Genomic DNA, 115,343 nt, shown 5'->3' with positions numbered 1-115,343 from the left:
GCTGATGGCGACATGCGCTGGCCCTGGCGGATATTCGATTTCGCCGCCGCAGGTGATGAGCGCATCGGCAGCACTGATCTCGGCTTCGATATCGCTCAACGTTCCAACGTGTACAGCCTTTCCGGCCGTCAGGAACGCGCTGCCGAGGCGATTGTCTTCCGCGCCATCGCCGGTCACACAGACGACCTCGGCGCCGAGATCGGCGGCGATCCTCCCACAGAGCGCCACCGCCCGCCTTAAAGAAATCGCGCTATCAACACATGCAATTTCAAATACTCTCTTTCCTCTCAGCGGCTTTACTGCGGAAACATCAAGCATAATTCAGCTTTTCGCGGCTGTATCTTACCTGCCGGAAGAAGATCTTCTCCAAGTTCGTCGACATGAGTTTTCCGTAATTTCCGTTTGCGGGAAGGCACGCTTCTGTTGCTCGCGCCAATCATTTCTTCGATCACGGCGAAGTGTCAAACGACGAAAATTCAACCTGATATTGATATCTGTGCTGCCGGACCCCGCCAGCGTGAGAATGGGCATGCGGCGGCAAGATTTCGGGCCGCCCGCGTCATTTCGGACGGGCTCATTGCCTGATCAGCCGTCTGACTTCGAAATCCGCTCATAATCGGAAGTAGCTTGCTGCACGGCCACCTTGTGATCCGCAGCCTGCTTCATGATCCAGCCGTGGAGTTCTTCGACCTTCCGCGTCCGACCCTGTGGGCCCCAGATGAAATTGAAATTCTCGTTGTCGGCGACAATGATCCTGAACGGCGTGACGAGCCGCCCGGCCTTAATATCGTCGAGGACGAAAGCAACCTGTCCCATGGCGACGCCAAGACCTTCGATCGCCGCCTGGTAGGCCAGAGCCGAAGAGCCATGGAAATTGCCGGCGGACGCATCCACATCGGTGGCACCGACCGCTGCGAGCCAGTCCGGCCAGTGCGATGGACGAAGAAGGGAGTGGAGAAGAGGAAACCGCGCCAGATCGCTCGGTTGCGAAAGTGCCTCTCCTGCAGCAAGCAGCGCGGGGCTGCAGACAGGGACAAGCTCGTTGGTGATCAGATGTTCGTATTCGAGATCGGTCTGCGAACCGTCGTTCAGCTGGATGAAGGCATCGACATCGCTGCCGTCGATCAGGCGTGGCGGCGGGAGCGCAGCCGTCATCCTCATCAACCATTCAGGATGCAGCGCATGAAAATCAGGCAGGCGCGGCACCAGCCAGCGCAGGGCGAATGTCATCGAGCAGGAAAGATTGAGCTCGCGATCCCGCTCGAAATTGAGCAGCTTGCCGGTGGCGTTTTCGACCCGCTGAAACGCGTCCGAAAGAGCCCGCGTATATTCGAGGCATCGCGAGGTCGCGACCAGCGCGCCTGCCTTGCGCTCGAAAAGCGTCAGACCGAACGTCTCCTCGAGATGCTTGATCTGGCGGCTGATCGCGCCAGGCGTGACATGCAACTCTTCGGCGGCGCGGGTGAAGCTTGCGTGGCGCCCCGCAGCCTCCAGGGCGCGCAATGCATTGAGCGGCGGCAAGCGTCTCAAAGTCCAACTCCCATTCCCAGCTATGCACGATGTTCTAGATCAGAACCGGTCAAAAGAGAAACGGCTCTCCTGTGAGAAAAGCTCAACCGAAGATCGATAAAGCAGCGTTTGAACTATCGCCTCCCCGAGCCTAGTTTGCGGGCGCCCTCGCCGGTGAATCCGCATAACATTTTTCCAGGAAACCTCATGCCGCGAAAAGCCCTTGCCTATATAGCCGGTGCCTACGAGCATCCGCTGCGCAACGCACCGGACACGTCGGTCGCCCAGTTGCATGCCGAGGTCGCTGCCGGCGCGCTGGCTGATGCCGGCCTGTCCAAGGACGACGTCGACGGCTTTTTCTGCGGCCCCGACGCGCCAGGCACCGGCCCGCTCTCGCTCGCCGACTACATGAACCTCAACCTGCGCCACGTCGACACGACCAATACATCCGGCTCGTCCTACCTCATCCACGTTGCCCATGCGGCGCAGGCGATCGCTGCCGGCAAGTGCAATGTGGCGCTGATCACGCTGGCTGGCAGGCCGCGCCAGGAAGGCAAGAGCAAGGGCGCGTTGAAGCGGCAGGACAATCCCAACCAGCCCGACTTCGAATGGGAAAACCCTTTCGGCATCCAGATTCTCGGCGTCTACGGCATGGTCGCGCAAAGACACATGCACCGCTATGGAACGACGGCGCGTCAGATGGCCGAGGTGAAGGTGGCGGCCTCGCATCACGCGCAATTCAACCCACACGCACTTCTACGCGATCCCGTCGCCGTGGACGATGTCGTCAATTCGCCGCTCGTCGCCGATCCGCTTCACCGCCTCGACTGCTGCGTGGTGACCGACGGCGGCGGCGCGCTGATCGTGACGCGGCCGGAAATCGCCAAAAGTCTGAAGCGCCCGCTGGTCAAGGTTGTCGGCTGCGGCGAAGCCCCCATGGGCCAGGCCGGCGGCTATTTCGAAATCACGGACACGGCCGCACAGCGCTCCGGCGCCACAGCCTATGCACAGGCGGGTGTGACGGCAAAGGACATCAAATACGTCTCGCTCTATGACAGTTTCACCATCACCGCGATGCTGCAGATCGAGGATCTCGGCTTCTGCGAGAAGGGAACGGTCGGGCGGTTCGTCGAGGATGGGAACCTCATTTCCGGACAAGGCCGGCTGCCGTTCAACACCGATGGCGGCGGGCTCTGCAACAACCACCCGGTCAACCGGGGCGGGATGACGAAGGCGCTCGAGGCGGTGCGGCAGGTTCGCGGCGAGGCGCATCCATCCGTGCAGGTGCCGAACTGCGACCTGGCGCTCGCCAATGCGATTGGCGGCCAGCTGGGCGTCCGCCATGCAAGCTCAACGCTGATATTGGAGAGGGAATGATGGCCGACTTCATCAATCCGGAGCCGACACCCGCGCCCGACACAATGCCGTTCTGGGAGGCAGCACGGGAGGGGCGTTTCCTAATCAAGACCTGCACCAGCTGCGGACGCGCGCACTGGTATCCGCGACCGCTCTGCCCCTTCTGCTTTTCCGCCGAGACCGAGTGGGTGGAGGCATCCGGCAAGGGTGAAATCTATTCCTACAGCTATATGAGACGGGCGGCAGCACCCTACATCATCGCCTATATCACCCTTGAGGAAGGGCCGACGATGATGACCAATATCGTCGACGCGGACATCGCTGATATCCAAACCGGGCAGAAGGTCGAGGTCGTCTTTCGCAAGAGCGACGGAGACTGGCTGGTGCCGTTGTTCAGACCGGCAGCCGGCGCGATATAAGCCGACCCGTAACGCCCGGACGGTCTGAGCGGCCAGCCATGATCCTCCATGCTTGATCCCCGTTCAACGCCGCGTGGAGTTTTTCTGCGTTGACGGCACTGGCAAACAGGACGCCAATCCGAGGGGCAAGAAACGTCGATAAACTCTTCAAACAAGTCAGTTCGACCGGGCCGGCCCGATCGAAGCTGCCGTCGTTTCTCTATCATTGCCGTCGAGCCGAACCGTCCAGGGGGGATCAAAAATGAGAGACCAGAAACCGCACGGGCTAAACCGCCGCACATTCCTGTCCACCGCCGGAGCCCTTGGAGGAGGCGCTCTCGCCATGCCGATCATGGTCAGCGCGACCATTCCCGCTCAAGCGCAGGATTGCACGGCATCCGTGTCTGCCCACGCTATCCCGAAAGTTGCCATGCCAACGCCTGCCCCGGCCACCGACGCGGTGGCCAAACTGTCGGCGGTAGGGCTCTGGTACACCGATACCGGCGGCGACGGCGTACCGGTAATCTTCCTTCACCCGGCCACAGCCGCCGGAACCGTCTGGGGTTACCAACAACCTGTTTTCGCCGCAGCCGGATACCGTTTCATTGCCTATTCACGCCGCAGCTATTTCGGCTCCGAAGCGGGGCCGGCCGAGACCAAGGCCACCGACGCCGACGACCTTCTCGAACTGCTGGATTCCCTTGGCATTGAAAAATTTCATGGCGTCGGTGTCGCGGCCGGCGGCATTCGGCTCGTCGATTTCGCGCTCTCCAATCCGAAGCGGCTGGCTTCCATGGTTCTGGCCTGCACAACCGGCGGAGTGACCGATCCCGAATACGAAAAGATCAGCGAGCGCCTGCTGCCCGAAGGGTTCGCCGCCATGCCGGCAGCCTTTCGGGAGCTGTCCGCGTCCTACCGCGTCAGCAATCCGGACGGCACCAAAGCATGGGAAGCAGAGGTCGAGCGGGCCATTCCCGAAAAACGCATTCGCCTGCGCAACAAGAACAGCATCACCTGGGAAGGCATCGCCGGGCTTGCCATGCCGACACTGCTGATAACCGGAGACGCCGATCTCTACATGCCGCCAGCCGTGCTCGAACTCTTTGCCGAACACCTGCCGCACAGCGAAAAACACGTCATCGATGGCGCCGCTCACTCCGTCTATTGGGAGCAGCCCGATATCTTCAACAAGCTGGTCATCGGCTTCATCAAACGGGCTTGACCACGACGAAACCAGCATGAGTCAGATCGAAATGCGAGGCTGCTGCTGGATTAGGAAGCCGCCTCGCCTCTTGGGAGGAGATAATGATCGCCAAATTTCTCGCGGCCGCGTCTGTGGCCGCCTCGCTGGCATGCGCGCCGTTTTCAGCATTGGCCGCCGATCCCGACCTCGTGGCCAAGGCCGAAGCCGAGGGCAAGGTTCTCTGGTACAGCAGCCTTCTGGAAAAGGAGGCGGTGAAGCCGCTCGTCGATGCTTTCCACGCAGAATATCCCCGCGTGAAAGCCGAATACATCCGCTCCACCGGCGCCGAGATGGCCAAGCGCATCATTGAGGACCACAAATCGGGCAGCGCCGTGGCCGACGTTTTCGACGGTTCGACCACCGTGGCGGAAATCGAGCCTCAGGGTCTGATCGAGCCTTATCTTCCCGCCGCGGCGAGCGACATTCCTGCAGCCTACCGCGATGCAAAGAACTTATGGACCGCGCAGGTCGTCTATTTCACGACCGTCGGCTACAACACCGACCTCGTCATAGCGGACGAAGCCCCGAAGAGCTATTCCGATCTGCTCGACCCCAAATGGAAAGGCAAGATTGGCTGGGCGACCAATGGCACGGCGAGTGGCGTCGGCTTCGTCGGCAACGTGCTTGACCAGATGGGCAAGACGGAGGGAATGGCCTATCTCGAAAAACTCTCCGGCCAGGATATCCGTTTCATAAAGGGCGGCGGAAACGAAACCCTCCAGGCGGTGGCCGACGGCGAAATCCTGATCGGCCTTTCGATCTTCAACCATCATACGCTGATCCAGAAGAAGAAAGGCGGCCATGTCGCCTGGGTCAAGATGGAACCGCTGCTGAGCTTTCCCAACCCGATCGGCCTGCTGAAGGATGCGCCCCATCCCAATGCCGGAAAGCTGCTGATCGAGTTCATCCTTTCGGAAAAGGGCCAGAAGATCCTGCGCGATTCCGACCATGTCCCGTCGAGCGATCTCGTCGATGCGCCTGACCCTGAGGTCAAGCACGGTTTTGCCGCGAATTTCCTGAGCCCCGTGCGGCTGGCGCAGGAACAGGACGGCTGGAAGAAGATTGTGGATGAGCTCTTCCGTTAAGCGTGCTGGGTCGCACCACAAGCGGGCGGCTCCGCTCGCACCTCGGCGCGAACTGTCCCTAAAAACGGGAAAGTCGCTTGAGGCTAAAGCATCTTATCATTTGCCCCCTGAGATGTAGCCTCTCACAAGTTGGAGAGGATAACCCATGTGCCAGACTCGGAAGCAAGACGGAGGGAGTGCATCCCAATCGGATTCCAACTCGGAGAATCGTTGCGACGGTATATGCTCGCTTTGCCCACGGAGCGCTGACTCTCCGATGCTAACGCATGAAGGTGAAATATCATCCAATCGACGGAAAAACGGCCCCGGAAGCGCGCCTTCGGAGCCAAGCAGAGTTAGATAGGGTCGTCAAAAATTCAGCCAAGCCAGGTCTGGTCGAAATGCTGATCGTAGGCCTGGTGGATCTGGTAGCCCATCACGTTAGGCCGCATGTGAGCAAACAACTTGCGCCAGAAAGGCTGCACGATGATGCCGGACTCCTGCAGGATCTTCTGCAGGTCATGCATTAGCGCCTTGCGTTCGTCTGAGTCTGCAATCGAGTTCGCCTGCTTGACCTTGGCATCGAAATCTGGATCGGAAAACCCACTCTCGTTCCAGGCCGTTCCAGACTGGTAGGCCAGCGCCAAGGTCTGTATGCCGAGCGGACGTGCATTCCAGTTGGTCGTCGAGAAAGGATACTTGGTCCAGTCGTTCCAGAACGACGATTCCGGGATGACCGTCCGCTTCACTTTCAGTCCGGCATCGCGCATCTGCTGGGCAATCACATCGGAGCTTTCCTTACGATAGTCGGCATCGACCGAAATCAGCTCGAACTCGTGGTCAAGTTGACCGGCTTCGGCAAGTAGCGCCTTGGCCTTCTCAGGATCGCGCTTAATTGCGGGCAACTGGGCATAGTCGGGATGCATCGGCCCAACGTGATGGTTTTCGGCGACCGTGCCATAGCCGTTCGCCCCAAGCTGTAACACCACCTCGTTGTCGATCGAAAGCTGGATCGCATTGCGCACACGCTTGTCGTCATAGGGCTTGGCGTTGACATTGGTGCGCGCGACAATGGTCGTGGCGGTAACGATCTCGGATTTTTTCAAGCCGAGATCGTCCAGCATCGCGACATCGGCGGTCTGGGTCTGGCCATTCAGATCGATCTCGCCGGATTCGAAGGCCGAAATGGTCGCCGCCGAATCCGTCCCGTAGTCGATCCATTCGATGCCGTCGAGCCAGACTTCTCCACCCCACCACGACCCATCCGGGCGGCGGCGCACCGAGGCTTTTACGCCAACATCGATGCCGGTCAACTCGAACGGGCCTGTGCCGATCGGCTGGGCCGAAAGCAAGCCGCCCTTTTCCTCGAAACTGCGATGAACGATCAGTGCCGGGTAATCCGTCATCGCCGGAATGATGGTGATATCCGGACGCGATAGCTTCAGCACAACAGCGTGATCGTCCTTGATGACGATGGCGCCCTCGATGGCCTTTTTGGTTTCCGGATCGATGAGAGCCGACATGCGCCCGCCCATCGAATTGCCGGGAGCGTCCTTCTCGCACCAGCGGGTGATGTTGAAGGCCACGTCTTGAGCGGTGAAGTCGTCGCCATTCGACCATTTCACGCCTTTTCGGATGTTCAACGTATATTCGGTGGCGTTCTCATTGATGGTCCAGCTCTCAAGGAGCATCGGACGGAAAGTGAAATCGCTGTTCCAGCGCACCAGCGGCTCCAGGAACTGCATGGCGATATTGCCCATCTGCGACGTGCTGAATTTGCGCGGGTCTTCCAGCGCCATGACCTGCATTGCCACACGCAAGGTTCCGCCTTTCTTGGGGGTCGATGCCTGCGCAATGGCGGGAACCGGCAGCGCCAGTCCGGCCAGCGCGTAGGCGGCAGCCGCACTCGCTCCGAAGGCACTGGCCAGGCTGAGGAATTCGCGCCGGTCCATTGCGCCGCCTTTCAGGTCGCGCACAAATTTCCCGATTGCCGGGTGGAGGTCTTCTGATTTCATGTCATGTTCTCCCATTGTTGATTTCACGTCTGAAACTGGTCGAATCCTGTTTCACATCGCACTCCCCCACTGCTTATTGTGTGTTTTGAGAACGGTGGCCGAACGGGAAGACCCGCGGCGACCTGTCGATCTGAGGGGGCGACAATGAATCTGCTGACAGCCATGAAGGTTTTCGACCGCGTTGCGCTTCTCGGCAGCCTGACGGCGGCAGCCGAGGATATGGGCATGTCGACGACGGCGGTCAGCCGCTACATCAAGGAGCTTGAGGACGATCTTGGCGTCAGGCTGATCAACCGGACGACGCGCCGCCTGAGCCTCACCGAAGCCGGCAGGGAATACGGCACTCGCGCCCGCGTGCTGCTCGACGACCTCACCGAATTGCGCGATTCCACCCGTGGCCTGCACAGCGACACGCGCGGACTGATCCGCGTGTCGTGTTCCAACGTGCTCGGTCATACCCGCATCACCAGGCTCGTGCCCAAATTCCTGGAAGAAAACCCGCTTGCGGCAATCGAGCTCCATCTCACATCGCGTTACGTCGTCGGCATCGTCGAGGAAGGCTTCGACGTCGCCATCCGCTTCGGCGAGCAGAACGATTCCGCGCTCATTGCCAAGCGTCTCGGCGAGGTTCGCAATTATGTCTGCGCCACACCTGCCTATCTGAACGGGAGAGGACGGCCGAAGCATCCAGGCGAGCTTGCCGGTCACTCCTGCGTCCTCAGCAATTTCGCAAAACGCCTGGGCACCTGGCCGTTCCAGGGACCGGAAGGCTCGTTCAGTGCTCCCGTTCGCGGGCGTGTCTCCACCAACCACATCGAGGCCGCATACCAGATGACGCTGGCCGGCTTCGGCATTGGCAATCTGCCGAGCCTTCTCGTCGACAAGGCTATCGCGGCGGGAGAACTGGAGGTTCTCCTCGACGAGTTCCAGCCGGATTCCAGCCCGATATATGCGCTCTATCCGCACCGGACCTATGTCGCGGCCAAAGTGCGGACGTTCGTCGATTTCCTCATGCGTGAACTTTCCCCCGATCTAATCGCGTGAAAGCCGCGCCAGAAATGACGCGGCTTTCTGCCGGCTGTGTTGACGTCAGTTCCACCACTGGGTGGTGTCGTAGAAAGGCCCCGGATTCTCGAAAAGCTGGTCGTATTTGCACAGCTTCGGTTTGTCGCCGAGCGGCATCGACTGCCCGTCCTTGAAAGCCCATTCGCCACGCTGCGTCGTATCGGCCCGCACATAGCTGGACAAGGCAAAGGCACGATCGTGCTGCGACGTGTTGGGGGCCGAACCGTGAACCGTAAGCAGGCTCCACATCGCCAGATCGCCCGGTTCCAGTTCGAGCGATACGATGGAGGATGGATCAATACCAACGGCTTCCAGCTCCGACTCCGCCGTCAGCCCCTTCATCAGCTGGCCGTGGCCTTCATCCGACAGGCCGAGATAGCCGAGCTTGTGACTGCCGGGCACGACCTGCAGACAACCGTTCTCCTTCGTGGCGCGATCCACTGCCAGACCTGTCGTTACCGTCGCCTCGACGATGTTGTCGAAATCGGCCTGATTGCGGAAGCGGATGTCCTGATGAAAGCGATAGCCCGTCACATTGGCGCCCGGCGGCTTCCAGTGAAGCTGTTGCGCGATCTGCCTGATGTCGCGGCCGATCAGGCTCTCAAGCAGCTTGAGATAGTCCGGATTACGGCGAAATTCTTCGAAATAGCGGTTGACCCAGGAGAACCAGTAGGCCTGCAGCACATAGCGTTTGCCGAACTGTGCCTCGGGCAGAATCTGGAAATTGAGGTTGCCATGCCGGAAGGTGGCATGATGCTTCAGCCCCTCCTCGTAGACAGCTTGGGTTTCCTTTTGCAGCCGCTGCAACTCGTCGCCGTCGACAAAACCGCGAACGATCGCATAGCCCTCCTCGCGGTATTGTTCGGCGGCTGCCTTGGCCTCTGCTGTGGTAATCATGTCGATCCTTCTCCCGTATTCGATGGCCGGAGAATATCGACGGAGCTCGAAACGATAAGCCGCTAAAACCGCAAACTACTCTGCCGATTTTCGGGAAAATGTGTCGTTATTCACGAATGGCTCAAGCATGATAACAGCAAGGAATGCTCATCCCAACCGTGCCCCGAAGCGATGTCGTGGCAACCGGATTAGGGGCGATCAACCTCTCCACGCGAACCGACCGCGCCGCCGCCTAATCAATGCTCGGTGTGGATATCGCGCCTGCACATGCGACAGGTCATGGAAATAAAATTCCAGCCACTCTCTTCAAATCGTCAATCGCGCCGGGTGCGGCCGCCAAAACCGGTGCACCTTTGGTCAGACCGTCGCCTGCGACCGGAAAAGGCAGGAACCAACCGCCGGCTTCCTTCACCAGGCAATAACCGGCCAGGCAATCCCAAGCGTGCATATAGGGTTCGTAATATCCGACCAAACGCCCGGCCGCGACATAGGCCAGCATCAACGCGCCCGACCCATTGCGGATGAAATTGCCGCCCTCTTCGAGAAGGTTCTCGACGATCCTGGCAACCTCTGAGGGCTTGACGTGATTGTTGGCGCCGATGCCCGTGACGGCGTTGCGGATGGTGCGCGAAGCGTCGAGCGACAGGGGCTTGCCGTTCAGCCGCGCGCCGAGCCCGAGGGCTGCGGCATAAAGTTCGTCGTGGCAAGGCGCTGAAATCACGCCGATCACCGGTTCGCCTTGATGGATCAGGCCGATGGAAACGCACCAGTTCGGCATGCCGTTCACGAAAGGGCTTGTACCGTCGATGGGATCGATGGCCCAGGTAAAGCCGGAACGGCCCTTATCGAGGCCGTATTCCTCGCCCAGCACGCCGTCGTCGGGATAGGCTTCGGCGATGCGGGCGCGGATCAGGACTTCCACCTCGCGATCGGCGACCGACACCACGTCCTGCGGGTCGCGCTTGGTTTCCACCACCAGCTTTTCGCGGTTCTTGAAATAATCCAGCGCCAGGGCGCCTGCCTCCCTTGCCACTGTTTCGGCCAGTGCCAACCGGGCCTCGAGCCCGGATGTGACGTGCGATGTCATGATTTTACCCTCAATTTCATAGTTGTTCAGAACAGCTCAGGCGCTGATGATCGCGACACCGCGTTCCTTGAAGCCTATGGCAACCTTGGTTGCCGGCGACAGCGGCCGTTCCACCGCGGGATCGACCACGAAGAGCGTGCCGGCGGCTGTCTTGACCTCATATTCGACATGATCGCCAAGATAGGCGGCGTGCGTAATCTGACCGGAAAAGGCACCTTGCGCAGAAGGTTCGAGCGTGATCGCATTGGGGCGCACTGCTAGCTTTGCCGGCCCGGGCCGGGCATCGCGTCCCGGCACGCTGTGCGTCAGCGCCTCGACGCGAATTGTCGCCGCCCCGTTGCCGATATCGATGACGTCGCAGGCGACGACATTTGCCTCGCCCATGAAATCCGCGATGAAGGCGGAAGTCGGCGCCTCGTAGAGTTCGCGCGGCGCGCCTTGCTGCGCGATGACGCCGTCCTTCATCACGATGATCCGGTCCGAGACGGCCAGTGCCTCGTCCTGATCGTGGGTGACATAGACTGCAGTGAAGCCGAGACGCTGCTGCAACTCGCGGATTTCTGTGCGCACGCGCCGGCGCAGGCGCGCGTCGAGGTTGGAAAGCGGCTCGTCGAGTAGCAGAACCTGGGGTTCGAGAACCAAAGCGCGCGCCACCGCGACGCGCTGCTGCTGCCCGCCCGAAAGCTCGGCCGGCAAACGCTTGCCCATTCCACCCAGGCCGACGAGGGTGAGCCCTTCCTCGGCGCACTCCCTTGCTTCCTTGCGCTTCAGCCCCGAGGATTCGAGGCCGTAGGCGACATTGTCCAGGGCGGTCATATGCGGAAACAGCGCGTAGGACTGGAAGACCATCGAGACGTCGCGCTCATTGGCCGGCAGCATCGTCACATCCTTGCCGCCGATGAGGATTTTGCCGGCAGTCGGATGTTCAAGCCCGGCCAGCATGCGCAGCGTCGTGGTCTTGCCGCAGCCGGACGGCCCCAGCAGTGTCACCAGCGTTCCGGGTTCGATGGTCAGCGACAGGTCGTGAATGGCGGTGAAGCTGCCGAAATCCTTGCGGACGTTGCGGAAGACGACCGAACCGGGGCCCTCGATGCTCATACCGTCTTCTCCTCATGAAGGGATACCGGAAGGGCGATGCGGTTTTCACGCCGTAATCTCCGCTCGCCGACCAGAAGCTGGAAGCCGGCAATCACGACGAGCATCACCAGGATCAGCATCGACGAATAGGCGATGGCGACGCCGTATTCGCCGTTTTCGACCAGCCCGACGATGTAGGAAGTCGCCATATTGTACTCGGCGCTGACAAGGAAAATGACCGCACTGATCGAGGTGATGGCGCGCACGAAGGAATAGACCAGCGCGGCGGTGATTGCAGGACGCAGCAGCGGCAGGATCACCTTGCGAATGGTGCGAAAACTGTCGGCGCGCAAGGTCAGCGACGCCTCATCGAGGCTCTTGTCCAGCTGGCTCATCGCAGCAACGCCGCCGCGCACGCCAACCGGCATGTTGCGGAAGACGAAGCAGGCGATGAGGATCATCGCCGTCCCGGTCATCTCCAGCGGCGGCAGATTAAAGGCCATGATGTAGCTGATGCCGATAACCGTTCCGGGTATTGCGAAGCTCATCATCAGGGCGAACTCGAATACAGAGCGCCCGGCAAATTTCTGCCGCACGATCAGATAGGCGGTGAGCAGCCCGACGGCCGCCGTGAGAGGGGCCGAAATGAGCGCGATCTCCATCGTCGTCCAGAAGGAATTCCAGGCGACGCCGGTCCAGGCTATCGAGCCGTCGCGCGTGCCGATGGAGAAGGCGCGAATGTAGTGCTGAAGCGTCAGCGAATTGTCGAGCCCCCATGTCTTCACGAAGCCGCCGACGATGATCATCGCATAGACGACCACGGTGAAGATTGCCCAGGGAATGACCAGCGCATAGACGCCGATGGAAAGGGAACGCGGCAGCGCGATATGCGCGCCGGAGTCGCCCTTACCGGTGACGGTCGCGAAATTCTTGCCCGAAAGCCAGAAACGCTGCGCCAGGAAAGCCGAAAGCGTGAAGCAAAGCAGGATAATCGCAAGCACCGCGGCGCGCGACGGGTCATTCTGGGAGCCGACCACGGCGAAAAAGATTTCCGTCGACAGCACGCCGTGGCTGCCGCCAAGCACCAGCGGGTTGCCGAAATCGGCCATGCTCTCGATGAAGCCGATGAGAAAAGCATTCGCCAGACCGGGCTTCATCAGCGGCAGCGACACATGCCAGAATGTGCGCCAGCGGTCGGCGCGCAGGGTCTGCGACGCTTCCTCCATCGACGGACTGACGCCCTCGACCACGCCGATCAGCACGAGAAACGAAATGGGCGTGAAGGAAAGCACCTGGGCAATCCAGATGCCGGTGAGGCCATAAAGCCAGCGGCCAGGCTCAACCCCGAAAAGTTCCGATATCGCCTGCGTGGCGACGCCCGAGCGGCCGAACAGCAAGGTCAATGCCAGGCCGACGACAAAGGGAGGCGTGATGATCGGCAGCACGGTAAGCAGCCGCAGACCCTTCTTGTAGCGAAAGCCGGTGCGCGTCGCGACCAGCGCAAAGGCGAGGCCCAGCAAGGTCGAAGCCCCTGCGGTCATGACCGCCAGCCAGAAGGTTCTAAGCGCCACCCCGCATCTGCCGCCACCGGTGATGCAGCCGATGCTCCAGATCGAGGGATCGGAGATGTTGCGGGTGAAACCATCCGGATTGAAGGAGCCGTCGAAATCCTGGAAAGCGCCGACCAGCATGCTTCCGACCGGGTAGAAAACGAAAACGGCGACGAGGAAAATCAGCAGCGCAATCGCGCTGACTACGAACGCATCGCCCCGCATGACGCCGCGTTCCGCGAGGCCAAAAGAGAATATCAGCGCAAAGGCGAGCGCCGACAGCACCGCGCCGGCGCCCATGGAGGGCTGGCCGTCCGCCATTGCGCCGAAGATGGCCTCGCTTATTGCCCAGGTCCAACCGGAGAACCCGATGGCCAATCCCTGCACGGTCAGAAAGACGACGCCGAGGGCTCCGGTCCATGCAAGGAGGGTACCGCGTCGCATCGGGTCGGCAATGAAGCGGGCAGCGAGCGCAAGCCCCAGCAAAATGGCAACGATCCCCAGCCATGGTCGCCCGTGCATGGTCGTTTGCAGGATTGCGGGAGAGACGGCCGGGTCATCCGGAAAATTCGCCAACCAGCTGAAGCCGTAAAAGCCGCCGTCGATCCTGTACCAGGGCAAGACGAAGAATGCGACGGCTCCCAGCAGGAGCACGATATCGAGCCGGCGATTGCGATGTTCCATGGGCGAGACTCGAAGCCCCCGGCCGCCCGGAGCTTTGGGTGGAAAGGAGAGCGCGGGCCGGCTAGGCGAAAACTAAGGCCGGGCGCGCTGCAACGAGGGTCAGGTCAATTGGCGTTCGCGCCGATTTCCCGATCCCAGCGCTCAAGCAGTTCCTTGCGCTTGGCCGGATCGCCATAGGTCTTGAAGTCGTAGTCTATCAGCTTGATGTCCTCGAACTTCGGCGCTTCCTTCGGCACCTCGGCACTCTTGTTTGACGGAAGCTGGAATGACTTGGCGTCCTTCATGCGGGACTGGACTTCCGCGGTCAGCGCCCAGTCGTACCATTTCTTGGCGTTGTCGAGGTTCTTGGCGCCCTTGATGATTGACATGGAGCCAATCTCGTAGCCCGTGCCCTCGCAAGGTGCGACAGATTTTACCGGAAAACCCTCGACAGTCATCGAAACGGCGTCGTGCATGAAGACGATGCCGACCGTCGTCTCGCCGCGGGCTGCAGCTTTGACCGGCGCGGAACCCGACTTCGTATATTGCGAAATGTTGGCGTTGAGCTTCTTCAGATAGTCGTAGGCCTGTTCTTCGCCCATGATCTGAACGAGAGAAGCGAGCGCCGTATAGGCCGTTCCCGACGAATTGGGATTGGCCATCTGGATTTCGCCTTTCCACGCCGGATCGAGCAGATCTGCCCAGCACTTGGGTTCCTTGAGGTTCTTCGTCTTCAGGAGATCGCTGTTGTAACCCCAACCGAGCGCGCCGGCGTAGACGCCGACTGTGCGATATTCCGCGCTTTCGGCCTGCTTCACAGCCCAATCCTGCAACTGGTCGAGCATGGGCGATTTATATTCGAGCGTGAGGCCTTCGGACGCTGCCTGCAGATGCGGGTCACCCGTTCCCGCCCACCAGATATCGGTCTTGGGATTGCGGGCCTCTGCGCGGATTTTGGCGTAGGTTTCGCCGGACGACAGGCGAACCATGTTGACCGAAATGCCTGACTGTTTTTCGAAATCGCCCTTCATCTGTTCACAGATGACGACGTCCGCCGAGCATATGAGATTGAGGCTGCCTTCGGCCTGCGCGGAAAAAGCAAATAGAGAAGCACCCGCAGCAAAGACTGCTGCGCCCAGATTAACCGAACCCATGATTTCCTCCCGGTTGTACCGGCGCCTCCACGCCAGTCGCTCTTTGCAAGCGTGTGCAAATGCTGCATGACCGAACCTATAGTGTCAACCGATTTATGACAAAACCATGCGATGCTGGGAATGGGGTTACTTGCACGCCATTGCAAAGTGGTGCACTTCTCGGTGCAGTTTCGGAGGAATTGAGCTCATCGTGTCGCAAAAGGTTTTCGTTAGCGCTCAGGAGGTTGCGGAGCGCGCGGGCGTTTCCCGTTCAGCGGTTTCGCGCACCTTCACGAATGGTGCAAGCGTCTCGCCAGAGACCCGCCGCAAGGTGCTGGAGGCTTCAGAGGCCTTGGGCTACCACGTCAATCATCTCGCGCGTGGATTGATGCGCAACGAAAGCGGCATCGTTTGCCTCATAGTGTCGGATATGGGCACGCCTTACCGGTCAAATCTGATCCGCGCCCTGACGCAGCAATTGCAGGATGCGGGCAAGATCGCGATGCTGGTCAATACGGATCGTTCCGATGGCAGCGTCGATCTCGCGCTCCGGCAGGCGATCCGGTATCGGGCCGACGCTTCCATCATCCTGTCGGGAATGCCCGACAAGTCGATTACCCAGCTCTGCCTCAAGAATGGACAGCTGCTTGTGCTCATCAATCGTGACGACGAGCAGGAAGGGCCGCTCAGGATCAACCTCGACGATGCCGAGTCCGCCAGCCGGGTTCTGACCGCCTTCGTGCGGGCCGGCTGCCAAAGAATGGCCTTTGCCAATTCGGAAGCCGGAACGCCAAGTCTGATGGCGCGAGAGCGTGGTTTCGTCGCGGCAGCCAAGGCGCTCGGCATCGAAGTCGTCGTGGATCGTTTCGGGCCTACCGGCTATGAGAGCGGCAAGATACTGGCCCAGCGGCTTCTAACGCGGCGCGAGCGGCCGGACGCGGTGTTCTGCGCGACGGATTTGCTCGCCTGCGGGTTCATGGACGCCGCCCGGCATCAGTTTTCGATAAGCATTCCAGATCAACTCTGCGTCGCCGGTTTCGACGATATCGCACAGGCTTCCTGGTCTTCTTATCAGCTAACAACATTTGCCCAGCCCGTCGAGGCGATCGCGCGGGAGGCGGTGACATGGTTGGACGAAGCGGACCCGGCGATTGCCCGGCAAAGCATCAGACTCCATGCCGATCTTATCTGGCGCTCGTCGATCCGGGGCGGGTAGAGGTTACCGACGCAGGCTGCTCGTGATTTGAGTGGTCGAGTCGTGTATAATGGTCGCCCATTGACGGGAGGATTACCATGCGCCTTCGCACCGTGACTGTCGCGACGATGCTGCTTGCAGGCATCTGCTCATTTGCGCACGCTCAGCAACCAAAGCCGATGTCCATCGAAGTGTTTCCTTTCGAACTGGAGGACAAGAGCGCTGGAGCAGGGATAATCCCCCCGGATAAACATGACAGGCGCTATCTTTCCGAGTCAGCGCAAGTTGCAAAGGATATGCTCTCCCAGTCTGGACGTTTTACCATAATTGACGTGCCTGCGGCGGAAAAGCAGGCTGCGCCGCAGTATGGTTTGCGCAACTGCGGGGGCTGTGAAAGCCAGATTGCCAAAGGGCACGGCGCGGCCCTTGCCTTGCTGGGCGTCGTGACGCGCGTCAACCGAACAGAGCATACGATGTTCATTCGTATCCTCGACGCGGAAACCGGGAAACTTGTTTCGGAGGGCTTCACCGACCTTCGCATGGGTGCGAACTATGGATGGCCTCGTTCCGTGAAATGGCTGATGACAAACCGAATTCTACGGTAGGTGGCGCAGCCGCATCGTCGTTGGCCAAGTGAGAAACTCACACCGGCCAGGGAAGGGTCATGCAACGCGGCTCTTGCCGTAGCCGCGTTGACGAGGGGCATCTCAGCACCACCGGAGTCGAAGGGAGTGCCCCGTGGCTTTGAACCCAGAAGCGTCAGAGAAGCCGCTTATCCTCAGTCGTCTTGGGTGCGCTATCGGTATCCGCCTTTCGGCGCTTTTCCGCGGCAGCCTTGCGAACGCGCTCGAAACGGTTGTCTTCGGTTTCTTTGACTTCAGGCGTGGACTTGGTTTTCGGTGTGAAGACGATCATTTTTCGGTCTCCTTGCTTTGACAAATGGAGATGAGCGGTCGGGAGTTTGACTCCCGGCCGTCATCGAACTTTTATCGTGACCTCAAGTTGCCAGAACGGTCGCGCAACCCTGCGCGCCGAGCCTGTCAGGCGATGTCTGTCCGGGCATGGTTGCCCATCCGCCCTCTTCCACGAACTGCCGCTTCTTGTAGGAGTCGGTCAGGGCTTTGAAAGCGGTGATGCGCTGTGAAGCATCCGTGCCCGCCCTGAATTTCTCGACGCAAACGGCGGATGCCAGTTCTCCGCGCGCAATGTCGCTTGCGGTGGCTGCAGCACTTCGCGAAGCGCCGCCCGTCACCCAGCCGCCCCAGCTGAATCCGATGATCATCGTGGCGATCGCGGTAGCGACGCAGGCCCACACGAGGATCGACTTGGACGGTTGGTAGCTTTCGAAACGCTGCGCGATCGAACTATTGCTGCTCTGTATAACCATTGGAATTCTCCCTGCCGATTGTTGTTTTCGTTCCGACATTCGGCCGCGTCGACCGAACGGTTCAGGCATAGTTAGTATCCCATGCCACCCATGCCGCCGCCGTTAGCAGCCATCGATGGGGCGGAATCCTTCGCGGGGGCGTCGGTGATCATGGCCTCGGCAGTGATCAGCAATGCAGCAATGGAGCCGGCGTCCTGCAATGCGGTCCGCACCACCTTGGCAGGATCGACGATGCCAGCCTTGATCATGTCGACATAAGCGTCCGTTTGCGCATTGAACCCTTGATTGGGATCTTTGCTATCCGTCAGCTTGCCAACAACGATGGACCCTTCAACCCCGGCATTCTCAGCGATCTGGCGGACCGGGGCCTCAAGCGCTTTCAACACAATCGAAATGCCTGCTGTCACGTCCGGGTTCGCGCCGGTGAGCCCGGTCAGCGATGCCTTGGCACGCAAAAGCGCCACGCCGCCGCCGGCGACGATGCCTTCTTCCACTGCAGCTCGGGTAGCGTTCAGCGCATCGTCGATACGGTCCTTCTTTTCCTTGACCTCGGTCTCGGTTGCGCCACCGACGCGAATGACCGCGACACCGCCTGCGAGCTTTGCCAGACGTTCCTGGAGTTTTTCCTTGTCGTAGTCCGAGGTGGTTTCCTCGATCTGCGCTTTGATCTGCTGGACGCGAGCGGTAATCGCGGCTTTTTCGCCGGCACCGTCGATGATCGTCGTCGTATCTTTTTCAATGAGCACGCGCTTCGCCCGACCGAGCATGTCGATCGTGACGTTCTCGAGCTTGATGCCGAGATCCTCGGAAATCATCTGGCCGGCGGTGAGGATGGCAATGTCTTCCAGCATAGACTTGCGGCGATCGCCGAAGCCCGGCGCCTTGACGGCAGCGACCTTGAGGCCGCCACGCAGCTTGTTGACGACAAGCGTCGCCAGCGCTTCGCCCTCAACGTCCTCGGAGATGATCACCAACGGCTTTCCGCTCTGCACCACCGCTTCGAGGATCGGCAGCAAAGCTTGCAGATTACCGAGCTTCTTCTCATGAATGAGGATGTATGGGTCTTCCAGTTCGGCACGCATCTTGTCGGCATTGGTGACGAAATAGGGAGACAGGTAACCGCGGTCGAACTGCATGCCTTCGACGACATCGAGTTCGGTCTCGGCGGTCTTGGCTTCCTCGACGGTGATCACGCCCTCATTGCCGACCTTCTTCATCGCCTTGGCGATCATCGCGCCGACCGTTTCGTCGCCATTGGCGGCAATCGTGCCGACCTGGGCAATCTCGTCGGAAGATTTGACCTTCTTGGCCCGTGCCTGGATGTCCTTGACGACGGCGACAACTGCGAGATCGATGCCGCGCTTGAGATCCATCGGGTTCATGCCGGCGGCAACGAGCTTCGCACCTTCGCGCAGAATGGAGGCAGCAAGCACCGTTGCGGTGGTGGTGCCATCACCGGCAAGGTCGTTGGTCTTCGAGGCCACTTCGCGCACCATCTGCGCGCCCATGTTCTCGAACTTGTCAGAGAGCTCGATTTCCTTGGCGACGGTGACGCCGTCCTTGGTGATACGCGGCGCGCCATAGGACCGGTCGATGATGACATTACGGCCCTTTGGGCCGAGGGTCACTTTAACGGCGTTGTTGAGGATTTCGACGCCACGCAACATGCGGTCGCGAGCGTCGGTGGAGAATTTGATTTCCTTGGCAGACATGATTTTCGTCCAATTCGGTCTTGAGATTAAGGGATCGGAAATCGACCGGTCAGGCGGCTTTGCTGACCGCGACAGTCTTCTCGACGATGCCCATGACGTCGGTCTCCTTCATGATCAGGAGATCCTCGCCGTCGATCTTGACCTCGGTGCCCGACCATTTGCCGAACAGGACTGAGTCGCCTGCTTTGACATCGAGGGGAATCAGCTTGCCGCTTTCGTCGCGAGAGCCCGGACCAACGGCGATCACTTCGCCTTCCTGGGGCTTTTCTTTCGCATTATCGGGAATGATGATCCCGCCTTTGGATTTGATATCGCCTTCCGCACGTCGAATGACGACGCGGTCGTGAAGTGGCCGGAATTTCATTGGAAGTCTTTCTGCGATCGGCGCATAGGGCAACCGCATCAGCTTTATAGGCTTTCTGGCACTCGATTGATAGGAGTGCCAGAATTTAAATTCGGCGGAACATATTCGACCGTTGCTTCCGCATTCGCGCAAAGAGGCCACGCCCAAGGCATCTCGCAATCTGCTATGAGGGAATGTCTTACTGATTCCCAACGCAGGCTATTTTGACCACTGATCCCGCGCATATCCTGAAAGCCGTCTATGGCTACGACGCCTTTCGTGGGCCTCAGGCGGAGATCGTCGACCATGTGATGGCTGGCAACAACGCGTTCGTCTTGATGCCGACGGGCGGCGGCAAATCGCTGTGCTACCAGATCCCGGCCATGGCGCGGCCCGGCATGGGCCTCGTCGTCTCGCCGCTGATCGCTCTAATGGCCGATCAGGTCGCTGCCTTGCGTCAGGCAGGGGTCAAGGCAGCCGCACTCAACTCCGACCTCCCAGGTGACGAGCGAAGCGCGCTGTGGCGGGACGCGTCTTCCGGTGCGCTGGACATCCTCTACGTTGCTCCGGAAACACTGCTCCGGCGCGACATCCTGGAGCGTCTCAGTCAGGTGCCCCTATCGCTGATCGCTATCGACGAAGCGCATTGCCTGTCGCAATGGGGACACGATTTCCGTCCCTCATACCGCCAGCTCGACACGCTTGCCGCGCTGTTCCCCGACACGCCGCGAATGGCGCTGACGGCGACCGCTGACGCCCCGACGCGGGCCGAAATCTTGGCGCATCTTCAGATCGCGGAAAGTGATGCGTTCATCGCAGGCTTCGACCGCCCTAACATCCGCTATGCCATCCAAGAGAAAGACAATCCGCGGGCGCAATTGAAGCGTTTCCTGAAAGAACACGAGGGCGAAAGCGGCATCGTCTACTGTCTGTCGAAACGAAAGACAGAGGAGACTGCCGCCTGGCTTTGCGAGCAAGGACATGATGCGCTCGCTTATCACGGCGGTATGGACAAGGCTGCGCGCGGGGCCAACCAGGCTCGTTTCCAGCACGATGAAGCCGTCATCATGGTGGCCACCATTGCCTTCGGCATGGGCATCGACAAGCCGGATGTACGCTTCGTCGCCCATATCGATCTGCCGGGCAGCATCGAGGCTTACTACCAGGAGACCGGCCGCGCGGGGCGCGACGGCTTGCCTTCCGACGCCTTGATGCTGCATGGTTATGAAGACATTGCGCTGCGCAGCCGCTTCATCGAGGAATCAGACGCGCCGGATCAGCGCAAGCGCACGGAACGGCAAAAGCTCGATGCACTCCTTGGGCTGGCCGAGACGGCAGGCTGTCGTCGCCAAGTGCTGCTTTCTTACTTTGGCGACAGTTGCGAGCCCTGCGGCAACTGCGACACCTGTGCCGAGCCGCCACGGCTGTTCGACGGAACGATCGCTGCTCAAAAAGCTCTGTCCTGTGTTCACCGGACCGGCGAGCGTTTCGGCCAAGCCTACATCGTCGATGTACTTCTAGGTGTCCAGGACAAGCGCATCACCGATTTTGGACACGACCGCATCTCCACCTACGGTATTGGCAAGGAGCATGACAAACGCACCTGGCGCGCGATCTTGCGCCAGCTGGTTGCCCTGCGGCTCATCGAAGCCGACCTGGCCGGTCATGGAGGGCTGGCGATCTCGGAGGCTGGGCGTCAGTTCCTGCGCGAAAAGCCCACACTTATGCTGCGCGTGCCGCCACCGCCGCGCGCCGGGCGGGAGAAGGTTTCCCGCAACCAGACATCGATTGCCCTGCCCGATGCCGATCGAGCTCTGTTCCAGGCATTGCGGGAAAAGCGTATTGAAATCGCCCGGACGCAAAATCTGCCGCCCTACGTGATTTTCCATGACCGAACGCTGATCGAACTCGCCGCCGCCCGCCCCACCTCGCGCGCGGAGATGGCAGGGGTTCCAGGTGTCGGTGAGACCAAGTTGGACCGCTACGGTCCTGCGTTCCTGGCGGTGATTGCCGAGCACGCGATTTGAAACGATCATGCCTCCGTTGATGAAATAGCGCTGCCACTCGCAGTCGATGGTCGCCTGCTGATGCGACTATTCATGGGAGGTGCCTGATTGTACCCTCGCAAGAATGGGGCGTATGGTGCCACTGGTGAAACGGCCGATGGCGACCGTTCCATTCGCCGGATTGGTCTATGACAAAGACACTCATACAAGGGCTCTGACGAGAAGTCATGACACGCGCTCAGCAGCTTGGCGTCGTCATCGGATTGCTTATTGTCGCGGCGCTTACTGTTATTCGGGCGAGTGACCCACCCCAGTTGAAACTGGCTCGCGAGGCGACATTCGATCAGTATCAGCGCTGGGCCCCCCGAGCCTTCGAGCAGATGCCGGTCCGGGTCGTCGACATAGATGAAACCTCGCTGCGACAGTTCGGGCAATGGCCATGGCCTCGGAACCGAATGGCAACGCTCGTCGACAGGCTTTCGGAGATGGGCGCGTCGGCTATCGCGTTCGATATTCTTTTTGCCGAGCCCGATCGCCTGTCGCCGCGCAATGTCGTTCGCGATGTATCCGGCGTCGACCCTGCCCTGCTGCGTAAACTGCCGGACAATGACGAGTTGCTTGCTCAATCCATTGTCGGAAAGCCGGTCGTGCTGGGCTTTGGTCTATCCAATGAAGGAAGTTACCGACCCCAGGTGAAGGCCGGTTTTGCCTTCACGGGCGAAAACCTCGTCGACGCTCCGCCTCACATGAAGGCCGCAACGCCTTTTCAGCCACAGCTCGAGGCTAATGCTGCCGGCATCGGGCATATCAGCCTTAATCCCGGAAACTCATCGTCGGTCGTCCGCACGGTTCCATTGTTGTTGAGCGATGGCGGCCAACTCTATCCCAACCTCGCCCTTGAAGCACTGCGTGTTGCACAAGGCGCCTCCACCTATCTGCTGATAGGTGCTGCGGATGCACCAAACATCGTCACCTCGATCAAGGTCGGGGACTTCGTCGTGCCGACAACCGCGGCGGGTGAGCTGTGGCTTTACGTCAGCCGGGACAATGCAAAAAGATATGTTTCGGCCAGGGACATTCTCGCAGCCGGTGGCGCTACCGCTGACGTGAGAGCTGCAATCGAAGGCAGTATCGTCTTCGTCGGAACATCGGCTGCGGGATTGCAGGACATTCGCACCACGGCTCTTGGAGAGAATGTCCCGGGTGTGTCCGTGCATGCGCAAACCGTCGAGCAGATACTGTCGGGCCAGTTCCTCTCTCGCCCCGATTGGGCAAACGGTCTCGAGATACTGTCCATCGCGGCGCTGGGCAGCCTTCTTGTGGCGCTGACCATCTTTGTCAGTCCGGCAATCGCCCTTGTGGCCGGTTTGCTGGCGACAGCCTGCGCCCTCGTTGCCTCGTGGCTCGCCTTTTCATTTGCCGGGCTTCTCTTCGACCCGCTGGCACCAGTGGCAGCCGGGACGATTACGCATTTTGCCACCACGTCCTTCCGCTTCCTGGTCACAGACCGGGAACGCCGCGAAATCCGGCGGGCATTTGGTCAATATCTTTCGCCATCGCTTCTGTATCGCGTCGAGCATACACGCAACGCCCTTCGCCTCGGCGGGGACGACCGTGAGCTGACTGTTATGTTCGTCGACGTGCGCAATTTCACCGAGATAAGCGAACGGCTGGCGCCCACTGCAGTGGTTGGTTTCCTGAACACACTTCTTGATGCGCTCAGCCGTCATGTCACCGAGAATGAAGGCACGCTCGACAAGTTCATCGGCGACTCAATCATGGCCTTCTGGAATGCCCCGCTCGACGTCAACGACCATTGCGGCAAAGCCGTTCGTGCTGCCCTGGCCATGCGTGAGACCCTGGCCAAGCTCAATGCGAGCGATGCCTTTGGCTTCGGAACGGAGCACAAGGTCGGCATCGGCATCGGCATTCACACGGGAATTGCCTGCGTCGGAAATATGGGCGCAGAGGCTCGGTTCAACTACTCGGCTGTCGGAGATGCCGTAAACGTCGCTTCGCGAATTGAGTCGGCCTGCAAAATGGTGAGCTTCGACATTCTAGTTTCGGAGACCACGGCACAGGCGCTTGCCGGCTACGCCCTGCTCAACGCGGGAGCGCTGGTGCTGCGCGGGAAAAGTGATCGGACGAACGTCTACGCCGTCGTCGGAGATGAGCAGGTCGCGGCATCGCAGGAATTCGCCGATCTGACGTTGGTGCACGAGCGGCTTGTCCAGGCTTTGCGTTCGCGGTCGGCTGGAAGCCGAAGGATCGCTATTGCCGCGAAAGTGAAGGCTGTACGTCTGCCCGCCGGATTGCAGGAATTCTATGACCGGATATCCCGCAGGTCGGATCAATTTCTCATTGAACCGTCAGACAAAAACAAACTACGCCAAGTGACGGACTAATAACCGTCATTGCCGGCATTTCCACCTCCCGGAGGGGAGCCGTCGTGATGGCCGTTACCCTTCCCATTATTTCCGTGATGTCCGCCGTGGCCATGATGCCCCTTATCGGGCTTGTCAGGTTTGCCCGGTTTGTCGGGTTTCCCAGGCTTGTCAGGTTTGCCGGGTTTGTCTGGCTTGCCCGGTTTGTCAGGCTTCCCGGGCTTGTCCGGTTTACCTGGCTTATCAGGTTTTCCCGGCTTGTCAGGTTTGCCGGGTTTGTCTGGCTTGCCCGGTTTGTCGGGTTTCCCGGGCTTATCAGGAGTATCCGGCTTGCCGGGTTTGTCAGGCGTATCCGGCTTGTTGGGCTCGGTCGGGCGGTCGGGATTCGTAGCAGCTGGTTGGGTGACACTTTGGTTTTGGTCCATCTCACGCAGAGATGCCATTGAAAGACCACAGCCGGTGCTGGACTGGAATCCCCCCGAAAGCTGCTGGTTGCCGGACAGGAACGGCAGTGCCCGCATGCTGCCCAGCGTGCCGAGCATTCCCCGATTGACCCGTTTGGGATCGGTTACGCCGCCAGACCGCGTAGCGATGACACAATCGCATCGCCGCTTCAGTTGCCGGCAGCCATTGCTGCCACAGAATTGGGCGGACCCGCTTAGCAGAACCACCGCAGTGGTCCCGTTCGCTCCGACAAAAAAGTCGAAAACAGTTCCACGAACCCCGATCGTGCCTGCAGGTGTAACAATCTCGTACGCCGAGGACTTTGAATTTCCGCTGATCCAGCGAAATGTTCCCTTGACCGCCTTGATCGTGAGCTTCTTCACAGATTTGCTGTCATCAAAGACAAACTTGTCGATGACGACGGAAGAGCCCCATCCGACCGCAAGTTTGGTTCCATCCCTGAAGACGAATTGACCGAGCCCGGAGTTCGACGTTCGGATACGCTCGTCCCGGTAAACCGGAGCCTTGACCGTCAGCGGACCATTCGCACCTGTTACGTCGGTCTTGATCAAGACTGCCTCACCGACCTCCTCGGCGGCTGATGTGGGCATGGTACTGTAGAGTGCGATAGCTACTGCCGCCATTGCGGCGTTGGGCAAGGACGACATTCCACCCTCCTGCATGCATATATTAGCATGTGGTAAGGGAGGGAGTCTTACTGCTGCGACCCAACCGTTTTAGGTAGGGCTCTACTCCTTTTGAATAGAGAAGGTTGAGACCGGGCCGCTACCGGTCTTCACGCTTTTGCAGCCACGCAAGTGTAATAGCCCCTTTATCGGCCAACGCCGGGACCGTTTACCTGGTATTCAACGACAGCGATGACGATGGGGTCGAACGGCCGATCTGGCGAAATGATTCGTTGCCAAACAGAGGATCCATGCTCGAAACCTCACTTTACAGCCCGGTCAAAGGCTTCCTCGAAGGCTTGGGATTTGTCGTCAAGGGCGAGGTCGGCGGCTGCGACTTGCTGGCGCTGAGCGCCGACTCTACGCCGATCGTCGTTATCTGCGAGCTGAAATTGCAGTTCAATCTCGAACTTGTGCTCCAGGGTGTCGACCGGATGGCGGCCAGCGACGAGGTCTGGCTTGCCGCGCGCATGTCGATCCGTGGCAAGGGCCGCGAAGGTGATGCGCGGTTCCGTAATCTGTGTCGCCGTCTCGGCTTCGGCCTCCTTGGCGTCTCTTCAAACGGCCAGGTGCAGGTTCTCCTCAGTCCGATAGCAGCGACGCCGCGCCGGGATCCGAAACGCCGCTCAAAACTGATTGACGAACATCGGCGCCGGCAAGGCGATCCGGTCGCCGGAGGTGGCTCGCGTGCCCCGATCATGACAGCCTATCGCCAAGAAGCCCTGGCATGCGCCGCCGCCCTGGCCGATGGCCAAAAACGGCCGCGCGATTTGAAACCCGGCATGCCAAACGCACCCAAGATCCTGCTTCACAATGTGTATGGCTGGTTTGTCCGCACCGAGCGTGGCGTTTACGACCTGACCGAGAGCGGCCGCCAAGCGCTTCTGCGCTGGCCTCAAGCGTCGAGCGGACCGATGTGATCCAGTGTCGGGCTGCGCGCCCGCAAAGCTGGCGTGGTAGATCTTCGTTTAGGTTGTAGCATTCCTGCATCTTTAGAATCTGGGTCGCCAGCGCATCGACGGTCGCGTTATGTTGCCTCCCTCAAGCATAGCAATGATCGCGAAATGCCCGGCATTTGCCTGATCGCGCGTGGGAAGAGTACCGGATTATCGGGCTGTGATGACGGCTTCCGGTTGTCCATTACCCGACAGGATTTGCGCTGTCCCGCGCACGGCATTGCGGAACGCATCGTCGAAGCTCACACCACGCACCTGCCAGCGATATTCCTTGCCCTTGTAACCGAGCTGCCAGTCGCCGATCCAACCCAACGCGTCTTCGCGCCACGCTATCGTGCCGAAGAGGAGAGGATCGCCACCCTGGGTCCTGGCCCCATCGGCAAGCGCTCCCGGCTCCGGCTTCTCTCGTCGGATTGTGTCGACTTCATCTTGCTGGGGCAGTTGCAGTGGTAAGCCGGTCCGTTCCGCCGCGGCTCTCAATGCAAGGCGCATATCCACCGCAAGCCGGTCGCCGCCAGCGCGAGCCAGCGTGAACCTGACGCCTCTCATCGGTTCAATCTCGAAGAATGCGACGACGTCGGGCCGCGGCAACGGCAACGGCTTCCGTCCGAGTGACGCCAGCAAGGCATCGATCTTGTCTCGGTCGAAATCAGCGGTGAGATATTGCGGGCGATCGTAAGTGCCCTGCTCGTGATTGGGCGGGCGGCCATTGAGGCAGATCCCGATAGACAAAGCCCGTGACGTAATCGGCTGCGTGCGGGGTCATCTCCGCAACACGCGGATCGCCAATCAGACGCTGGTCGCCGGAAACCTTCACCAGCACTTCTTCAAGGCACGGCGCCAAGCCTCGCGCCCGGTTCACCTCACCGGTGCCGTTGGTCACTGATTGCGCACGATAGAGGCTAGCGCGGTTCATTTCCGCAGCGACGGCGGGGAAAACAAGCGCGCAGCCAGTGCCGCTGCCGCAAAACCGAGTTTCAAGCCGCCAAGCATGTGCCGGAGCTCCGAACCATCTAGAATATCCAACAAATGGATATTCTAGCCATTTCTCAGAAATTCAAGCGCCACGCGCAACGAAGGCCGTCGCGACTGAATTCATCCGGCGCAGTATCGACGGCCGCAATCAGACTGAAGTGAGACGCGCTGGTTCCCCACCGGCTGCCATATGGCCGATATCAGCAAGCAACCTTACTTTCCCTTGATTTGCTTTTGCGCTGAACTCTTCTGCGCAGCCTCTTCTTCCGTACCCTCAGATTCGGCTTCGAAAGCTGGAACGCCGTCATTGTTCTCTGTCCGGTCGCGATAGAGTGCTGCCCGAGCCAGCAGCATGAGCGAGACGGGCGTCGTGACGATCACGAAGGCGGCGATCAGGATCTCGTGAAGGGCGGGCGGCGACTGAAGCACGGTGAAGCAGATAATCGAGGCGATGAGTATGCCGCCCGCCCCCCAAGTCGTGCCCAATGTCGGCGCATGGACCCTTTCGTAAAAACTGCCGAATCTCAGCAGCCCGATCGCCCCAAGAAGGGTCAGACCTGAACCCAGAAGAACGAAGAAAGCCGTGAGGAGTGCTGCCCAGGCAGGCAGATCGGCGGCGTGGGTCATTCGATCACCTCCCCGCGCATCAGGAATTTCGCCAGCGCCACGGTGGAGACGAAGCCGAGAAGGGAAATCACCAGGGCCGCCTCGAAATAGATTGTGGTTCCCGTGCGGATACCAAAGGTCAGCAGGAGTAGCATGGCGCACACATAGAGCGCGTCGAAACCGAGCACACGATCCTGAGCTCGAGGTCCGATGACCATGCGCGCGACCGCGCAAGCCATCGCAGCGAGGAGAAACAATTGCGCTATCGTGATCGACCATATGAGGATGGTGGCGCTCATTCGAATATCTCCATCAGCTGTCTTTCATAGCGGCCCTTGATGAGGTCGATCCATTCCTGCTCCTCAGCGAGGTCCAGCACATGGAGCAACAACACGCCAGTTGCTGAGCGGTATTCGACCCAGGCCGTGCCCGGCGTGCTGGTGATGATGCAGGCAAGCACGGCCAGTCCGGTCGGGTCGCGCAACTCGAGCGGGATCGTGACGAAGCCGGAGGTTCGCTGCCCTCGCCTGCCACGCAGGACGATGCCCGCGACCGCGATATTGGAACGGACGATGTCTCCCATCACGGTGATGAACAGCGCCGGGATCAGGCCCCACCGTCGCAGCCGGGGCTTTGTCGGCTGCAACGCCGTCATGGCCCAGGATGCCGCGATGCCGATGATAGCGCCGAGCACGATATGGCCGGCGGAAAGTCCGTTGAGCAGAATCCACATGACGAGCAGTGACGTCGCGAGCAATGGATAGGGAAGCAAACGGCTCATTGGCTTTCCGCCGCTTTCGGACCCGGGACCTGCGCAGTGGACATCACCGCCCGCACATAGTTCATCGGCGTATGGAGGGATTGGGCCGTGGCGTCCATGTAGCGCATGACCGAGCCGCCTTGCACGGTCAGCACCAGACACAGCACGAGCAGAAACCCCACCGGCACGATTTCGCTCACCCGGACACGCGGTACGGTTCCTTCGATCGGGGCCCAGAATGTGCGGATGCCCGCGCGGGTCATGGCGATCATGGCTGACAGACCGGAGAGTAGCAGCAGCGCCGCCAGAACCCACATCCTAGCGTTTTCATTCCCGTCTATCATGGCGGTCAAGAGCGCGAATTTGGCTATGAAGCCCGAAAGCGGCGGCAGGCCGGCGAGCAGCAGGGCGCAACCTACAAAGCACAGGCCGAGCACGGCAAGCGTGCCCGGAATAGCGAGCCCGACCTCTTCCGGCGCTTCTTCCTCGTCCATGTCATCGCCGTAGGCTTCCATCGTAACCGCAAGCACGTTCGCGGCCGGATCCTGCGCCCGCTCGACCAGTTCGATCAGCAAAAAGAAGGCGCTGATCGCCAATGTGGAACTCACCATATAATAAAGCGCACCGGAAGTGACCGAGACGCTGGCCATGCCGATCGCAGCCAGCAGCGTGCCGGACGAGACGAGCACGTAGAAGCCGGCGAGCCGTCCCATAGCCTGCGATGCGAGCACGCCGATGGCGCCGAAAGCGATCGTCGCCATGCCACCGAACAGCAGCCATGAACTTCCGAAGCCGGCGGTTGCGCCTGCATCGGCGCCGAAGAGCAGCAGCGAAAGCCGCAGGATAACGTAGACGCCGACCTTGCTGAGGATGGCGAAGATCGCGGCAACCGGGGCAGCGGCAGCCGTATAGGCGGTGGGCAGCCAGAAACCCAGCGGCCACATTCCGGCCTTGACGAGGAACGCGATACCGAGAACCGCTGCACCTGCCTCCAGCAGCATCCGGTCTTCTGCCGGAACCGCGGGAATCTTAAGCGCAAGATCGGCCATGTTGAGCGTGCCGGTGACGCCGTAGATAAGGCTGACACCGATCAGGAACAGCGACGAAGCAGCGAGATTGATCGCGATATAATGCAGGCCGGCCCTCACACGAGGCTGGCCCGAGCCGTAAAGGACCAAGCCATATGAAGCTGCGAGCAGCACCTCGAAGAACACGAACAGGTTGAACAGGTCGCCGGTAAGGAAAGCGCCGTTCAGCCCCATCAGCAGCAACTGGAACAGGGTGTGGAAATGCGGCCCGCTCTTGTGCCAGCGTGCCAGCGAGAAGACCAGGGCAGCGAGCGCCAGAGCGCTTGTCAGCACCAGCATCAGTGCCGAAAGCCGGTCAAGCACCAGTACGATGCCGAACGGCGCCGGCCAGTTACCGAGCGGGTAAACGCTGGTCGTTGCCGTCCCAGCCGGGTCGCCGGAATCGGCGAAGCGCAGCAGCACGACCGTCATGACGAGAAGCGTCAGCGCCGAGGCGAGGCTGATCGCAGCCTTGAGCGTGTGACGGCGCTCGTCGAACATCAGCAGCAGCGCGCCGGCAACGAGCGGAAGAACGATCGGCGCGATCAGGAGATGGCTGGTCCAACCCATCAGTTGGGCTCCCTGCCATCGACATGATCGCTGCCGGTCAAGCCACGCGACACCAGAAGGACGACCAGAAACAACGCCGTCGTCGCAAAGCCGATGACGATGGCCGTGAGCACGAGCGCCTGTGGCACAGGGTCGGCGTAGTCGGCGGGATTGACGTTGGTACCGGAGGAAAGCACCGCCGCCGCGTTCATGCGCAGCCTGCCCATCGAGAAAATGAAGAGGTTGACGCCATAGGCGATGAGCGACAGGCCGATAATGACCTGATAGGTCCGTGGCCGCAGCAGCAGCCAGACGCCGGATCCGACCAGTACGCCAATACCGAGGGCGAGCGTCAGTTCCATCATGCCGTCTCCTCCTCAGCTGCCGCGATCCGTGAGGCGCGAAGGCGGCGTACGGACTGGTGGGCAAACGCGATCAGCATCAGCACGGTCGCGCCGAGAACCAACGAGAAGACGCCGAGATCGAAAAGGAGCGCGCTTGCCACGGGAATAGAGCCGATCAGCGGCAACTCCACATATTGCGAATGGGATGTCAGGAACGGATAGCCAAACAGCCAGGACCCCATCCCGACCAAGGCCGCAAGAAGCAGGCCAAAGCCGATCCAGTTAAGCGGCAAGACCCGCAGCCTGTCTTCCACCCACCGTGTGCCCGCAGCCAGATATTGCAGAATGAAGGCTGCAGCCATCGCCACGCCGGCGGCAAAACCGCCTCCAGGCAGATCATGCCCGCGGAAGAACAGATAGGCGGCGAGCACGATGATCACCGGGAACAGCCACTGCATGATCACCGCCGGGATCAGCAGATAATCGCTGACGGTTTCACCGGCTGTGCGGTCCGGTCTTGCCTCGTCGGTAGCGTTCTGTACGCGCTGCTGTTCCGGCGACTCGACGGAATCGGGCGCGGGCCTGAAGCGACGGAACAAGGAGAACACCGTCAAAGCCACGATGCCGAGAACGGTGATCTCGCCAAAAGTGTCGAAGCCGCGGAAATCGACGAGGATGACGTTGACCACGTTGCGGCCTCCGCCTTCCGTATACGCCTTCTCCAGGAAATAGTCGGCGATCGTCGGCGGAGCCGCACGCGTCATCACGGCATAGGCGATGAGCGTCATGCCACTCCCTGCGGCGATGGCAATGGCAAGATCGCGGTATCGGCGCAGTCTGGCAGCCATCCTGATCGCGTCGATCTGCAATTCCTCCGATCGCTTGGGCAGCCAACGCAGACCGAGCAGAATGAGCACGGTCGTCACGATCTCGACGAGCAGTTGCGTGACGGCAAGGTCGGGCGCGGAAAACCACACGAAGGTGGTGCAGGTAACAAGGCCTGCCCCACCGAGGAAGATAAGGGCGACGAGCCGATGGAACTTGGCCTGATAGGCCGCCCCGACGGCGCAGAAGATGCCAATGGCCCAAAGACCCGCGAAGACTGCATCGTCGAGGTTCCAGCTGAAAGCGGCCAGCTCGAAAGTCATATGGTAGAGCGGCCAGGCGCCAGCGATGAGCGCCACCGCCACGAGCAGGCGAAGCTGCGGCTGAAGACGGCGGGTGCCCAGATGGCTTTCGAGAACCCGCGCGCCTCTCCAAGACACTGCCACCAACACGCGCTCGAAAATGCGCTGGCCCTTGAGGCGGCGAAAATAGGGCGGCCCCTCTTCGCAATGCGCCAGATAATTCTTCAGTAGAAGATAAAGGATCGCGCCTCCTAAAAGCGCCAGGAAGCTCATCAGCAACGGCAAAGTGACGCCATGCCAAATAGCGAGGCTGTACTCAGGCGTGGCCGGGCCAAGGACGGATGTGACAGCCGTGTGCAGGAACGGGCCTATGGTCAGGCCCGGAACGATGCCGACGACGAGACATGCCAGCACGAGAAGCTGGATCGGGAAGCGCATCAGAAATGGTGGTTCGTGCGGCTCGTGAGGCAGGTCGTCCGGCAACTTGCCGAAGAACACACCGTGGATGAACCGTATCGAATAGGTCACTGCAAATGCGCTAGCGAGCACGGCTACGTAAGGTGCGGCCGTATCGAGAATGGAATCGGCGTGGGTTTCGATCGCCTCGGCGAAGAACATCTCCTTCGACAGGAAGCCATTAAGCAAGGGAACACCCGCCATGGCAGCACTCGCCACCATGGCGAGGGTGGCAGTGAACGGCATGAAGCGGAACAACCCGCCCAGACGCTGCATGTCTCGCGTGCCTGTCTCATGGTCGATGATGCCGGCTGCCATGAACAGCGACGCCTTGAAGGTGGCATGGTTTATCATATGGAAGATGGCGGCGATCAGGCCCAGAGGGCTGCCGAGGCTGAGCAGCAGCGTGATGAGGCCGAGATGGCTGATCGTCGAATAGGCAAGCAGGCCCTTAATATCGCGCTGGAAAATCGCGAAATAGGCTCCCAACAACAGAGACGCCATCCCGGCAAAGCCAACGATCCAGAACCATTCATAGGTGCCCGCCAGCACCGGCCAGAACCGCGCCATCAGGAACACTCCCGCCTTCACCATCGTCGCGGAATGCAGGTAGGCCGAGACCGGCGTCGGCGCGGCCATGGCGTTGGGCAGCCAGAAATGGAACGGGAACTGCGCGCTCTTGGTCAAAGCGCCGAGCAGGAAGAGTATGAGGGCGGGAAGATAAAGATCGCTTGAGCGGATCAGATCTCCCGACGCCAGGACAACATCGAGATCGTAGCTGCCGACGATGTGCCCAATCAGCAGCGCACCGGCCAGCAGGCAGAGCCCGCCGATACCCGTGACCGTCAGCGCCATGCGCGCGCCATCGCGAGCGTTGGCGTTATGGTACCAATAGCCGATCAGCAGGAAGGAAAAGATGCTGGTCAATTCCCAGAAGACAACCAGCAGAATCAGATTCCCCGAAAGCACGATACCAAGCATAGCCCCCATGAACGCCAGGAAGAATGCGTAAAAGCGAGGGATCGGGTCTTCCGGTGACATGTAGTAGCGCGCATAGAGCACGACTAGGAACCCGATGCCGCTGACAAGCATGGTGAAGAGCCAGGCAAAGCCATCCATGCGCAGCGTGAAGTTCAGGCCAAGCGTGGGCAGCCACTCGATCTGCGCACGAACAGGTCCTTCCGCGACGATTGTCGGGTAGCACATGGATGCCAGGACAAGCCCGCAAATGGTAACCACTCCGGCAAGCCATGCTTCGGCATTTCGGGCGTTGGAGGGAAAAAACGCAGCCATCGCGCTGCCGACGAACGGCAGGAAGATCATCAAGATAAGCGATGTCTCTTTCGCCATGCACCTGTCTTCTCTCGTGGAGGAATCGGCAAATCATTTGCCCTATCTCGCCCATTATGGTTGACTTGCACCGCAAACGGCAAGTTTTTTATCCATGCCTCTATTTCCATCGCAATGCCGCGCGGCGCGTGGTCTTCTAAACTGGTCGCAGGAGCAGCTTGCAGCCCTCGCTGGCGTTTCGCGCAGCACGATCAAGGACTTCGAATGTCATCGTCACGCACTTCACCGCAGCTCGGAAGACCTGCTGGTGAGCGCGTTCGAGACGGGTGGGGTTCAGTTTCTGTTCGATGAGGGCGCCGGGCCAGGTGTCCGGCTTAAGTCAAGCCGGTAGGAAGGGCGCTAGTTCGGATATTCGCTGCCCGATCTTAGGCTGCCCTTGAGCCGGCAGCCACCAAAGGCCGCTGCGGCACGCCCCGCTTTCTGGAGCGGTTCAAGACTGGAAAGTCCGCACTACTCCGCCGCCGCCAGCCCTCGCTCCTCTTTCGCGAATGGCCGGAACGTCAGGGCGATCAGCATCGCGGCGACGCCCATGCCCCACGAGCCGATATAGAGCCATGCGTAGCTGTCAAAATGGTCGTAGATCAGGCCACCCACCAGCGGCCCGGTCGACATGCCGAGGCTGCCGGCCATCGCGGTACCGCCGATGATGGTGCCCATCATCCTGAGCGGAAAATTCTCGCGCACGATCACCGCATAAAGCGGCATCACGCCGGCGTAAATGAAGCCGACCATCACCGCCACAGCGTAGAATTCACCAAGCCGGCTGGCAAACACGTAAGCGAGCACGCCGAAGGCCTGCGCCAAGAGTCCAAGCACCAGCACGCGCTGCGCGCCGAACCGGTCGCCCATGACGCCGAAGCCGATGCGCCCGAACATGCCGGCAAGCCCCTCGACACTGTAGATCGAGACGGCGGCGATCATCGGAATGCCGCATGTCACCGCATAGCTCACGGTGTGGAAGATCGGGCCGGAATGGGTGGCGCAGCAGAAGAAGTTGGCCAGCATCAGCACGATGAACTGCGGAGAGCGCACCGCCTGCCTCACCGTCATGTCCGATTGCGGTTCGTCGGCCAGCGCCGCCTCATTGCCCTGCTCCAATGCCGGCGGGCGGCGCAGCAGCAATGATGCCGGGATCATGGTGACGGCGGCAATGCTGGCAATGATCAGCATCGAAGTCCGCCAGTCGTAGGCGGTCACCAACCACGCCGCCAGCGGCGCCATGGTCATCGGCGCCATGCCCATGCCGGCAGAGACCAGAGACACGGCAAGGCTGCGCTGCGTGTCGAACCAGCCGGTGACGCAGGCCATCATCGGCGCAAACATCGCGGCGGTCGCAGCGCCCACCAGAACACCGAAGACCAGCTGGAACTGTATCAGCGATCCGGCCTGGCTGGCGAGCGCGAGGCTTGCGGCAAGCGCGACTGATCCCGCCAGCACCACGGGGCGCGGGCCAAACCGGTCTGACAGGCTGCCCCACACCATGCTGGCCAGCGCCATAGCCAAAAAGCCGAACGTCATTGCGGTGGAAATGCCGGTCACCGACCAGCCGGTCTCTTTTGCCATCGGCTGCAGGAAAACCGGCAGCGAAAACATCGCGCCGATAGCCACACACCCCAATAGGCCGCCTGCCGCAACGATGACCCAGCGATAGGAATTGGTCATGTTCGTCTCTCGCTCTTGCGCCGCTCTCGCCGGCCTTTCCGGTCACATCACCGCGGCTATGCTGCAAGGACGCATGAACGGCGACAATTCCGACATCGCAATTGCATTTTTATTCCGGTTGCAAAATGCCATCAGAAAATTCAGCGGCGTAAGGTTACGCACGGGCGGCAGCTGCTCGGCAGAACGCGACGCAGCCCACGCAACTTCTACAAGCATTTCCCATAATGACCCTGAACCCCGGATCATCCAAGACTTCCATTCTTGGCATTAAGCTGTGGCTCGACTAAAAACTGTGAGCTTTGGGGGTTAGCGCTTCGTCCTTGGGACCGAATCTTCTATGCCGATGTCATGGTTGCGAACCTGATCATCGCGCAAGTCCTGTATCCCCAAACGAAATCACGACTATCGTGGGCTTTTCTCCCATGCCTTGTGCTCAAGATCGTCAGGTGCATTGTACTGATTATACCGCTGGCCATGATTGCGGGCTGTGCTGCACGCGAAGGCGTGGAAGTGGCCTCGACATGGCGCAGCGTTCCGGCGGAATCTGCATATGCGCTTCCCCCACCGGGCGGGCCTTCGATCGTGAATGTCATGGAGCGCCGCTATACAAACGCGACGCAGCAGGACATAGCACTTGCCACGACGTCGCATACGCCCGGCCAGAACATGCTGCGGGTTCAGTTTTTCGGTACCGTCAACAGCGCCATCGCAGGCAGCTCTTCGCTCAGCGACACTTCCCTGCCGGCCACCAATATTTCCTCGGAAATGCGTAAAGCACTTCCGGGCATTCCCCTGCGGCAATCGCCTTATTACGTCCAGAACCGATACGGTCCGTTCGGCTACGCGGTAGGTCGCGCCGGCGCGTCCGACCTCTGCATTTACGCCTGGCAGCGCATCCGCCCGGCTGGGCGCCAGACCACCTTGATCAGCAACAAGGGAACCATTCAGCTTCGCCTGCGTCTGTGCGAAACCGGCGCAACCGAGGAAAAGCTCCTGTCGTTCATGTATGGCTTTTCCATCACCGGCTTCATCAAGGACCGGGGCTGGAACCCTTACGGATCTCCGGCGTCGCCGCCGGAAAGCCTAGGCCGCCCCGGCACGCCAATCTATCCGACCGTACAGGCCGCACCTGAAGCCGTTCAGGGCGCCACTGCTGCAGCACCCCAGCCGCCGGCTCGACCGCGCAGGGCCAGGGCAAAAAGTCAGGCGGCCATTTCTGCCCCTCCCCCCATCCCGGCGCCGATCGGCCCGACGGTGCCTCCGCCACCCGGAATATCACCGGCAGCCGGTACGATCGTGCCATCACCACCGTGTTCACCACAGACCGGAGGCCAAAATGCCGGGTGCAATTGAACGGGTTGACGAACTCTTAACGGTAAACGGCGCCGGATTGCGTCGTATTGAACATCTTGGACGTTGCAGAACAGGTGCGCTCATGAGCGCGCCGCCAGGATTTGGAAGCCATCTGCTCGCCGAAGCCCGCTCCCGCGGCAAGGCACTGGCCGAAACTGGCTAGGAAGGCTGGAAGCGCATGAGGAAGATAGGCATAATAATCTTATGGGCGTTGGTTTCCGCCATCGTCATCTTCCTCGTCACTCTGCCCATCAGCCTGCAGGCACAGCTAATCGCGGGGCTCGCCGTCCTGGCAATGATGATGGTGCTGAAACTCGTGCGCCCGCACGGTATATGGCGGCTTATCGCGCTGGCCTTCGGCACAGCTATCGTGATGCGCTATGTCTACTGGCGCTCGACCGGGACCCTGCCGCCGCTGAACCAGCCTGAAAACTTCATCCCCGGCTTCCTGCTTTATCTCGCTGAAATGTACAGTGTAATGATGCTTGGGCTCAGCCTATTCGTGGTTGCCAGTCCCCTACGGCCGCGTCCTGCAAAACCGGTATCCGCTGATCGGCTTCCGACCGTCGATGTCTTCATTCCGACCTACAACGAGGACGCTGGCCTTCTGGCCAACACGATGGCCGCAGCAAAGGGCATGGATTATCCAGCCGACCGGGTGAGGGTTTGGCTGCTCGACGATGGTGGAACATTGCAGAAGCGCAACGCGGACAAAGTGGCTGAAGCCTACGCCGCAGAAAGGCGCTATGAGGAATTGAAACAGCTCTGCCTCGATCTCGAGGTTACCTATCTGACGCGCGACCGCAACGAACATGCGAAGGCCGGCAATCTCAATAACGGCCTGGCCCAGTCGACCGGAGATCTGATCGCGGTTTTCGACGCCGATCACGCGCCTGCGCGCGACTTCCTGATGGAAACGGTCGGTTATTTCGACGAGGACCCGAAACTGTTCCTGGTCCAGACACCGCATTTCTTCCTCAACCCCGATCCGCTGGAGCGAAATCTCCGGACCTTCGAGAACATGCCGTCCGAAAATGAGATGTTCTACGGCATCATCCAGCGCGGCCTGGACAAATGGAATGCGGCATTCTTCTGCGGCTCCGCTGCCGTGCTCAACCGCAAGGCATTGAATGAGACCGGCGGCTTCAGCGGCGTCAGCATTACCGAAGACTGCGAGACCGCGATTGAACTGCACGCCCGCGGCTGGAAGAGCGTATACGTCGACAAGCCGCTGATCGCTGGTTTGCAGCCGGCGACTTTCGCCAGTTTCATCGGTCAGCGCAGCCGTTGGGCACAAGGCATGATGCAGATTCTGCGGTTCCGTTTCCCGCTCCTCAAGCGGGGGCTCTCCCTGCCGCAGCGGCTCTGTTACATGTCCTCGACATTGTTCTGGCTGTTCCCCTTCCCGCGCGCGATCTTCCTCGTCGCGCCGCTTTTCTATCTGTTTTTCGGGCTTCAGATCTTCACGGCTTCAGGCGGCGAGTTCCTCGCCTACACGCTCACCTACATGATCGTGAACCTGATGATGCAGAACTATCTCTACGGTGCATTCCGATGGCCGTGGATATCGGAACTCTACGAATATGTTCAGACGGTACATCTTCTGCCCGCCGTCATATCCGTCATCCTCAATCCGCGAAAACCGACCTTCAAGGTGACCGCGAAGGACGAGTCGATCCTGCAGAGCCGGTTGTCGGAAATAGGCCTGCCCTTCTTCGTCATATTCGCGGTCCTGCTCGTCGGCGTCGCTGTCACCGTCTACCGCGTCTATACCGAGCCCTACAAAGCCGACGTCACTCTTGTCGTTGGCGCCTGGAACCTGCTCAATCTCGTCATTGCTGGCTGCGCTCTCGGAGTCGTTTCGGAACGCGGCGAAAAAACGCAGACGCGCAGGGTCAAGGTCAGCCGTCGTTGCGAGTTCGTCATCGGCAAGACGAAACTCCCCGGCACCATCGAGAATGTTTCGGCCAACGGAGCGCTGGTCCGCGTCTTGGGAAAGCTGCCCGAGGAGGCCCATAAGGACGACTCGGCGGAAATCCGTTTCAAAACCTTTACCGACGGCACCAGCGGCGCTTTGCCGGTCAGCATCCGAAACATGCAGGCGACAACTGATGGTGTGGCCGTCGGATGTCTCTACCTTCCAAGCGCACCGCAACATCACAAGCTGGTCGCTGATCTCATCTTCGCCAATTCCGAACAATGGCGGAGCTTCCAGATTTCCCGGCGCGCCAATCCGGGCCTGCTGAAAGGAACGACCTGGTTCTTCGGGCTATCGATCTTCCAGACCTACCGCGGACTGTTCTATCTCGCCAGAAGCCTCAGACCGGCCCGTCAAAAGCCTGCGGATCAAGCCGTCGCAGAGGCCCGCAGATGAGAGCATTTCTTCCTGCGCTGATTGTCGTTCTTGCATTAGCCACGCCGCTCAATGCGCAGCCGTCGCCCTTTGACATGACGCCGGAAAGGCAATCCGAGCCGGAAGTGGTCAAACCCTTGCCGACGACACCATCACCAACAACTGCACCTCCTGCCGCGGTTGTAGAGCCGACGCCTCCACCTTCAGTCTCGGCGCCTCAGCCTCCAGCGGTCAATGCGCAGGTGCGGCGCTATCTTGTGCCGGTCGACAGTCTGGTTCTCTCCGGCGAAGTGGCCGAACGCTCCTGGTCGGTCTACCTGACCCAGGAACAGGCGAATTCCGCGGCCACCCTCAATCTCGGCTACCAGAATGCCATCGTGGTCGCGCCGGAGACTTCGCGCCTGCGTTTCCTCGTCAACAACAAGCCCCTGATCGATGAACCGGTCCAGTCTCCCAACGGCGTCTCGGAACAGTCCGTGGCGGTACCGCCCGGCCTCCTCAAGGCCGGCTTCAATCAGATCAGCATTGACGTGACCCAACGACATCGAACCGATTGCGGCATTCCTTCGACCTATGAGTTGTGGACCGACATCGATCAGGCCGAAACATTCCTGTCTTTCGCCGATGCAAATGCCTCGCACCTTCGGCGCATCGACGACATCAGGGCGGTTGGTGTTGATGAGGCGGGCAAAACGTCGTTCAACATGGTTGTGCCGGCTGCCGACCAGCGCACGACGACGACATCCCTGATCCGGTTGGCCGAGGGACTGGCGATTCTGGCAAACATGCCGAACCAGTCGATTTCCATTTCGCGCGACGCCGTTCCGATCCAGAAGCCCGGTGAAATGACCGTCGTGGTCGGCACTGCCGCCGAACTGCGCGACGTGCTTGGGGTTGTTCCCGCCGGCGGTGAAGTGGCGCCGCTCGCGATTTTCGCCGACGATGCCAAGACCGGCCCCTCCACCCTGATCGTCACCGGCCCATCGTGGGAATCGCTTTCCAGCGCCATCGAGAGCATCGTGAGCCCCACCGACCGGCCCGTCGCCGTATCGCGCGCAGCTCTATCTACGCAGACATGGCGGTCGCCGGACGCACCGCTTTTCTTGTCGGCAGCGCGTCTGAAGTTTTCCGAGATGGGCGCGAAGACCCAGCAGTTTTCCGGCCGGCGATTCAGGACCGACTTTGCGGTTGGCGTGCCTTCCGATTTCTATGCCGACTCCTACGGCGAAGCCACCATCCTGCTTGACGCGGCCTATTCGGGCGAGGTTCTGCCGGGCAGCCACATCGACATCTATGTCAACGACAACATCGCCGCGACAATTCCGATAACCACGCGCGGCGGGGAAATTCTTCGGCACCTGCCGATCAACGTGACGATGCGGCATTTCCGGCCCGGCGCTAACACCATCGCCATCGAAGCCGTGCTGATGACCGATGCGGATGCCATTTGCGCACCCGGCGCGCCTCCTGGCGGCAAGCGGTTCGCGCTGTTCGACACATCCGAATTCGTCATGCCGCAATTCGCGCGGATCGGCCAGCGTCCCAACCTCGCCGCCATCGCCGGAACCGGCTTTCCCTACGGTCGTTCGGTGACCCCGATTCCCCTGGTCATCGATCACAGTCAGCCGGAAACGCTTTCGGCAGCTGCAACCTTTCTCTCCCGCATCGCCGCTGCCGCAGGCCGGCTGATACCTGTCGATCTCAGCGCATCGGCCGAAACCGTGGGCAATCGCGACGCATTGTTCATTGGCCCGGTTTCGCAGCTTTCGTCAGCCGTGCTGACAGGGCTGGGCATTTCTGAAACCAGCCGCACGGAATGGGGCGACGCCGTTTCCGGCGCCGAGACTGCACCCAATACCGACGCCACATTCAACGAATGGCGCGACCGCCTCACAGGCAGGGGGTGGCGGGGCCAGATCAGCACGCTGGAAGACTGGCTCAACCGCAACTTCGATATTTCGCTCGATACGCTCCGGCTGACCCCTCGCGCCGACAGCATATTCATGCCGTCCAGCGAAGCGACCTTGATGGTCGCTCAAAGCCCGGGTCCAGGCGATGAGGGAACCTGGACGCTCGTTACCGCCCCCACGCCAAGGAATCTCGACGAAGGCGTGCGCGCACTGACCGAGCAGGTCAACTGGTCTCAACTCGGCGGACACATAACGACGTTTTCGGCTGCAACTGCAAAAGTTGACCGCGTGCCGGTCAACAGATTCAGCTTCGTGCAGACCCAGCCTGCATCGCTTGTCAATTATCGCCTTATCCTTTCAAACTGGCTCTCGGCGAATGTTCTGTCCTACTCGGCCCTGCTGGCGATCTTCTGCGCATTCCTGGGCCTGGTGACAGCTGGACTGCTTCGCACTTTAGGGCGGCGGCGATGAGGAGGAAATTCCCTGCTTTGCTCATCTATCTCTGCATCGGAGTGATGATGCCGTTTGCGACGCCTGCAAACGCTGCGAGCTCCATCGCGGCAGCTGACTGGCAGGCCTACAAGGCGCGCTTCGTCGACACCAGCGGGCGCGTCATCGACGACGCCAATGGCAATATCAGCCACAGCGAAGGACAGGGCTACGGTCTGCTGCTTGCCTATCTGGCCGGGCAGCCGTCCGATTTCGACCTGATCTGGTCTTTCACCCGTACCGAGTTGATGCTGCGGGACGATGGGCTCGCCGTCTGGAAATGGGACCCGGCCACGAAGCCGCATGTCACCGACGCCAACAATGCCACCGACGGCGACCTTCTCATTGCCTACGCGCTGGCGCAGGCGGCAATCGCATGGTCAAGGCAGGATCTCGCCAAGGCCGCCGCTGGCATCGCGGATGCTGTTGGAAAGAAAACGATTGAGGAGAACCAGGACCGCAAGCTGCTAATGCCGGCTGTAACCGGCTTCCATGAAGGCGACCGTCCGGACGCGCCGGTGGTCAATCTGTCCTACTGGGTGTTCGAAGCTTTCTCGGTGCTGACGAAAATAGCGCCTGAAACCGACTGGCAGCGCATTTCCGACGATGGCATGGCGCTTGTCGCGGCAGGCCGGCTCGGCCCCAGGAAGATGCCGCCGGACTGGCTGTCACTGATGGCCCGGCCTAAACCCGCAAAGGGCTTCCCGGCAGAGTTCGGCTACAACGCCGTGCGCATACCGCTATATCTGCTGCGCGCGGGAAATCGCGATCCCGAAATGCTGAACTCTTTTCGCGAGGGCATGATGGCCGCCGACGGCTCGGTCGAACTGACCGACATCGCAACAGGTGAGGTTCGCCACACGCTTTCCGATCCCGGCTACAGGATCATTCCGGCATTGATCTCCTGTGTCCTCGACGGCACGAAACTTCCCGAAAACCTCAGAAGTTTCGCACCCACCCTCTACTACCCCTCCACCTTGCATCTCCTCGGATTGTCCTTCGCCAACTCCGAACACCCGGAGTGCATGGAATGAGGGCGCTGACGATCCTGCTTTCGGCGGCGGTGGTGGCAACTGGGGCGTTCGGTATCCGGCAGACCGGCATGCTGGATAGTGTCTGGCCGTCCGGTCCTGACCCGCAGATATTCGCGGCGGACCAGTCTTCGTCAGCCCTGGCGCCTCGCGCGCAGGACAACATCCAGCCGGTCGCCGGGCAGAACATGGCCCAGGCCACGCCGAGCACCGCCCCGTCGCCGGCAAAGGCGCAGCCAGCCGTTGACGAAACCGCATTGCGGTACTTTGCCAGCAAGGGCGACACGAAACGGTTGCAGGCCGAGATCGCGCGCCTCAAGGCGCTTTATCCTGAATGGACCCCGCCGGCCAACCCGCTGGCGGTGCAGCCTGTCGGCGATGCCGAACTGGACCGGATGTGGAAGCTCTATTCGGACGGCAAGCTCGCCGAACTGCGTCAGGCGATCGCCGACCGCCAGTTGAAGCAGCCGGGATGGACGCCGCCGAGCGATCTTCTCGACCGTCTCGCCGTTGCAGAAGCGCGCGATCAATTGGTCAATGCATCCAATCTCAAGCAATACGAAACGGTCGTGCGCGTGGCATCTGCAACGCCGAGCCTGCTCACCTGCGCCGAGGTCGACATTCTCTGGCGCGTTGCGGAGGCTTTCGCCCGGACCGAACGCCAGCAGCGCGCCACAGATGCCTACGGTTATGTGCTGGCCAATTGTCCCAATCCGGCTGAAAGGCTGGCAACGGTGCAGAAGGCCTTGCCGCTTCTGACGCGTGCAGAACTCGACACGCTGCTGGTGCAGGAAAAGACCGGCGCGGATGGCATCGGTGAATTCGCCTCCATACGCGGCGATCTCGCGCGCAAAAGCGTTGCCGCGGGTGGCACCGATCCCAAGCTGGTCGTCGATCCGTCCGATCTCGCGACCGTTGAGAAGCTGGCGCATGACCAAGGCCTGCCATCCGACGAATTGCTGCTCGGCTGGTACAATGTGCGGCGCAACAACGCCAAGCCCGCGGAAGAATGGTTCCGCAAGGCGCGCGAGACCAAGAACACAGCAGAAGCTTCGCAAGGCTTGGCGCTTGCGCTCGTTGCGCAGTCGCTATTCGCCGAGGCCGAAGACGCCCTCTATGAATGGCGCGATACTTCCGACGAGGTTCGGTCCGTTTATCTGGCAGCCACCGCCAATCTTTTGGCTATCGACCCTCCCGTGCCGATAGCACCTGACCTTCTTCAGCGCATCGTGCCGGTGGTCTATGCCGCGCGCGATGCCGCAAATGCGCAGCAATTGGGCTGGTATGCGCTTGCATTGAACCAGTTCCAGACCGCATCGCAGTGGTTCTCCACCGCCTTGAGCTGGAAGCCGGACGACGAGCCTTCCGCCTATGGGCTTGTGCTGACGCGGTTCCGTGTCGGCGACCGTGCGGGCGTCAGCGAAATCCAACGCGCCTGGCAGGGCCGGTCGGAGCGCATCGCCCGCCTCGGCGAGACCTCGGCCCCGCAAAGAACCCCGGCGGTGATGCCCAGCCTCACTACGCCCACGCAGGCTGTGCCCGGCACCTATGCGCCGCTGCAGACAGCCCCCGACCAGACGCGGTTTCGACCAGCTCCGGCGCCGGCTCAGCCCGCCCCCGCAGAAACGTCCAATGTCGAGACAACGCCACAGGCCTTCGTTCAGACGGCCCCCGGCCCCACGTCACAGATATATGTTCAGCAACCCGCTGCGCCACGGGCTGTGCCCAGAACTCGGCCGCAAACACGCAACGCAACGGACAATGCAGCACCGGCACGCGGTTGCACATCGACTGTACCGCCGGAATCGCTGTCGCCACAGGCAGCGCTCAATCGCGGCTGGTGCCTGATGGACATGAATCGGCCGCTTGAAGCCGCACCTGCCTTTGAGGCCGCATTGAAAAGCGCGTCCCAGAAAACCCGCGAAGACGCAGCCTACGGCCAGAGCCTGGCCTATCTGCGTGTCGGGCTTTCGAAAGAGGCCGCGGTGGCTGCCGCCAAGGCGCCTCAGAACCGGCAGCGCAGCACCGAGTTGCGAACCGCACTTCTGTCAAACCAGGCAACGGACTCCTTCGAGGCCGGCCGTTACGTGGAAACGCTGCTCGCCCTCGACGAACGCGCACGGATCGCGCCCGAGCGCATCGATCTGATGACCTTGCGCGGCTACGCCTACCTCAAGCTTGGGCGGCTGGGCGATGCCGAACGCGTCTTCGAGGCCGTTGCCGCCACCGGCAGCCGCGACGGTGCACGCGGCCTGGCCGCAATTGCCGCGATGCGTGACCCGCAGGGTGGCGGATGATGTTTGCAGCAGATCCTGGATGGTCCACTACAAAATTGATCCTTATCGAGGGACTGGACATGGAGTGCGCGTCAAACGCCGGCTGAAGCAATCAGAAAATGGACTGCAAAGCCAAGCACGACAAATCCAGCAAGGCCAAGCGTACGCAGTTGTTGATAGGTCATGGCATCCCCTTTGGTTGGTTCAGCCACTGTGGGATCTATACGTCCCGAATTCATTAACGTGATGTCTCAAATTTTAAGAACCTTAAAACGCAACAAAGTCGCCGCGTCTCTCCGGGCGAAGGGCAGACGTGGTAGGGAGTCAAGAAGCGGGAAATAGTGCAACGACGATAGCCGACCGAAGGCCTCGAATAGTGCTGCCGGCGGAGATCAAGGCGTAGCTTGTCTCTGATGTCGCTACGTCGCCGTCGTCACTCTGCCTCGCTTCGTCGTCCAGATCGGCCTTAGCAAGACATAATGCCAGCAGACCATATGCAGCGCCCGTATCGCCAAACTGCAGCGCGGGATAGGTCGGTTCAAGCTGCTCTTCAAGAAAAGAAGCGTTGGTGCGATGAATGGCAAAGGATAGTTCCGTGGCCCTGTAGCGACTGTTGTTCCAGTCCGCGTACCAATGGGATATTTGGCGACTACGATCCGTGCCGAACGCCGTTTCGCAGGCAGCGAAAGTAGAGTCACTCATTGCATTGAACGGTGTTTCGTTCTCCTGACGCTCAGTGACGGGTTCAATCGATTCTCCGGCCCCTATCAGTATGAAGCGTGTTCCGTGCTCGGTGGCGACACGTCTGCTCCCGTCGTTCGCCGCCAGGAGCAATATCCCTGCCGCCTCACCTGGAATGAAACCAAATTGAGTTTCTTTGCTGAAAAGCAACCCACCATCGTTGAGACCATTAAGGCGCTCGCCGTCACTGTAGCTGTCAACCGCAACTACCAGTAACCATTTGTCATTCGCTCCCAGCGTGGCATCGTCCGCCAGGACAGAGCCCACACCTGCATGGCCAGATGCGCGGATGGTTCGTCGGTCGATCCTCAGATCGAGCTCGGCAGCCATCGTCTTGCTGACCTGATCGCACAGTGTCTTGCCAAGATCGGTCAATCCGGTTCTTGACAACCCTGCTTCTTCATCGACCTCCGGGAGAATCAGCATAAGCACTGCAGCTTGCCCTCTCAGGTGATTGGCGCCGCCGGTCATGTTTAGCCGCGTGATAAAGTCATTGATCGCTTCCCCGAGCAGTTCGGCCGCGCGTTCGCCTAAACTGGAAATCGCGTGGTTGTCGCGAAATGCGCAGAGCTGCGGCCTAAAGCTTCGATCAATGAAAGATCCATTGGAAAAGAACGCGGACCGCCACTCGATTCGTTCCGTGAGTGTCTTTTCAAATGTGGGTGCAAAGGCGGTGGAGAGGCCACATTCGACGAGTTCCAACTGCAACGGATACCCCTTTGCTGCTATTCGTCGTTTGATACGGAAAGCGTTGTGACACGGCCAGACGACAGGCAGTTTAGAAGTTCGACGAGCCCGTAATATTCATCAGCGTAATCGTTTATCACCAGCTCACTGTGGTCACCCTTGACGGAACGCAGGAACAACTCGGCGTCGCCACCCAGTTCGTCGATCATTGAAAGGCTACGAAAACAGCCGCTGTCCGAGATCCGAAGAAATACGTCCTCGACATCATCCAACGCTGCTTGCGAAATGGCGTCTGCCGCTACAACAAGACGATCCTCCTCGCAGGGCGCTGTGACATCCGCAAACAGATCGGATTTGGGAACAGCGATCTCGGCATCCGCAATATAGGCCTCGAAGCTATTGCGGGCTGACACGCGCCCATCTGCCCCTTCCAGTACCGGAATGCGGATACCAGTGACAATCTCGGAGAAGATGCTTCTCGGCGATAGGGCATCGGCCGCCGCGCCAAGTGCTGCTTTTGCACTTTCATGGGCAGCCGCTGGTGTATGATGCAGGTTGACGACCAGGCGCAGTGCGGCAACCAGGACATTGTGATGAAGGCCCTCGGCCTCGCCGCGCAGCACGAAGCCTTTCGTGCCCGACCAATCAAGCGAGAGCTTTGCGGCCTGCCTTGAAGGCAAGAACGCCCAGGCAAAGAAGCCCCGCCTCAATGCATCCTGAAACTCCTGGATCGCATCTTCCATAGCCTCATGATTATCCGCCGCGTCATAGGACGGAGCATAATCGACTTCGACTGCGAACTTTCGCAAATAAAGCGGGACGGGTACGATCGGCTTAGCAAGAACCGAAGCGAGCGGAGTTTTGGCCATGATTGTTTCTGTGCGCTTTCGCTGTTTTCAGTTTCAATGGGAAACTTTCGAGCCACTCAAGAAAAGCGCTCGAGATACGCCTCTATCTTGTCGGCGATTTTGGGATCGTGAGTGCCTCCCCCAAACATGAAGGCTTTGGCCGCACCCTGCGGATAGCGGATCGCAGAAAGATGCTTGGCAACGGCCCGATATGCGGCGATGTCCTCTTTGCGATTGATGTCGCCCCATATGGGCCTCTGACCGGCAGTGATCGCCAAAACCGTATCGGATTGCACGACAGCGATATCCTTCTCCGCCTTCAATTCCGAAAGCGCTTCGGCAATTCTCGGCCAGAATTCACGACCGATCAGTGTCCGCCAGCCGATATCGGCTATGCCAGGTTCTTCGCCCGTCTGCCAACGATACGAAGACCCCTCCTTGCGTATACCGTCCATTACCATCGAAGGAGAAATGTCTATGCTCGTTCGGTAGCGTCTTGAGACCTGACCAAGCTTGAATTCGAGGCTGCTTTTGTAGGGTGGGAGAAAGAACCCCATCCCCATGACACCACAGATCACATCGGCCTTCAGCAAATGCTCAGTAATGCTGTTGGCAAATGCCACGATCCGATCATCGTCAGAGCGGATATCGACCTCGAGAAAACTGAAGTCGCTTCTTTGCTCGACGCCAAAATAGGGAAGTGCCGGCTCCTCGAATTCTTCTATCGCGTAGCCGTATCGGCGAAGCCCATCTCCGTACTCAATGGGCGTGCGGTCGAAAAATCCTCGCCCTTCTTCCAGGAGTTTCGGATTCATCCATCGTATTTTACCCTTGTGCCCGAAGAAATTATACGACGTTACATTGGCTGCTTCGCCGAATGACTCTTCAAAAAGCGCATAGGCCTTTTTGATTGCTGCAACATTCGCAGGCGCGTGGATGTCGCCTGCTATTATCGCGATTATTCGAAAGGCCGGCACGGCGAACGGATCACCATCATAGCGTAGGATATCAACCACTCAGAACCTCGCACAACATCAGGCAGACGGAACAACACGACCCTTCTTGTCGCAGGCACAAGTGGCGTTGTCGACCTTCTTGGGTGATTGCCCCGACGCCTTTTTATAGGCTTCTTCCTGCTTCTGTTTGGCCTGCCAATCGTCCTGATATCCAGTGTCCGGGTCATCGAACTTGTAGTCATAGATATCGAGCAGCTCGCCATCCGCACCCTCGATGGCCACGTCGGGAACCACCTTGATGGCTTTGTCCATGATTACGTCGGATTGCTTGATCATGTCGTAGATTTCGTAGCCGGTATAGGCAGCGTCGGCTACGTCGACAATGGTTGAGATCACATTCAGGCCCGGAACGAGCTTGAGCCAGGCCTTGCCGGCCATCTTGGCGGCCTTCTGAACGATCTTTCTTTTAATGAGCTTGTCGAGTTGGCGCTTGATTGCGCGTTCCAGACCGGCGCGATCATAGATCTTCCTTGCACCCTCGAATATCTTGTCTGCAGTCGCATAAAACGCCTTTTCGGCACGACCGATAGCACCCGGATATCGCTTGCCTATCGCTCTGGAAAGGGCACTATCGCCTTTCGAAAGAGCGGCGTTGGTTCTCTGCTTTGCTATTTCCGACGGCTTGGGGCACTTCCCGCCTCCCCGTTTGCAATTGTGCCATTCATCTCGCGTCTGACAGAAGATCTTGCAAAGCTCCTTCATTACGTCACTGAGACCAGCTGGCGGTTCGTAGTGACCGGAGGCGGCGATGCAGTTCTTGTTGTTCATGAACAGCTTGTCGGAAAGACGGCAGATGTTCTTTCCCTCGACATAGACGTTCGGCGAATAGGTGATCCACGTCGATTCATGCATGTTGGTGCCGGAAGCGACACCTTTCTGCGAACCGGGCATGTCGCCGTAGCCCGGCGTATGGGCCGAACCCTTGACAGCGATCGAGTTGCCGCCATCCGCAAACACCGTACGCGAGCCGCGGATCAGATCGCGCGAGTAAGAGATAATGCCGTAAGGAACCGGAACAGGCCCGGACGGGGTCAGGCAGACATCGGGTGTCGTGTTCTTTTCATATCCGGGCGTCCCCTTGTGGGAAATCGTAAACCCGTTGGCGACGACAGTATGGCTCATACGGAAACCTCCGCGCCGGACGGATCGAAACTATCAGCATCCTGAGGGCGAACGCGGAAACCGGAATGCTCACGCAAAATCAGTTCGCTGCGCTCGACCAGAACATCATTGGCTACGGCCCGTATCGGCATCGAGCCGCAGTAGCTGAGCGTCAGAAGTCCTTGCTCCGGAAGCAGATGGATCGTCTGGAGCGCCATATCCGTTTCCTGCCATTTGCCTTTGAAGCGGGTGAGAAGTTCGAAGGTCAACCTGGGAAGCTCGACAGTATAGGCTCCACCGTCGCTGTCGACGCCACGTGGCATCATATTCGTGAGCGTAATCCTGGCGCCCGAGGAAGGTTCTGCCTCCAGCGATTGATCCTGATCCACAAACTGCCAGTAACGTTCATCGAAATCGTCGGGCAATAGGGGAGACTTGCGTCGCATCCACGCCTCATCATAGGTCCCGGAATGGCGCGTACGCCTCGGCCGCTCCTTCGGCACGCAGGTGAATGAGACCGCCTTGAGCGGAGAGTCCCATTTTTCCAACGCCGTCCCTTGTGATACGACCCGCGGCAAGGGCTTTCCCCGCGCCGCATTTGATGACGCCCAGAAGCCTTGGCCGATCGGGTTTTCGACATGTTCCTGATACCTTGCCGTGTCAGTCTCCGTATCAATGCCGCCATAGGCATTTCTGAAGCCGAGAAAGACGGCGTCCCCAGCGGTGTCAGCCTGTTCCGGCCTGAGCCTGTCCGACCAACGCATCGCAGGAAGAATCGTGAGGGATTTCTTCCAATCGCCAATAGTTGCCGTCACATCGAACGGATCCTCCCGCGTAACGTCGACCGGGCGATAGCCATACCCTGTAATGATCACGTCCGGCTTGGGCTTCGGGAAGCAGATATCGTTCTCGGCAAGAAGATCCGTATTTTCCGGAGACCCCCGGTAGAGCGGCTCGCGAAAGAGTTCGACCTGCTCGCGTTCAAACAAGCACGGGCGCTCGTGGCGCATGCGGAATGTCGCCTTTGCCCATACGATCCAATAGGCCTTTCCGTCCTTGTCGCGGTCAAAACCCGAGAAAGTGGAAAACGGCGTCCTGTTTATCAGATCCCACATAACCAAGCCCTTGGATCTGGTTCAGTTCAGATCGACAACAGCGCCGCGAAGTCCCATCCGGCCATTGGATTCGACGATGATATCGTCGCCGGTGATGCGAACACGGCCGTCCGGGTGCAACTGCAGTTGCGAGCGGCCGCATTTGAGCACCAGTGGCTTGGCCGCCTGCGAGGGCAATCGTTCATCGGCAAGGGCAAGCGCGATCGAACTGATCGGAACATGGCCAAGCACAACCAAAGCAGCCGGATTGCCATTCATCTGCGTACAAACAGCGAAACTGCCGATTGCATCATCGCCAAAACTCTGCAGACAGAGAACAGGCCGTCCTTCGCAGCCTATCAGGCGCACCTCTCCACTCTGCGCAACCGACTCAATGAGATGAAGGCTGAGCGGCAGCGCTGCCTGGGTCTTGTCTTCCCCCGAGGCAAGAGGCTCCGAAGCGCCAAGAGAGAGATGGTGTTTCATCGAGTTACTCCAGCCTGAGAGATGCTTGCAGTCGCGCGCAGTCTACTAACGATCCATTCGATCGAAGCATTGTCGCCTTGTTCAACCGAGTCCCGAGATGCTTGCTCCGGTCATCAATGACCGACCGCCCTGATGTCGAGGCCACGAAGAAAATCCTCCTTGCCGTGGAGCAGTGACATTTGCGCAGCGGCATATGCCGAGACGCCCACGACCCAATTCTTGAACAACAAGTTGCCGGCTTCCTCGTCAAACTCACCGACTTTTCGTCGAGAGTCATATGTGTTGTAGCCGCAGATCGCGATCGTGCCATCCTTGTTCTTCTGGATCTGAAATTCACTCACCATAGGTGCACCGGTCTCGTTGATGTCCCATCCCCGAGAGTAGGTGTAGGCATAGCTCTCACCGCTTTCGGTCTTCATCGTGGTCAGCTCCGGCTCACCTACGAAATGAGCTTTCGAACTTCCTTCAATCTCTTTGGTGAGTGCAGCAATCATCTCCGCGCCAAGCTTCCGGCCAGTCTCAAGGTTGTCGGGCCGAATCTGAATCTGGATGTTCGGGTATTCCTGGTCGTGCAGTGTCATGGAATAATCCGACGCGCCTTGCCGTTCGGGCTTATCGTTCTTCTTGACCGACCAGCCCTTGGCGGCGAAAAACTCGCTTCCGTTTTCTGCCTTGACCACCTCAAACGCGTTTTGCAGCGCGCCGTCTTCCTTCATGCGCAATGCGCCAAGAAACCGTGAGACGGTCGGTTCGTATTTCGGGTAGTCGTCATAATCCATATGGGCATAGACAAAGAGCGCCTCGGCACCGCGAGAAATGACTGCCAGGCGCCCCAATTTGGTATAGTTTCCGCTTTCGTCCGCCAGCCCTCCAGCCAGCATCGCAAAAGCATTGTTGCTCTTGTCGATATCGCGAACGATCCGGTTGTAGCCCTTCTTGGCGAGGAAGCCGTGGCCCGCGGTGATCGCCTCTGCAAAAGCTGCGAACTTGACCCGATAGACTTCTATCATGAACTCGTCACGCTGCTCGGGAGAGTAGACCCGTACCAACGGTTCGTCCTCATTCTCGGAGCTTTCGCCGATCCACAACTCCATTTGTTCGTTGACGAGCGTCGTGAAAGCGAACTCGGGGCTGCCGAAATCTACCGCCTTTGTGGCGAAGCCTTCGGCTTTCTGAGTGCTAGTCGAAAACAGTTGTTCGGTCGTGTAAGCAGCCATTGACACCCCTTTCAACGAGGCGAGAAACAAAAATACAAATAACAAGAGACGGTGCACCGCTACTTCTCCGGAGTCTTGACACCCAGACCGAGGCCTACTTCTCCGCCCACCCCAAGAACAGCTTTGCCTTTGCCCCTGAGGCCGATCTTGCCTTTGTCCAGCGTTCCCGCTTCGCCTTCAACACCGGCAGATGCGCCGACGCTACCTCCTGCACCGAGTTCAACAAATATTCCCCAGTCCCAGCTTTTGTCGAGTTCACTTAGTCTCGCATCCCACTCCGCCCATTTTGCAAAGCCATTGAAGGCATGCACGAACGGGTTGTAAGCCCTGTAGGGTGTAACAGCAACTTCGGCCCTGCCTTTGACTTCAACCAAGACTGCTTCCGCGCCGAGCTTTCCTTGCAGGGTCGCGGTAGGAGAGCCCTCATAAGTGCCGATCTTCAAACCGCCTTTGGCCGAACCCTTGACGGTCAGCGCTTCGGCGCTACCATGCAAACTCGCAATGCCGTCCTTGTTTAGTGAGCCTTCAGTCTTCAGCACGCCAGCGGATGCTTCGGCACCGGCTTCGGCCGTTATGTTTGCATTTCCGCCTGCCCAGTCATCGGAAACCGAAAGGCCTGCTTTTGTGTCGTAACCTGCATGGCCGAATTTGTACGATCCCTGGGCAAGACCATCTGTATCTTTGCCTTCGGCGAAGGCTACGCTGTCGCTAGGTCCTTTAACGGCTCCGCCAAAGGTATATTTCCCGTCGAACGGCTTGCCGGTCTTCTCGTAGGTGCTGGTCTTGCCACCTTTGCTTTCGCTTTCGCCGCCACGATAGCGCGTTCTCGATCCGTCCCAGCCCTCCTCCGATTGTCCTTTTGAACTCAGGGAAATTTTCGGGTCCTTGAGAAAGGGATCGTCTGCCTTTTTTTCTTCTTCGGGATTCTTGATAACGATGTTGGGCGGGCGGCTCTCGGCTTCTTTGGCAACGCCTTTCGGATCGCCATCCTGTTTAACGAATGGCAAGTCCTTCCCGGCCGCATCATTGGACAGCATAGTATTCTGATGCCCAAGAGGCGTTTGCCCAAAGACAAGCGGTTGGGCACCCGATTGACCTGGATCCTGGAATTGCCAAGGGTAGATTGACTGCGCACCCGGTTCTTTGCCAGGCAAGAATGGCGGCCTTACGGAGGACTGCGTTGACGCCGAAGGGGCGGGGCAATAGCCCTGAAGATCCTTCTTCACGACCTGCCGTGTTTCGTCTTCCTGCTTGCTTGAGCGCAGATGAAGCAAAGGCAGCAAAGTGCCCTGGGATGGCAGGCCTTCCCAGTCGGCTCTCTTCTTCCATGCTTGAGATGCATCGCTCATCTGATATGCGCCTAGTTCTCGTCAATCCTGTTTGCGTCAAACTTGATACGCTTGCCCTTGATGACGATGTCTCCCTCTTTCGACATGGTTATAAGGATGTGCGGCCCAACACGGATGTTGAACTGCTCTCCCACATTGATGTTATGGACTTTTCCAATATCCTGATCGTAGCGACCGCGCACGATAAGGCTCTTCTTCTTGCCGACGGTTGTCTGCATCAGATTTCCAACAATCGTCGACTTAGCGACTCCAACAATCTCCGAGGAGCCGCCATGCACTATTTCAGACTTGTTCTTTTCTACGAATAATTGAAAATTGCCCTTCGCAAAATTGAATGGATCTGGAATGCGCATCTTCTCCATAAAATCGGAGAATTGACCAAATATATTCTGCGTTCTCGAGACCAGATACTCGGTCAGCTTGTTCTGACCCACCGAGATGGAAACATTTCCCGAGATCACCTCTTCATGGTCGCCACCCACAAAAGACGTCTTGTCCCTGGTAACATGCTGGTGGCGATCATTCTCGACGCGCTCTCGCGTATCGTTCAATACGTGTACGTCATGGTCCTTTTGCGCATGGATGTACAACTGCTCCTTGCCGTTGTCGTCTTCGAAGGAGATTTCGTTGTAACCCTGCCCTTTATGCGTATTGGTTCGAAACACGGAACGTGTCTTGTTGGCTGGCAGGTCGTAAGGCACCTTGTTATTGGGGTTCGGTACGATGCCAGTCACCAGCGGACGATCGGGATCGCCGTCGACAAACGCGACCATCACTTCCATGCCGATGCGCGGGATGATCTGGCCCCCCCAACCGCCGCCTGCCCAATTCTGACCGACGCGCACCCAGCAGGTGTCCGAACCGTCCTTCTTGGCGCGGCGATCCCATGGGAACCACAGCTTTATGCGGCCATACTGGTCAGGATGAATCTCTTCGCCGGACGGGCCTGCCACGATCGCGACCTGTGCACCCTCGATGCGTGGGCGTTTCGTCTCGCGATGCGGCGTCAGCGGTACACGTGCCGGCAGAGCTTCGAACTCGTTGCGAAACTCCGGTTCGTTGGCATTCGTCTCATAAGATCGGTCGACGACCGAATGCTTTATCCTGACGATTACATGCTCTTCATAGGCCCGTTCCGGATGCGCGACCTCATAGGGAGTGAACCGCCGGCCAGCCTCCAGCACCCGTGACGTCGACTGGCCGAGGACGCGATCGTGATCGGCCTCGATCGACTGGGTCCTGAGCTTTTGCGCGCGCTCCGCCGCTTCCACGGTAAGCGCCCTGGCAGGAAATTCGTAGAGCTCGCGCTTGGTCGCATCCGGCATCTGCACGAGCGACGGCGTCATCGTGCCCGGCACCATGCGCGGCGTCTCGAAATTCCAGTCTGCGCCGGCGCGCTGGCCTGGAACATAGGCGTAGTGCCGCATCCATTCGGTGATGTGGTTGCGATCCGAAGAGCCCTGTGCGAGCCGCACGCGCCCTTCCCCATGCGCCGAGGGTGAAGGCTGACCCCATGAACTCGCAGCGTCGGCGATATGCAGCCGATGGCTGCCTTCCTCGTGGCTGAACCAGTAGAACAGTCCATCTTCCTGGAAGCGTCGGGTGAGGAAGTCGAGATCGGTCTCGTTCCACTGGACGGAATAATGCTGCGCCGGCGGCGGCGTGACGACGCCCGAAACATCCGGCGCCGGCAGCCCGTGTTCTGAAAACAGTGTTTCGACAATGTCGACAGCCGTCTTGTCCATCCAGATGCGGCAGTCGGAGCGGCGCGACAATAGCCACATCTGCGGCCGCAGAACCATCGCGTAGGAGCGCAGCCCGCGCGTCACCGGCGGGCCTTCGCTTAGTTCCGTCACCAAACCGTTGAAGGGCCGACGCACGCCGCCGTCATCCTCGCCCTGCTGGATCTCGACGGAAACATCCACCAGCCGCCCGATGAGTTCCTCCGGCTTCACGGCTTCGCGCTTGGCGCGCACGGAAAGCCTCATCTCGAAGAGCGAGGACACGCCCTCGTCGATTGAAAAGCGTTCCGGCAGAAGCTGATCCTCACCGAGCGGCGAGGACACCTTCAGCACACGGCTAGCCTGGATGAAATCGGCGCCAGACGGCTGATCGTTCATTGCAAGAGCCTCATTGTTGCGCTTCTGGCTGCCGATGAATCGGCCGTTGACTTCGCGGGGCGGTTGCCCGGCGCATTAGTGAACGGTGCGCTCGCCGACCAGATAGGCGTAGACATACTTCGTCGCTCTGTTCGAAGGCGTTGCATCCACGCTCGGCCCGTAGAGCCGTTCAGGGGTCAGGATTTTGCTGACATCACTGCGCGAGGGGGCATAGCCAAGCAGATAGATTCCACGTCCCATGAAAACGCGCGTTTCGAAGGAAGGCGTCACCGCGTAGTTGACCTGGACGACAAATGCCTGACTGCCGCTCGCACTCATTTCGGCGACGATCTTTGCTTCGTTGTTCTCCAGCCAGACCTTCAAGGCATGGGTCAGCGCATACTCGTTCAGCGCCTCGGAACCCTGCCGAAACAGAGCAGCTGCGGCACCGGCGGTCGCATTGCGCGCTCCAAATTCGCGCGGTCCGCTGGCGTAGGTCAGATGCTCGAGGGAGGGACCGCGTCCCATCCGCTTCACGGGAGCAAGATCGGCCTCGGCCAACGGCCGCACGCGGAGCTTGGGCGACGAGACGGAAAAATTGGGCATGACAACTCCAGCGAATGAGAAGCTTCAACCGGATCGCAGTTGACGCTCCAGCCCCAAGGATGAACCGTTGCAAAACTTCCAAGACACCGCCGGAGCGATGCCTTGGAAATTGTTGCCCAGACTATGCAGCCTTGGTCGTTGCGAGATCGTAGGATGCGATCATCGGCGACTGCGGCGACTGGTTCTCGTCGAATGGGGTGTACTTCACTTCCAGCTTGGTGAAGTTCAGCTTGACCGTCTCGACCGGGCGATCGCCGTTCGAGTCGATCGAATAGCTGGCCAGCAGCGTGTTGGTCAGCGTGTATTCGATGTAGGTCTCGCCCGGATTGCCGGTGGTGACGAGATGGATCGTGGCGCGCTTACCGGTGCGGCCCGAGCAGGCCTCCTGGAAGAGCTTGGTCGAGGAGGAATCGCTGACCTTGGTCAGGATCACTTCCGAAACCGTCGGCTCGGAAGCTTCCCGGTTGGCGGCCGAACCGGCCGAGGTGTTCATGTTGCGCGAAACGTTCCAGTGAATCGCTTCGATGTCCATCCACTTGCGGTGCTGTTCGTGGGTGGCATCGCCCTGAATACCATCGATCTGAAGATAAATAGGCATGCTCTGAGCTCTCCTGTTCGTCAGTTTATTTGCCAAGTACAGTTCAAGGCGCTCTGGCCTTTCGGGTTGTTGCCGCATCCGAATGAACTTTCTTGCCATTCGAGGCTGCTTTATCCGCCGGCCGCTCTTTGGGCGCAGCGAATTCCTTTTCGTCCACCGCAGGCTTCGCATCGATGCTGAAGCGGTGGTCGTCAAAACCGATATGGATGCTCGCGATCTTGCGCCCTTCGGCCACGGCATCGAGGAAGAAGGTGGAAAGGACGGGCAGAAGATCCCGGGCGATCATGGACTCGATCGCGCGTGCACCTATCTCGCTGGATTCGGCACGCGAAACGAGGGCCTCGCGTGCCTCCGGCGAAAGCGTCGCTTCCGTCCCGTAGCTCGCCTTGACTCGATCACCGATGCGGCCGATCTGGATATCGACGATGCCAGACAGCGCTTCCTTGCCGAGCGGCATGAAGGGCAGGATCGTCGTGCGGCCGAGGAATGCCGGCTTAAAATGTTTCTGCAATTCGGGAAGAAGCAGCTTCTCCAGCGCCTCGCCCTCCGGCATGGTGTCGGGATCGGCAGCGAGTGCTGCCAGCAACTCCGAACCGGTGTTGGCCGTCATCACGATGGTGGTGTTCTTGAAGTCGATGTCGCGGCCTTCGCCGTCGCGCAGCATCCCCTTGTCGAAAACCTGATAGAAAATCTCCTGCACACCCTGGTGGGCTTTGTCGATCTCGTCGAGCAGGAGCACGCCATAGGGACGCCGGCGCACAGCCTCTGTCAGCACCCCGCCCTCGCCGTATCCGACATAGCCGGGTGGCGAGCCGAGCAGCATCGATATCTTATGCTCCTCTTTGAACTCCGACATGTTGATCGTCGTCAGGTGCTGACTGCCGCCGTAAAGCAGGTCGGCGAGCGAAAGCGCGGTCTCTGTCTTGCCTGTGCCGGACATGCCGACGAAAAGAAACACGGCGGGGGGCCGGCGCGGGTCGGACAGGCCGGCGCGAGCCGCCCGCATTGCCGAGGAGACGCGCTCGATCGCGACATCCTGCCCGATGACGCGCTCCTTGAGCCGCGCGTCGAGCGACTTGACCGTCTCGACCTGATCGGAGAGCAGCTTACCGACCGGAATGCCGGTCCAGCGCGCGACCAGAGTGGCGATCACATCACGGTCTACTGCCCGAGGCACGAGCGGCGTTTCGCCGGCCACGCGCGACAGGTTCCGTTCGGTCGCCGCGAGTGCCGCTCGTGCGCTCTCAGGCGATGCCGCCTGGGCGGGGAACTGCGCCACATTGCTTTCGCCAGCGTCATCCAGCACCTGGGCCTGTTCCTCGATTGCGTCGTCGTGCGAAAAGACCGCCTCCAGCCGATCGGCCTCACGCACGAGACGGAGTTCCTCTTCGAATTTGTTTTCGAGAGCTCCGATTTCGGCGGCAATCTGCTCTCGTTTTGCTTCGATTTGACGACAGCGATCCCGGATTTCTGAAGTCTCCGGTTCACTGGCCAGCCAGTCGGCTTCGGCCTCAAGCAGGCCGCGCTCGTTGTGCAGCGACTTCAGGGATTCAGGAACCGCCTGGCGACCGAGCGCCACGGCGGCAGCGGCAGTGTCGATCAGGCTGATGGCCTTGTCGGGCAATTGCCGCGCCGGAATGTAGCGCGCCGACAAGCGCACTGCAGCGGCCAGGGCTTCGTCCCGGATGCGGACCTTGTGATGTGCCTTGAAGGAGCCCGCGACGCCACGTAGCATGCGGATCGCGGTTTCCTCGTCGGGCTCGTCGACCTTGACCATCTGGAAGCGGCGGGTAAGCGCAGCATCCCTTTCGATGAAGCGTTTGTATTCGCCCCATGTCGTGGCCGCGATGGTGCGCAGTTCGCCGCGCGCCAGGGAAGGCTTGAGGATGTTGGCAGCATCGCCCTGCCCCGCCTGTCCGCCCGCGCCGATCAAATTATGGGCCTCGTCGATGAATAGGATGATCGGGGTGCTCGACGCCTTCACCGCATCGACGACACCGTGCAACCTGCGCTCGAACTCGCCTTTTACGCCCGCACCGGCCTGAAGCAGGCTGAGATCGAGCGACAGCAGGCGCACGGGCTTCAGCATCTCAGGAACGTTGCCGGCTGCGATCTCGAGCGCCAGTGCCTCGGCGATGGCCGTCTTGCCGACACCGGCCTCGCCGACAAGGATCGGATTGTTCTGTCGACGCCGCATCAGCACGTCCACGAGCTGGCCCAATTCGCGGTCCCGCCCAATCACCGGATCGATGCGTCCGGCGCGGGCATCGGCGGTCATGTCCTGTGTGTAGAGGCGCAGGAACTCGTTCTCGCCTGACGGTGCGCCCGCAGCCGTCAAATCGGATTGCACCGATCTTTCATTCGCGCTGGAGGCGGTGGAATTCAGTTCGGATTCCACCGACTTGAGGTCGATCTCACGCAGTGACGGCGCTATCGCGCGCGCCACGATCCGCAGCGACTGATCCGTCGACAGCGCGACAAGAAGATCGCCGAGTTCGACACGGCTTCGGCCGTATTGGAGCGATGCGACCAGCCAGGCCTCGCGCGCCAGCGCAAGCACGTTCTGCGACAAGGCGAGTTGTGCGCCGTCTTCACGCGCCAAGTCTTCGATCGCCAGTTCAAGTTCTTTTCGAAGATTAACCGGCTTCACACCGAAGCGCTCGAAACGCGGCGCGACGGCCGGAATGTCTAATAACGCATACAACCAATGCGCTACTTCCACAGTCGGATGAGCATGGCGCGCAGCGACGGACGCGGCCGCCTCGAGACCGACGCGCAGATTCGGCTCCAGCGTTCTGACCAGTCGATTTAGATCGATATTGGACATCCAGAAAACTCACAATTCTGCGGCTGAAGCGAGTGGTCGCCATCAGAGAGTGAATGCAACTAGGGCGTTTGTGAACGCTTGGATAGAAGTCACAGAGTAACGTTTTGTTTCGAGTCATTACAGCTTATTGTCATCAATTTGTCACGTCAATTACATGGTTGACAATGACGTTATACCGAAAGAAAATAGAGAAAGAATATTAGTGTCTTCTAATTTGGAGTTATTGTGCTGTTGAATCTCAGCGAGATTGTATCTCCACTTGGGCAAGACAGCCCTTGCGGAGAAGATATTAGAATAAATCCGAATTATCAGGAAATATACTATAGAATTAAGGATGCTCGTAACTCTGCACGCAGCGCGGAACGAGGTATTGCTCCTGGCGAAGCAATGCGACTTACGCCGTCATGGCACGATGTAAACAATCTTGGATTGCAGATACTTTCTTCGAAAAGTAAGGACATAGAAGTCCTTGCCTGGCTGGCAGAAGCTCAACTTAGACTTCGAGGTTTTGAAGGTCTTCGAGACATCTTTTCTGCAATGGCGTCACTTTTGGAAAATTACTGGGATAGGTTGTATTCCATCGGTGACGACGACGTCGAAGAAAAGCTCGCACCACTTGCGGGATTAAACGGCGTCAGCGGCGAAGGCACATTGATTCAGGCGATTCGTCTTGCTCCTTTGGTGCCGAATTCAAATTTCGCGCAACATACGTTGTGGGATTATCAACTTTCGCAGCGCGCGAATGAGACCGTCCGGCGCGATATTCTTCACGAAGCGGCCAACGATGTGGGCGTTGCTGCAATGGCGGCCCATCTCGATATCCTGAACGAATGCATCGCTGCTTTCGACGATCTCGTTTCGATTCTGGACGACCGTTGCGGCGACAAGGCACCGCCGAGTTCCAACACCCGAAACGTACTCATGGAGGCAGCTGCCGCCATTCGCGACCTGGCGGGTATCGACGAGGAAACCGCCAAAGAACCGGTCGATGAAAAGCCCGGCCTTCAGGCAGCAAACGGCAATGGCGCTGGGCAGGTTGTCGTCGCGCCCAAACCGGTTCACGCAGGCAGCATCGCCTCACGTGAAGAAGCGTTCGAGGTGTTGCTTTCGGTCGCGCGTTACTTTCGCCGCACCGAGCCGCACTCCCCGATATCGCTGGCGATCGAAACGCTCGTCCGGCGCGGCCGGATGGATTTCACCGAACTCCTGACTGAACTTCTTCCGGAACCACAAACGCGAAACGCCGTTCTAACGGCGGCAGGAATTCAGCCGAGAGTTGAAAAGCGGGAAACCTGACCGGTTTCCGGAACTAGATCCAAACGGCCAGGCGGCGGCCGATTCGGACGAGCATTTTTTGAAACATTGACCACGAAATCGCGCCAGGCGCACGAAGGAGAGTCCTGATGGCAAGTGTTCACGAGAAACTGGAAAGGGTCCGCAAGCCCCGCGTTCACATCAAGTACGAAGTCGAAACCGAAGGCGCTATGGTGATCAAGGAGTTGCCGTTCGTCGTCGGCGTGCTCGGCGATTTTTCCGGCGATCCGACGCAGCCCCTCAAACCGTTCGGCGAGCGCAAATTCGTGCAGATCGATCGCGACAATTTCGACGATGTTATGCGCCGAATGACACCGGGCCTCAACATCGCCGTGGAGAACACGCTCCAGAACGACGGCACCGACCTCGCCGTTTCGCTCAAATTCGAAAGCATGGACGATTTCGAGCCGGGCGCAGTGGTCAACCAGGTGCCCGCGCTCAAGGCGCTGCTCGACGCGCGCAACCAGCTTCGCGATCTCATGAGCAAGGCCGACCGCTCGGAAGACCTGGAGCGCATGCTTGAGGAAATCCTGCAGAACCAGACCGACCTGAAGAAGCTGGTCGGTGAACTCGACGGCCGCGCTGACGGCGGCTCCGCGAACTGAACGCTGTGACGGGAAGGATCAAGCTATGAACGCCAAGACACAGTTGAAGCCGGAAGCCGGCGTAGAATTCGCACAGGACGAGAACCTGCTTTCCAAGGTCGTCGCGGCAACGCGCCAGACCGAGCCGGACCGTGCGCAGGACCTGCTGCGCACGCTCACCGACCAGGCGCTGAAGGGCACTGTGGTCTATGACCGCAACCTGACGGTCACGCTGAACAACGCAATTGCCGAACTCGACAAGACGATCTCGCGTCAGCTGGCGGCGATCATGCAATCGCCCGCCTTCACCAAGCTCGAGGGCACCTGGCGCGGCCTGAACTACCTGGTGAAAAACACAGAGACGAGCGTGAACCTGAAGATACGCGTGATCAACGCATCCAAGCGCGAAGTTTCCAAGGATCTCTCAAAGGCCGTCGAGTTCGACCAGTCCCGGCTGTTCAAGTCGATCTACGAAGACGAATTCGGCACCCCCGGCGGCGAGCCTATGGGCGCGATCATCGGCGACTATGAGTTCGACAATTCCTTTGAGGATGTACAGCTTCTTCAGGGTGTTTCATCGATTGCAGCGGCCGCCTTTGCCCCATTCATTTCGGCGGCCAGCCCACGCATGTTCGGCTTCGAGGACTATCGTGAGCTCTCGCGTCCACGCGATCTCGAAAAGATCTTCGAGACGGTCGAGTATGCCAAGTGGCGGTCGCTGCGCGACAGCGACGATTCGCGTTTCGTCACGCTTGCCCTGCCGCGTGTCCTGGCGCGCATGCCCTACGGCCCGAAGACCAATCCGGTCGACGAATTCGGCTTCGACGAGACCGGCGGTTCCAAGACCGGTGAACTGCCGCATAACGACTATTGCTGGATGAACGCCGCCTATGTGATGGGCACCCGCCTGACCGAAGCCTTCGCCAAGAGCGGCTGGTGCACAGCCATCCGCGGCGCGGAAAATGGCGGCAAGGTCGAGAACCTGCCGATGCACATCTTCTCCAGCGACGATGGCGACCTCGATCTCAAATGCCCGACCGAAGTCGGCATTACCGACCGTCGCGACGCCGAACTCGGCAAGCTCGGCTTCCTGCCGCTCTGCCACTATAAGAACACCGACTACGCCGTGTTCTTCGGTGCCCAGACCACACACAAGCCGAAGCTCTACGACAAGCCGGAAGCGACTGCGAACGCAGCCGTTTCGGCCCGCCTGCCCTATATGATGGCGACGTCGCGCTTTGCTCACTACCTGAAGGTCATGGGCCGCGACAAGATCGGCTCCTTTATGGAAGCATCTGACTGCGAAGCCTGGCTCAACCGCTGGATATCCAACTACGTCAACGCCAACGACGAAGCGGGTGAGGAGTCGCGGGCGAAGTATCCGCTGCGCGACGCCAGGGTTACAGTTCAGGAGATTCCCGGCAAGCCCGGCTCCTATAACGCCGTGGCCTGGATGCGCCCGTGGCTTCAGATGGAAGAACTGACGACCTCGCTTCGCATGGTCGCCCGTATTCCGGCCAAGAACTGAGGCATGAGCTCCCGCGCGGGCAGCCCGCGCGGGACCGCTCACAACACGCCGTAACCACGCCATGACGATGGGTCCGAGCACATTGTGGCGACGCAGGGCAGATCAGCTTATCGCACTGATCGACGAGGCCTTGAACCGCCAGGTCAACGCTATTTTGCACCATCCCGAATTTCAGGCGATGGAGGCGAGATGGCGCGGGCTTGCCATGCTCGTTCGGGTCGCTTCACGGGGCAGCGACGTCAAGATCAAGCTGATCAGCATCAGTTGGCCACAGCTTGCACGCAGCATGGAGCGAGCCACCGATTTCGACCAGAGCCATCTATTCGAGCTGGTGTATAGCCGAGAGTTCGGCATGCCCGGTGGCGAGCCCTACGGTCTTCTTATCGGCGACTATCAGCTGGCTCCGGGAGATGCGGGCGGCGATACCGTCAGCACGCTGACAGAACTCGGCATGGTGGCTGCGGCTGCGTTCTGTCCCTTCATCACGGGTGCTTCCCCACGTGCGCTGGGCCTCGAAAATTTCGACGAGCTGAACCGTGTCCACGATCTGTCGTGGCTCGCCAACGACCCGCAGCGCATTCGCTGGAATGGATTGCGGGCGCGCGAAGATTCGCGCTTTCTCGGCCTCGTTGCCCCGCGCGTCCTCATCCGCTCACCCTACGAGCCGTTCTCGCGGCGGCGCGACGATGGTTTTCCGTTCCGCGAAGAGATTTCCGAGGATGGCGGCACGCTGCTGTGGAGCAATGGCGCCTTCGCCTTTGCAGCTATCGTCATCCGCAATTTCATACAGACAGGCTGGTTCGCCGACATCCGCGGTGTCACGCAGGATGCGATAGACGGCGGGCTTCTCGGCCCTTCGGAACTCGCGCCCTATGATTTCGGTACCGAAAGCCAGGGCCTTTCCGCGCAGGCGCCTGTCGAGATACGGCTGACCAGCACGCAGGAACAGCAGTTCTGCGACCTCGGCATCGTGCCGGTCGCCACCACCTATCTGTCATCCTCGGCGATCTTCAATTCAAACCAGTCGCTGCACGCCCCCCAGCATTATTCCAACGAGAACGCCCGCCAGAACGCGCGGCTGGCGGCGATGCTGCAATATGTGCTGTGTGCCTCGCGCTTCTCACACTACCTCAAGGTCATCATGCGCGACGAGGTCGGCAGGCTTGCCGACGCGCTTTCGATCGAGCGCAAGCTGGAGGAATGGCTGTCCGGCTACACGCTCGGAAACGACGATGCCGACCTGCCGCTGCGCACGCGCTTTCCCCTGCGCTCGGCTGGCATCAGCGTCGACGAGATCCCCGGCAAGCCCGGCACCTTCACCTGTACCGTGAGGCTGCAGCCGCATTTCCAGCTCGATGACGTTTCGACGAGCTTCCACCTGATCGCAGAGACGGCGCAGCCGACGACAGGCCGCGCCAACGCCGCTTCCGTGCCGCAAAGGATGACCGCATGACGCTTTCCGCCAGCATCGCAAAATCGCTTGCCGACGACGCACTGGGCGAGGCGATCGAAATTGCCAAGACGCATATCAAGGCTAACCCCTCGGACAAGGCGGCACGGCACATCTATATCGACCTACTAGTTCTTGCCGGAGACTATGAACGAGCGGACGCGCAATGCAGCCTCGCCACCACATTCGCGCCGGAAGACACGATGGGGTTTGCCCTGCTGCGCAACCAGTTGCGCGCCATGGCCGCGCGCAATGCCTGGTTCAGCAGGGGCGCCGTCCCGGAATTTCCACAAGGACCGAGCGAGCTCGACACGGCGGCAGTCAGGCTCAACGTCGCTCATCGCTCTGGCTCGCGCGACGAGACGACCGCTGCATTCGAAAGCCTTGAGGCTGTTCGCGGCGAGCAGCCGATGCTCTGGAACGGCAAGGCCGTATCCGATTTCCGCGACCTCGATGACCGCATTCCGCATGCACTCGAAGTCATCATGACGGGCGGTGCCTATCTGTGGATCGACTTCGCCAAGATCGCCGCCGTTTCGGTCGAGCCCATCGCACGACCGCGCGACCTCGCCTTCCGGCGGGCCGAGCTTTCGCTGATCGATGGCGCGTCTGCCCCCGTCCTCCTGCCGGCGATCTACCACGGCACTGATGATGCGGAAAAACTGCTTCTGGGCCGCGAGACCGAATGGGTCGAGGAAGAAACCGGCATCACCACAGGTCGCGGGCAGCGCTGCTTCCTGGCCGGCGACGAACTCGTGTCGTTCCACGATGCGGAAACGCTTGAAGCCGCCGAAATCGTCAACAAAAGGAAGGCGGCGAATGGCTGATCCGCTCGACCGTTACAGACCGCGCGAACGGGTCCTGTCGCGATCGATCCTCGACAGGCTGCTCGATCCGAGTCCCGATCTTCTCCAAGACGCTCCGTCGAGCGTTGTCGATCAGGTCAGGGAGACGCGCGAAGCGATCCGGCGCGATCTTGAAGCGCTGCTCAACACACGGCGCCGCCCGACCGCGCCGCCGAACGCGCTCGGCGAACTCAGGGATGCGCTGGTTTCCTATGGGGTCGAGGGCATCGTCTCGGCCAATCTGGTCACCGACGAATCCAAGCTGCGGCTGGCACGCGCCATCGAGCGGCGTATTGCCCTTTTCGAAACCCGGCTTTCCGACGTGCGCGTGACCATTCTCAAGAACAGGGCGGCGGGCGAACGCGCGTTGCGCATGCGCATCCAGGCAACGTTTCGCCTGCATGATGGCATGCCGCCGATAAGCTTCGAATCGACCATCGACCCATCCACCCAGCGCTTCCAGGTGGAGGCGGCGAATGGCTGACGGCTTCCTGCAGCGCTACAATGACGAGCTTACCGCGCTGCGCCGACGCGCCTCGCGCTTTGCCGATGCCTTCCCGAAGATTGCCGGCCGGCTGCGCATGACGGGCGAGGTCGCCGACGACCCGCATGTCGAACGTCTGATCCAGAGCTTCGCCTATTCCGCCGCACGCGTGCGGCAGAAACTGGACGACGAATTCCCCGAGCTCACCGACGGGCTGCTGGAGACGCTCTATCCACACTATCTGGCGCCCATTCCGTCGATGAGCATCGTGCGCTTCTCGCCCAGCGAGACGTTGGCTGCGGTGCAGTCGGTGCCGCGCCACACCGAAATTCTGGTCGAGCCGGTCGCCGGGGAAACCTGTCGTTTCCGTACCACGCAGGATGTCGAGATTGCGCCGGTGGAGATCACCGCCGCGGCCCTTTCCGGCCAGCCGATCCGCGCGCCGCTGTCGCCCTATGCCGGCGCGGCCAGCTGCTTCAGGATATCACTGCAGCCACAGGACACCCGCAAGCAGCTTTCAGAAATTGGGCTGAAGCGGTTGCGCTTCCACATCCCCTCACCCTGGCGGCAGGCGAGCGCGCTTTACGAACTTCTCATGAACCATACCCTCGGCATCGCGCTTGCCCGTCATGCCGATGACGAGAACCCGATCTTCCTGTCGGCGGACAATCTGCGACCAGTCGGTTATGAGGCCGACGAGGCGATGCTGCCCTACCCGGCGGCAAGCTTTTCCGGCTATCGATTGCTGACCGAATTTTTTGCCTTGCCGCAGAAGTTTCTTTTCTTTGACATCGAGGGACTGGATCGCTGGCGCGGTGAAACGCTCGAGATTTTCATCTACCTTAATGAAACCGACAGCAAGTTGGAGCGAGCCGTCTCGGCCCGCGACCTAACGCTTCATGCGACGCCGGTCGTCAACCTTTTCCGCCAGACCTGTGAGCCCGTCGTGATCGACGGGACGCGCACGGAATATCGCCTGCTGCCGGACTCGCGCCGGCAGAAGACGCGCGAGATCTATGCCATCGATCGCGTGCTTCTCTCTGGACGCGGCGGCGAGGAGCATCTTTGCCAACACTTCTTCGGGCGCGCGCAGCGCGGCGGGACGACCTCCTCCTTCTGGCAATCCTACCGCCGCTTCGACGAGGATGACGGCACCTGTGACGTCGACATCGCATTCGTCGATCGCGCACGCCGCAGCACCGGCAGAATCGACGCAGTGGCAAGCGTGGATGCGCTCTGCCTCAACCGCGACTTGCCCGAGAAACTGCCCTTCGGCGGCGGTCATCCCTACCTGCAACTTGCGACCGGCAACGAAGCCGTCGCTTCGATCGAAGCGCTTGTTCCGCCGACGCCTGCCGTGCGCATGAACGACGTCGACGGGCGCAATTGGCGGCTGATGTCGCATCTTCTGCTCAACCACCTGTCGATCTTCGATAATGACGGCGCAGCCTTGAAAGACATCCTGTCGCTCTACGCCTTCCGCGATTCACCCGAAACCAAGCAGTTGGCCGACTCGATCACCAAGGTCGAAGCGAAGGCCTCGACTGCCCGCCTTGGCGGCGGCGGCATGGTGCCTGGAACAGACATCGCGATCGAATTCGATCCCGCTGCGATCGACAGGCCGTCAGCCTTCCTGTTCGGCAGCGTGCTTGATCGGTTCTGCGGTCTCTACACGTCCGTAAACAGCTTCACGCGGCTGACCATATCAATCAAGGGGCAGTCGAAACCCGTTGCGCGATGGCGGGCAAGGGCCGCCGAGCGTCCGCTTCTCTAGAAGGATTTTTGCCACGACATGAGCCTTGCCGCCGAAAAGAAGACTGACAGCCTTGCCGATCTGCTCGAGCGCGACCCCGGCCGCTTCGAGCCGACGACCGCTTTTCGCGTCGCGCAGGCATCCGACGGCGGTCTGGAAGTCACTTCGCATTTCGGCGTCTCGCCGGCGCCCGTTGCGGTAGCCGCTTTTCGCCGCAAGGGTCGCAAGTCGAAGGTGCGCGGCGCGCTTGCCGGCTTGCTTGGCCCGCTCGGGTCCCTGCCGCCCGCCTACAACGAACATGTCATGCGCGAGGAGCGCAACAAGTCACGCGCGCTTTCGGCCTTCTTCGATCTCTTTAGCGCACGCATGGCCGAACTCTTCGTCGCGGCCTGCGAGAAATACAGACTTGCGCGCCTTCTGCGCTGGGGAAGCGACGACAGCCGCAACGCCTTCGTCACCGCCCTCTTCTCGCTGACCGGCTTTGCAACGGCGAAGCTTAGGGAACGCAGCGGCGTCGAGGATGACGTCCTTCTGCGCTTCAGCGGCTTCCTTGCGTCACGAACCAGAAACGCTGTCAATCTGCGGGCGATGCTGCACGAATTCAGCGGGCTGCCGGTGGAGATCGAGCTGTTCCGCGGCCGCTGGCTTTCCATCCCGGTCGAGGAACTGAGCCAGATGAGCCGGGCCGGGGCTGTGCGTCTTGGCGTCAACGCGATGGCCGGCACCGCCATCCACGATTTCAGCAGCGGCTTCCGCATCGTCATCGGCCCGCTCGACTATCCCGACTATCTTTCGCTCGCACCGGGAAGCCGCAACGTCGAGGAGCTTTTTGCCCTGACGCGGCTCTTTGTCGGCTCCGGTCTCGATTTCGACATCCAGATCATCCTGAAGAAGGAGCATGTTCCGTTCTGCCAGCTCGGCCAGGCGGGCGATCCGCCGCGTCTCGGCTGGAACAGCTGGGCGCGGATAGCACCTGCCGCCCGTGACAGCGATGACGCCGTAATCGCGCAGCGCCAGGCCGCGCTGCCGATGGCCTTGTGAAAGGCAGCGCTGCGATGAGGCTCGAGCTCAAGCAGAGAAAGGGTATAGGACAGGACGCAACCGCGCGGCGCTGGTACTTCGAGCGCGGCCGCCGCACGATTGGCCGGTCGAGCGATTGCGACTGGCAGCTGCCCGATACGACCCGCTCCGTCTCCAAGCTACACTGCACGATCGAGCGCGATCGCGAGGGCTTTCTGCTGCGTGATGAAAGCGCCAACGGCACCAGGGTCGACGGCGTTCTCGTGCTCGAGGGCGAGACCGCCCGGCTCTCGGACAGCTCGCAGCTGGAATTCGGAGGCTTCGCGTTTTCCGTCGCCGTTTCGGGCGAAAAGGATCACGAGATCGAAGACCCCAAAGCCGGCCTCGCCCTGAGCGACGAGAACCTTACCATTTCCGCGATCCTTGCCGACATCGCTCCCGGCGGACAGGCCGCGAACGGCATATTGCGCGGGCGGGATACCGAAGACTGGTCCAGCCCGATCTCTATTGGCAGCCCCAAGCGAAAGGGGGAAACAGCGCCTTCTTCGCGCAACGTCGAAATCGGCTGGAGCGGCCCCCCTGCGACGACCGGAATGTCTCCGATCCTGCCCAATGACTGGAACGAGGACCTCGACTACAGCAACCGCCTCGAGCACACCGCCGCATCTCAGGTTTCGGTGCCGGTTGCCCGAAGCCGCAAGCAGGTAGATGTGGCGGAGCAACCCCCTGCCAGCCCTTCGGTCGTGGTCAACGAAGATCCCGACGAAAGCTATTCCGCACCTGCCGGCGGCCGGGAGCACGTCCTGTTGCTGCGCATCGAAACCCTGCTAGATCGATGTGAGGAAGCAGCCGGCGAGGCTTTCGCCGTTCTCGACATCAATCCTGAAGCGCTTTCCGACGTGCCTGACCTTTTTGGCGTCAGCCGGGAAGAAGCAACGGTTGCGCGGCTGGAAAGCCTGCTTGCGCGACAGATACTGCTCGGCACGGCCATCGAAGGCCTTCTGAAAGAAGCAAGCCACGCCATGGAGCCTCGCGTGATCGAGGCGCGCGTCGATGCCGAGCCGCGAAAGCTGCCCTGGCGCAACGACCGTTCCTACTGGCAGGCATATCGCCAGAATTTCGAAAATGACGGGGCCAGTCTCTCCGTCCGCGAATTCTTCCGCAACGCCGTGCTGCGAGCGCTCGGCCAGCCGGAAGATGACGCGTCTGAACGACTGAGAAGGTGAAGCGTATCTCATGAGAAACGAAAACAGGGTCGCGTGGAGCGAAGGCATGTTCCTTCGCGTACAGCACTTCCAGCAGGCCGATCGCTGGACCGAACGGCTCGTGCGCATGACGACACGCGAGCTTGCTGCCTATCCCTGGGGCGTCGCCGAGATCGGCATCGACCGCAGCGCCCTTGCCATCGGCCAGTTCGCGCTTTCCAACCTGCGTGGCATCCTGCCCGACGGAACGCTTTTCGAAGCACCCATCGACGCCGACCTGCCGCCGCCTCTCGATCTCGACGAAACGGTGAAGAACGCCACGATCTACCTCGCCCTGCCAGCAAGGCGGCCGGGCAAGGCTGATGTCGCCATCAATGGCGGCGCTTCATCGAACGGCGTTCGCGTGGTCGCCTCTCACTACGAGGCGCCGGACTCCAATGTCGAAACGGACTTCATGGCGCCAATCGATGTCGGCCGGCTCAGCCTGCGCTACCTGAAGAGCGGTGACGAACTGGCCGGCTATGAGTTGATCGGCCTTGCCCGCGTCATCGAGGTGCGCTCAGACAAGGCCGTCATCCTCGACCCCGAATACATCGCGCCAAGTCTCAACTGCGCGGCCGAGCCGCGATTGAGCGAACTCGTCACCGAGCTTCTCGGCATCGTGCGCCATCGCGCCGAAGCCATCGCCGAGCGCATCGGCGATCCGACAATTCGCGGCACGGCGGAAGTCGGCGACTATTTCCTGCTGCAGATCCTCAACCGCGCCGATCCGATGCTACGCCATATCTCCGCAAACGCCACGCGCATGCACCCGATGATATTCTTCGAGAATTGCATCCAGCTTGCCGGCGAGCTTGCCACCTTCACAATGGATTCGAAGCGCGCGAGCGACTTTCCGCCCTATCGCCACGACGACCTGAAGGGCACCTTCGCCGCCGTTTTTGACGATCTGCGCACCTCGCTTTCGGCGGTGCTCGAACAGGCGGCGGTGTCCATCGAGCTTTCCGAACGCCGGCACGGTGTTCGCGTCGGCACCATCAACGACCGCACCCTGTTCAAGGAAGCGGGCTTCGTGCTCGCCGTGCGCGCGGAAATGTCGGCCGAGGATATTCGCCGCAAGCTGCCAGCGCAGATCAAGGTCGGACCGGTCGAGCGCATCGCCGAACTCGTCAACGTCGCGCTGCCGGGCATTCCGGTGCGGCCGCTACCAGTCCTGCCGCGCCAGCTGCCCTATCGCTCCGGCACCATCTATTTCGAACTCGACACCAAAAACCCTCTCTGGAAGCAGCTCGACACGTCGGGCGCCATAGCACTCCATCTCGCCGGGGACTTTCCGGGCATAGAGCTGGAGCTCTGGGCTCTGAGGGAATAGGGGACCGCACCGTATGAACAAGGGAACCACTATCCCCTGGCAGGACCTGCCCACGGTCGTCGAACTCACCGAGGACGGCGCGCGCAAGCAGCAGACCGCCCGCAAGATGGCCGAGATGCTGGACGACACATTGGACAGTGGCGTGAGCGGCGAGCCCGCCGGCACCGTCAGAGGCGGCGGCTGGTCTGTGGACGCCCTTGTTCGCGATTTCCGTTTTGGCGGCGATGAAGTGCCGACCATCGTCGCTTCGGCAGCGCCGCTGCTCAACCTCGCGCATGCGCTGCGCCATACCGACGAGCAGCCGGATATCGAGCAGCTGCGGCGCACGACGACGGAGGCGATAGGCCGCTATGAACGCGACCTCGCAAGCGCCCGCATCAGCCCCGAACGGGCTCGCGCGGCGCATTATGTGGTCTGCGCCACGGTGGACGACGTCGTGCTCAGCAAATCCTGGGGCGTTCGCGCCGGCTGGGCGCGTTCCGGCCTCGTTTCGACCTTCCACATGGATGTCACCGGCGGCGACCGGGTATTCGACCTGCTCGACCACTTCCACCAGAGCCCCGGCACCAACAAGGACCTGCTGCTCCTCGTCTATCTCTGCCTCTCGCTGGCCTTCGAAGGACGCACCCGCGTGTCGCCGCGCGGAACGCTGGAACTCGGCCGCATCCGCGACAGCCTCTACAAGACATTGCTTGGCCAGTACGGCGTCTTCGAACGGGAACTTTCGCCGCACTGGCGGGGTGTCTCGGCTCGCCACAAGCCCCTGCGCACCGCCGTCGCGCTGTGGACGCTTTTATCTGCGCTCGTGCTGCTTTTTGCCCTTGGCTATCTCTTCTTCACGCTCTCGCTCAATCGGGCCTCGGACGGCACTTTCTCGCGGCTGGCGAACCTGCCGCCGCGCGATGCTCCGAGCGTCTATCTTCAGCCCCCCGCGACGCCACCGGCTGCCCCGGCACAGCCGCAGGTCGAGGCAAAGGCGGAAACCCCGCCGGAACCGAAGAAGCCGAGCCGCCTGGAAAACCTCCTCGCATTCCTCCAGCCCGAGGTGGAGCGAAAGCTGGTCACGCTTTCAGATGCCGATGGCCGGCTGCTCGTGCGCATCAACAACTCCGGCCTCTTCTCGGTCGGCAGCGCCGAGGTCAGCTCCGAATTTCGTGGCCTGCTGGAACGCATCGGCGGCGCGCTCGCGGCCGAGAAATTCCGTGCCGTCGTCGTCGGCTATACCGACAACGTTCCGATACGGACCATCCAGTTCCCGTCCAACTGGCACCTGTCGGAAGCACGCGCCAGCGCAGTGGGCAAGATCCTGTCAGCCTATACCGGGCCCGAAGCGATCCTCACCGAGGGCCGCGCGGACAGCAATCCGCTTGCCGGCAACGACACACCGGAAGGCCGTGAAATCAACCGGCGCACGGAGATTCTCGTCCTGACCGACCCGACCGAGAAACTCGACGCAGCCGGTGTGATGCCCACGATCCGAAACGACAGGCCCGGCAGCGCACCCGCGCCCGCTGCAGGAGGCGTTTCGCCGTGAACCCTCTCAGCTATTTCTACACGCTCCGTTCCTATGTGGATTCCTATGCCGGAATTGTCGGCCGGCGTTTCCTGTCGATCATCTGGGTGGCGGCGATCTGCGTCGTTATCTGGTTCTACGGCTACCTGCTCGGCTATGGCGATTTCAAGCCGCTGGAAAGCACGCGCAACCGGGTCATCGTCATCGCCGTCGTGCTGGTGGCGTGGATCGCATACATGCTGTTCACGACCATCCGTGCGCGACGCCGCGACAAGGCGCTGGTCGATAGTCTGGAAAAGGACGCGGAAGCCGAAGCCGCCGCCAGCCAGCAGGCTGAGGTCGGCGAAATTCGCAACCGGCTGAAGGAAGCGCTGGCGCTGCTGCGCCGCATCACCAAGAAGCGGTTCGGCTATGTCTACGAGCTGCCTTGGTATGTGATCTTCGGCGCGCCCGGTTCCGGCAAGACCACCGCGCTCAGCAACTCCGGGCTGAAGTTCCCACTCGGCGACGCGCTCGGCACCAATTCGGTGCAGGGCATCGGTGGCACGCGTAACTGCAACTGGTGGTTCACCGACGAGGCCATCCTCATCGATACCGCCGGCAGATACACCACGCAGGACGATCTCAACGGTGCTTCCAAGGCCGGCTGGGAAGGGTTTCTCAAGCTGCTGAAAAAATACCGCCGCTCGCAGCCCATAAACGGTGTGCTGGTGACGCTATCGATCGGCGACATGCTGACGCGCGACCCCGCCGCGAGGCTTGAGGAAGTGCGGGCCATTCGCCAGCGCCTGTCGGAACTCGACGAGTTTCTTCAGGCCCGCGTGCCCGTCTATCTCGTGCTGACAAAGGCCGATCTGCTCACCGGCTTCGTCGAATTCTTCGATGGGTTCAGCAAGACCGACCGCGATCAGGTCTGGGGCACCACCTTCGGTCTTGAAGAGAGCTACAAGAGCGAGAACCTGCCGGATCGTTATCTGGAGGAATTCGGGCTGCTGCAGGAACGTGTCGGCGCAATGCTGGTGGAACGACTGCAACAGGAACCGGACAGCCAGGTTCGCGGGCGGATATTCCGCTTTCCCGCAGAACTCGCCTCACTCAAGGAGCGGCTTCACGAGGTGCTGACGGAGCTTTGCGCAGGGTCCAAGCTGGTCGAATCCCCGCTTCTGCGCGGCGTCTACTTCGCTTCGGGCACGCAGACCGAGGAGATGACGACCGCCAAGGCACAGGCCGGCGCGCCGCGCATGCGCCGCAGCTACTTCCTGTCGCGGCTGTTCAAGGAAGTCGTCTTCGACGAAGCCTCCCTCGTCGCGCGCGACAAGCGGCTCTCCCGGCGCCAGATGATACTGCGCCGCGCAGCCTACGGCGTGGCGGCAGCGCTTCTGGCCGTCGTGCTGACGAGTTGGACCGCCACCTACTTCCAGAACACCAGCGCGCTGGCACAGGCTGATGAGCGCATCGCCGCCTATGAGCAGCTTGTCCGGGGCGTGCCGGTTCGCGATGTCTCCGATGCGGACTTCCTGCGCATCCTTCCCGCGCTGGACAATCTGCGTAGCGTGACGACGGGCTTTTCCGACAAGCGTGTCTGGCCGGTCAGCTTTGGGCTCGATCAGGAAAGCAAGATCGCCGGCCGACAGCGCGAGGCCTACCAGCGCGCACTCAATGCGCTTCTGCTGCCGCGGATGCTGGTTCAGCTGCAGAAGACGATAGCCGACAGCAAGGATGTCGGCCAGACATTCGATGCGCTGAAACTCTACGGGATGCTTGGTGGGCTTGGTCCGGTCAATCCGGAATTCGTCTCGCTTGAAGCAGACGACATGTTCTCCACGCTCTATCCCGGCGAAGGCCGCGCGGCTGCTCGCGAAGCCTTGGTCCATCATGCCGAGACCATGGCGTCTGGACCTCTCGCCACCGTCGATCTCGACGCCGGCCTGAACACCAAGGCACGTGAAACCATCCGGGACCAGAGCATTGCGGCGCGCGCCTACGATATATTGGCCAATCGCCGCGAAGCGCGCGCGCTTGCGCCCTGGATACCTGCCGACGCGCTCGGGCCACTCGGCGAGCAGGCTTTCGAACGCACATCCAAGGCGCCTCTGCGCGACGGGGTTCCGGGCCTCTTCACTGGCGACGGATATCGCACGGTGGTGCTGCCGCAGGTTACCGATGCCGCACGCGAGGCGCTTGACGAACAATGGGTGCGCGGCGACCAGCCGAATGCAGCCGGCATGACCGTCGACGCCGTCACCCAGGCGGCACTCCAGCTCTATTTCGATAATTTCGAACAGCGCTGGTCGGGTCTGCTGACGGATATGCGGGTGCGGTCCTCGCAAACGCTTTCGGACGCCACCGAAACCGTGCGTGTCCTTGCCGGCGACCCAAGCCCGGTCGAGGCAGTCTCGCGTGCGATCGTGGCTGCGACCGACCTGCGGCCGCAAGGTAGCACCGATATCGCCTCCAACGGCGAGGCTCCACAAAGCGCTTCCAACGTTGCCTTGGCAAGCTCCGCAAATGCACCCGACCCGTTCGGCCGGTTGCGCGAAGCGCTGGAAACGCCGAAAGCCGGCGATGCTGGCCAGAACCAGAGTCAGGGTGAAAAGCCGCGCTCGCAACTCGCGGCTCTCCAGCCCGTTTTGAAAACCATCTATGGCCAGCTTTCGCGCGCCACCACCTCGACGGCGGAGGTCGCCAAGGTGTTCGATGTCGACAGCCAGCTCACCGAGGCCAATCAGGGTCTGCTTGAAGAGGCCAGGCGACTGCCGGCACCGGTCGATACATGGATGGCGGGTGTTGCCGCCGATATCGGTTCGCTTGCGGTCAAGACGGCCCGCACGCGCCTCGGCAATCTCTGGGCGGCGGATGGAGCCAGCTTGTGCTCGAGCGTCGTGATCGGCAGGTATCCTTTCGACCGTAGCTCGACCCGCGACGTGGCGATGGCCGATTTCGTTCGCCTCTTCGGGCCGAGCGGCCTGTTCCACGGCTTCTTCAAGGACCGGCTGGAGGCCTTCATCGACACGAGCGCGACGCCATGGACCTGGCGCGGCACGTTCGGCACCGAGGGCATTCCCAGCCAGGCGATCGCGCAGTTCGAGAATGCCGACAAGATCCGCCGCGCCTTCTTCCCGGCAGGCAGCGAGAGCCCGGCAGTGACCATAAACATCAAGCCGATTTCGCTGAGCGACAGTGCCAATGCGGTTATGATGGAGATCGAAGGCGAACGTGTCGTCTATTATCACGGACCGATACAGTCCAAGTCGATCTCATGGCCGTCGAGCGAGGCGACAAATGTCTCGCGCATCGCCTTCCAGCCGGGTGGCTGGCAACAGGCGCTGACCGAAAATGGCGACTGGTCGCCCTTCCGGCTGTTCGACGAGGCCGACATCGCCAATGAGGGCGAGGATCTTTTCCGGGCGCGCTTTACGAGCGCCGGCCAGACGGCGGAGTTCGATGTCCAGTTCGGCTCGGTGCTCAATCCGTTTCGCCTGAAGGCGCTCTCGGATTTCGCCTGCCCCACGCAGTTCTAGGGAGACGCCGGGCTGATGAATGAACGCCATGTCATCGACGCCGCAACGGAAGCCGACAGGATCGGCTTCTTCGGCAAGGTGCCGACGCATGGAGACTTCATATCGACCGGGCTTGGCCGAACTTTCCAGACCGAACTCGACAATTGGATACAGGCCGGCCTGCAGGCAAGCGAACAGGCGCATGGCAAGGAATGGCAGCGCCTCTTTCGCGCGGCACCTCCGTGGCGCTTCGTGATCGAACGCTCGGTCTGGAGTCGGTCCACAATGGTCGGCGTGCTGCTGCCGAGCACCGATCGCGTCGGGCGCAGCTTTCCGCTGGTCATCGCCGCCAAGCTCGGCAGCTTCAGCGGCAACCCACGCCTGCTGTGCTTCGACGAAACCTGGTTCACCGCGGCCGAAGCACTCGCGGAAACATCGCTGACGCGCGACTTTGACATTGCCGGCTTCACGGCGGGTTTGAAGCGGTTGCGCCTGCCGCATGCCAAAGTCGCACCCCGCGGTGAAATGCCAGCGTCAAACGGTAACGACCGCATCTCCATCTGGTGGACGATGGACCCTGACACCAGGCGTGCCAACGGGTTCAAGACCAGCGGCCCGCCCCAGGCTGCTCATTTCCTGAAGTTCTTGAATGGGAGGCAGACCGCGGACGCGCCAAAGCCCGAGCCGGACAAAACGCCTGAACCCCTTCGCAATGCACCTGCCGCTCCCGCCGTTCCCGAAAACACACCAGCAAAGAAACTCGTCGTCGAACGCAGCTATGCGACGCATCCCGGTACGCGGCTATCGGTCAACGCGGACGCCTTGCTCGTTTCCGAAAAGCCGCGCCTGTTTGCGGTAGCCGACGGCGTCGGCGATGGAAATGGGGCTGCCGACGCGGCCAAGGTGACCACCAATACACTTGCCAATGTTTCCGCGCACGGGACGCTCGAGGAGCTGATCCAGGACGTGAAAGGCAAGCTCGGTCGCGCCCATGGGCTGCTGCAATCCGCGCATGCGTTGAGCGAACGCGAAGCACAGGGGGCTAGCGTCATCGCGCTTACCATTCGCGGCAACGCCTTCGCCGCCATTTGGGCCGGGAACGCCCGCTGCTATTTAGTGCGGGACGGCATGATGCGGTGCCTCACGCGCGATCATGTCGAGATCGGCTTGCGGTTCGCACTGTCGCGCAGCATAGGCTCGCAGCGGCAACTGGTGCCGGAAGTTTTTACGGACACAGTGCAGGACGGCGACCGATTTCTTCTCTGCAGCGCAGCACTTGCCCGCACGCTCGACGAACGCGGCATCGCCGAAACGCTGCTGGAAAAACCTGTCGACGAAGCCGCAGGCATTCTCATTCAGGATGGATTGATCGCCAATGCCCGCGAAAATATCAGCGCCATCGTGATCGGCATCAAATCCGCATGAGTGCGGACCAACCACCTGATGGGCTGAATGATATCGCCGCGCGCTTTTCCGAACTGTGGCGTGCGCTGAGCCATGATGGAGACGCCCCGCGCGAACCCGCTGAAACGGGAATGTTGGCCGATCGCGTGCGCGATGCCCTGGACCGCCGCCTCTCCCAGCTCAATGAGGCTAACGCGATTTTCATCGCAAACACCTTCGTGGTCGAAGCAGTCGTGCATGACGGCATGCCGGCGCAAGTCCATCGTGTTCGGCATCGAGACCTGCAAACGCTTCATGCGCTGAAGACGCTTCGCCCGGATCACGCCGACGACGCCGTTTCACGGGACTTGCTGCTGCGCGAAGCGCGGCTATCGATGAAAATCAGTCACCCGAATGTCGCGAGCGTTCATACCGCACTGCGGCTCGCGGACGGCAGGCCGGCGCTGATCGCAGCTTGGATGCCTTTCACCTTGTCCGATTGCCTGAACACGCAATTATTCTCGCCGCGCGAAATCCGGCAGGCGATGATATCGATCCTGTCGGGAGTGGAAGCGGTGCATGCGGCAGGACTCATCCATGCCGACATAGCACCCGACAACCTGCTTCTTTCCGGCGAAGACCTCAAAGACCTAAAGATCGCGGATTTCGGCATCGCACTTGAGCGGGGGCAACGCCATGGCGACCTCGACCTGGCCGCGGCTGGGCACAGCGAGTTTTCCGCGCCGGAACAAATGGAAGGCATGGTTCTCGACGGCAGGGCCGATCTCTATGCCTGTGGCCTGATCCTGACTCTGCTGCTGGAACGCTGCGAAGGCGAAGGTAGGGTCCAGGAAAAGCTTGCGGTTCTCGCAGGCCACCTATCGCAACAGGAGCGGAAAAGCAGACCCGAAAACGTATCAGCAGCCCTCAGGCTGCTGATGAAGATCGATATCTAGAACCAACCGAAATTCAACGTCGGCTGCCACCTGACCTGTGGTTCAGCTCCCGCCGCCCGGCGGTGGTGCTGCTGCCGTCGCTACGCTCTTCTGGAAGACCGTGATCAGCTTTGCCGCATCCACGAGACCCGCATTGCTCGCATAGAGGATGTCACCATCCTGAACCTGGAATTGCTGCATGAGCGCAAAATTAGACACGTCCTTCAGGTTGACGCGATAGATCACCGGCTTGCTTGTCACGAATGGCGCGCCCGGATTCTTGCCCGCCGTGGCGAAGGCTGCATCGGAATAGACCGGCTGATTGCGGAACACGTAGAAATTGCGGGCATCGGCTCGGTCATCGAGCAATCCGCCGGCGCGGCCAAGCGCCTGGGCTAGCGTCAACTTGCCCTTCTCGAACTCGAATTCGCCCGCACTTTTGAAAGCGCCCAGAGCCATGAAGCTCGGCGAATCGCCTTCGATCATGACCTGATCATCAGGCAACAGATAAACATTCTGGCGGCCGTCGGCCATGATGCGATCGAGCGAAGCGCTTGCCCTCTGCTTGCCGCGTACGATGGTGACGGTCGTGCCTCCGGGCGCCCCGGAAGCGCCACCGGCAAGCGCGATTGCATCGAGCACGCGCTCCTTGCGGGCCGTCAGCGGGAAGCGCCCCGGTGCGCGCACGTTACCGTTCACGGTGATGCCGTTGGCGGGCTTTTCAACGACCGACACCACAGCCTGCGGATTGACCGCCGAACCCTTCAAACCCGCGACAATCCTTGACTGGAGCGCCTCGGGCGACGACTCCATGACACGTTGTCTGCCAACGAAAGGCAGCGTGACGAAGCCACTCTCGTCCACCGTAAAGCGGCCGAGATTGAGCGTCTTGCTATTGGTCGTGGAAAGTATCCCTTCCTCGCCCGTATCGAAGATGGTGACATCGATCACGTCGCCGCGGCGGAGCCGGCTGTCGACATAGCCGCCGGATCGAAAGCTGCTCAGTCCCGCGTCGTTCGATGCATAGGACATCGTCGTCGCGCCCATGATGCCGAGTGGCGCATCGGCAAGTTCGACAACCGGAATCTTCTCGTTTGAATTGGGTAATGAGGCATTACGAATATTGGTGGCGCTAGGGCCATCAGAAGGGCTGGCGCATGCGCCTAGAAAAGCAAGAAATGCAATAGGCACCAGCTTCCGCATCACTGATCCTCGGTTGTGATTTGTTCAACTGCAGAATTACCCAGCAGCCGCTTTTCGAACAACATCACCAACGTGAAAATCACATGACAACCACGCAATTACTGGTTGTTGTGTCTTATCTGCAACCACAATGACAGGGATGCCTCACTGATAACATCAGTGAGGTGAAGTACTTTCAAACTAGCTAATTTCTAATGAGCTAATAGACCTTAATGGTGATGCCCCTCATGGCACGTGTCTGGACTTCGTAGGAGGTCGCATTAGCGTAGACCGCCACGTAGAATTCATCTTCCCGACGTGAAGGCAAAGCATGCGCCGATCGGCTCCAACAATTCGTGAAGGGAGATATTTTCTTCAGGAGTCCTGTTGTGGATCAAGCGCGTCGTTGAGCCCATCGCCAAGAAGATTGAACCCCAGAACGATGACGACGATGGCGAGACCCGGCCAGACGGCCATCCAGGGAGCTTGCGACAGAAACTGCCGCGCAACGTCCAACATGCTTCCCCACGAAGGAGCCGGTGGGCGTTGCCCCAATCCCAGGAAAGCAAGACTGGCTTCGGCCAGAACCGCCGTTGCCATGGTGATCGTGCCCTGTACGACGATCGGGGCAAGGACGTTGGGCAGAACATGCGAGACAATGATGTTGCGGTTGCGCACGCCAAGCGCGCGGACCGCCGTGATGTAATCCTCGGTCTTGACGGTCAACACCTGACCGCGGGTCAGCCTGACGAAGATAGGCATGGCCGAGATGCCGATGGCGATCATCGCATTTTCAAGACTCGGTCCAAGAAACGCGGCAAGCGCAATGGCAAGCACCAGGAAAGGGCAGGCCAGCAGCGCATCGGTGAGCCGGGAAATGACCATATCCAGGACACCGCCGAAGTAGCCCGCGACAAGCCCCAGCGGCACGCCGATGGCGATTGCAATTGCAACGGAGATGACGCCGGCCATTAACGAAGCCCGCGCGCCGAAAATGACGCGGGACAGGATATCGCGCCCCAGATCGTCCGTCCCGAACCAGTGCAACGCCGACGGAGCCTGGCGTATGGAAAGCCAGTCGGAGAGGTTTGGATCGAAGGGCGCCAGCAGCGGCGCAAAAATCGCCACCAGTACGAAGAATACGACGATCGAGCCGCCAATGATCGTGCTTGGATGGCTGATGCACCTTTGGAAGGCAGACTTGCGGCGACTAGTGGAAGGCGCAGGCGTATCGAGCGTGGTCATGTGCGCAACCTCGGGCTCAGGATGAGATAGGCAATGTCTGCGATAAGGCTCATCAGCAGGAACATCGCTGCCGCGCACAGCACCACCGCCTGCACCACGGCGTAGTCGCGGCTGAAGACACCGTCGACGATCATCTTGCCGAAGCCAGGAATGCCGAAGACCTGTTCGGTCAGCACCGCGCCCGAAAGCAGTTCACCCAGATGCAGCGTGCTGGTCGTAACGACTGGAACGAGCCCGTTCCTCAGCGCATGCCGCGTCACGACGACATATTCTCGCAGCCCTTTTGCACGCGCTGTTCGCACATAGTCCTGCCTGAGAGCGGTCAGCATCGAACTGCGCGTATGCCGCATGACGATGCCGGCAGCGGCGGTGCCAAGGACGATGCTCGGCAGCAGCGTGTAGCGCAGATTGTCAATCGGCGACTCGAAGAAGCCGACATAGCCGCCCGACGGCAGCCATCCCAGCCCCACGGCGAAGAACAGGATCAGCATTATGCCGAGCCAGAAACTCGGCACAGACAGGCCGGCCAGCCCCAATATGCTGACGCCGTAATCGATCGGCGTACCGCGCTTGATAGCGGCCAGAACGCCTGCCGGTATGCCGACGATGAAAGCAATGATCATCGCCATGACCGAAAGCTGGATGGTCACCGGAAGCTTCTGGACGATCATTTCGCCGACGGGCAGCCGCGTCCTTATGGAAAGGCCGAAATCGCCCTGCAGGATGCCGCCGAGCCAATGCGCATACTGAACGGGGATAGGCTTATCGAGGCTATATTTCGCCCGCAGGAATTCGATCACCGCGGGGTCGCGCTCTTCGCCTGCAAGGGCAAGCGCCGGGTCGCCGGGCAACAGCTTGAGAAGCCCGAAAACCAACACGGAGACCAGCAGCAATGTCGGGATGGCGACAGCGAACCGTCGAAGCACAAAGGCAATCATGGATGGACCTCGAACGGGCCTTGCAGGTTGAAAACTCCGAGGCGCCCGGAACCGGTCCGGACGCCTCTCGTCGAAAGGCTCGCCCTTATTCAGCAGGCTTCAGACCGGCCAGGCGCAGAATTCCGTCCGGATAGATCTCTATGCCGCCAACCTTGGCGCGCGCTGCATAGAACCAGTTCGGATGATAAAGCGGAATCGTCGGCAACTCGTTGAGATACAGGTCGGTCGCCTGCGCATACAGCGCTTTGCGGGCCTCCGTATCCGAAGCCTTGCGAGCGGCAAGCAGAATCTCGTCCATCTTTGGATTGCTATAGCCATTCACATTCTGGCCGCCCTTGCTGCCGTAAAACGCATAGAGCGTCGGGTCCGGGTCGGCTCGTCCGCTCCAGTTGCCGATGTAGAGCTGGAAGTTACCGGCCAGATAGCGCTCGATGGCGGACGCAGTCTCGAGCGGCAGCAATGTCACCTCGAAACCGGCCTCACCGGCGAGCGACTGCACGATCTGCGCAACGCGGCCGTCCGACAGCGAGTTCTCATAGGTGATTTCCAACCTGGGAGCGCCGCCGCCAACTTCGGCGATTAGCGCCTTGGCGGCATCCAGGTCCCGCGGGGGAACGGAGTGGCTCGTGCTGTAGAAGGCACTCGACGGAGGGATCATCTGATTGTCGGCAAGAAACTCGCCGCCGAATGCCACCTGATTGATGACGTTGCGATCCAGCGAAAGCTCCAGAGCCTTGCGCAGGCGCGGTTCCTGACCGATCGGCGTCTTGGCGAAATCGCCCTTGCCGACATTGATCATCAGATGCGTCACAGCCAACCCCGGGGCGGCGTGCAAGGCAAGGGTGCTGTCTGCGCGAATGGCCGGAAGATCCGAGGGTGCGATGCGCTCGGCTACTTCCAGATCACCAGCCTGTAAGCGGGAGAGGCGCACGGTGGAATCGGGGATGTAGAGATAGTCTACAGCATCGTAACCGATGTTCTGCGCGTTCCAGTAGCCATCATATTTCTCAAGACGAATAACATCTCGGGCGCGACGCTCGACGAGCTTGTAGGGGCCCGAGCAAACCGGGTTGGCAGCGAATTCTTCGCTTGACCGGGCAGCCGTGGGAGACACCATCATGCCGGCACGATCGGTCAGCACCGACAACAGCGGCGTATAAGGCTCGCTGAGCTGCAACTTCACATGCGTCGGATCGATAACCTCGACGTTGGTTATCGGCGCCAGTTCACCCTTGCGCCGCGAGTCTTCCTTCGTCTGCATGCGCTCGATGTTGAACTTCACCGCTTCAGCATCGAAAGGAGTGCCGTCCTGGAATGTGACACCTGACCGCAAGGTCAGGTTGAGCGCGGTGTTGTCTTCGCTCCAGTTCCATTCGGTCGCCAGTTGCGGAACGATCTGCAGGTTGGCATCGATATCGACCAGCTTGTCGCAAAGCGCGGCAAAGACAATGCGCCCGGCATAGGTGCCGCCGGTTGCCGGGTCCAGCGCATCGGGATCGTCCTGCATACCGACGCGCAGCGTTGCCGCGCTTACGGATCCGGCGCCCATCGCCAACGCACAAACGGCTACCAACAGCCTTTTGGAAACTCTCATTCTGCCTCTCCATTCGGCGTCATTACGCCCGAAATTACATTCCCTACCCAGCGATCCAAGCACAGCAATTTGATATTGTAAAGCTACCGGACTAATTATCGGGTATATGCGACATTTTGACAGTTTCCTTGTCAAAATATGCCGAGAAATACACTTGACGACGCCCCTGTTACCTATAATTTGTTCGGTAAGTTGACTAAAATGGCATAACAGATGAACGACACTTCCTCCACGGCAAGACAAACGACGTTGCGCACCGTAATGCGCGCCGTCTGGGACCAGGGTCCGATTTCGCGGGCTGAACTGGCGCGCGTAACAGGGCTTTCCAAGCAGACGATGTCGGAGGTCGTGCGCGAACTGGAAGAAGGCGGCTGGCTGCGCGAAACAGGGCGCACTCAGGGCAATGTCGGTCGCAGCGCCGTCAACTATGAGATCAACGCGCGGCGGACTTTGGTTCTCGGCGTCGACCTCGGTGGCACCAAGATCCGCGCGGCACTTGCCGACATGGCGGGCAGCATCGTCAGCGAAACCGTCGAGACAACCGATCCCCGAGGCGGCATGCACGTCATCGACCAGATTGCCCGTCTGAGCACGACGCTGGCGGAGGGTGCAGGCGTGGATACGCGAACCATCCGCGTTGGAGTTGTCGGCATCCCAGGCGCTTTCAATCCGCGCACCAAACGCCTCATCATGGTCCCGAATATTGCGGATTTCGAACAGCTTGCCTTCGAGAAGGAGCTTGGTGCTCGGGTCGGCTTTCAGATCGTCGCCGGCAACGACGTGAACATGGCAGCCAAGGGCGAGCAATGGCTCGGCGAAGGACGCAGTTCGGATAGTTTCGTTTTTGTCGCTCTGGGAACCGGCATCGGCATGGGCATTATCAACGAACGCAAGATCGTCAGGGGCGCGCGGGGAGCAGCCGGCGAAGTCTCGACGCTGCCGATCGGTGCCGATCCCTATGATGCGCGCACCTTCAAATCCGGTGCGCTGGAATCAGCCATCGGAAGCGCCGCGATCTGCGCGCGCTATGAATGCCTCGGAGGGCAGCCCAATCTCAGCGTGCGCGACATTTTTGACCGCGTCGTTCAGGAAGACCCAATCGCAATCGCGACGATCGACGAAGTTGCGCGCACTCTGGCCCAGTCGGTCCTGGCGGTGGCGGCGGTTCTGGATCCGGAAAAAATCATTTTTGGCGGCAGTGTCGGCGCGCGCGCCGAACTGGTCGACCGCGTCGTCCATCATCTCGCCCGCTGCATGCCGGACCCGGTGGACTGCACCATCAGCAGGCTTGGCAGCCGCGCGGGCCTTTTCGGCACGATCGCCACGGCGCTCGACCGTCTGCGCGAAATTCTGTTCGAAGTCCCGACACTTGCCCTCGACGGCACCCCGGCTTCGGAAGTGGAGCACCGCGTATGAGCGTGATGTCCAGCATTCTCAGCCGACCGAAAATCATCGTCAGCACCAATGCCGAAGCAGCCGCGCGAGAAGTTGCGAGACGCTTCGAGGTGGCCATATCGGCCAGGCCGGATATCGTCCTGGGCCTTGCCACTGGAAATTCGCCGAAAAGCGTGTACGACCGCCTTGTGGCCGCCTACAACAACGGAAAGCTTTCGTTCGCGCGCGTCACGAGCTTCAATCTTGACGAATATTGCGGCCTGCCCAACGGCCACCCCTCTTCCTTCAGCGCCTATATGCGCGAGAAGCTCTTCTCGAAGGTGGACATCGAACCGAGCAATTACCACCTGCCAGACGGCGGCGCACCCAATTTCGAGGCCGTGGCCAAAGCTTATGAAACGGCTATCTCGGCTTCCGGCGGCATCGATCTGCAACTGCTCGGAATTGGCCGGAACGGCCATATCGCCTTCAACGAACCCGGCTCCACCCCCATGTCGCGTACCCGTGCGGTAGAGCTTTCAACCATGACGATCGAGGCCAATAGGGCGGATTTTCCGGTCGGCGAAACACCGCCTCGTCACGCCATTACAATGGGCATCGGAACGATACTCGAAGCACGTGAGATCGTTCTTCTTGCCACGGGCGCGGCCAAGGCCGCAGCGCTTGATGCGGCAATCAACGGCCCGGTTTGCGACGCCTGTCCCGCATCCTTTCTGCAGCTCCACCCGAACGTAACGATCGTCTGCGACAACGCCGCATACGGCGCGGCGCCATCAGCAGTCCTGACAAGGTTGTAATCATGCTCGAACGCGATTTCATGAAGCCCGGACGTTCCGTGACGATCTCCGACAAGGGCATGGCGGCGACTTCCCATCCGCAGGCGACCCTAGTGGCGATCGATGTTCTGCGTGCCGGCGGGAATGCGATCGATGCGGCAGTCGCGGCAGTCGCGTTGCAAAGCGTCATCGACCCCCACATGACCGGCATCGGCGGCGACTGTTTTGCCATGTATTCTCCGGCCGGCGGCAAGCCGGTGTCGCTGAACGGTTCCGGTCGCGCGCCGAACGCGGCCGCGCTCGACTATTATCTCGACGCCGGCTTTGACGTCATTCCCGATGGATCGGTGCACGCCGTGACCGTTCCCGGCGCTGTCGATGCTTGGTGCAAGCTCATAAACTCGCATGGCGCCCTCGACATGGAGCAGGTGCTGCGGCCGGCCATCGAAGCCGCAGAAGAAGGCTTCTGCATCACCCCGCGTGTCGCGCTCGACTGGGAACGCTATGGCGATCGCGTTGCAAAATACCCGGCCTCGGCAGCGCAATTCCTGCCCAAGGGCCGTGCCCCGATAACCGGCGAGCGCATCAGCAACCGCGCACTGGCAACCACCTTGCGCAACATCGCCAGGAACGGCCGCGAAGCCTTCTACCATGGAGATGTCGCCGCCGAGATCGTCGAGACTCTCAAGGCGCTGGGCGGACTTCACGAAGAATCCGATTTTGCCGATTACGAAGCCTTCGAGGCGTCTCCAATTTCGGCCCGTTACCGCGATCACGATCTGCTTGAGTGCCCGCCCAACGGCCAGGGGCTGGCCGCTCTTGTCATTGCGCGAATTCTCGACGGCTTCGCCCTCAAGGACGCAAAGCTGACGGAGGCCGACCGCATCCATCTTCTGGCGGAAGCGACCAAAGCCGCCTATGCCTTGCGAAACCAGCTGATTGCCGATCCAGCACACACGACTTTCGATATCGACGCGCTCTTGTCCGAACCCTCCATCGCGCAGATACGCGATCAGATCAGCCTTGAACGGGCGACGCCCGCCGATGCGTGGGACGGGCCGACGCATAAGGATACGGTCTACGTCACCGTCGTCGACCGGGACGGCAACGCCATCTCGCTCATCAATTCGATCTTTTTCGCCTTCGGCAGTGGCATCTACGCGCCCCGTTCGGGCGTCCTGCTGCAGAACCGCGGATCGGGCTTTTCGCTGAATAAAGGCCATCCCAACGCGATCGGTCCGGGCAAGCTGCCGTTCCACACCATTATCCCTGGCATGGTGACGAAGGGTGGCCGGACCGTGATGTCGTTCGGCGTCATGGGCGGCCAGTATCAGGCGACCGGACACGCGCACATCCTGTCCCAGGTTCTGGATCGCGGATACGACGTGCAGATGGCTTCCGACCAGCCTCGCAGTTTCTGGTTCGACGGCAAGCTTGGTCTGGAGCCAACCATTCCAGCCGACATAAAGCAGAATCTGGAGCGGCGCGGACATGTAACCGAATGGGTGGATGAACCCCTTGGCGGCTGCCAGGCCATCTGGATCGACCACGAACGCGGCGTGTTGCTCGGCGCTTCCGACCACCGCAAGGACGGCATAGCGCTCGGCTATTGAACGCGACGCCCACAGGAAACTTCGCCATGACAGACAAAAATGTCGTCTCTATCCGCAACCTGACCCTGACGCTGCCTGAAGGCGGTGACCGCAAGTATGCTCTTGTCGATCTCAGCTTCGACCTTCCGGCAAGGCAATTTCTCTGTGTTGTCGGCGAATCCGGGTCCGGCAAGTCGCTCTGCGCGCAGGCGTTGATGGGCCTGCTGCCCAAGCCCATAGGCATCGAGCGCGGCGAAATTCTCTTTGACGGCATCGATCTCGCAAAGATCGACCAGCAACAGATGCGCGCCTTGCGCGGCCAGCGCATTGCAATGATCTTCCAGGAGCCCATGACAGCGCTCAACCCGGCGATGCGGATCGGCGAGCAGATTGCGGAGGTGTTCGAAGCCCACGACCTGCTGACCCCGGCGGAGCGCACGGCGAAAGCCATCTCGCTGGCAGCCGAGGTCGGGCTACCCGACCCAGCACGCATCGTCAGGTCTTATCCGCATCAGCTTTCCGGCGGACAACGCCAGCGCGCGATGATCGCCATGGCGCTTGCGCTCGAACCGACCCTTCTTATCGCTGACGAACCCACGACCGCGCTTGACGTGACCACGCAGGCCCAGATCCTGCGCCTGATCCGCGATATCCAGCAGCGCCGCGGCATGGCGGTGGTCTTCATCACCCACGATTTCGGCGTGGTCGCCGACATTGCCGACCGCGTGCTGGTTCTGCAAAAGGGCGTGCTCGTCGAGCAAGGCACTGTCATGGACGTCCTGAAACATCCCTCTCATCCCTATACGAAAGCCCTTCTGGCGGCGGTGCCTTCCGAGATTCCTCCCGAGCGGGCCTCGCAGGATGCGGCCCCGGTCGCCTGTTCCGTCACCGGGCTTACGAAGACCTACGCGCCGAAAGGCGGCCTGTTCCGCTCCGGCCGTCTCGTCCATGCGGTCAAGGATGTCAGCTTCGTTATCCATCGCGGGGAGACACTCGGCCTCATCGGCGAATCCGGTTCCGGCAAATCCACGATCGCGCGGCTCGTCACGCGCATCATCGATGCCGACGGCGGCGCGGTGGAACTGGGAGGGCAAAACTTCAGCGCTTTGCGCGGCGAGGAATTGCGCCGCCAGCGCAGCCGCATCCAGATGGTCTTTCAGGATCCCTTCGCATCGCTGAACCCACGCCGCAAGATCGGCCTCAGCATTGCCGACGGACCAATGGCGCATGGCCTGTCACGGACCGAGGCGCTTAAAGAGGCACAAAGGCTTCTGGAACTTGTAGGCCTCGACGCCCGCGCCGCCGATCGCCTGCCGCATGAATTCTCCGGCGGTCAGCGCCAGCGTGTCGGCATTGCCCGCGCGCTCGCGCTCAAGCCGGACGTTCTGGTCGCCGACGAGGCGGTTTCCGCCCTCGACGTTACGATCCAGGCTCAGGTTCTCAAGCTTCTGGAAGAGCTTAAGTCCAGGCTCAATCTGGCCATGCTCTTCATCACTCACGACCTGCACGTCGCTGCCCAGATATGCGACCGCATGGCGGTGATGCGGCATGGCGAGATCGTCGAAATACGTCCCACCTCACAACTGTTCGCCGACCCCCATCACAGCTACACCCGCGAACTTCTCTCGGCCATTCCAGGAACCGGAGAACCGAAGCAATTGTCATAGGCTGCATCGACTATGGCGAGCTTGACTGCTTGAGCGGTCACATACTCCTCAAGGAAATCTTTCGATATCCACATCATCGAGCGGCCCCTGCGTCCCCTCCAACCGAGACTGCCCAGCCGCTCGGCCTCACGAAACTTACGATCAAGATGTGTCCTTGAGAGCTTCAGGAAATCTGCGAAATCGCTGATCGACAATACCCCTGTCGGAATACGATCGGCAGTAGCGTCAGCGGGATCAATTCCCCCGAACAGCCAATCCATCACCACCCCGCCATTGTTCAACCACGTGAAAAGGGAGAAGGTCTGTTCCGGTTGCCGCACTTCAGGCGCGGACAGGAGGCGGTCGGCAATCAGAGGCTGGATGCGTGAAAGACCGCCCAGATTGCTCCAGTAGGTCACACACCGCTGGCCGCCGTCCAGCCCGTCCAATGTCTTAAGATGAGCCACAATCCAGTTGTTGAGCACGATCAACGCAGACTCTGATGGCCTCAGCAGACGCACGCGCTTGTCGCCGCTGCATGGAGCATGAACGATGATGTTGTAGTGCAGCAACTCCTTCAGAAACGTATCAGCAGTGTTGCGACTGGCGATGCCGTACGTCTCCACCAGTTCGAAGATTCGCGCCGCAGTCGTCTCGGCGCGATGTTCAGGGCTCTCCCTTCTAAATACCAGCGAAAGGGCCGCATGGGCCATCAGCCACCGCTGCTGGGTTGCGAAGACGGAGCCCAAGCGGGGGTCGGCCTTGAAGCTCGCCAGCATAGTCTGCGCTTGCCGTCGTATGAATCCATACAGCGCCGGATTGGCCACAATCTGTTCTGCTGAAAGCCTCCTTCGCCCAGAAGTCGATACGTTCCTAAAACTCGCCAATTCTGTTCCGCTATACATGCAACCACCTGACTGCAGCCCAGGCTTGGTGAACGTGGCACTGCAAAGATTCGGGAAGATCAGTCGCCAGATATGAAATCCGCGGCGTGGGCGCGACCGGGACTCGACGCACCCAAAGCAAGTGAGATTGCTGCAATGGCACCGAGGTGGCGCATAACCGGCAAACGATATCGGCCCTATGCGCCGGGTTCCGCACAAGCACCTTTAAACTCAACGTGGATTCCCCCGCGTTATCACTACCCAAAGTAGCAATCTCGACACTTCCATCCCATGAAAGGCGCAAGGTGTCCTGAAGGGGTCATGATGACATTCTGAAGTTTTTCTGATATTTGCACCGTCCCTAATATGGGGTGGGGATATAGTGCTCCGGTTTGCCGGCTTTGAGCTTGACCAGCAGCGTGCCGAGCTGCGTGGTCCCGAGGGCGAGCCTATACGGCTGCGGCCGAAGCCTTTTGCCATGCTGCATTTACTTGTCACCAATGCCCAGCGCATCGTCAGCAAGCAGGAACTGATGGAGACGGTCTGGCCGAACATCCATGTCGGCGAAGACAGCCTGTTCCAGTGCATTCGTGAGATTCGTACCGCCCTCGGAGATGATCAGCGGCAGTTGCTCAAGGTCATCTCCGGTCGAGGCTATCTGTTTGAGGCCCAGGTATCAGGCCGGCCGAGCGCCTTTTCGGAGCAGACGGAACCGACGCTTGCCGCCGAGGACAGCGAAGGAATAGCAGACACGGCTTTCGAACCTGAAATAGCCGGGCAAAGACGACGATTTCGTTTCGGCCTGCGCAGCCCGGCGGCAATCGCCGCCGGGGCAGCGCTTTGCGCTATCATCGGCTTTGCCATCGCAGTCCTTGCGCCAGACCTCTTGTTCAAGCACGAAGCGCCGACAATCGCGATGCTGCCGATAGTCCACGCCAGTGACGACCGTACGGCGGCGGTGATAGCCAACGGGGTAACCGAGCGCCTGATCAACGGCCTGGCCAAAATCGACAATATCCGCGTGGTGGCGCCGCGATCGGGCATGACAGCGGCCAAATCCGTGCAGGCATCCCCCTCTTCAACGCAATCCGACTTCGTGCTGCAGGGGGAATTGCAAAAAGACCAGCAATCCTGGGTCCTGCAGGCGCGTGTGATCAAAGCCGCCACCGGCGAGGTCCAGTCGGTCGCCTCCGTTTCGCTAGGGATCGATGAGCCGGACGCGCAACTCCTGCAATCGCGGCTTGCTGCAGGGGTCGGCGACACGCTGACGCGTAGCCTGAATGCGCTTCTGGAAGCCGGCACCGCCACCGGCGGCAGCAACGCAAAAGTCGTCATCGAACAGGCTGCAGCCTCGATCAACCAAACCTCGCGGGAACGTTTTCTGGCATCGCAAACGATGCTGGAGAACGCGCTTGCCGGCGAACCCGACAATGTCGATCTGCAAGTCGCGCTTGCCGCCCTTCAGACGCGCGGGATTCAGATGATCTGGTACGGTCCGGCCGACAGCGCTGGGGCAGAGAGCAATGCCAGATCGTTGCTGGAGAACGCATTGCGTGCCAAGCCGAGATACATTCCCGTGCTGGAAGCTTATTGCCGCTTCCTCACCGCGACCAACAACTTCATAGAAAGCCTGGTCGCCTGCGCGGAGGTTCTGGACTTCGCACCGTGGAATGGGTCAGCTCTTTACCAGTTGGGTCTCACGCAGATTCATCTCGGGCGCTTCGAGGACGCCCTGGTAACGTTCAAGCAGGCCGATCGGTTCGACACACCAGTGGTCTCCCGCTGGACCTGGCTGCTTGGCATAGGATGGGCCAACCTGTTCATGGGCCACAACGAAGAAGCAGTGCGCTGGCTGGAACGCTCAATCGCCATCACGCCGGCATCGGGGCGGCCTTACATGTTGCTGGCCTCGGCCTATCAGCGCCTCGGCCGACCGGACGAGGCAAGCGCGGCTATGGCGAAAGCCCTGGAATTGCGGCCCGGATCGACGGCACTCAACGTCGCATCACCCACCGAGAATGTCAGTCCGATTTTTCTCGAGGCAAGCAAGCAACTCCGCCAGACAATGGTCGAGGCCGGATTGCCGGAACGTTAGAGCCACCTAGCTGCTAGGTCTCCGCGACAAAATCAGCCATCCGCATGATCAGGAAATAACCAACGGTCGCTCCCGCATCCTGCAGGCCGATCGTCTTCTGTTGGAAGGCGGCTGCCTTGCCGTGCTGTGCCAGCATGGCTTCCGTGGCCTTGAGCGCGCGCTCGGCCGCAGCCGCCGTTACGGCCAGAGCCTCGGCCAACGACGCCCCCCTTTCTGCCTGCTCGTCGAGGGTCATCGCTATCGGATCGAGGACATCGAGCAACGTCTTGTCGCCGACTTTGGCCTTGCCGCGCTCGGCGACGCCGTCGCGAAAGGCGCGCCAGAAGGCGGCGACTTCAGCAGTGCCGAGTGCGTCCTTTCCCTCGACCGCCTTGCTCGCGCGCAAAAATCCGGTCGCCGTCAGGGTTCCCATCGTGGACGGCGCCGTGCGGGCCATGGTAGCGCCCGCGGTACGGAGCAGCTTTGCGATACCCGCCACCTCGCCTTCCCCTTGGAGCGCCTCGGCGGCAGCTGCGAAGGCCTTGCTCATGGTGATGCCGAGGTCGCTATCGCCGACCTTGCCGTCGAGCGCTATGAGAAACTCGCGCTCTTCGGCAAAAAGCGTTTTCCATGCGTCGAACAGCCGGATGATATCGGAAGCCGTGATCTTATCCATGATTGGCCTGCCTCAACCCGCGACATGCTTGAAGAAGGGGGTGTTCGCAGGCGCAGCTACCAGCCGGTCCAGCTCCTCGTCGAGATGCAGGATCGAGACGGAAGCGCCGGCCATCTCCATGGAAGTGGCGAATTCGCCGACCCAGACGTGCTTCGCCGTAACGCCGCGCAATTCCAGAAGCTGGGAGACACGACGAAAGAGGATATAGAGTTCTTCCATCGGCGTACCGCCAAGACCGTTGACAAGGACAGCCACGTCATCGCCCTTTCTATAGTCCTGTTCGGCGAAGATACGCTCCATCATCTCGTCGATCACCTCGTCGGCCGGTGCGAGCTTCTTGCGGCTGATTCCGGGCTCGCCGTGGATGCCCATGCCGATCTCCATCTCGTCCTCGCCGATTGAGAAGGTCGCGTGGCCGATTTCCGGCACGACACAGCTGGAAAGGGCGACGCCCATGGTTCGGGTTCTCAGGCGCGCCTTGTCTGCCAGGCGGCTCACCTCATCGAGCGACAGTCCCTCGGCTGCTGCGGCTCCCGCAGCCTTGTAGACGAAGAATATGCCGGCGACGCCACGGCGCTTGTGCTCCTCGCCGACGACGGAAGAGGCAACGTCGTCATTGCCAACGACCTGCTTGACCTGAATGCCGTCGAGATCAGCCAGTTCGGCGGCCATGTCGAAATTGATGATGTCGCCGCTGTAGTTGCCGTAGATATAGAGAACGCCGGCACCCTGATCGATATGCTTGGTTACCTGGTACATTTGCTCGGCACTGGGCGACTGGAAGACACCACCAACGGCGGCACCATCGAGCATGCCGTCGCCGACATAGCCGAGGAACAACGGCAGGTGCCCCGAGCCGCCGCCGGTAGCGATCCCGACCTTGCCACCCTTGAGCTTGTTCGTGACGAGGCAACGCTTGTCATCGGCCACATAGGTGACGGCTGGATGCGCCTTGTATATGCCCTCCAGCATCTCGTCGGCGAAATTGACCGGGTCGTTCAAAAACTTCTTCATAGGGTCCTCTTTGGGTAAGGGCTTATTTCTTGCGCTGGCGCGTGACGAAGAAGGCGGCGGCAAGCAGGATGAAGCTGCCCACGACCAGCCGTTGCCAAGTGCTGGGTATACCGACCATGACCAGAACGCTGTTGATGACGACGATCAGAAGCACGCCGAGGATGGTACCAAGAACCGTGCCGGTGCCGCCGGTTATCCGCGCACCGCCGAGCACGACGGCAGCAATCACGTTGATTTCAGTTCCGACCAGGTCGAAGGGGTTGGCCTGCCGGTTTGCGCAGACATGGATGATGCCGGCAAGGCCAGCCAATGCCCCAGCATAGCCGAACAGGAAGACGTGCACGGTGCGCAAATTATAGCCCAGACGGCTTGCTATATTGGCATCGCCCCCGACCGCGAAGATCGCCCGCCCCATCAGGGTACGGTTCAGAATCCACCAGGTCACGAGCGCCGCAATCGGCAGGATCAGGAAGTAGACGGGCAGCGTTACGAGCGCGCCATTGGCGGATTCGAACTGGAAGAGCGGCATCCGGCCAAAGGCGCCCATCTGCGGCGGCAGCGACATAATCCACACCGTTCCGATGAAGGAGAGCAGGAAACCGCGGAACAGATATTGCGTGCCAATCGTGACGATCAGCGACGGAACCTTCAGGTGATGGACGAGCAGGCCGTTGATGATGCCGAGAAGCGCGCCGCCGGCGACTGCGATCAGCATGATTACCGCCATCGGCATGCCGGGGAAGTGGTTCAACACCAGCACCGTCAACGAATACATGGTGAAGGCGGCAATCGCCGTGAACGAGACGTCAATACCGCCAGCGGCCAATATGATGAAGACGCCTAGCGCGAAGAGGCCCATGACAACGCTTGCGCGGCCGATGTCGATGAGCGTCGAGGGCTGCAGGAAGGCGGGATTAACGATCGCGACGATCGCACAGATCGCGACCAGCAGCATGAAGGTGATCGATTCCGGCCTTCTGCGCACGAGTTCGCCCAGGCTGAAGGACCGGGATGTGTTTTCGGAGAGCCCGTCGATCCGTGAAGTGCTCATTGGACGGCCTCCAGTTCCGAGGTTAGCATGGCCTTGTAAACCTGGTCCTCGGTCGCCCGCTCTGCTTCGAATTCAGCGACGACACGGCCACTGTTCATGACCAGTATGCGATCGGCGTTCTGCAGCAACTCCGGCAGGTCGTCGCTGACGATGACAAGACCCATGCCGGCTTCGGCGAGAGACTGGATCGCACGATAGATCATGTCCTTGGAGCCGACGTCGACGCCAACCGTCGGACCGTGCAGCACGAGGAGTTTCGGCGCAATGCTGAGCCAACGGCCGATCAGCACGCGCTGCTGGTTGCCTCCGGAAAGAGCCCCGACCGGCAGGTCGAGGTTCTTCGTGTTGAGGCGCATCTCCTCGGAAAGGCGCGCGGCAATGGCACGACCCTTGTTCTTGTCGATGATGCCGAATGCGTTGCTGAGCCTAGTCAGGATCAGCGCGATCTCGTTCTCGAAGATCGACTTGTCGAGGAAAAGACCTTCGGCGAGGCGATCCTCCGGCACATAGCCGATGCCATGGCCAATCGCATCCGCAGGGCGGCGGATCGCAACCTTGCGCCCGTCAACCGAGATCGTGCCGCCGCTGGCGGGCTCAATGCCGGTGATGGCCATGGCAAGTTCGTTGCGGCCTGAATCCGCAAGCCCGGTGATCCCGAGGATTTCGCCCTTGCGGACCGTGAAGCTGATATCGTGCACACCGGGCGCCACGAGGCTGGACGCTGCGAAGAGTTCTGCCTCCGCCGGCTTGCCCGTCCGATAGCGTTCAGAACCGATCGATCGGCCGGTCATCAGCTCTGTGAGCTCCTTCTTCGTGTATTGCTCAATCAACCCCTGGGCCACGCACTGGCCGTCGCGAAAGACGATGGCATCGCCACCGATGCGGTAGCATTCATCGAGCTTGTGGGTCACGAACAGGACGGCAACGTTTTCAGAGCGGAGGCGCTCGACGACGCGAATGAGATTATCGACCTCCCGGCGGGTGAGCGACGTCGTCGGTTCGTCCATGATGACCAGCTTCGCCCGGGTGGCGATCGCACGGGCGATGGCGACAAGCTGGCGCGTGGCGAGCGGCAGGTCGGAAACGGTGGTACCGAGGAAAGCACGATCGGTCGGCAGGCTGACCATGGCAAGCGCCCTTTCGGCGGTCTGCCTGAGGCGGGAGCGGTCGAAGAGCCGTGCGAGGCGTCCGTTCGCGCCAACGAGCTGCTCGTTCAGCGCAACATTTTCGGCAACCGTCAGGTTCGGCAGAAGCGAGAGGTCCTGGTAGACGGTCTCGATGCCGGTGGCCAGCGACTGGATAGGCGAAAGCGAAGAGAAGGTCTGACCATCCAGCACGATCTCTCCGTCGCTCGGCTCCAGCGCTCCGGACATGATCTTAATCACCGTGCTCTTGCCGCAGCCGTTTTCGCCTAGCAGATGGTAGGCCTCGCCGAGTTCGAGCGTCAGGGATATGCCGCGAAGGGCATGCACGCCACCGAACCGTTTGTGGATGTTCCTGAGCTCCAGGAACGGGCCGGTGCCTTGCTCGCTGTGTTCTTTTGCCGACACGTCGGAATCCTTCGTGAACTGACGGACGGGGCGCTTTCGGATAGCGCCCCGTCCGGCCTGGGAGGGCTACTAGAACATGTGGTCCTTGTAGGTAGCCTTGTCGGCAAGGACCATGCCATTGCCGATGATCAGCAGGCCCTCACCCGCACCCTTTTTCACCGCTACCTTGTTGTAGCCTTCAACGCCGAGGTCCATGCCGTCCGTGAGTTCTTTCTTTTCGATAAGGAGCTTCGCGACGGCGTTCATCGCCATGCCGGCTTTCTGAGGATCCCAGAAACCGATTGCGGTGATCGCACCGGTTTCGAGCAGGTCGGCCGAGGGGTTCGGCAGGCCGGTGCCGACCAGGCAAATCTTGCCCGACAAACCGGCTTCGTCGATCGCCCGGCCGACACCGAGCACATCATTGCCCGCGGAAGTCTGGAAGCCCTTGATGTCCGGATGCTTGCGCAGGATCTCCTTGGCCTTCTCATAGGTGCCGTTGGCGTCGTCGAACGATTCATTGTTCGGATCGACGAGCTGCATGCCGGAGTATTTCTTGGCGTTCTCCTCGCCAGCGCCGACCCACTGCATGTGCGTCCGGCTGCCAAGCGAACCGACGAAGGTTGTCCACTTGCCTTCATTGTTCATGCATTTCGCAAGGCGTTCGTTGAGCGCTGCGCCATAGTCGGCATTGTCAAAGGCCTCGACGTCGGCTTGGGTATTGATCTGGTTGTCGGCCTCATGCGTCACCACCACGATGCCGCGTTCCATTGCGCGCTTGAGGGTGCCTTCCAGAACGGCCGGATCCATCGGCACGACAGCGAGTGCGCTGACACCCTTCGCAACGAGGTCCTGGATGATCTGAAGCTGCTGCGCGGAATCCGCAGTTGCCGGACCACTCTGGCTCGCGACAACATCCGGGTTCGCCTCAGCGAAAGCCTGCACGCCAGTGCTCATGCGGTCGAACCACGGGATACCGCTGATCTTCACCACGGTGGCGATGACAGGCTTATCTTGCGCCAGGAGCGCGCCGACCGAACCGGTGAGCATCGCTGCCGCAACTGCGGTGCCTGCCAGAAACTTCTTGGATAGCGTTTTCATTCTCTCCTCCACATTAGATATCCCTCAGTTGTCTTGCTTCGGCGCGTGAGGGACAGGCACCGAAGAAACCGTCTGGCGAATACCGGGGAACAGGAAGCCCGTGAGGTCGTATCGACCGACCGCCAGGAACGTGAGAAGCAGCAGGCCCCAGGCGAAGTCGCGCACGAAATTCGAGAGTCCGCCGAAGTTGAGAAGGCTGGACATCAGCTGCAGCGCCACCGCGCTCAGCACCACACAGACCACCCGTCCGTAGCCACCCTCGGGCTTCACCCCCGCCATGACCGCGATGAGGATCGCGATCAGCAGGTAGGAGCTGCCATAATCGAACTTCACATTGACGTTGCGCGCGGCGATGATGATGCCTGCCAGTCCGGAAAGCAGGCCACTGATCGCATAGGTCGCGACCAGAACGCCGGTCTTCGGGAAGCCGGCATAGACCGCGGCTTTGGGATTGGTGCCCATCAGCATCAACCACAGCCCGTAGGGCGTAAACTTCAGAACGGCCGCAATCAGGCCGGCTACGATCACGAAGAGCAGGAAGCTGATCGGCACTTCGAGAAACATGTCGTTGCCGATGCTGGAAAGCAGCGCCGGGCTGCCGACCATCACGGCCTTGCCACCTGAAACAACGATCGCGAGCCCCATGAACGCCATCTGCGTACCGAGCGTGCAAAGGATGGGAGTGATGTTCAGCTTCGAGATCAGAAGACCGTTGATCACGCCGCCCAGAAAGCCAATCGCCAATGCGCCGAAGATGAACGCCAGGCTGAAGGCTGCCTCGCTTTCCCCGCTCGAAATGAAGGCCGAGACGATCACGGCTGAAAGGACGCCGGAAAGGTTCGCAAGCGCGATACCGGAAAGGTCAATGCCGCCATTGCCGGCGCACATGGCAAGCATGACGCCAATGGCCAGCAGACCTATTTCCGGCAGCTGGCTCGCCATGGACTGGAGATTGAACAGCGAAAGAAAAGAGCCGCCGGAAATCACGGCGCCAAGAACCAGCAGCAGGCCATTGATCGCAACGAGCATGACCAGCTGCCCGCCGGCTTTCTGCATGGTCTCCTCCCATGTTTAGTAAACAAGCGCGAGCTTTAGTAAAGAGTTAGCAAAGCAAATTAGCCAACGCAAGCCCGTTATCGTTGAAACCTTCTTGTGAACGGTTTGGTTTTGGCCTACCTCTCGCGAGCCAAAGCGAATACGTTTACTAAACTTTCCTGCAGCCGCAGCATAAATTGGGGGCCATTCGGGTACGCATGAAGGGCAAGAAAACACGGACGATCCGGGACATTGCAGGTGCGGCAGGTGTATCGCCGGCCACGGTCTCGCTTGTCCTTAACGGAAAGGGTGACATTTCCGGCGTCACGCGGGCTCGTGTGCTCGAGGCAGTCGCAAGCCTCAACTACGTGCCGCGCGTATCGAAAAGCGGCTCAGAGCCGGGAGCGACACTGCGCTTCCTGAAAATCGCCAAGCATGGCCACACCGTGAACCGGGATCACAGCGTTTTCATCTCCGACTACATAGACGGCATGTCGGCCGAGGCCACACGGCGCAACTACACACTCGAAGTCGTGAGCTTCGAGGGGCAGCCGATCAGCACCGTGGCGGAGTCGCTTGCCGGGGCGCCCATAGCCGGCGTCATTGCCCTTGGCACGGAGCTCAGCGAGGCTGACATCCGCCTGATCCAGGGGCTGGGCCTTCCGACCGTATTCATCGACACGTTCTACCAAGTGGTCGACGCCAACTTCGTCGACATGAACAACGAGGATGCGGTGCACAAGGTGCTCTCCCGTTTTCAAAAGCAGGGCTACGAGCGCATCGGCTTCGTCGCCTCGCATGTCGACACGACCAATTTCCGGCTCAGGCGTGACGCCTTCTTCACCAACATGGCGCGGCTCGGCCTTAAGGTGCGCGAGGCTGACGTGCTGTCGGTGGAGTCGACATATGACGGTGCCTATGTCGATACCCGCGCGCTGCTCGAAGACGGCCTTGACCTTGCCGAATGCTATTTCTGCACCAATGACATTATTGCCTACGGTTTCATTCGGGCGCTCAAGGAGCACGGCGTCGCGATCCCCGATGACGTCTCGATCATCGGGTTCGACAACTTGCCGCAAAGCGCAACCATGGAGCCTGGACTGTCGACGATCGAAGTCTCCAAGCGCAAGATAGGCTATCTCGCCGTAACAATGCTCGACGACCTGATCAGCGCCGCAGAGCCACAGCCACCGGTGAAGATCCTGGTCGGTGCCGATCTGGTGCTGCGCGCAAGCCACGAGCGGGGCGCGACCCATCCCATCAGCCGCCGCGCCCCGAAAGTTGCGGCAAAGCTGCCTGCGGACTGAGTTGCGGGGTGGCGGAACGAGGAGGCGTTCCCATACCGCAGATCGCATTCATCCACAGCGCTGCCGATCTGGCCACGCGCTTCCGTCCACTCGCGGCCGAAGCGCTGCTGGGCGGAACCACCACGACAGACCATATCAAACCTATTCTCGGGAGTAAGAACCATGGAATACAGGACGCTAGGACGCTCCGGCCTCAAGGTCTCGGCCATCGCGATGGGCACCTTCTCGTTCGGTGGCGTCGGTGGCTTTTCCAAGGTCGCCAGCCAGGGCGTGAATGAGGCCAGGCGGCTTGTCGACATCTGCATCGACGGCGGCGTGAACCTCTTCGATACAGCCAACATGTATTCGCTGGGCCGTTCGGAGGAGATTCTTGGGGAGGCGCTGGGAGAAAAACGCAACCGCGTTCTCATTTCGTCGAAAGCGCGCATGCGCATCGGTGACGGGCCGAACGACGAAGGCACCTCACGCTACCATCTTATCCGGGAATGCGAACTGAGCCTGAAGCGGCTCGGAACCGACCACATCGACATCTATTTCATGCATGAGTGGGATGGGCTGACGCCGGTCGACGAAATGCTCTCGGCACTCGATACGTTGATGCAGCAAGGCAAGATCCGCTACATTGGCTGCTCGAACTATTCTGGCTGGCACATCATGAAAGCGCTGGGCGTCGCTGACGCAAAAAACCTGCCGCGTTTCGTCACCCAGCAAATCCACTACACGCTCGAGGCGCGCGAGGCTGAATACGAACTCCTGCCGATCTCGGTGGACCAGGGTCTCGGCGTCATGGTCTGGAGCCCGCTGGCCGCCGGATTGCTTTCAGGCGCCTTCACTCGCGACAGGGCGCCCGCCGAATCGCGCCAAGCCGCCGGCTGGACCGAGCCGCCGATCCGCGATGAGGAGCGGCTCTGGACGATTGTCGACGTATTGGAGGAAATCGCCAGAAACCGTGGCGTGTCGGTCGCCCAGGTCTCGCTCGCTTGGACGCTCTCGCGTCCGGCTGTTTCGACCCTCGTGGTCGGCGGCCTGAGCGAACAGCAGTTCAAGGAAAACATCGCAGCCGTCGACCTGAAACTCGGTGAAGAGGAGCTCAACAGGCTCAACATGGCGAGCCGCCCGGCCTACATCTATCCGTACTGGCACCAGCACAACTTTGCCCGCGATCGCTTCTGCCCGGGCGACTGGGCACTTCATGCTAGCCATGAGGATGTTGGGATGGTTTGACCGAGGCCCGCGGCGCGGGAGCTTTATTCCTAATGCCGGCGTTCAAAAGGCTTCCGCTGTATTCACGCTTCGCCTCATTCCGCCTCTGCCGGAACAGGGCTTAGGCAGCGAGTACCAGATGGCCGGGCGCGACTTCTGTGTATCGCTGTGCGGGCGGCATGTATCCCACCGGATGGATCGGTGACGGCAATTGCGTCAGTGCCGGAGCGGCGAGCCTTCGCACCGACGGATCGGGATTGGGTACGGCGGACAGCAGCGCACGCGTATAGTCGTGGCGCGGGTCTTCGAAGATCGCGGCGCGGGGACCGATTTCGACGATCCGGCCCATATACATCACCGCGACGCGGTGGCTCATGCGCTCCACCACGGCCATGTCGTGCGAGATGAAGAGATAGGAAAGGTTGACCACCTGCGCCTGGATCGAAACGTCGAGCGCCGAGACCGGCTCGTCGGCGACGATGATCTTCGGCGACAGGCTTAGCGCCCGCGCGATGCAGAGGCGTTGGCGTTGGCCGCCCGAGAACTCGTGCGGATAGCGGTCGAGCTGATCCTCGGACAGACCGACACGCCTGACCAGCCGGTGGGGATTTGTGCTGGACGAAAACAGGCCAGACATCGTGCTTGTGGCGCGAGATCGCTACTTCACCTAGCGCAAGCTGGCGCTGGCGGCGACGCCGTCGCGCGCGGTGCGCAGCTTTTCGTTGCCGCACCCGATCGCTCCCGTCCCGGCCCGCATGGCCAGCGGATACCGGAAACCGGGGCGTTGGCTGCCGCGATCCTTGCCGTCACCAGACCGGTGCCGCATAGGATCATAGGCAAGCCGGAACCCACCCTCTTCAAGATGGGTTGCAACCGACTGGAACTGGAGCCTTTGGATGTCACGATGATCGGGGATAATCCAGAGACGGGCGGGCTCGGCGCCCGGCGGCTCAGCATGCGTTTCATCCAGGTGCTTGACGGGCGCATTGGCAAGAAGAAGCCTGAGCTGCTGCTGGCTACGGGTTGAGGAGAAATTGCTTGGCACTCGATAAGGAAAACCCGGAAACTTCCAGTTTCGGCGGGGGTGCTCGACCGGCTGCATGCAATCCGCAGCACCTTGCCGCCAGCGGCCGGGCGCATCGCCGACTTCATCATCGCCAACGCCACCGAAGTGGTCCACATGTCGGCGACGGAAGTTGCCGAACGCACGGAGTCGAGCGAAGGAGGCGTGGTTGGCCTGTGCCTGCTGCTCGGCGCGCGGGGCTTCCAGCAGGTGAAAATCTCGCTGGCCAGCGATCTGGTACAGCCGGTGCAATTCATCCACGAGGACCTGACTAAGGCCGACAATACCGCCACAGTAATCTAAAAAATCTTCGCATCGGACCTGCAGGACACGCAGAAGGCGCTGGACGTGAGGGAATTGGAGCGTGCCGTGCAGGCCATCCGCAAGGCCAAGCGGGTGGAAGTGTTCGGCATCGGCAGCGCCGCACACATCGCAGAAGACACCAATTACCGGCTGCTGCGTATCGGTATCAATTCCCGCGCCAGCGTCGACAGCCATGTGCAGGCCATCACCGCTTCGCTCGCCGACAAGGATGTCGCGGTCATCACCATCTCGCATTCGGGCAGCACCGTGGAAACCCTCACCGCCACACGCCTCGCCAGGGAGACCGGGGCAACCACCATCGCCATCACCAATTTCGGCAAGTCGCCGCTATTGGCCCACACCGATATCGTGCTCAATACGCTGGCGAGAAAAACCCAGTTCCGCGTGGAAACCATGACCAGCCGCATCGCACAGCTGGCAATCGTTGACACGCTGATCCACCTGCCTGGCCTTGGCCGATTATGACCGGGCCATCGAAACCATCGGAAAGACCTTCGAGGTGCTTTCCACCAAACGGGTGTAGGTTTGGCTATGCTCAACCTGCAGATTGATCTCTGAGCAGAGCAATGCCGGCTTTCATGTCTGCCAGCACCACCTCATCGCGCTCTTCGAATGGGTAGATGATTTCAAGAAAATAGGTTTGCGTCGTCAATCCGCGGCGCTGCCAGAAATCCTCCAGCCGAGTGCGATCGATCACGCCTTCGCGCGTGAAATTCCAGTGCCGGTCGTAAAGGCCATCAGTCTGCTGGATGTGGAAGGAGTCGATAAAGGGCCCGACCAAATCCATCCAATGATCCATGTTGGCATCGTCGCCGAAGAGCGGGGTGAAGATCGCGTGGCCCCAGTCCACAAGGAGGCGAACCGGAATGTCGGTCTGGCCGTCGAGATCTGTCATCAGGCGCAGCGCATCTTCAGCCGACGACGGAAACTCGGTCTTGAGCGGTACTGGTTCGATCAGAATGTTGGAAAGCCCAGCGCGCTTGGCATGGCGCGACACCGCGACCATCGCTTCGAGCGCCTGCTTGTAGATCTCCTCGCGCCTTGTCGGGTCGACTGCGTCCTCGGCTGAGTAGGAGCCGAACGGCATGCCGGCAGCCCGCACGCCCATCGCCGCAGTAAGATCGATGGCGCGGATCAGATGCTGCTTGCCAAGGTCGCGCAGTTCAGGCGTCGGCGCCAGGAAGTGATTGTAGCTGTAGGAGGCCACCCCGCCGAAGGCACTATCGACGGAAATGCCAGCATCCTCGAAAGCCCGCGCATATTCGCGGGCGATCTTGTCGCGTGGCCCTTCCGGCCACCACGGATCGATCAAGTCCCAGGTGAACTGTATCTTGTTGAAGCCGAGTTCACGAACCACGGCAGCCATTTGCCGCCCGCCGAGCCATCGCTTGACCGCGAAACTGAGATTGAGCCCAAGCTTCATTCGTCGGCATCCTTTTTGGTCGAGAGGCTATCGGATATAGCGCGCAGCCAGATCGCGACGGCAACAGCGCCACCGTCCGGGACACCTACCGCACGCTCGCCGAGATAGCTGGCGCGACCGAGCCGTGGCCGCAGCGTTGCGGTATGCTCCGCTCCCTTCTCCGCAGCGTCTGCCGCTGCTTTTAGGGCATCGGCCGGCGAGCGCCCGGCCGATAGCGCATTTCGGAAGGCTACCGCAGCCGGCTCAAGCGCATCGACCATGGTGCGGTCGCCGAGCCTGGCACCGCCGAGTTCGGTGATGGCATTCACGGCTGCATCAAACGCATCGGCCAAGCGTGCCGGCGTAGCGTCGCCGCCGGCCAATTCGCGCGACGCCCGCAACAGCGCCGTGGCATAAAAAGGACCGGAGCTTCCGCCGATAGCCCGGCTCAGCGCATTGCCGATCTCGGCCAAGGCACCAGAAGGCGCGTTCCACGCCGTTTCCGGCAGAGCCCGGATCGCCAGTGCCGCACGCGCCATCGAGGCGCCGAGATCACCGTCGCCGGCGCGAGCGTCAAGATCGGTCAGCTTGTCTTCAGCCGCGATCAAGGCCTCGGCCGCCGCATGCGCCAGGCGCTTCGCGACGTCACCACCGGGCGCCGCTGCTACGGTCGCCATCCTGTCGGCCCGCGCGGCCATGACCGCCACAGGCATTGCATTGAGCTTGCCCTTGCCGGGCCAGGCGGGCGCATCGGTCGCGGCATCGAGCAAATCGAGCCTCGCATCGTCCACGGCCATCAGAGATAGCGACACACCCGGCATATCGAGCGCTGACAGGAAGGTGCCCGCCCAAGCTCGTTCGACCGCAATGCCGCGCGCTGCGAGAGCCTTCAATGCCGAACGCGCTACGATCGCCAGCTCCATCGGCGGGGTCGCCCCCAGGCCGTTGACGAGCAGGACCACGCGGCTACCCTCGGACAGCTCCCGGTCAGCAATTATTGCCGCGAGCAGTATCTCGACCAGTTCATCAGCCGAGCCCAGCGGAGCCTTCCTGACGCCCGGCTCGCCATGGATGCCGAGACCAAGCTCGACCTCGCCGGCCTCCAGCACGAAATTGGGTTTGCTGGCCGCAGGCAGTGTGCAGGGCCCAAGCGCCACGCCCATCGTGCCGATATCCTCGGCGGCCGAGCGCGCAAGGTCGGCGACCTCGGCCAACGACTTGCCGCGTGCTGCGGCGGCACCGGCGATCTTGTGCACCAGCACCGTTCCGGCAATGCCACGACGCCTGCTCTTTTCGACGGTGTCACGCAGTGCGACATCGTCGGCGACAACCGCGACCTCGACAGGAATGCCCTCGCCCCGCGCCAACTCGGCTGCCAGACCGAAGTTCAGGCGATCACCAGTGTAATTCTTCACGATCAGCAGGGCGCCCGCCGGCCCGGCGACTTCGCGGATGGCGTCCAGCACCGCGTCGGTAGACGGCGAGGTGAAAACATCGCCGGCGATCGCCGCCGTCAGCATGCCCTCTCCCACATAGCCGGCATGGGCCGGCTCGTGGCCGCTGCCACCGCCGGATAGAAGTGCGACCTGGCGTGCATTCCTGGCCGGCAGAGGTTGCCTGACGACGACGTTCTCGCGGTCGAGCAGCGCCTGGCCCGGGCTCGTTGCGACAGCGCCTTCCAGCATTTCGCGTACAACATGCAGCGGATCATTGATCAGTTTCTTCATTCGGTCCTCCCTTCAGCTGCCAGGCAGCCTTGTTTCTTCAGCGCAGCACACTGTTCAGTTGCTGCCGCCATTCACCGTAAGTATCGTTATAGGTCCTGGTCCATTCTTCCACAGGCTCGACGACCGTTCCCTGCACCGTCATGCGCGGCACAAAAGAACGTCCCGCACCTTCCGAGGCAAGAAGAGCTGCGCCAAAAGCCGTCAGCTCCTGCTCGTTCACGGTATGCACCGCTTCTCCGAACACCGAAGCGCGCAGTTGCACCAACGCACGCGAGCGGGCCCATCCGCCCGTCGCAAACAAAGGACCGTCAACGGCACCGGCCTTTGCCGCCGCTTCCAGCATGGCCCGTCCGTAGAAGCTGCAAGCTTCGAGCGCGGCGCGTTCGCCGATATGCTGGCTTGGTCCCTTGGCGGGCACAAGGATCGATTTCGAAGGCCGCCCCGGGAGCGTGGCAAACGCCAGCGTCTTGGCGAGCGCCTTTCGATCGATGCCGAAATTCTCCACCGCCATGGAGAATTCGAAGACGCCCAGGCAGGCAAAGCCTTTGCCGCCGCGCACCGGCGTGCCAAAGGCCAGCAGCGGCGACCGATCCTGCAATCGCCCAGTCGGCGCCTCGGCATAGATGAGATTGGCCGTACCCAGCGAGTCGACACGGCGCGACTGATCCTTGGCCAGGATCACCGCTGCGGCGATCGGATGATCGTGCCCGCCGGCAATGACAAGCGTATCCGCATCCGCTGCTCCACTGCCACGCAGGGCACCGTGGCGAACGGTGCCGACCACCGCTCCGGCAGCAAGCACCGGCGGCAGAGCAGGCGCGCCGGCTGCCGCAAGCAGGTTAGGAATGAAGGCGCGCGTCTTCAGGCTGTAGCAGGCCGTGCGAACCGCGAGCGTCTCGCTCATGAACGGTTCGGCGGTCCAGGCGACTGCCGGATAATCGGTAATGGCAACCCAGACCGCTGCGCGGTCTAGTTCAAGTGGGCGATGGCGGCGCAGCCAAAGCCATTTCGGTGCAGTGCGTGTTGGATCGATGTCGATCCCGGCTTCTTCGCAGTGCGTATTGCCGGCGCGCAGTTCCGCAGATTCTGCCTCCGCCCGAAAATCGAACCACGGAATGGCATGGCCGGTCGGCGCGAACGACGCGTCGAGACCAATGCCGTCCTCGCCGATCCCGGCGCAGGCAATGGCTGCGATCGGCTGTCCGCTGCCGACCGCGCGCCAGCCGCGCACGATCATTTCTTCGATGTGACGAAGCAATGCCAGCGCGTCGGTCACGGGACCGATCCCGTCCGACGCGCGCGGCGTTGCCACAGTGTCCAGCCACAGGGTGCGCCCTTCCGCGCCGTCGACCAACGCAACCTTGAGATTGGTCGTGCCGATATCGATGCCGCAGAAGAGATCGCCCATGGCTCGGTCTTACCAGTGACGGGTGTAGTTTTCGCGGGTGATCTTGGCCACCTCGCCTATCAGTTCGGCCGCCTCGGCTTCCGGGCGCTGCCAGATCTTTCGGCCGACAACGACGCCCTGTGCACCGGCAGAGATTGCATCCTTGATGTCCTTGATGGTCGATGCAGCATCGCCCGAGAGCGGACCGCCGGCAACGACGATCGGAATGTCCAGTTCATCGACCAGCTTGGCGGTCGCATCAGGGCCTGGGAAGGTGATCTTGATGATGTCAGCACCGAGGTCGTACCCGACGCGGGCAACCTCAAGTTCCTTCTCGATGATCTCGGGTGAGCGCGGCGTATTGAGGAACACCGGCTCGACCATGACCGGAATGTGCCACTTGGAAGCTTCGGAAACGACAGTGCCGATGCGCTGGCAGTAGAGCACCTTCTCCGCGTCGGTGACGTTCCAGGGCAAGAGCAGCTTGACGCAGTCTACGCCGAGCCGGGCTGCGTCCTCGACACTGGCAACCAGCGTGCCGGTGCCGGTTTCTACAGCCGAGGTCGGCCAGAACGCATCGATCGCCAGAACGCGAGCCATGGCCGGCGCCTTGGCCAGCATGACTTCGGACTGCTTGACGATACCGGTGGAGACCATGAAGCCGGTGACGTCTTCCTTCAGGAAGCGCTTCATCACCTTCACCGGAGCTTCCAGCGCCTCGACGCGACCCCATACCAGGCCATGGTCGATAGGAACGATGAGTGCTGCGCGATCGTCGCTGAAAATCCGGTTCATCCGGTAGTTGGTCGAGTAACGGTTAGCCACGGGTAACTCCTGTTGTGGGTCGTGTTGAAACGGTCTTGGGAGGTTCAGTCGAAGATGAGCTGGGTCTTGATCGCGCGGCCATCGGCCATGCTGTCGACGGCGGCAGCGAAATCCCAGATGTTGAAAGGCTCGCCAATCAGTGTTTCCGCCTCTTTCCTGAGGTCGGGCATCAGTTCGGCAGCGGCGGCGAACTTGTCGGCCAACGAGTTGGAGCCGACGATCGTGATCTCCTGCTCGTAGACGTTGAACGGGTTGATCGGCACGGTGACGCCCACGTCGTGGACGCCGACCTGGACCAGCGTGCCGGTCTTGTCGACGCAGGTGAGTGCCTGTCTCAACGCGGGGACAGCGCCCGCCGCCTCAAACACCACGTCGAACAACTCCTCGCCAAGTGCCGTGGGGTCGACCGCCTTGTCGATCCCGATGCTGGTTGCGATGGCGCGCTTGGTGGCGACGGGATCGGCCAGCGTAATTTCGCCTGCCCCCATCTTTCGTGAAGCCAGCGCGATCAGCATTCCCATCGTGCCGCCGCCGAGCACGAGGACGCGGCGATCACGCAACCGGCCAGCAGTCTCGACCGCATGAATCGCGCAGGCCAGCGGTTCGATCAGCGCGGCAACGCCAGCGCCGATCTTCTCGTTGACGGTGAAGGCATTTTTGGCCGGAACCGCCACATATTCTGCTGCCGCACCGGCGCGGCCAACCCCTATCGGGCTGAGGTGAAGGCACAAATTGGGCCGGCCGGCCCGGCACCAGCGGCACTCGCCGCAGACCACGTTCGGATCAACCGCGACGAAGTCGCCTTCGCGAACGCCATTCATACCCCGCCCGACAGCGACCACATGGCCCGAGAACTCATGGCCCGGCGTGACCGGATAGCAAGTGCCGGGGAAACCGTGACGCAGGATGTGCAAATCCGTGCCGCAGATGCCGCAGGCGCGCGGGCGCACCAGGATCTCGCCCTGCTTGAGCGCAGGCACCCGCGCCTCGATCACATCGATGGCGTGATCCTCGGTGATGCGGATCGCCCGCATGGTTTTTGCACCATCGAAAAGCGTGTCGAGTGCGGTCATCCGTTTTTCCTTCCATTCCGTCCGGCGTTAGGCATTGTGTCCGTATTGTACGTACATGATGTGACGCGACTGGTCTCTGTGGCTGCCGAAAGATACATCCTGGGTTCCTCGGCGACGCTAGCGCTTGCGCCGCAGCAGATCGATGAGAATGGCGACGAGCACCACCACGCCCACGATGACGCGCTGCCAGTAGCCGGAAATATTGAGGAGCACGATGCCGTTGCCCAGCACTGCCATGAGCAGCGCACCGGCAACTGTGCCGGAGATCGTACCCTGGCCGCCGCGCAGCGACACGCCACCGATGATCGACGCAGTGATCGCAGGCATCAGCCAACCTTCGCCGACAGATGGCTGGCCGGAATCCAGGCGACTGGCGTAGAGGATGCCGGCGAGCGCAGCCAGCATACCCGACAGGCCAAACACCAACATCTCGATGCGCTTGACCGGAATGCCGACCAGAACAGCTGCAGGGCGATTGCCGCCGATTGCATAGATGTTGCGGCCGAAGCGAGTACGGTTGAGCACGAAAGCAAGGACAATCGCGAGAAGGATGAAGATTAGGACGGGCACCGGGATGCCGAAGATGTCGCCCTTGCCAAACCAACCGAACACAGGTCCCAGAGGCCGGATCGGGTTACCTTGGGTTATCACCAGCGTGGCACCGGCGAATATCTCCCAGGAGGCCAGCGTGACGATGAACGGGTTAAGCCGTGCATAGGCGACGAGCGCCCCGTTGATCGTGCCGAGCGCGAAGCCAAACATGCAGGTTAGCGGAATGACGAGATAGGGATGCACGCCGAGCGAGGTCAAAAGCAGCGCGCCGAAGATAGCGGACAAGCCGGCTCCCGCGCCGACCGACAAATCGATACCGCCTATCAGCAGCACCAGCGTCTGGCCGAGCGCAATGATGCCGACGAAGGAGGCCTGCCGGATCACCACAGTCATATTGTAACTGGTTGCGAAGGTGTCGACCGACAGCGTCAGGAAGACGCATAAGAGCAAAAGTGCTGCCACGATGCCGATGGCCTCGAAGCGGCCTATCATGCTCGATATTCTTGCGAAATTACTTTGCGATTGGCTCATGTGATTTCGGTTCCCGGATCAGCTCATCGCGACGGCAAGCAGGCTTTCCTGCGTCGCGCCTTCGGTCGGCACGATGCCGCGCACCTTCCCCTCGTGCATCAGCACGACACGGTCGGATACATCGATGATTTCTTGGAGTTCGGACGATATATAGACGACCGACAGACCGCCCTGCGCCAGTTCGCGCAGCAGTTTCTGGATTTCGCGCTTGGCGTTGACGTCGATGCCGCGCGTCGGCTCGTCGAGAATGAGGATGCGGCAGTGGCTCATCAACCAGCGCGACAAGATCGCCTTCTGCTGGTTGCCGCCGGACAGGTTTGAGATCAGCTGGTGCGGCGAGTTCGCCTTGATCGGGATGCTGCGGATATATTCCTCCGCCGCGCCGACAACCTTCAGCCAGCTTATACCTGTCCAGTTCGCGAAAGCGCCGAGGTTCGGCATTGCGATGTTCTCAGCCACGCTCAGCTGCGGAAAGATGCCATCATGCTTGCGCTCTTCGGGCAGATAGACCAGCCCGGCGCGGATCGCATCGGCGGGCGCGGAGAAATTCACGACCTTGCCGAACACCTCGACCCGCCCGGCGCCCCGCGGCTTGTCGCCGAACAAACAGCGCGCCATTTCGGAACGGCCAGAACCGATCAGCCCGCCAATGGCGAGGATCTCGCCGCGCTTCAGGTCGAACGAGATGTTGTCGAACTCGTCGCGGCGGCTCAGGCCCTCGACTTTCAAGACGATCTCGTCAGAAATTTTCGCCGGGATCTGGTGACGCAGATCGAGGTCGGCGACTTCACGGCCGGCCATGGCCTGGATCATTTCGTCCTTGCTGGTCCTTGCCGGGTCCAGCTCGGTCACGAACCGTCCATCCCGCAGCACGGTGATGCGGTCGGAGAGTTCCAGGATCTCACCAAGCCGGTGAGAGATGTAGAGGATCAGGCCACCCTCGCCGCGGAATCGCTTGATGAAATCAAAGAGACGGGCCGATTCCTTCAGCGTCAGCGCGGCGGTCGGCTCGTCGAAGATCAGCAGGCGCGCGCCGGTTGCGGTGGCGCGCGCGATCTGCACGAGCTGCTGCTGAGCAACGGTCACGTCGCCTGCCCTGGCATCCGGATCGATGTCGGGGTCGAGCGCTTGCAGATGCTTGATGGCCTCAGTGCGCGTAGCCTTCCAGCTGACGACACCGCCACTCGCAAGCTGGCGCCCCAGCATCACGTTCTCGGCGACGGAAAGGGCGGAAGCGAGCAGGATTTCCTGCGGCGCGATGGCGATGCCCGCGTGCTGGGCTTCCATGGGAGAGCCGAAACGCACGGTCTTGCCGTCCACGCGTATCTCGCCGCTGCTGACAGAATGGTTGCCGCAAATGATGTTCATCAGCGTCGACTTGCCGGCACCATTCTCGCCGATCACGGCGTGGACTTCGCCAGCTTTGGCGGTCAACGATACGTCGCGAAGGGCGACGACCGAACCGAAGGCCTTCGAAACGTTGCGAACTTCGAGCTGAGAGACGAGCATTGAACTACCAGAGGTCATTCAGATCAGACCGGCCGGGGCATCGACCCCGGCCGGCCGCTCCTGGGAGAAGCGAACAGGATTAATTCGAAAAGGTTTCCTTGGTCATCACAACCGAACCGGTTGGGTGATCCATCGGAATGGTGTGGTTCTGGTTCATGGCGACGAGATACTTCACAGCCCAGTATCCGATTTCCCACTGACGCTGCGACTTCACGCCGACAACGACACCATCCTTGATCAGTTGAACGGTTTCCGGCAAGGCGTCCATGCCGACGACGAGAGTCTTGCCCGTCATGTTGGCCGCCTGGACCGCACGGCCTGCGCCAATCGGAGCCGAAGCATTGGCGCCAAACATGCCGGCAAGATCCGGATTGGCCTGCAATGCGTTCTCGGTCAGCGTGACCGCGGTTTCCAGGCTGTCATTGTCAGGCTGTTCGAAGACGATCTGGATATCGGGATGCTTCTTGGCCATCTCGTCCTTGAAACCGACGACACGCGCGACGTGGTTCGGCGCCGTCAGGCTGCCAGAAAGAATACCGACCTTGCCCTTGCCGCCGAGCTTGTCTGCCAGGAAGTTCGCGAGATCGCGACCATCCTGCTCATCGAGCCTGTGGCCGACAAACGGATATTTCGGGTCGCAGGCAGTGTCGAAAGTGATCACGTTGAGCTTGTTTGCGATCGCTTCATCGATCAGCGAGATATTCGTCGCAGGGTCGAGGCAGGATACGGCGAGGCCGTCCGGCGCGCGGCCAATATCGGTTTCGATGCGGCGGTTGTGCTCGTCAACATCAGCCTGGGGCGGAGCGTCCCATACATACGCGATGTCGATGCCGGCCTTCTTGTATTCCTCCACGGCGAACTTCACGCCATTCTCCAGCTCTTCGTACCAGGGATGGATGAGCTTCGGGATGAAGATGAAGGTGAGCTTCTTGTCGATCGGTTTCACCAGATCGACCTGCTTGTATTCCTGCGCCTGCGCGCCAAAGGCGAGACCGGCAGCGAGCAACGCCGCAGTGACACCCGTTTTCCAGTTTAGCATAGTTCCTCCATTTGGGCGCCGAATGCGCCTTGAGACCACAGCATTAAATCGGGCGAAGCCTGCGGGCACGCGCGGGCCAAGGGGCCGTCCCGGACAAAGCCGGCCGCGCGTCTTGATGCTGCACTCCTCCACCACAAGCCGGACCTGAGCACCCAGCCGAACCTCCCGCCGGCTGTTGTCCATCTTGTAGGTACAATACCTACCAGACGTACGCTAAACCCGCAAGCATGACTCAACAATTTTGTGACTCTGTAGAATTCGGCTGCCCATCACCAGACAATGAAGCCGCCATCGACGATCAAATCGATGCCGGTGACGAAGGAGGACGCCTGGGATGCCAGAAACACGGCCGGGCCGATCATCTCATCCGGGCTCGCGGAGCGCTGCATCGGGGTGTCGCCTTCGAAGATCTTCATCTGGTCGGCGACCTCAGGGCGGATGTTCATCGGCGTGCGAGTGTAGCCCGGGCTAATGACATTGACGCGGATGCCGCGGTCGGCCCATTCCATGGCAAGGCTCTTCGACATCTGTATCACGGCCGACTTGGACGAATTGTAATGGACCTGGTTGATGCCCCGATTGACGATGGTGCCCGAGATCGACGCGATGTTGATGATCGTGCCCTTGCCTCGAGGCAGCATCACCCGGCCTTCGGCTTGGCAGCTCAGGAAGACACCAACGACGTTGACATCATAGAGGCGGTGCCATTGTTCGAGGGTAAGGTTCTCGGCCTTCTCGGCAAACGCAACGCCAGCGTTGTTGACTGCTACCGTGATCGGGCCGAGTTCAGCCTCCACCCGGTCGATTGCGCGATCGATGTCGTCCTTCTCGGTCACCGACCCGCTCACCACCAGGGCCCGGCGACCCATGGCGGTGATCTTTCTGGCCGTTTCAGCGAGTCCACTCGCTTTGCTGTCGCGACCAAACAGCGCGACGTCGGCTCCCGCCTCGGCCATGCCCAGTGCAATGCTCTGGCCGATGCCGCTTCCCGCCCCGGTCACGAAGGCGATATCGCCGTTGAGTTCAAAGAGTTTCATGCTTTCCTCCAGATAAAAGACGCGACCGTTTCTTCCGCCGAACCAGATTGGTCGGGCGGCCTTACCGGCCAGATATGAAATTTGGACACCTCGCCTGCGCGAAGCGCCGCAAGGTCAGCCGTCGGCGGCCTTCGCCACGACGCTCACCTTCACCACGTCGCTGCGTAGCCACGAGGTGTAGTAATCGAACACGCGTTCATCCGGCCCCCAGGATTCCGAGGTGACCAGCAGCAGCGGCGCACCGCGCTTGACACCAAGCCGCTCTGCCTGCTCCTCGCTTGCAGCGACCGCCTCGACATTACGGCGCGCGCCGTAGACCCGGTAGCCCGCCTCGCGCAGCACCTTGTTGAGGGAGCCACGATTCTGCATGACCTCGCTGGCTTCCACGATGGGCTTCAGGTCCGGCAGCAGATAGTTGATTGAATACATAGCCATCTTGCCGTCGAGACGACGCTCGCGACGCAGCTCATAAACCTTCTCGCCAGCGGCCAGGCCAAGCGATTCGCCAACCTCACGCGGCGCTGGGCGCAGATCCGAGAACAGAACCCGCGTTTCCACGCTCTCGTGCTCATGGTCGACCTTGCCCTCGAAGAAGCCTTCCGCCACCTGCAATAGCCAACCGGACGACTTGGGGCTAGCCACGAAGGCACCGCGACGCGGCACCATCCTGACGATGCCGCGATCCTGCAGGCTGCGAAGCGTTTCGCGCACCGTCGAGCGAGCCAGATCAAAGCTGCGGCAAAGTTCGGTTTCACTGGGTAACCGGTCGCCAGGACCGAACTGCCCCGACTCGATTTGCGTTTCCACAAGCCTCGAAAGCTGGAGATAGTAAGGTTCAGGTGAGGATCGATCGATCCTTCCAGTGATTCCGACGGATTCGTGCATGGTTTTGTCCGCTATGTAGGTACAAAATCACTAACACCTCTTCTCGTTCCGATCAATCGGCAAACAAGGTCAAGGGCATCCGCGCCGCCGTCTGCCACGACGTCCATTCGGCGCACCAGTCGGTCGAGCACGACGACGTGAATGTCATATTCGTACTGCCGCACGAAGAGCCGCCGTTGACGGACTTTAAGCGGCCATCGCCCTTCTTAAGCGACGGGGCGAGTTGAAAGCAAAGTCGGCTTGCCACCTGAGATCACCTAGCTGGCAGACGCGTGGCTGATCCCAGCATCGATCCAGGGCCCGCGTCTGTTCCAAGACCTCATCTGAAAGCGCAGGATCGTCGATCGCGCGGGCAAGAATCACTGCCCCCATCGCCGCCCAGCTTCCGATTGCCGCACAACGCCTGTCGGCCGGGCTTATCCCTGGGAGCGCCTCGCTGATGCGGTCAATCTGTAATCGAAGACCTTCCGTCATGGCCACGCGTGCCGCCGCCGTCTGGTGGCGGATGTCCGCGGCCAGACCTGCCGTTGGACAACCATCGGCGGTGTTATCGCGATGCAGGGGCGAAAGGTAGGCATCGAGATAGGCGCAAAGATCGTCCCGTCCGCCCGTGTACGGGGCAAGGGCATGGGCAAGCGTCTGAGCGACCAGGTCGTCCTTCGAGCCAAAATGGCCATAGAAACCACCATGGGTGAGGCCTGCAGCCTTCATCACTTCGACGACAGTGACCGTCTGAAAACCCTTCTCGCGGAAGAGCCGGCTGGCTGCATCCAGGATCCGGCGACGGTTCTCCGCCATCTGCTCTCGACTGACCCTCATTTCAAAATTCCCACCGGTGGCACTTATGCGGAGCGCTTTGCCCGCCGCGGCCACGACCTTGTGCTGGCTGCCCGTGACCGGGCACGATTGGAGGCTTTGGCCACCCGTCTGCGCCAGGAAAGCGGCGTGACTGTCGATATCCTGCAGGCAGATCTCACCAAGTCCGGCGATCTGGCAGCGGTAGAGACGCGACTTCGCGACGACCAGCGTATCGGGATCCTTGTCAACAATGCTGGGGCGGGGCTTGCAGGCGACTTCGAGGAGCAGCCGAGCGACGACATCGAGCGCCTTGTCACTCTCAATACCACCGCAGTCGTCCGGCTCGCCAACGCCGTTGCGGCGCGCTTCGTGAAAGCCGGCCAAGGAGCCATCATCAACATCGGCTCCGTGGTCGGCCTGGCGCCGGAGTTCGACATGACGGTCTACGGGGCGACCAAGGCGTTCGTCTTGTTCCTGTCTCAGGGGCTGAACTTCGAACTCGCTCCGAAAGGTGTTTACGTGCAGGCGGTGCTTCCCGCTGCAACCCGCACCGAAATCTGGGAGCGTGCAGGCGCCGACATCAATGCGCTGCCTGCTATGATGGAAGTCGGCGAACTGGTGGATGCCGCCCTTGTCGGCTTTGACCGCCGCGAAGCCGTGACCATTCCTCCGCTTCACGATGCCGGGCAGTGGGACGCCTATCAGGCTGCGCGACAGCTCCCGGGATTTTCCCAGATCCACGCGGCAGAGCGCTATCACACCGCCGCCTGAACCGTATAGACCTGACGACCAGAACACCCCAAAGCCAACGAAAGCTGTATCATGACCAACCCTACGCTGTTCGAGCCCTACATCCTGGGCTCACTCACCCTTTCCAATCGCATCGTCATGGCGCCCCTGACGCGCAATCGTGCCG

97 protein-coding genes and 3 pseudogenes (1 of these 100 running past the window's edge) are annotated in these 115,343 nt (G+C 60.7%); 44 read left to right on the top strand and 56 right to left on the bottom strand.

Annotated features, from left to right (window positions below; translation table 11 throughout):
* Together BM413_RS19620 and BM413_RS19615 are read right to left on the bottom strand one after the other, a co-directional pair.
* A protein-coding gene (locus BM413_RS19620) for a CoA transferase (RefSeq protein WP_175544362.1) crosses the window boundary here: on the bottom strand, positions 1-228 show its start. 690 nt of this gene lie to the left of the window's left edge; only the first 228 of its 918 coding nucleotides appear in the window; the start codon lies at positions 226-228; its stop codon lies off the left edge, out of view.
* A 357-nt stretch (positions 229-585) separates the two neighbouring features.
* Positions 586-1,530, bottom strand: coding sequence for a LysR substrate-binding domain-containing protein (locus BM413_RS19615; RefSeq protein ID WP_091916148.1), 945 nt, complete (start codon positions 1,528-1,530; stop codon positions 586-588).
* A gap of 186 nt (positions 1,531-1,716) precedes the next feature.
* Here BM413_RS19615 and BM413_RS19610 point away from each other — a divergent pair, with 186 nt between their 5' ends.
* The 4 genes from BM413_RS19610 to BM413_RS19595 all read left to right on the top strand — a co-directional run bounded on the left by BM413_RS19610 (position 1,717) and on the right by BM413_RS19595 (position 5,591).
* The gene (locus tag BM413_RS19610) at positions 1,717-2,886 is read left to right on the top strand and encodes a thiolase domain-containing protein (RefSeq protein WP_091916146.1); all 1,170 of its coding nucleotides are present in this window, start codon (positions 1,717-1,719) and stop codon (positions 2,884-2,886) included.
* Complete coding sequence (locus BM413_RS19605) at positions 2,886-3,284, top strand: Zn-ribbon domain-containing OB-fold protein (protein ID WP_091916144.1); 399 nt, start codon at positions 2,886-2,888, stop codon at positions 3,282-3,284. The genes BM413_RS19610 and BM413_RS19605 overlap by 1 nt, the downstream gene beginning before the upstream one ends.
* Before the next feature lie 241 nt (positions 3,285-3,525).
* On the top strand, positions 3,526-4,485 hold the full coding sequence (locus BM413_RS19600) for an alpha/beta fold hydrolase (RefSeq protein WP_091916142.1): 960 nt from the start codon (positions 3,526-3,528) through the stop codon (positions 4,483-4,485).
* 83 nt (positions 4,486-4,568) lie between these two features.
* The gene (locus BM413_RS19595) at positions 4,569-5,591 is read left to right on the top strand and encodes an ABC transporter substrate-binding protein (RefSeq protein WP_091916140.1); all 1,023 of its coding nucleotides are present in this window, start codon (positions 4,569-4,571) and stop codon (positions 5,589-5,591) included.
* Between the two features lie 356 nt (positions 5,592-5,947).
* Here BM413_RS19595 and BM413_RS19590 read toward each other — a convergent pair whose 3' ends face one another.
* Positions 5,948-7,585 carry an ABC transporter substrate-binding protein gene (locus BM413_RS19590; RefSeq protein WP_091916139.1) on the bottom strand — a complete coding sequence of 546 codons (1,638 nt, stop codon included), beginning with the start codon at positions 7,583-7,585 and terminating at the stop codon, positions 5,948-5,950.
* Positions 7,586-7,729: 144 nt separating this feature from the next.
* On the opposite strand from BM413_RS19590, the gene BM413_RS19585 reads away from it, so the two are divergent.
* Positions 7,730-8,629, top strand: coding sequence for a LysR family transcriptional regulator (locus BM413_RS19585; RefSeq protein ID WP_091916138.1), 900 nt, complete (start codon positions 7,730-7,732; stop codon positions 8,627-8,629).
* 45 nt (positions 8,630-8,674) lie between these two features.
* Here the strand turns inward: BM413_RS19585 and BM413_RS19580 are convergent, their stop codons facing one another.
* The 5 genes from BM413_RS19580 to BM413_RS19560 all read right to left on the bottom strand — a co-directional run bounded on the left by BM413_RS19580 (position 8,675) and on the right by BM413_RS19560 (position 15,078).
* Complete coding sequence (locus BM413_RS19580; protein WP_091916137.1) at positions 8,675-9,547, bottom strand: phytanoyl-CoA dioxygenase family protein; 873 nt, start codon at positions 9,545-9,547, stop codon at positions 8,675-8,677.
* A gap of 277 nt (positions 9,548-9,824) precedes the next feature.
* Positions 9,825-10,634, bottom strand: a complete 810-nt coding sequence (locus BM413_RS19575) for an inositol monophosphatase family protein (RefSeq protein ID WP_091916136.1) — start codon at positions 10,632-10,634, stop codon at positions 9,825-9,827.
* Between the two features lie 36 nt (positions 10,635-10,670).
* Complete coding sequence (locus tag BM413_RS19570; protein WP_091916135.1) at positions 10,671-11,732, bottom strand: ABC transporter ATP-binding protein; 1,062 nt, start codon at positions 11,730-11,732, stop codon at positions 10,671-10,673.
* A complete protein-coding gene (locus BM413_RS19565) occupies positions 11,729-13,945 on the bottom strand; it encodes an ABC transporter permease (protein ID WP_091916134.1) in 2,217 nt (738 codons plus the stop codon). Before BM413_RS19565 ends, BM413_RS19570 begins: the two co-directional genes overlap by 4 nt.
* Positions 13,946-14,049: 104 nt before the next feature.
* Positions 14,050-15,078: an ABC transporter substrate-binding protein gene (locus BM413_RS19560; protein ID WP_091916133.1), complete on the bottom strand. Its 1,029-nt coding sequence runs from the start codon at positions 15,076-15,078 to the stop codon at positions 14,050-14,052.
* 190 nt (positions 15,079-15,268) lie between these two features.
* Between BM413_RS19560 and BM413_RS19555 the strand changes: the two genes are divergently transcribed.
* A complete protein-coding gene (locus BM413_RS19555) occupies positions 15,269-16,273 on the top strand; it encodes a LacI family DNA-binding transcriptional regulator (protein ID WP_091916132.1) in 1,005 nt (334 codons plus the stop codon).
* A gap of 77 nt (positions 16,274-16,350) precedes the next feature.
* Positions 16,351-16,857 (top strand): DUF3280 domain-containing protein, encoded by a 507-nt coding sequence (locus tag BM413_RS19550; protein WP_091916131.1) that lies wholly within the window; start codon positions 16,351-16,353, stop codon positions 16,855-16,857.
* A gap of 154 nt (positions 16,858-17,011) precedes the next feature.
* Here BM413_RS19550 and BM413_RS33155 read toward each other — a convergent pair whose 3' ends face one another.
* From BM413_RS33155 to BM413_RS19535, 4 genes are all read right to left on the bottom strand, one after another.
* On the bottom strand, positions 17,012-17,167 hold the full coding sequence (locus tag BM413_RS33155) for a hypothetical protein (protein WP_165867718.1): 156 nt from the start codon (positions 17,165-17,167) through the stop codon (positions 17,012-17,014).
* Between the two features lie 82 nt (positions 17,168-17,249).
* On the bottom strand, positions 17,250-17,639 hold the full coding sequence (locus tag BM413_RS19545) for a hypothetical protein (RefSeq protein ID WP_091916130.1): 390 nt from the start codon (positions 17,637-17,639) through the stop codon (positions 17,250-17,252).
* 71 nt (positions 17,640-17,710) lie between these two features.
* A complete protein-coding gene (groL, locus tag BM413_RS19540) occupies positions 17,711-19,351 on the bottom strand; it encodes a chaperonin GroEL (protein WP_091916128.1) in 1,641 nt (546 codons plus the stop codon).
* Positions 19,352-19,400: 49 nt separating this feature from the next.
* Positions 19,401-19,715 carry a co-chaperone GroES gene (locus tag BM413_RS19535; RefSeq protein WP_091916126.1) on the bottom strand — a complete coding sequence of 105 codons (315 nt, stop codon included), beginning with the start codon at positions 19,713-19,715 and terminating at the stop codon, positions 19,401-19,403.
* A gap of 203 nt (positions 19,716-19,918) precedes the next feature.
* Here BM413_RS19535 and recQ point away from each other — a divergent pair, with 203 nt between their 5' ends.
* Together recQ and BM413_RS19525 are read left to right on the top strand one after the other, a co-directional pair.
* Positions 19,919-21,721: a DNA helicase RecQ gene (gene recQ / locus BM413_RS19530; protein ID WP_091916124.1), complete on the top strand. Its 1,803-nt coding sequence runs from the start codon at positions 19,919-19,921 to the stop codon at positions 21,719-21,721.
* 206 nt (positions 21,722-21,927) lie between these two features.
* Entirely contained in the window at positions 21,928-24,105 is a 2,178-nt protein-coding gene (locus BM413_RS19525; protein ID WP_091916122.1) for a CHASE2 domain-containing protein, read from the top strand.
* On the opposite strand, the gene BM413_RS33150 is transcribed toward BM413_RS19525, so the two are convergent.
* Positions 24,102-25,196, bottom strand: coding sequence for a FecR family protein (locus BM413_RS33150; RefSeq protein WP_175544361.1), 1,095 nt, complete (start codon positions 25,194-25,196; stop codon positions 24,102-24,104). The two genes, BM413_RS19525 and BM413_RS33150, sit on opposite strands and share 4 nt — an antisense overlap.
* Positions 25,197-25,465: 269 nt before the next feature.
* Between BM413_RS33150 and BM413_RS19515 the strand changes: the two genes are divergently transcribed.
* Entirely contained in the window at positions 25,466-26,134 is a 669-nt protein-coding gene (locus BM413_RS19515; RefSeq protein WP_091916118.1) for a DUF2161 domain-containing phosphodiesterase, read from the top strand.
* A gap of 186 nt (positions 26,135-26,320) precedes the next feature.
* Here the strand turns inward: BM413_RS19515 and BM413_RS19510 are convergent, their stop codons facing one another.
* The 7 genes from BM413_RS19510 to BM413_RS19475 all read right to left on the bottom strand — a co-directional run bounded on the left by BM413_RS19510 (position 26,321) and on the right by BM413_RS19475 (position 33,404).
* Positions 26,321-26,902 carry a DUF2066 domain-containing protein gene (locus BM413_RS19510; RefSeq protein WP_175544360.1) on the bottom strand — a complete coding sequence of 194 codons (582 nt, stop codon included), beginning with the start codon at positions 26,900-26,902 and terminating at the stop codon, positions 26,321-26,323.
* Positions 26,903-27,358: 456 nt separating this feature from the next.
* A complete protein-coding gene (gene mnhG / locus BM413_RS19500) occupies positions 27,359-27,772 on the bottom strand; it encodes a monovalent cation/H(+) antiporter subunit G (RefSeq protein ID WP_091916113.1) in 414 nt (137 codons plus the stop codon).
* A complete protein-coding gene (locus BM413_RS19495) occupies positions 27,769-28,050 on the bottom strand; it encodes a K+/H+ antiporter subunit F (RefSeq protein WP_091916111.1) in 282 nt (93 codons plus the stop codon). Before BM413_RS19495 ends, mnhG begins: the two co-directional genes overlap by 4 nt.
* Positions 28,047-28,532 carry a Na+/H+ antiporter subunit E gene (locus BM413_RS19490; RefSeq protein WP_091916109.1) on the bottom strand — a complete coding sequence of 162 codons (486 nt, stop codon included), beginning with the start codon at positions 28,530-28,532 and terminating at the stop codon, positions 28,047-28,049. Before BM413_RS19490 ends, BM413_RS19495 begins: the two co-directional genes overlap by 4 nt.
* A complete protein-coding gene (locus BM413_RS19485; RefSeq protein ID WP_091916107.1) occupies positions 28,529-30,148 on the bottom strand; it encodes a monovalent cation/H+ antiporter subunit D in 1,620 nt (539 codons plus the stop codon). Before BM413_RS19485 ends, BM413_RS19490 begins: the two co-directional genes overlap by 4 nt.
* Positions 30,148-30,489: a Na+/H+ antiporter subunit C gene (locus BM413_RS19480; RefSeq protein WP_091916288.1), complete on the bottom strand. Its 342-nt coding sequence runs from the start codon at positions 30,487-30,489 to the stop codon at positions 30,148-30,150. Before BM413_RS19480 ends, BM413_RS19485 begins: the two co-directional genes overlap by 1 nt.
* Positions 30,489-33,404, bottom strand: coding sequence for a monovalent cation/H+ antiporter subunit A (locus BM413_RS19475; protein ID WP_091916105.1), 2,916 nt, complete (start codon positions 33,402-33,404; stop codon positions 30,489-30,491). Before BM413_RS19475 ends, BM413_RS19480 begins: the two co-directional genes overlap by 1 nt.
* A 94-nt stretch (positions 33,405-33,498) precedes the next feature.
* Here BM413_RS19475 and BM413_RS19470 point away from each other — a divergent pair, with 94 nt between their 5' ends.
* Entirely contained in the window at positions 33,499-33,735 is a 237-nt protein-coding gene (locus BM413_RS19470; RefSeq protein WP_091916103.1) for a helix-turn-helix domain-containing protein, read from the top strand.
* Positions 33,736-33,854: 119 nt separating this feature from the next.
* On the opposite strand, the gene BM413_RS19465 is transcribed toward BM413_RS19470, so the two are convergent.
* A complete protein-coding gene (locus BM413_RS19465; RefSeq protein WP_091916101.1) occupies positions 33,855-35,066 on the bottom strand; it encodes an MFS transporter in 1,212 nt (403 codons plus the stop codon).
* Between BM413_RS19465 and BM413_RS32570 the strand changes: the two genes are divergently transcribed.
* The 7 genes from BM413_RS32570 to BM413_RS19440 all read left to right on the top strand — a co-directional run bounded on the left by BM413_RS32570 (position 35,065) and on the right by BM413_RS19440 (position 44,499).
* Positions 35,065-35,337 (top strand): hypothetical protein, encoded by a 273-nt coding sequence (locus tag BM413_RS32570; protein WP_139238614.1) that lies wholly within the window; start codon positions 35,065-35,067, stop codon positions 35,335-35,337. The genes BM413_RS19465 and BM413_RS32570 overlap by 2 nt on opposite strands.
* A 203-nt stretch (positions 35,338-35,540) precedes the next feature.
* Positions 35,541-36,419 (top strand): cellulose biosynthesis protein BcsN, encoded by an 879-nt coding sequence (bcsN, locus tag BM413_RS19460; RefSeq protein WP_244537927.1) that lies wholly within the window; start codon positions 35,541-35,543, stop codon positions 36,417-36,419.
* Positions 36,403-36,582 (top strand): hypothetical protein, encoded by a 180-nt coding sequence (locus tag BM413_RS32565; RefSeq protein ID WP_139238613.1) that lies wholly within the window; start codon positions 36,403-36,405, stop codon positions 36,580-36,582. The genes bcsN and BM413_RS32565 overlap by 17 nt, the downstream gene beginning before the upstream one ends.
* Positions 36,583-36,597: 15 nt before the next feature.
* On the top strand, positions 36,598-38,793 hold the full coding sequence (gene bcsA / locus BM413_RS19455; RefSeq protein ID WP_091916097.1) for a UDP-forming cellulose synthase catalytic subunit: 2,196 nt from the start codon (positions 36,598-36,600) through the stop codon (positions 38,791-38,793).
* Positions 38,790-41,153, top strand: coding sequence for a cellulose biosynthesis cyclic di-GMP-binding regulatory protein BcsB (locus BM413_RS19450; RefSeq protein WP_091916095.1), 2,364 nt, complete (start codon positions 38,790-38,792; stop codon positions 41,151-41,153). The genes bcsA and BM413_RS19450 overlap by 4 nt, the downstream gene beginning before the upstream one ends.
* Positions 41,150-42,205: a family 8 glycosyl hydrolase gene (locus BM413_RS19445; protein ID WP_091916093.1), complete on the top strand. Its 1,056-nt coding sequence runs from the start codon at positions 41,150-41,152 to the stop codon at positions 42,203-42,205. The genes BM413_RS19450 and BM413_RS19445 overlap by 4 nt, the downstream gene beginning before the upstream one ends.
* Complete coding sequence (locus BM413_RS19440) at positions 42,202-44,499, top strand: hypothetical protein (protein ID WP_091916091.1); 2,298 nt, start codon at positions 42,202-42,204, stop codon at positions 44,497-44,499. The genes BM413_RS19445 and BM413_RS19440 overlap by 4 nt, the downstream gene beginning before the upstream one ends.
* Positions 44,500-44,802: 303 nt before the next feature.
* Here the strand turns inward: BM413_RS19440 and BM413_RS19435 are convergent, their stop codons facing one another.
* The 12 genes from BM413_RS19435 to tssH all read right to left on the bottom strand — a co-directional run bounded on the left by BM413_RS19435 (position 44,803) and on the right by tssH (position 59,147).
* The gene (locus tag BM413_RS19435) at positions 44,803-45,927 is read right to left on the bottom strand and encodes a hypothetical protein (protein ID WP_091916089.1); all 1,125 of its coding nucleotides are present in this window, start codon (positions 45,925-45,927) and stop codon (positions 44,803-44,805) included.
* A gap of 17 nt (positions 45,928-45,944) precedes the next feature.
* Positions 45,945-46,775 carry a hypothetical protein gene (locus tag BM413_RS19430; protein WP_091916087.1) on the bottom strand — a complete coding sequence of 277 codons (831 nt, stop codon included), beginning with the start codon at positions 46,773-46,775 and terminating at the stop codon, positions 45,945-45,947.
* A 56-nt stretch (positions 46,776-46,831) separates the two neighbouring features.
* Positions 46,832-47,770, bottom strand: a complete 939-nt coding sequence (locus tag BM413_RS19425; protein ID WP_091916085.1) for a type VI immunity family protein — start codon at positions 47,768-47,770, stop codon at positions 46,832-46,834.
* A gap of 18 nt (positions 47,771-47,788) precedes the next feature.
* Entirely contained in the window at positions 47,789-48,892 is a 1,104-nt protein-coding gene (locus BM413_RS19420) for a DUF4150 domain-containing protein (RefSeq protein WP_091916082.1), read from the bottom strand.
* Entirely contained in the window at positions 48,889-49,986 is a 1,098-nt protein-coding gene (locus BM413_RS19415; protein ID WP_091916080.1) for a DUF2169 family type VI secretion system accessory protein, read from the bottom strand. The genes BM413_RS19420 and BM413_RS19415 overlap by 4 nt, the downstream gene beginning before the upstream one ends.
* A gap of 21 nt (positions 49,987-50,007) precedes the next feature.
* Positions 50,008-50,451 carry a hypothetical protein gene (locus BM413_RS19410; protein WP_091916078.1) on the bottom strand — a complete coding sequence of 148 codons (444 nt, stop codon included), beginning with the start codon at positions 50,449-50,451 and terminating at the stop codon, positions 50,008-50,010.
* Between the two features lie 113 nt (positions 50,452-50,564).
* Positions 50,565-51,668, bottom strand: coding sequence for a hypothetical protein (locus BM413_RS19405; RefSeq protein ID WP_091916076.1), 1,104 nt, complete (start codon positions 51,666-51,668; stop codon positions 50,565-50,567).
* Positions 51,669-51,727: 59 nt separating this feature from the next.
* A complete protein-coding gene (locus tag BM413_RS19400) occupies positions 51,728-53,017 on the bottom strand; it encodes a hypothetical protein (RefSeq protein ID WP_139238612.1) in 1,290 nt (429 codons plus the stop codon).
* A gap of 11 nt (positions 53,018-53,028) precedes the next feature.
* Positions 53,029-55,137, bottom strand: a complete 2,109-nt coding sequence (tssI, locus tag BM413_RS19395) for a type VI secretion system tip protein TssI/VgrG (RefSeq protein WP_091916072.1) — start codon at positions 55,135-55,137, stop codon at positions 53,029-53,031.
* 75 nt (positions 55,138-55,212) lie between these two features.
* Positions 55,213-55,722 carry a hypothetical protein gene (locus BM413_RS19390; protein WP_091916070.1) on the bottom strand — a complete coding sequence of 170 codons (510 nt, stop codon included), beginning with the start codon at positions 55,720-55,722 and terminating at the stop codon, positions 55,213-55,215.
* A gap of 121 nt (positions 55,723-55,843) precedes the next feature.
* The gene (locus tag BM413_RS19385; RefSeq protein ID WP_091916068.1) at positions 55,844-56,320 is read right to left on the bottom strand and encodes an Hcp family type VI secretion system effector; all 477 of its coding nucleotides are present in this window, start codon (positions 56,318-56,320) and stop codon (positions 55,844-55,846) included.
* Between the two features lie 43 nt (positions 56,321-56,363).
* Complete coding sequence (gene tssH, locus BM413_RS19380) at positions 56,364-59,147, bottom strand: type VI secretion system ATPase TssH (RefSeq protein ID WP_091916066.1); 2,784 nt, start codon at positions 59,145-59,147, stop codon at positions 56,364-56,366.
* A 231-nt stretch (positions 59,148-59,378) separates the two neighbouring features.
* Between tssH and tssA the strand changes: the two genes are divergently transcribed.
* The 14 genes from tssA (at position 59,379) to BM413_RS19310 (ending at position 78,054) form a co-directional block, all read left to right on the top strand.
* Complete coding sequence (gene tssA / locus BM413_RS19375; protein ID WP_091916286.1) at positions 59,379-60,443, top strand: type VI secretion system protein TssA; 1,065 nt, start codon at positions 59,379-59,381, stop codon at positions 60,441-60,443.
* A 107-nt stretch (positions 60,444-60,550) separates the two neighbouring features.
* Complete coding sequence (gene tssB / locus BM413_RS19370; RefSeq protein WP_091916064.1) at positions 60,551-61,066, top strand: type VI secretion system contractile sheath small subunit; 516 nt, start codon at positions 60,551-60,553, stop codon at positions 61,064-61,066.
* A gap of 25 nt (positions 61,067-61,091) precedes the next feature.
* A complete protein-coding gene (gene tssC, locus BM413_RS19365) occupies positions 61,092-62,573 on the top strand; it encodes a type VI secretion system contractile sheath large subunit (RefSeq protein WP_091916062.1) in 1,482 nt (493 codons plus the stop codon).
* 67 nt (positions 62,574-62,640) lie between these two features.
* Positions 62,641-64,026 carry a type VI secretion system contractile sheath large subunit gene (gene tssC, locus BM413_RS19360; protein WP_091916285.1) on the top strand — a complete coding sequence of 462 codons (1,386 nt, stop codon included), beginning with the start codon at positions 62,641-62,643 and terminating at the stop codon, positions 64,024-64,026.
* Positions 64,023-64,850, top strand: a complete 828-nt coding sequence (locus tag BM413_RS19355; protein WP_091916060.1) for a type VI secretion system accessory protein TagJ — start codon at positions 64,023-64,025, stop codon at positions 64,848-64,850. The genes tssC (BM413_RS19360) and BM413_RS19355 overlap by 4 nt, the downstream gene beginning before the upstream one ends.
* A complete protein-coding gene (tssE, locus tag BM413_RS19350; protein ID WP_091916058.1) occupies positions 64,843-65,352 on the top strand; it encodes a type VI secretion system baseplate subunit TssE in 510 nt (169 codons plus the stop codon). The genes BM413_RS19355 and tssE overlap by 8 nt, the downstream gene beginning before the upstream one ends.
* Positions 65,345-67,126, top strand: a complete 1,782-nt coding sequence (gene tssF, locus BM413_RS19345; RefSeq protein ID WP_091916056.1) for a type VI secretion system baseplate subunit TssF — start codon at positions 65,345-65,347, stop codon at positions 67,124-67,126. The genes tssE and tssF overlap by 8 nt, the downstream gene beginning before the upstream one ends.
* An 18-nt stretch (positions 67,127-67,144) precedes the next feature.
* Positions 67,145-68,146, top strand: coding sequence for a type VI secretion system baseplate subunit TssG (tssG, locus tag BM413_RS19340; protein WP_091916053.1), 1,002 nt, complete (start codon positions 67,145-67,147; stop codon positions 68,144-68,146).
* A gap of 14 nt (positions 68,147-68,160) precedes the next feature.
* A complete protein-coding gene (locus BM413_RS19335) occupies positions 68,161-69,351 on the top strand; it encodes an FHA domain-containing protein (protein WP_091916051.1) in 1,191 nt (396 codons plus the stop codon).
* Positions 69,352-69,361: 10 nt separating this feature from the next.
* A complete protein-coding gene (gene tssK / locus BM413_RS19330; protein WP_091916049.1) occupies positions 69,362-70,702 on the top strand; it encodes a type VI secretion system baseplate subunit TssK in 1,341 nt (446 codons plus the stop codon).
* A gap of 13 nt (positions 70,703-70,715) precedes the next feature.
* On the top strand, positions 70,716-72,236 hold the full coding sequence (gene tssL, locus BM413_RS19325) for a type VI secretion system protein TssL, long form (RefSeq protein ID WP_091916047.1): 1,521 nt from the start codon (positions 70,716-70,718) through the stop codon (positions 72,234-72,236).
* On the top strand, positions 72,233-75,736 hold the full coding sequence (tssM, locus tag BM413_RS19320; RefSeq protein WP_091916045.1) for a type VI secretion system membrane subunit TssM: 3,504 nt from the start codon (positions 72,233-72,235) through the stop codon (positions 75,734-75,736). The genes tssL and tssM overlap by 4 nt, the downstream gene beginning before the upstream one ends.
* A gap of 15 nt (positions 75,737-75,751) precedes the next feature.
* Positions 75,752-77,140 carry a type VI secretion system-associated protein TagF gene (gene tagF / locus BM413_RS19315; RefSeq protein WP_091916043.1) on the top strand — a complete coding sequence of 463 codons (1,389 nt, stop codon included), beginning with the start codon at positions 75,752-75,754 and terminating at the stop codon, positions 77,138-77,140.
* Positions 77,137-78,054, top strand: a complete 918-nt coding sequence (locus tag BM413_RS19310) for a protein kinase domain-containing protein (protein WP_091916040.1) — start codon at positions 77,137-77,139, stop codon at positions 78,052-78,054. The genes tagF and BM413_RS19310 overlap by 4 nt, the downstream gene beginning before the upstream one ends.
* Positions 78,055-78,096: 42 nt before the next feature.
* On the opposite strand, the gene BM413_RS19305 is transcribed toward BM413_RS19310, so the two are convergent.
* The 4 genes from BM413_RS19305 to BM413_RS19290 form a co-directional block, all read right to left on the bottom strand.
* The gene (locus BM413_RS19305) at positions 78,097-79,236 is read right to left on the bottom strand and encodes a polysaccharide biosynthesis/export family protein (RefSeq protein WP_091916038.1); all 1,140 of its coding nucleotides are present in this window, start codon (positions 79,234-79,236) and stop codon (positions 78,097-78,099) included.
* A 354-nt stretch (positions 79,237-79,590) separates the two neighbouring features.
* Positions 79,591-80,460, bottom strand: a complete 870-nt coding sequence (locus BM413_RS19300; RefSeq protein ID WP_091916036.1) for an ABC transporter permease — start codon at positions 80,458-80,460, stop codon at positions 79,591-79,593.
* On the bottom strand, positions 80,457-81,398 hold the full coding sequence (locus BM413_RS19295) for an ABC transporter permease (RefSeq protein WP_091916034.1): 942 nt from the start codon (positions 81,396-81,398) through the stop codon (positions 80,457-80,459). Before BM413_RS19295 ends, BM413_RS19300 begins: the two co-directional genes overlap by 4 nt.
* Before the next feature lie 85 nt (positions 81,399-81,483).
* On the bottom strand, positions 81,484-82,992 hold the full coding sequence (locus tag BM413_RS19290; protein ID WP_091916032.1) for an ABC transporter substrate-binding protein: 1,509 nt from the start codon (positions 82,990-82,992) through the stop codon (positions 81,484-81,486).
* 213 nt (positions 82,993-83,205) lie between these two features.
* On the opposite strand from BM413_RS19290, the gene BM413_RS19285 reads away from it, so the two are divergent.
* Genes BM413_RS19285 through BM413_RS19270 form a run of 4 tightly spaced genes read left to right on the top strand, consistent with a single transcriptional unit; the run spans position 83,206 to position 88,422 of the window.
* Positions 83,206-84,408, top strand: a complete 1,203-nt coding sequence (locus BM413_RS19285; protein ID WP_091916030.1) for an ROK family transcriptional regulator — start codon at positions 83,206-83,208, stop codon at positions 84,406-84,408.
* Positions 84,405-85,184 carry a glucosamine-6-phosphate deaminase gene (gene nagB, locus BM413_RS19280; RefSeq protein ID WP_091916028.1) on the top strand — a complete coding sequence of 260 codons (780 nt, stop codon included), beginning with the start codon at positions 84,405-84,407 and terminating at the stop codon, positions 85,182-85,184. The genes BM413_RS19285 and nagB overlap by 4 nt, the downstream gene beginning before the upstream one ends.
* A 2-nt stretch (positions 85,185-85,186) precedes the next feature.
* Positions 85,187-86,776, top strand: coding sequence for a gamma-glutamyltransferase (gene ggt / locus BM413_RS19275; protein ID WP_091916026.1), 1,590 nt, complete (start codon positions 85,187-85,189; stop codon positions 86,774-86,776).
* Between the two features lie 26 nt (positions 86,777-86,802).
* Positions 86,803-88,422 carry an ABC transporter ATP-binding protein gene (locus BM413_RS19270; protein ID WP_091916024.1) on the top strand — a complete coding sequence of 540 codons (1,620 nt, stop codon included), beginning with the start codon at positions 86,803-86,805 and terminating at the stop codon, positions 88,420-88,422.
* On the opposite strand, the gene BM413_RS19265 is transcribed toward BM413_RS19270, so the two are convergent.
* Entirely contained in the window at positions 88,362-89,306 is a 945-nt protein-coding gene (locus BM413_RS19265; protein ID WP_091916022.1) for a hypothetical protein, read from the bottom strand. The genes BM413_RS19270 and BM413_RS19265 overlap by 61 nt on opposite strands.
* A gap of 361 nt (positions 89,307-89,667) precedes the next feature.
* Between BM413_RS19265 and BM413_RS19260 the strand changes: the two genes are divergently transcribed.
* Positions 89,668-91,380, top strand: coding sequence for a winged helix-turn-helix domain-containing protein (locus BM413_RS19260; protein WP_091916020.1), 1,713 nt, complete (start codon positions 89,668-89,670; stop codon positions 91,378-91,380).
* A gap of 13 nt (positions 91,381-91,393) precedes the next feature.
* Here the strand turns inward: BM413_RS19260 and BM413_RS19255 are convergent, their stop codons facing one another.
* From BM413_RS19255 to BM413_RS19230, 6 genes are all read right to left on the bottom strand, one after another.
* Positions 91,394-92,035: a dihydroxyacetone kinase family protein gene (locus BM413_RS19255; RefSeq protein ID WP_091916018.1), complete on the bottom strand. Its 642-nt coding sequence runs from the start codon at positions 92,033-92,035 to the stop codon at positions 91,394-91,396.
* A gap of 12 nt (positions 92,036-92,047) precedes the next feature.
* Positions 92,048-93,049: a dihydroxyacetone kinase subunit DhaK gene (locus BM413_RS19250; protein ID WP_091916016.1), complete on the bottom strand. Its 1,002-nt coding sequence runs from the start codon at positions 93,047-93,049 to the stop codon at positions 92,048-92,050.
* A gap of 22 nt (positions 93,050-93,071) precedes the next feature.
* Complete coding sequence (locus BM413_RS19245) at positions 93,072-94,100, bottom strand: ABC transporter permease (protein WP_091916013.1); 1,029 nt, start codon at positions 94,098-94,100, stop codon at positions 93,072-93,074.
* On the bottom strand, positions 94,097-95,650 hold the full coding sequence (locus BM413_RS19240; RefSeq protein WP_091916011.1) for a sugar ABC transporter ATP-binding protein: 1,554 nt from the start codon (positions 95,648-95,650) through the stop codon (positions 94,097-94,099). Before BM413_RS19240 ends, BM413_RS19245 begins: the two co-directional genes overlap by 4 nt.
* A gap of 69 nt (positions 95,651-95,719) precedes the next feature.
* Entirely contained in the window at positions 95,720-96,730 is a 1,011-nt protein-coding gene (locus BM413_RS19235) for a substrate-binding domain-containing protein (protein WP_091916009.1), read from the bottom strand.
* A gap of 24 nt (positions 96,731-96,754) precedes the next feature.
* Entirely contained in the window at positions 96,755-97,786 is a 1,032-nt protein-coding gene (locus BM413_RS19230; protein ID WP_091916007.1) for an ABC transporter permease, read from the bottom strand.
* A gap of 197 nt (positions 97,787-97,983) precedes the next feature.
* Between BM413_RS19230 and BM413_RS19225 the strand changes: the two genes are divergently transcribed.
* Together BM413_RS19225 and BM413_RS19220 are read left to right on the top strand one after the other, a co-directional pair.
* Positions 97,984-99,072, top strand: coding sequence for a LacI family DNA-binding transcriptional regulator (locus tag BM413_RS19225; protein WP_091916005.1), 1,089 nt, complete (start codon positions 97,984-97,986; stop codon positions 99,070-99,072).
* 162 nt (positions 99,073-99,234) lie between these two features.
* Positions 99,235-100,296, top strand: a complete 1,062-nt coding sequence (locus BM413_RS19220) for an aldo/keto reductase (protein WP_091916003.1) — start codon at positions 99,235-99,237, stop codon at positions 100,294-100,296.
* A 100-nt stretch (positions 100,297-100,396) separates the two neighbouring features.
* On the opposite strand, the pseudogene BM413_RS33640 reads toward BM413_RS19220, so the two are convergent.
* Positions 100,397-100,873: pseudogene (locus BM413_RS33640) on the bottom strand (ABC transporter ATP-binding protein); the annotation flags it as partial.
* Positions 100,874-101,059: 186 nt separating this feature from the next.
* On the opposite strand from BM413_RS33640, the gene BM413_RS19210 reads away from it, so the two are divergent.
* The 3 genes from BM413_RS19210 (at position 101,060) to BM413_RS33630 (ending at position 102,127) form a co-directional block, all read left to right on the top strand.
* A complete protein-coding gene (locus tag BM413_RS19210) occupies positions 101,060-101,302 on the top strand; it encodes an HAD hydrolase-like protein (RefSeq protein ID WP_091915998.1) in 243 nt (80 codons plus the stop codon).
* 57 nt (positions 101,303-101,359) lie between these two features.
* Positions 101,360-101,641: a MurR/RpiR family transcriptional regulator gene (locus BM413_RS33635; protein ID WP_244537923.1), complete on the top strand. Its 282-nt coding sequence runs from the start codon at positions 101,360-101,362 to the stop codon at positions 101,639-101,641.
* 66 nt (positions 101,642-101,707) lie between these two features.
* On the top strand, positions 101,708-102,127 hold the full coding sequence (locus BM413_RS33630; protein WP_244537922.1) for an SIS domain-containing protein: 420 nt from the start codon (positions 101,708-101,710) through the stop codon (positions 102,125-102,127).
* A gap of 70 nt (positions 102,128-102,197) precedes the next feature.
* Here BM413_RS33630 and BM413_RS19200 read toward each other — a convergent pair whose 3' ends face one another.
* The 10 genes from BM413_RS19200 to BM413_RS19155 all read right to left on the bottom strand — a co-directional run bounded on the left by BM413_RS19200 (position 102,198) and on the right by BM413_RS19155 (position 113,629).
* Positions 102,198-103,085, bottom strand: a complete 888-nt coding sequence (locus BM413_RS19200; RefSeq protein ID WP_091915996.1) for a sugar phosphate isomerase/epimerase family protein — start codon at positions 103,083-103,085, stop codon at positions 102,198-102,200.
* Positions 103,082-104,791, bottom strand: coding sequence for a dihydroxyacetone kinase family protein (locus tag BM413_RS19195; protein WP_091915994.1), 1,710 nt, complete (start codon positions 104,789-104,791; stop codon positions 103,082-103,084). Before BM413_RS19195 ends, BM413_RS19200 begins: the two co-directional genes overlap by 4 nt.
* Positions 104,792-104,828: 37 nt before the next feature.
* Positions 104,829-106,199 carry an FGGY-family carbohydrate kinase gene (locus BM413_RS19190; RefSeq protein WP_091915992.1) on the bottom strand — a complete coding sequence of 457 codons (1,371 nt, stop codon included), beginning with the start codon at positions 106,197-106,199 and terminating at the stop codon, positions 104,829-104,831.
* A gap of 9 nt (positions 106,200-106,208) precedes the next feature.
* The gene (locus BM413_RS19185; RefSeq protein ID WP_091915990.1) at positions 106,209-107,003 is read right to left on the bottom strand and encodes a class I fructose-bisphosphate aldolase; all 795 of its coding nucleotides are present in this window, start codon (positions 107,001-107,003) and stop codon (positions 106,209-106,211) included.
* A gap of 44 nt (positions 107,004-107,047) precedes the next feature.
* A complete protein-coding gene (locus BM413_RS19180) occupies positions 107,048-108,076 on the bottom strand; it encodes an alcohol dehydrogenase catalytic domain-containing protein (protein ID WP_210188940.1) in 1,029 nt (342 codons plus the stop codon).
* A 117-nt stretch (positions 108,077-108,193) separates the two neighbouring features.
* Positions 108,194-109,159 carry an ABC transporter permease gene (locus BM413_RS19175; protein WP_091915988.1) on the bottom strand — a complete coding sequence of 322 codons (966 nt, stop codon included), beginning with the start codon at positions 109,157-109,159 and terminating at the stop codon, positions 108,194-108,196.
* Between the two features lie 18 nt (positions 109,160-109,177).
* Positions 109,178-110,668, bottom strand: coding sequence for a sugar ABC transporter ATP-binding protein (locus BM413_RS19170; protein ID WP_091915986.1), 1,491 nt, complete (start codon positions 110,666-110,668; stop codon positions 109,178-109,180).
* Between the two features lie 79 nt (positions 110,669-110,747).
* The gene (locus BM413_RS19165) at positions 110,748-111,707 is read right to left on the bottom strand and encodes a substrate-binding domain-containing protein (protein WP_091915983.1); all 960 of its coding nucleotides are present in this window, start codon (positions 111,705-111,707) and stop codon (positions 110,748-110,750) included.
* A 269-nt stretch (positions 111,708-111,976) separates the two neighbouring features.
* Positions 111,977-112,744, bottom strand: coding sequence for an SDR family oxidoreductase (locus BM413_RS19160; RefSeq protein ID WP_091915981.1), 768 nt, complete (start codon positions 112,742-112,744; stop codon positions 111,977-111,979).
* A gap of 114 nt (positions 112,745-112,858) precedes the next feature.
* A complete protein-coding gene (locus BM413_RS19155) occupies positions 112,859-113,629 on the bottom strand; it encodes a GntR family transcriptional regulator (protein WP_091915979.1) in 771 nt (256 codons plus the stop codon).
* Between the two features lie 56 nt (positions 113,630-113,685).
* Between BM413_RS19155 and BM413_RS33625 the strand changes: the two are divergent.
* Positions 113,686-113,784 (top strand): annotated as a pseudogene (locus BM413_RS33625) (RpiB/LacA/LacB family sugar-phosphate isomerase); the annotation flags it as partial.
* A 102-nt stretch (positions 113,785-113,886) separates the two neighbouring features.
* Here BM413_RS33625 and BM413_RS19145 read toward each other — a convergent pair.
* Positions 113,887-114,448 (bottom strand): annotated as a pseudogene (locus BM413_RS19145) (TetR/AcrR family transcriptional regulator).
* Here BM413_RS19145 and BM413_RS19140 point away from each other — a divergent pair.
* Entirely contained in the window at positions 114,428-115,198 is a 771-nt protein-coding gene (locus BM413_RS19140) for an SDR family NAD(P)-dependent oxidoreductase (protein WP_091916283.1), read from the top strand. The pseudogene BM413_RS19145 and the gene BM413_RS19140 overlap by 21 nt on opposite strands.
* The last annotated feature ends 145 nt before the right edge of the window (positions 115,199-115,343 follow it).

It is taken from the genome of Mesorhizobium sp. YR577 (assembly GCF_900116595.1).
In the GTDB taxonomy this organism is placed as follows: Bacteria; Pseudomonadota; Alphaproteobacteria; order Rhizobiales; family Rhizobiaceae; genus Mesorhizobium_M.
This window is presented reverse-complemented; position numbering and strand designations above follow the sequence as displayed.

Excerpts from the sequence above, each read along its gene's own strand:
- tssB (WP_091916064.1), top strand. The coding sequence starts at position 60,551 with ATGGCAAGTGTTCACGAGAAACTGGAAAGGGTCCGCAAGCCCCGCGTT.
- BM413_RS19265 (WP_091916022.1), bottom strand. The coding sequence starts at position 89,306 with ATGTATAGCGGAACAGAATTGGCGAGTTTTAGGAACGTATCGACTTCT.
- BM413_RS19400 (WP_139238612.1), bottom strand. The coding sequence starts at position 53,017 with ATGAGCGATGCATCTCAAGCATGGAAGAAGAGAGCCGACTGGGAAGGC.
- BM413_RS19245 (WP_091916013.1), bottom strand. The coding sequence starts at position 94,100 with ATGAGCACTTCACGGATCGACGGGCTCTCCGAAAACACATCCCGGTCC.
- BM413_RS19390 (WP_091916070.1), bottom strand. The coding sequence starts at position 55,722 with ATGCCCAATTTTTCCGTCTCGTCGCCCAAGCTCCGCGTGCGGCCGTTG.
- BM413_RS32570 (WP_139238614.1), top strand. The coding sequence starts at position 35,065 with ATGTTCGTCTCTCGCTCTTGCGCCGCTCTCGCCGGCCTTTCCGGTCAC.
- tssL (WP_091916047.1), top strand. The coding sequence starts at position 70,716 with ATGAACAAGGGAACCACTATCCCCTGGCAGGACCTGCCCACGGTCGTC.
- BM413_RS19550 (WP_091916131.1), top strand. The coding sequence starts at position 16,351 with ATGCGCCTTCGCACCGTGACTGTCGCGACGATGCTGCTTGCAGGCATC.
- BM413_RS19170 (WP_091915986.1), bottom strand. The coding sequence starts at position 110,668 with ATGCTCGTCTCTCAGCTCGAAGTTCGCAACGTTTCGAAGGCCTTCGGT.
- BM413_RS19290 (WP_091916032.1), bottom strand. The coding sequence starts at position 82,992 with ATGAGAGTTTCCAAAAGGCTGTTGGTAGCCGTTTGTGCGTTGGCGATG.
- ggt (WP_091916026.1), top strand. The coding sequence starts at position 85,187 with ATGCTCGAACGCGATTTCATGAAGCCCGGACGTTCCGTGACGATCTCC.
- tssC (WP_091916285.1), top strand. The coding sequence starts at position 62,641 with ATGGGTCCGAGCACATTGTGGCGACGCAGGGCAGATCAGCTTATCGCA.
- BM413_RS19580 (WP_091916137.1), bottom strand. The coding sequence starts at position 9,547 with ATGATTACCACAGCAGAGGCCAAGGCAGCCGCCGAACAATACCGCGAG.
- BM413_RS19300 (WP_091916036.1), bottom strand. The coding sequence starts at position 80,460 with ATGACCACGCTCGATACGCCTGCGCCTTCCACTAGTCGCCGCAAGTCT.
- BM413_RS19595 (WP_091916140.1), top strand. The coding sequence starts at position 4,569 with ATGATCGCCAAATTTCTCGCGGCCGCGTCTGTGGCCGCCTCGCTGGCA.
- BM413_RS19480 (WP_091916288.1), bottom strand. The coding sequence starts at position 30,489 with ATGGAACTGACGCTCGCCCTCGGTATTGGCGTACTGGTCGGATCCGGC.
- BM413_RS19180 (WP_210188940.1), bottom strand. The coding sequence starts at position 108,076 with ATGACCGCACTCGACACGCTTTTCGATGGTGCAAAAACCATGCGGGCG.
- BM413_RS19570 (WP_091916135.1), bottom strand. The coding sequence starts at position 11,732 with ATGAGCATCGAGGGCCCCGGTTCGGTCGTCTTCCGCAACGTCCGCAAG.
- bcsA (WP_091916097.1), top strand. The coding sequence starts at position 36,598 with ATGAGGAAGATAGGCATAATAATCTTATGGGCGTTGGTTTCCGCCATC.
- BM413_RS19420 (WP_091916082.1), bottom strand. The coding sequence starts at position 48,892 with ATGAGCCATACTGTCGTCGCCAACGGGTTTACGATTTCCCACAAGGGG.
- BM413_RS33150 (WP_175544361.1), bottom strand. The coding sequence starts at position 25,196 with ATGTCGTCCTTGCCCAACGCCGCAATGGCGGCAGTAGCTATCGCACTC.
- BM413_RS19575 (WP_091916136.1), bottom strand. The coding sequence starts at position 10,634 with ATGACATCGCACGTCACATCCGGGCTCGAGGCCCGGTTGGCACTGGCC.
- groL (WP_091916128.1), bottom strand. The coding sequence starts at position 19,351 with ATGTCTGCCAAGGAAATCAAATTCTCCACCGACGCTCGCGACCGCATG.
- tagF (WP_091916043.1), top strand. The coding sequence starts at position 75,752 with ATGAATGAACGCCATGTCATCGACGCCGCAACGGAAGCCGACAGGATC.
- BM413_RS19470 (WP_091916103.1), top strand. The coding sequence starts at position 33,499 with ATGCCTCTATTTCCATCGCAATGCCGCGCGGCGCGTGGTCTTCTAAAC.
- mnhG (WP_091916113.1), bottom strand. The coding sequence starts at position 27,772 with ATGACCCACGCCGCCGATCTGCCTGCCTGGGCAGCACTCCTCACGGCT.
- tssF (WP_091916056.1), top strand. The coding sequence starts at position 65,345 with ATGGCTGACGGCTTCCTGCAGCGCTACAATGACGAGCTTACCGCGCTG.
- BM413_RS19250 (WP_091916016.1), bottom strand. The coding sequence starts at position 93,049 with ATGAAGAAGTTTTTGAACGACCCGGTCAATTTCGCCGACGAGATGCTG.
- BM413_RS19485 (WP_091916107.1), bottom strand. The coding sequence starts at position 30,148 with ATGGGTTGGACCAGCCATCTCCTGATCGCGCCGATCGTTCTTCCGCTC.
- BM413_RS19235 (WP_091916009.1), bottom strand. The coding sequence starts at position 96,730 with ATGAAAACGCTATCCAAGAAGTTTCTGGCAGGCACCGCAGTTGCGGCA.
- BM413_RS19195 (WP_091915994.1), bottom strand. The coding sequence starts at position 104,791 with ATGAAGAAACTGATCAATGATCCGCTGCATGTTGTACGCGAAATGCTG.
- BM413_RS19585 (WP_091916138.1), top strand. The coding sequence starts at position 7,730 with ATGAATCTGCTGACAGCCATGAAGGTTTTCGACCGCGTTGCGCTTCTC.
- BM413_RS19415 (WP_091916080.1), bottom strand. The coding sequence starts at position 49,986 with ATGTGGGATCTGATAAACAGGACGCCGTTTTCCACTTTCTCGGGTTTT.
- BM413_RS19465 (WP_091916101.1), bottom strand. The coding sequence starts at position 35,066 with ATGACCAATTCCTATCGCTGGGTCATCGTTGCGGCAGGCGGCCTATTG.
- BM413_RS19590 (WP_091916139.1), bottom strand. The coding sequence starts at position 7,585 with ATGAAATCAGAAGACCTCCACCCGGCAATCGGGAAATTTGTGCGCGAC.
- BM413_RS19285 (WP_091916030.1), top strand. The coding sequence starts at position 83,206 with ATGAACGACACTTCCTCCACGGCAAGACAAACGACGTTGCGCACCGTA.
- BM413_RS19430 (WP_091916087.1), bottom strand. The coding sequence starts at position 46,775 with ATGGCCAAAACTCCGCTCGCTTCGGTTCTTGCTAAGCCGATCGTACCC.
- BM413_RS19525 (WP_091916122.1), top strand. The coding sequence starts at position 21,928 with ATGACACGCGCTCAGCAGCTTGGCGTCGTCATCGGATTGCTTATTGTC.
- BM413_RS19610 (WP_091916146.1), top strand. The coding sequence starts at position 1,717 with ATGCCGCGAAAAGCCCTTGCCTATATAGCCGGTGCCTACGAGCATCCG.
- tssH (WP_091916066.1), bottom strand. The coding sequence starts at position 59,147 with ATGTCCAATATCGATCTAAATCGACTGGTCAGAACGCTGGAGCCGAAT.
- BM413_RS19405 (WP_091916076.1), bottom strand. The coding sequence starts at position 51,668 with ATGGCTGCTTACACGACCGAACAACTGTTTTCGACTAGCACTCAGAAA.
- BM413_RS19200 (WP_091915996.1), bottom strand. The coding sequence starts at position 103,085 with ATGAAGCTTGGGCTCAATCTCAGTTTCGCGGTCAAGCGATGGCTCGGC.
- BM413_RS19410 (WP_091916078.1), bottom strand. The coding sequence starts at position 50,451 with ATGAAACACCATCTCTCTCTTGGCGCTTCGGAGCCTCTTGCCTCGGGG.
- BM413_RS32565 (WP_139238613.1), top strand. The coding sequence starts at position 36,403 with ATGCCGGGTGCAATTGAACGGGTTGACGAACTCTTAACGGTAAACGGC.
- BM413_RS19270 (WP_091916024.1), top strand. The coding sequence starts at position 86,803 with ATGACAGACAAAAATGTCGTCTCTATCCGCAACCTGACCCTGACGCTG.
- BM413_RS19175 (WP_091915988.1), bottom strand. The coding sequence starts at position 109,159 with ATGAGCCAATCGCAAAGTAATTTCGCAAGAATATCGAGCATGATAGGC.
- BM413_RS19335 (WP_091916051.1), top strand. The coding sequence starts at position 68,161 with ATGAGGCTCGAGCTCAAGCAGAGAAAGGGTATAGGACAGGACGCAACC.
- tssI (WP_091916072.1), bottom strand. The coding sequence starts at position 55,137 with ATGAACGATCAGCCGTCTGGCGCCGATTTCATCCAGGCTAGCCGTGTG.
- BM413_RS19440 (WP_091916091.1), top strand. The coding sequence starts at position 42,202 with ATGAGGGCGCTGACGATCCTGCTTTCGGCGGCGGTGGTGGCAACTGGG.
- BM413_RS19160 (WP_091915981.1), bottom strand. The coding sequence starts at position 112,744 with ATGAAACTCTTTGAACTCAACGGCGATATCGCCTTCGTGACCGGGGCG.
- nagB (WP_091916028.1), top strand. The coding sequence starts at position 84,405 with ATGAGCGTGATGTCCAGCATTCTCAGCCGACCGAAAATCATCGTCAGC.
- BM413_RS19295 (WP_091916034.1), bottom strand. The coding sequence starts at position 81,398 with ATGATTGCCTTTGTGCTTCGACGGTTCGCTGTCGCCATCCCGACATTG.
- BM413_RS19475 (WP_091916105.1), bottom strand. The coding sequence starts at position 33,404 with ATGGCGAAAGAGACATCGCTTATCTTGATGATCTTCCTGCCGTTCGTC.
- BM413_RS19255 (WP_091916018.1), bottom strand. The coding sequence starts at position 92,035 with ATGGATAAGATCACGGCTTCCGATATCATCCGGCTGTTCGACGCATGG.
- BM413_RS19220 (WP_091916003.1), top strand. The coding sequence starts at position 99,235 with ATGGAATACAGGACGCTAGGACGCTCCGGCCTCAAGGTCTCGGCCATC.
- BM413_RS19230 (WP_091916007.1), bottom strand. The coding sequence starts at position 97,786 with ATGCAGAAAGCCGGCGGGCAGCTGGTCATGCTCGTTGCGATCAATGGC.
- BM413_RS19355 (WP_091916060.1), top strand. The coding sequence starts at position 64,023 with ATGACGCTTTCCGCCAGCATCGCAAAATCGCTTGCCGACGACGCACTG.
- BM413_RS19560 (WP_091916133.1), bottom strand. The coding sequence starts at position 15,078 with ATGGGTTCGGTTAATCTGGGCGCAGCAGTCTTTGCTGCGGGTGCTTCT.
- BM413_RS19310 (WP_091916040.1), top strand. The coding sequence starts at position 77,137 with ATGAGTGCGGACCAACCACCTGATGGGCTGAATGATATCGCCGCGCGC.
- BM413_RS19605 (WP_091916144.1), top strand. The coding sequence starts at position 2,886 with ATGGCCGACTTCATCAATCCGGAGCCGACACCCGCGCCCGACACAATG.
- BM413_RS19445 (WP_091916093.1), top strand. The coding sequence starts at position 41,150 with ATGAGGAGGAAATTCCCTGCTTTGCTCATCTATCTCTGCATCGGAGTG.
- tssG (WP_091916053.1), top strand. The coding sequence starts at position 67,145 with ATGAGCCTTGCCGCCGAAAAGAAGACTGACAGCCTTGCCGATCTGCTC.
- BM413_RS19450 (WP_091916095.1), top strand. The coding sequence starts at position 38,790 with ATGAGAGCATTTCTTCCTGCGCTGATTGTCGTTCTTGCATTAGCCACG.
- BM413_RS19225 (WP_091916005.1), top strand. The coding sequence starts at position 97,984 with ATGAAGGGCAAGAAAACACGGACGATCCGGGACATTGCAGGTGCGGCA.
- BM413_RS19545 (WP_091916130.1), bottom strand. The coding sequence starts at position 17,639 with ATGGTTATACAGAGCAGCAATAGTTCGATCGCGCAGCGTTTCGAAAGC.
- BM413_RS19165 (WP_091915983.1), bottom strand. The coding sequence starts at position 111,707 with ATGCTAAACTGGAAAACGGGTGTCACTGCGGCGTTGCTCGCTGCCGGT.
- tssE (WP_091916058.1), top strand. The coding sequence starts at position 64,843 with ATGGCTGATCCGCTCGACCGTTACAGACCGCGCGAACGGGTCCTGTCG.
- BM413_RS19600 (WP_091916142.1), top strand. The coding sequence starts at position 3,526 with ATGAGAGACCAGAAACCGCACGGGCTAAACCGCCGCACATTCCTGTCC.
- BM413_RS19565 (WP_091916134.1), bottom strand. The coding sequence starts at position 13,945 with ATGGAACATCGCAATCGCCGGCTCGATATCGTGCTCCTGCTGGGAGCC.
- tssC (WP_091916062.1), top strand. The coding sequence starts at position 61,092 with ATGAACGCCAAGACACAGTTGAAGCCGGAAGCCGGCGTAGAATTCGCA.
- BM413_RS19495 (WP_091916111.1), bottom strand. The coding sequence starts at position 28,050 with ATGAGCGCCACCATCCTCATATGGTCGATCACGATAGCGCAATTGTTT.
- BM413_RS19490 (WP_091916109.1), bottom strand. The coding sequence starts at position 28,532 with ATGAGCCGTTTGCTTCCCTATCCATTGCTCGCGACGTCACTGCTCGTC.
- BM413_RS19515 (WP_091916118.1), top strand. The coding sequence starts at position 25,466 with ATGCTCGAAACCTCACTTTACAGCCCGGTCAAAGGCTTCCTCGAAGGC.
- bcsN (WP_244537927.1), top strand. The coding sequence starts at position 35,541 with ATGATTGCGGGCTGTGCTGCACGCGAAGGCGTGGAAGTGGCCTCGACA.
- BM413_RS33155 (WP_165867718.1), bottom strand. The coding sequence starts at position 17,167 with ATGATCGTCTTCACACCGAAAACCAAGTCCACGCCTGAAGTCAAAGAA.
- BM413_RS19535 (WP_091916126.1), bottom strand. The coding sequence starts at position 19,715 with ATGAAATTCCGGCCACTTCACGACCGCGTCGTCATTCGACGTGCGGAA.
- BM413_RS19385 (WP_091916068.1), bottom strand. The coding sequence starts at position 56,320 with ATGCCTATTTATCTTCAGATCGATGGTATTCAGGGCGATGCCACCCAC.
- BM413_RS19155 (WP_091915979.1), bottom strand. The coding sequence starts at position 113,629 with ATGCACGAATCCGTCGGAATCACTGGAAGGATCGATCGATCCTCACCT.
- tssK (WP_091916049.1), top strand. The coding sequence starts at position 69,362 with ATGAGAAACGAAAACAGGGTCGCGTGGAGCGAAGGCATGTTCCTTCGC.
- BM413_RS19190 (WP_091915992.1), bottom strand. The coding sequence starts at position 106,199 with ATGGGCGATCTCTTCTGCGGCATCGATATCGGCACGACCAATCTCAAG.
- BM413_RS19305 (WP_091916038.1), bottom strand. The coding sequence starts at position 79,236 with ATGCGGAAGCTGGTGCCTATTGCATTTCTTGCTTTTCTAGGCGCATGC.